We start from the raw sequence: 108962 nt of genomic DNA on the forward strand, positions 1-108962 counted from the left end.
TGCGAGACAAAAAATGCGGTTTGCAAGGCCCAAACGACAACAAGCAACCCGAAAGCCAGACGATTGACTTTCCGGTTGCTTTGCAAGAAGTCGTTAAAATAGAAGAGAACACTTGCAGCGTAGAGAAAGATCGTCAAGTCGTAGATCCATCTCACCTCGGCCATGCACTCTCTCCCCCACTTTCCCAATCGGTTTCTAACAGTGCGGTTCAAAAAGTCGGCTTATTAGCACCGAGAAGATGGCGAGAACCGAACGAAGGAGGAGCGCAGTGTAGGTAATCTACATGAGCACCGGGCTTCGGAGGTGAACGCCATATTCGATGTCGAATTAGCTTTCTGAGCTACTTCGTGATCAAAAGACGACTTTTTGAACAACCTCTAGTAGCAGATAGATTGTCAGGTCAGCTTAGTCAGGGAACCGGGAAGCCAATACTTGCTCCCGAGAAGAAGATGTCTGTTTATTTTTATCGTTAGCCCAGATTGCCTCCTGTTCTTTTCGCTCCAGGATCTCCTCCAACGCAAACATTTTCTCGAAAATATCCAGTACTTCTTCCCCATCTTTGGTAGCTGCCATTTCTTTTAAACGCACAACCGGATCGTGCAACAGTTGATTGACAATGCCCTTGGTTGTCTTGCGGATGATGTGCATCTCCCGCTCAGACAGATTCGGCAGCTTGTTTTCGATTTTTCGCATCGCTTCGCTTTGGATCGTATTTGCCTTGTCGCGCAATGCAGCGATCAGTGGAGCCACGCCAAGCGTCTGATACCAGGTCGTAAATGCCACGATCTCTTCTTGAATCATGACATCCAGACGTTCCGCTTCACGAGAACGTTCTGCAACGTTACTCGCAACGATGCCTTCCAGATCGTCAATATCATATAAAAATACGTTATCAAGATCATGCAAGTCAGGATTCAGGTCGCGAGGAACTGCGATATCCACCATGAACAACGGACGATGCTTCCTTTGTTTCATGATCGGAGCCAATTCCTTTTTGCCAAGGACATAACCTGTCGCTCCGGTCGAGCTGATGACGATGTCTGCTGTGAGCAGTGCCTCTGGCAACTGCTCCATCGTACAGGAGTCACCCTTGAACTTTTCTGCCAAAAGCTGCGCTCGCTCCAATGTACGATTCGCTACCATAACGCGTTCCGATCCATTTGCGTGCAGGTGCTTGGCAGTCAGTTCGCTCATTTTACCCGCTCCGACGATCAGGACAGACTTCCCTGCGAAGGAACCGAAGATCTTTTTTCCCAGTTCGACAGCAGCGTAGCTGACAGAAACCGCATTTTGTCCAATCGCTGTCTCTGTATGGGCACGCTTTGCGAACGTAATCGCTTGCTTGAATAAGGTGTTGAAAACAGTCCCTGTCGTTTGACGCTCCTGCGCCAACAGGAACGCATCCCGGACTTGTCCGAGGATTTGTGTTTCTCCCATTACCATCGAATCAAGACCGGAAGAAACGCGGAACAAGTGCTCGATTGCCTGTTCGTTCTCTTTTATATAGAGATGATCCTTAAATTGTTCTTTCTCCACGCCGAACCATTCAGCCAAAAAACGGCGGGTATAGTCTCGGCCAATATTCGCCTGGTCACAAACGACGTAAATTTCCGTCCGGTTGCACGTCCCCAGGATGATACATTCTGCGATACTCTTCGTCTGGGAGAGAAGATGAAGAGCGCGTGCTGTCCCATCGTCGCTGAATGTAAACTTTTCGCGAATTTCGACAGGAGCTGTTTTATAGTTTAGACCCAGCAAAAGAATATCCATAATGTCCTCCCAGAATACCAAACCTGTTAGCGGCATATGTAAAATGCACTATTATTATATCATTATGTCCCGAATCGGATAGGAGTAATTGTGAAAAATTTATTAACGGAGTGCACTTTGCGTATATCCTGTATAATCCGCTTGCGTTCCTTCCGGGAATACCTTATGATGTCGCCTATACATGAAAGCAGAAGAAAAATTGTGAAAATGCCAGAAAGGAGAGGAAAGAAGCTTTGAGAAAACCTTGGATGGCAGACATAACGCTGCTCCTCGTCGCTTTTATCTGGGGAACCACGTTTTTGATCGTACAGCAGGCAATTGCTTCGCTGCCTCCCAATACGTTTAACGCTGTTCGTTTTACCATTGCTGCACTATTTTTATTGATCATCTATTTCATCCGCAATCGTCATCGTAAGCAGACCTCTGAATGGAGAGGGCCACTGCTTCGTGCAGGCGTCATCCTCGGTTTTTGGCTCTGTCTGGGATACGCCTTGCAGACTGTAGGACTGCTGTATACAACGCCGTCCAAAGCTGGCTTTATCACTGGTTTATCTGTCGTTTTGGTGCCGCTCTTCTCGTTTTTGCTCTTGCGTGAGCGTGTCAAGCCTTTCGCTATCGTCGGTGTGATTCTAGCAGCATTCGGCTTGTATTTGCTGACGCAGAACCAGTCATTCTCCTTTAATCTCGGTGATGCCCTAGTCTTCGTCGGCGCAATCTGCTTCGCCATGCAAATCGTCTCTACCGGTAAATACGCCCCTCGTTTTGCAGCCTTGCCCCTTGCCATTACGCAATTAGGCACGGTAGGTGTGATGAGCTGGCTGTACGCCTTTTTCTTTGAAGATTGGAGTCGTGCCTTTGATCCGGCGATCTTGTTCATACCCGAGGTGGCGTTTGGTTTGATCGTCACTTCTATTTTCGCCACGGCTCTGGCCTTTCTCGCGCAGACGGCCTTGCAAAAGCAAACCAGCTCGACGCGGGTCGCTCTCATTTTCGCTTTGGAGCCTGTATTTGCTGCACTCACCTCGTACGTCTTTATTCATGAAGTATTGAGTGGAAGACAGTTAACGGGATGTCTCCTGATTTTCACCGGCATGATTCTCGCTGAGCTGCCGATTCAAGAATGGGTGCGGCATTTCCGTCAGAGAAAGCCAAATGACGGTCGCGAATCCACCTGATGCGAAAAACAAAAAAGTTCCTTCTCCCCTGCGGGAAAGGAACTTTTTTTATGAGCTCTTCTTAACCTCTAGCATTACGGCATCCACAAAAAGCTGCATGACCGGTCCGCACACTTCATGCGGGTAACGCTCTGTTCGTTTGAGCCACTGTTTGAGCCGGAGCAAATGATACGCTGCTTGTGGAAGTCGCCCTCTTGTCCCATGATCAATAAGAGCGACTGCCGACAGACCGACCTTGGTCCACAAATGGAACTTCTCCACCCACGGCCTCGTTTCTTCTGCAAGCTTCTGATTCGTCATCCCTGCCAACAGCTTGTCAGCCGCCGCTTCCATCTTTTGAAAAAGAGCCCTCAAGTCAGCAATGGCTTTTTGTCGATCTCCCTGCAAAAAATGAAAGCGGAAGGTCAGGATCGCTTCTAGCAATCGCGGCGATTCCACCTCGCATAAAAACGAGCTTTGCACGTTATCCGCAAAGGTGAAGAAAGCATCCGCATCCTTTTGTCCCGCTACTTCCTCTACCGCTTGTTTCCATACCGTATCAGGATCGTAGCCGATCGGATCTCGCAAATAGGCTGCCGTCGTAATCAAAGGAATCTTCGAGCATTCTGGTCTAGACATCGCATTCGCCACATAGCCCGCTGCGTATTGCCACAGGTCAGGGTCACGGTGACGCAATGGACCGATATGTAGTTCGTTCGCCATGGCCAAATCATTCACCGGGTAGTTGTCCCAATAAAATGGCTGATGACCCGTGTACTCTTGAAAGCGAATCGCATCGCCGTCCGTCAGGTATGGCGAGCAGACGAATCGTCCCGTCCAGAACAAATCGATTTCTGGCGGCAGATGCTGGCCGAGGTACATGATGTACGCTTCTTTTCCAATCCCGTTGTACTGTGTAGGACAAACAACCAGCTTGACTGGATCGCCCCAGCTGCGTATCAAATCCCACACGTAAAGCGTCGTATGGGCATGTGCCTCCGCCAAATGGGCAAACTCAGCTACATCCTTGTCATGCAACAGATGCAAGGGGATATCATCGAACAATAGCGCAAAGTAACGCACACCGCGATCATACAAATCCCGGTATTTCCTGCCCAACAACTCCAAATGCTGACGATTCGTATATTCCATGCTGAGTCCAGGACCTAGACAATAAATAAACTGCATGTTGCGAGTCTTTGCCCGCTGAATCAGCTCATCTAGCTGTTGACTGGCTTTTGCAGGAAGCGGCTCCATCCAGCGTTCCCGCAGATACTCGTCATCTTTTGGGGCGTAGAAATACGCGTTGTAATCATATCGGTGCAAAAAGTCGATCATATCCAGCCGCTCTTCATGTGTCCAAGGTGTTCCATAGAAACCTTCGATCACACCACGTACAGCAAAGCAAGCACTCCCGCTCACTCAGATGCTCCCTTCCCCACGACGAATTGGGTCTAAGAATTACTCATTGGCTGGAGCAGTCTCTTCAGCCTTGGCAGCCGACTCCCTGGCGATTTCCTCTCCAGCACGGATGCGACGCATGATTTCTGCCCACAGTTCATCCTTGCCCTGGCCTGTCTCCGAGGAAAATACAATGATCGTATCATCCCCGCGCAAATTCAGGCTTTGACGGATGACCTTCGTATGCTGTAGCCAACGCCCGCGAGCGATTTTATCACCTTTCGTCGCCACGACTACGGTAGGAATCCCGATTTGCTTGCACCAATCGTACATCGCAATATCGTCTTTACTGGGAGCATGGCGAATATCGACCAATTGAATAATGAAGCGAAGCTCTTTCCGGTTTTTCAAGTAGCCCTCGATCATTTTTCCCCATTGTTCCTTGATCGTCTTCGCTACCTTTGCATACCCATAACCCGGGAAGTCAACGAAGTAGAGCATTTGATTGACACGGAAATAGTTCAATGTTTGGGTTTTACCCGGACGAGAACTGATCCGGGCAAGCCCTTTGCGGTTCATCATTTTATTGAGCAATGATGATTTTCCTACGTTCGAGCGTCCTACCAGCGCGATCTCATGGAGACCATCCGTCGGATACTGCTTCGGTCCAACCGCACTGATAATAAACTCCGCTGATGTTACTTTCATGCTTTGTCACCTACTGGCTGTTTAGTTAGCGCGTGACGCAGCACTTCATCTAAATGATCAACTGGATAGAATGTCAGTTCACCGCGTACGCTCTCCGGAATATCCTCGATATCCTTCTCGTTGTCTTTTGGCAAAATAATCGTGGTTAATCCTGCACGGTGAGCAGACATGCATTTTTCTTTCAGCCCGCCAATTGGCAGAACCTTGCCTCGCAACGTAATCTCTCCGGTCATCCCCACTTCTTTTTTCACAGGGATTTGCGTGAGGGCGGATACGAGTGCGGTTGCCATAGTAATCCCAGCAGACGGACCGTCTTTTGGAATTGCTCCTTCTGGAACGTGGATGTGGATGTCGTTCTTCTCGTGGAAGGACGGATCAATTCCCCACTGATCCGCACGGGAGCGAATATAGCTGAATGCAGCCTGCGCGGATTCCTTCATGACGTCACCCAGTTTTCCTGTCAGGGTGAGCTTTCCTTTTCCAGGCAAAATGCTGACTTCTACATTCAGCGTATCTCCGCCTGCTTGTGTCCAAGCCAGTCCTGTAACGGAGCCGACTTGATCTTTCTTCTCCGCCAGTCCATAGCGGTAGCGCGGTTTGCCGAGCAGTGTCTCCAACGTCTTGGCCGTAACCACGACACGCTTCTTCTCGCCGCTCACAATCAGCTTGGCTGCTTTGCGGCAAACGTTGGCTGCTTCGCGATTGAGGTTGCGAACACCCGCTTCCCGCGTGTACAGACGAACGAGCTTCAGCATCGCGTCGTCGTTCATTTTCAGCTTATCTTTGCCCAGACCGTGATCCTGCATTTGCTTTGGCAGGAGGTAATCACGCAAAATGTTCAGCTTTTCCAGTTCGGTATAGCTGGAAATCGAGATGACCTCCATCCGGTCCAACAGCGGGCGCGGAATCGTATCGAGACTGTTTGCGGTCGTAATAAACATGACGTTCGTCAAATCATAGGTCTCTTCGATATAGTGGTCACTGAATTTATCATTTTGGTTTGGATCTAGCACTTCGAGCAGGGCAGACGCAGGGTCTCCACGGAAATCGGATGCGAGCTTGTCGATCTCATCCAGCAAAAAGACAGGATTAATCGTACCGGCTTGCTTCATTCCTTGTATGATTCGTCCTGGGAGAGCACCTACATACGTGCGTCGGTGCCCGCGAATCTCTGCTTCGTCGCGTACTCCACCCAAGGAGATGCGCACGAATTCACGCCCGATTGCACGCGCTACGGAACGGGCCAGAGACGTTTTCCCGACACCTGGAGGACCTACCAGACAAAGGATCGGCCCACGCATGGAGTTTACCAGCTTTTGTACTGCCAAATACTCCAAGACGCGCTCCTTTGGTTTATCCAAGCCGTAATGATCTTCATCGAGAACTTGCTGTGCATGGTGAATATCCAGATTGTCTTCTGTCGTCTTCGTCCACGGCAGTGCAAACAAGGTATCGATATACGTGCGGATGACCGAGCCTTCCGCAGAAGTCGCCGGCATCTTTTCCAGACGCTCGAGCTCCTTCTCAATCTTTGCTTTGATTCGCTCAGGAGCGTCCGATTTTTCAAGCTGAGCACGCAGCTCATCTACTTCGCCTTGACGACCGTCCTTGTCGCCCAGCTCTTTTTGGATAGCCTTCATTTGCTCACGCAGGTAGTATTCCTTTTGCGTGCGCTCCATCTGTTTCTTCACGCGGTTGCCGATCTTGCGCTCCAGCTCAAGTACCTCGCGCTCGTTGTTCAAAATGGTCAAAAGAATTTCAAGACGTTCCTTGATGTTGGTCGTCTCCAAAATTTCTTGTTTGTCCTTCATCTTGAGCGGCAAATGCGATGCAATCACATCCGCCAAACGTCCCGGTTCCTCAATGTCCTGCACAGAGGTTAGCGTCTCTGGAGAAACCTTTTTGGACAGCTTAATGTACTGCTCAAAGTGGCCCAGCAAGGAACGCATTAAAGCTTCCACTTCGTTTTGCTCTGTTTTTTCATCTTGCAAATATGTAATCGACACGACGAAATAATCTTCCTGTTGAAGATACTCCTCGATCTTCGCGCGTTGCAAGCCTTCTACCAATACACGGATTGTCCCATTCGGCAGCTTCAGCATTTGTTTCACGCGCGCAACAGTACCAATACTGTAAATTTGCTCAGCATCTGGCTCTTCTATATGGACCTCTTCCTGTGTCGCAAGCAAAATCTTGTTATCGTCTACCATGGCTTGCTCCAATGCGCGGATGGACTTTTCCCGTCCAACGTCCAAATGGAGTACCATTGTCGGATAAACAAGCAATCCTCGCAACGGGAGAAGCGGTAATTCTCGTTTACCGGAACGTTCGCCCAAGCGGATGCACCTCTCCTTGTTGATCTACCCTCTTACAAAGAGCCTTATAACAGATAAAAACGGCCCTCAAAGCCGTTTTTTTAATGCCCACCCGACCCCAAAAACGAGACAAAAAAGATCATACTCAATCATTTTTTGTGAAGCTCGTTTCAGGCCAGGCAAGGCCTCTGGCTCTTTGCAAGCAGAAGCTTTTTTCCATTGTAGCGCAAACACAATCCGATGTCTAATCCGCGAGCATACCCGACTGTTACAGGGAAAGCGGAGAGGAAGCGAGATCCTCTGCTGGGATTTGCAAAGTAAATCCCGTCGCCTCTTCTTCTTGCATGGCAGCTTGCGGTACAGCTATCTCGATTACTTCAGAGACTGTAGACACTGGAATGACTTCGATCCCTTTCATGTCGGCAAAAATGCTTTGCCAGTTTTCCTCTGGTATGAGTACTCTGGTCGCTCCCGCTTGTTTGGCGGCCTCCACCTTCGCGACTACACCCCCAACTGGCTTTACCTTCCCATGGATACTCACTTCGCCTGTCATAGCCAGTAAATTATCGACAGGCCGATTCAAAATCGCCGAGTAGATCGCAGTAGCAATGGTAATTCCCGCAGAAGGCCCATCCACAGGGATGCCTCCTGGAAAATTGATATGCAGATCATAATCATACGGACGGACGCCCATTCTGTTCAATACAGTCAAAACGTTTTCGATTGAGCCTTTTGCCATCGACTTCCGGCGAATCGTCCGGTTGCGGCTGCCCATTTCCTCTTCCTCTGCCATTCCTGTCATCGCCATTCGACCTTGACCTAGAACAGCTGTAGGTGAGGCAGTCACTTCTAGTTCCATCACACTGCCCATGTTCGGACCGTACACGGCAAGACCGTTGACCAATCCGACCTGCGGTGTATCATGCACCTGCTTTTCGGGGCGAGGCGATTTTTGACTGCTGTGCATCACCCATTCCACATCGGCAGCCTGGATGTCTTGGCGTTCTTCCGTCAAGGCAATTCCCGCAGCGATTTGCAGTGTATTGATCGCTTCACGTCCATTAGTCGCGTAGCGCTCTATCACGGAAACAGCCCCATCTTCTATATTCATATTCATTTTAGGCACAGCCGTACGCACGATACTCCCTATTTCACCCGCCTTCAACGGACGGAAAAAGATTTCCAGGCAACGGGAACGAAGCGCAGCAGGTAGTTCCTCTGGCAATCTCGTCGTCGCTCCAACCAGACGGAAGTCGGCGGGTAAACCGTATTTGAATACGTCATGAATATGCGAAGGAATTTGGTTATTTTCCTCACTGTAGTACGCACTCTCCAACATGACTTTGCGGTCTTCGAGAACCTTTAGTAACTTATTCATCTGAATAGGATGAAGTTCACCTATTTCATCAAGAAAAAGCATACCACCGTGCGCTTTCGTCACAGCTCCCGGCTTTGGCTGTGGAATCCCCGCCTGCCCAAGCGAGCCTGCCCCTTGATAAATTGGATCATGTACAGAGCCGATTAACGGGTCAGCAATCCCGCGTTCATCAAAACGGGCAATCGTCGCATCGATTTCAATAAATTTGGCATCCGAAGAAAACGGCGATAGCTGATTTTTCTTCGCTTCTTCCAGCACGACCCTAGCCGCTGCGGTCTTGCCTACACCGGGTGGTCCATAAATAATGACATGCTGCGGATTGGGACCACACAAAGCGGCACGCAATGCCCGAAGCCCATCTTCTTGTCCTACAATTTCTTCCAAAGTCGCTGGTCTTGTTCTCTCTGACAGAGGTTCTGTCAACGCAACCATTCTCATTTTACGAATGGAATCAAGATCCTTGCGCGATTCCTTTTCGGTTGAGGTTTTCGTGTTTCTCTGCGCTCGCAGCAAGTTCCAAAAGTAGGTGCCGATCACGATACCAACAACCACTTCAATGACAGCAATGACCAATGTCGTATAGTCCATATGCAGTCCCTCCCATGCGTCTTCGCTTGCGGTCAACTTTTGTCCCCCGAAGAGAGAGGAACACGTGCATGACCGTTTTGTGCATATGTAAAGCTTCTCTTAAACGATATCAAGTAGTATTGCCCCGCAAGCGTAGACGTAAACCAACAACAAAAAAACCACCTCGCTTATAACGAGATGGTTAGTGTAGACAATACTTAGGCTGTTTCTTCGTGCAATTCCTGGCCTTCTTTGGTCAACAGTTGCGGCTTCACTTTGTCGCGTACCGTTTCTTCAGTAATCACGCACTTGTTGACGTCTTCTCTGGAAGGAAGCTCATACATCATATCGAGCATGATTTGTTCGATAATCGCACGCAGTCCGCGAGCACCAGTGTTGCGCTTAATCGCTTCTTTGGCGATTTGCATGAGCGCACCGTTATCGAACTCCAGCTCAACACCATCGAGACTCAGCAGTTTTTGGTACTGTTTCACCAAAGAGTTTTTCGGCTCTGTCAGGATACGAACGAGCGTCTCCTCATCCAGCGGCTCCAAGGTAGCCAGCACTGGCAAACGACCGACGAACTCCGGAATCAGACCAAATTTCAGCAGGTCTTCCGGCAAAATGTATTTCAGGTATTCTCCGGCTTTCAGATCGCCTTTTACGCCATCGCCGAAGTCTGCACCGAAACCGATGACTTTTTTACCCAAACGACGCTTGATAATCTGCTCGACGCCATCAAATGCACCGCCGCAGATGAACAAAATGTTCGAAGTGTCGATCTGGATGAACTCTTGGTGAGGATGCTTGCGTCCGCCTTGTGGTGGAACACTCGCAACGGTACCCTCCAAAATTTTCAAAAGCGCTTGTTGAACGCCTTCACCAGATACATCACGCGTGATGGATGGGTTTTCCGATTTGCGGGCTACCTTATCAATCTCGTCGATGTAAATGATTCCTTTTTCAGCCTTCTCCACATCATAGTCAGCAGCCTGAATGAGCTTCAGCAAGATGTTTTCAACGTCTTCGCCCACATAGCCTGCTTCTGTCAGAGAAGTTGCGTCCGCAATCGCGAAAGGTACATTCAAAATGCGCGCCAATGTTTGCGCGAGCAACGTTTTCCCGCTACCAGTCGGACCGATCAGCATGATGTTGGATTTTTGCAGCTCCACATCCTCGATCTTCGCCCCGGAATTAATCCGTTTGTAGTGGTTGTACACCGCTACAGACAAGGATTTCTTCGCCATATCTTGACCAATGACATAGTCGTCCAAGATTTTGCGAATTTCCACTGGCTTTGGAATTTCTTTCATATCGATTTCTTCTTCAGTGCCCAGTTCTTCCTGTACAATTTCATTGCACAGTTCGATACATTCGTCACAAATGTAAACACCAGGACCAGCTACCAGCTTGCGCACCTGTTCCTGGGACTTGCCGCAGAAGGAACACTTCAGTTGGCCTTTGTCGTCGTTAAACTTAAACATGCGCTTCACCTCACAACGGGTCAGTTTTTGCGTTCGATAATAGAGTCAATCAATCCGTAGGCCTTAGCTTCTTCTGCGCTCATGAAATTATCGCGGTCTGTATCTTGCTCTACGCGTTCATAAGGCTGACCTGTCCGCTCAGACAAAATCTCATTCAGCTGGCGCTTCGTTTTCATAATCCATTCCGCATGAATGCGGATGTCTTCTGCTTGCCCACGCACACCACCGAGCGGTTGGTGAATCATCACTTCGGCATTTGGCAGAGCGAAGCGCTTGCCTTTTGCACCAGCAGCCAACAGGAAAGCTCCCATGCTGGCAGCCATGCCCACACAAATTGTGGACACATCCGGTTTGATGTACTGCATGGTGTCATAGATGGCCATTCCTGCTGTAACAGAACCACCTGGAGAGTTTATGTATAGCGAAATGTCTTTGTCCGGATCTTCTGCCTGCAAGAAAAGCAGCTGAGCGACAACCAGATTGGCGATTTCATCATCAATCTCGGTGCCCAAGAGAATAATCCGGTCTTTCAGGAGGCGCGAGTAAATATCGTAGGAGCGCTCTCCCCTGCTTGTTTGCTCGATGACCATAGGGATTAGCATTATGTATTTTCCTCCTTTGCCGAAAAAAGTCAATGGTGGAAAAACAAGGCACGATACACTCGTGCCTTGTGGTCTTGACAGCCAGCGTCAGGGTTAGCCTGCCCACTGACCAATCATGCGTTCTTCTAAGCTTATGCTGTTACTTTGCTTTCTGCAACCAGCAAATCTACTGTTTTGCGAGTTTGCACATCGCGGTACAGAGCAGCCATACCATCTTGTGCAGAGAAGATTTTGCGCAGCTCATCAGCTGGGCGGCCGTATACGCCAGCCAGTTTATCCAGTTCTGCGTTTACGTCTTCTTCTGTTGCTTCGATGTTTTCTGCTTTGCCGATTGCTTCCAAAGTCAAGGAAGTGCGAACACGGGATGTTGCGTCTGCACGCAATTGATCACGCAGTTGGCTCTCATCCATGCCGGAGAACTGGTAGTACAGCTCCAGCGTCATGCCTTGGTATTGCAGACGTTGACCAAATTCATTTACCATTTGATCCAATTCATGCTCAACCATTACTGCTGGCAGATCGATCTCAGCGTTTTCAGCTGCTTTCAGAACGAGCTGCTCACGAACATATTGATCTTTTTCTTGCGCTGTTTTTTCTTCGAGTTTTTTCTTGGTGTCTGCTTTCAGCTCTTCCAGCGTGTCGAACTCGCTCACGTCTTTGGCAAACTCATCATCCAAAGCAGGCAGGTTTTTGCGCTTCAGGCTGTTCAGCTTCACTTTGAATACCGCTTCTTTACCAGCGAGGTTAGGAGAGTGGTACTCTTCAGGGAAGGTTACGGTAATTTCTTTTTCTTCGCCGATGTTCAAGCCAACCAGTTGCTCCTCGAACCCTGCGATGAAAGTACCGGAACCCAGTTCCAGAGAATAATCTTCCGCTTTACCGCCTTCAAAAGCTACTCCGTCTTGGAAGCCTTCGAAATCGATTACAGCGATATCGCCTGTTTGTGCGGCACCCTCTTCTACTGCTACGAGCTCAGCATGACGCTCTTGCATGCGCTTCAGTTCAGCGTCAACGCTCTCTTCTGTTACAGAGAAGTCTTTTTCTTCGATGGACAGACCTTTGTAGTCGCCCAGCTTCACTTCAGGCTTCACAGTTACAGTCGCTTTGAAGATCAGGTTTTTCCCTTGTTCCATTTGCGTTACGTCTACTTCTGGACGATCTACTGGCTCGATACCAGCTTCACGAACAGCTTGTCCGTATGCAGTTGGAAGCAGAATGTCAAGAGCGTCTTGGTACAAAGATTCTACACCAAAACGGGATTCGAACATTTTGCGTGGTACTTTTCCTTTACGGAATCCTGGAACTTGAACTTTTTGAACCACTTTTTTAAACGCTTGATCCAATGCTGCGTCTACTTGCGTAGCATCTACTTCAACCGTCAGGACTCCCTGGTTATTCTCTACCTTTTCCCAATTTGCTGCCACGTAAACTTCCCCTCCTAAATCGAATCAACAGAACATCGCCAGCCGCGCCATGGTATCTTCGCAGGCTCGGATGATAATATTCTAGCCATTATAACCATTCTAGTATAGCACAAATCTTTTAGTTTTCAAGAAGACCTCATTGGTCGACGAACAGAATAGTTCCCTCCCAATTGTGGAACCGGGTTGCCTAGATGATCATAAAACACCACGGATATGTAAACTTCTGTCGGACTCGTTCCAGTCTCTTCTAAATGGGCATATGTCGGTACGTGAAAACCGCGCGGCATTTGCAGGCTGCCGGGATTCAGAAACAGGATGTCTCTCTCTACGCCACATACAGGTACATGGGAGTGACCGAATACGACTACATTTGCTCCGACCTCTTCTGCACGGTAATGAAGGCGCAGAAGAGAGCCTTTCACTCCGAAGAGATGCCCGTGCGTTTGCAGGATGTGAAGGTCGCGCCATTTGGTCTCTTGCTCAGTCGGCACCTCTTGTGTCGAATCGCAATTGCCTCGGACAAGCGTCATGTTGGAAAACGGCTCGCGTTTATGGTCGACACAAAAATCGCCACAATGCAAAATTTTTTCGACATGATGTCGGTTGACGACCTGGCTTACTTCCCGAACCAAGCCGTGGCTATCGCTCATGATGAGAATTCCCATCACGCCTCACTCTCCTGTTTCTCTCTTGTCTACTTGATGATTTCAAGCAGTTGCTGCATGGCACGAGCACGGTGGCTGATCTGGTTCTTTTCTTCTGGCATGAGTTCGGCCATCATTTTGTCCATCGATGGGATGTAGAATACCGGATCGTACCCGAAGCCGTTTGTCCCTTTTGGCTCACGAGCGATCACTCCCTCACAAGCGCCAGTGGCAATGATTGGCTCTTCGCCAGGAATCACCAACGCCAACGTACAACGGAAACGAGCTGTGCGTTCCTGTGTCGACACCTCTTCCAGCTCTTTCAACAATTTACGCCAATTCTGCTCGTCTGTTGCATCTTCTCCAGCGAAGCGTGCGGAGTAAACACCAGGGCGTCCTTCCAGCGCATCTACTTCCAGACCGGAATCGTCACCGAGGGCTGGCAGGTTCAAGTATGTAGAGATTTCGATTGCTTTTTTCAGCGCGTTTCCTTCGAAGGTGTCCTTGTCTTCTACTACCTCTGGCACACCGTCAAATTCAGCGAGGCTAATGCCTTCCCAGCCTGCATCTGCGAACAGCCTGTTGAATTCTTTCACTTTTCCTTGGTTACGAGTTGCGAGCACGACTTTTTTTCGATTAGGCATGACTTTCCTCCGCTACTGATTGCGCAAAAGAGAGCGTAACATCAGAGAGCGCCTCTTTTTGACTGGTAATCAAGTTGTCAATGCCGACTTTTGCAAGGGCAATCATTTCTTGTAGCTGTTCAGGAGAAAACGGAGCATCCTCCCCTGTTCCTTGCAGCTCGACAAATTTTCCATTTCCCGTCATGACGACATTCATGTCGACAATCGCTGTAGAATCCTCTTTGTAGTTGAGATCGAGCACGGCTTCCTCACCGACTACCCCTACTGAGGTCGCTGCCAGAAAGTCGTTGAGCGGCAGTTGTTTCCAGGTGCCACTATCCACCAGCTTTTGCATCGCTTCTACCATTGCCACGTAGGCTCCGGTAATCGAAGCTGTACGTGTACCTCCGTCAGCCTGGATGACATCGCAATCCAGCCAAATGGTGCGTTCACCCATTGCTTCAAGGTTCACAACGGAGCGTAGAGCACGTCCGATCAGACGCTGAATCTCCATTGTTCGTCCACCGACTTTTCCTTTGGACGACTCACGCGCGTTGCGGGTCGCTGTTGCTCGGGGAAGCATGGAATACTCGGCTGTGATCCAGCCCTTCCCGCCACCACGCATAAAAGGCGGTACCCGGTCCTCCAAAGTCGCCGTACAAATCACCTTTGTGTCCCCGACTTCAATCAGGCACGATCCTTCTGCGTGTTTAATGTAATTGCGCGTAATTGTTACAGGGCGCAATTGATCATGGGCACGGCCATCCACTCTCATTCCAAGTTCCTCCTAAATCGCTTTGTTACACTCCGCTCATTATACCAGAGGCAGGAAACGATCTGCCACTGCACAAACGCCTCTTCCCTATTTACGTTAATTGCAAATATTCTTGTCACTTCCTCCCGCATAAAAAATTTCCTTGCCTCTACCTAATAGTTTAAATATCATCTAATTAGATATTCAATTAATTTGATGGTAGGTGAATTTACTTATGAGCTTCCTTGTTCTTTTGAAAAAGCCGAATTTGCGGCGTCTTTTAACTGCCAATTTCTTAAGCGGAATCGGTGATTGGTTTAACAGCGTTGCTGTGCTCGCACTGCTGCTCGAAATAACAGGAACAGCTATCGCTGTAGGCATTACCCTCGCACTACGTACGCTGCCTCACTTGATTTTTGGTCCGCTGGGTGGTCTGATGGCAGACCGTTTTGATCGAAAAAAAGTGATGGTCGCCTGTGATCTCGTTCGCGGCTTCGTTGCTCTTTCGTTCTTGTTTGTATCTGAAAAATCAGATTTATGGATCATCTATGCAGGCACGTTTTTGTTAGTTGCCTTTTCTTCCCTTTACAATCCTTCACGAATGTCCCTGCTCCCCAAAATCGTTGACCCTGAGGAATTGGCGACTGCGAACGCACTTGACCAAAGTATCTTTGGAATCGTCATGGCCATCGGTTCGTTGATCGGCGGTATTTTTATTGCAATATGGGGTAGTGATCTCGCTTTTCTTTTCAATGCCCTCTCCTTTTTCGCCTCGGCTCTGTTTTTAGCTAGACTGAGGGTACCCGCCTCCCCAGACAACTCCGTTCATAACGTGCAGTTGCAGCAGGCTGCTAAAGTCTCTTCCTACGGAGAGGTGATTCGCGCCATCACGTCCACACCGATTGTGTACGCCGTCCTTTTGCTGAAAGCCGTGTGGCCAATCGGCGGAGGGATTATCAATGTCCTGATCAGTGTCTATGCCTATCAAGTGTTTACTGCCGGTGAATGGGGAATTGGTTTGTTGTACGGTGCGATCGGAATTGGCTTCATCATCGGGGGAATACTTGCTCAGCGCTTTCAACGTTACTTTTACAAAGTGGCTGCCAGCAGCTTCGCTTTGGAAGGCTTTGGGCTGCTTTTGACCAGCTTCTCACCCACGATTTATGTAACGGCACTGTTCTTTGCACTCTCCACCGTGGCAGGAGGTATGGGAAACGCCAGCCTGAATACGTTGATCATGCGGCATGTCGCCCCCAGCTACCATGGCAGAGTATTTGCCTTGGATGCGACAATCTCCAACATCCTGATCGGTTTGTCCATGCTCCTTGGCGGTTGGATTTTAACGATGGCAGACCCGCGCATTGTCGGCTTTGTGGCTGGTTTTTTGGTCACAGTCCCATCGCTTTTGCTTGGGCTAATTATTTGGAGAACGGTACGCGGTAGTGGCAACGAACCATTGGCGAACAAAAACCACGCTCGTTAATACGGGCGTGGCTCGTTCCTTACATCTGTATGGGATTGAGTTTGACCGGACGGCTCACTGGTTTGGTGAACTCGCCACTAGCTAGCGGTTTTCCTTCCACCAGCAGCTGCACTTGCTTGGCTCCTGTAGTCTCCGTCAATGACAAGACGAGCGATTGCAGGGCTTCTGGGCTCGCTTCCTTGCCATCATCATACTTGAGGATGTCACTGCTCAAATTGACTGTGACCAAATCTTTTTCCTGCTTCACATTCAGAACACGTGTCGTGCGCAGCAAGGAACTAAAGAGCTGAGATCCTTGTTTCGGTCCTTTGATCAACTCTTCGACGGTTGCCTTGGCGATATCAGCCGTTTCAGGAACCAGTCGAGTTACTGGGACATAATACGTACGTGTATCATCCAGCTGTCCCTGGAAATAAACGGTTACACTGGAGGTATCTCCTGGTACCGCCCCATCGCCCAGTTCGAGATTGACTCCTTGATTCCGGTCTAATAGCGTTATGGGTGTTTTGGCTGCTGGCATTTCCGTCAACGGCGTTCCGTTCACCCAAATTTGCACAGTCTTGACGGTGCTAAATTCCGTCAGCGCCCGGGTGACGGCATCGACAATTTTCTTCTCGTCCTTCTCCTCGTACGTTTTGAAGTCTTTGGAAAAATCGACAGTGGCTACGCCGTTTTTGATGACCAGTCCTTTTACTTCTGTCCCTTTTGGCAAGACAGCGGTGAAGCCACCCTGGAGCATGCTTTCTACCGGACCACCTTTTATCATGTAGCTCAATACTTGTTTGGCAGGACCGTCTGATTTCGGAAGAGTCATCGAGACAGGAACGATATATCCGTTAGCATCCTGCAAGTACACCATTCTCTCTCCAGTCTCCGGAACGACTGGTTGTGCGCCTTCTTTTGCACCATCCGGGGACAGCGTGCCGTTTGGCAAATCCACAGATACCTCTGACTGTGGCGGTGCATCAATACTAATCGTTTCCTTTTCCGGGCCAAAGAGACCGCAGCCCGACAAAAGCACTGCGCTAACCCCCAGCACGGCCGTCATTTTCCCGATGTGCCTTATCTTCATTTCCCCAGCCTCCTCCACACACTTTGTACTACCATGTATACGAGCTAGGCTTGGGTTTATGCGTTGAAAGTTTGTCTCGCCAGACAAGGTTTTCCATCAGGGCTGGACGGTTTTTTCCAATGAGTTGTGCTGGACGTTTACTTTGCAATCCAGCCATTCTTCTGCAATGGTCCGAAATTTGTGGGCCTCCCCACTCGTCACAAACAGATGCTCTGGGCGCTCTATTTGCTTGCTTTCGGCGTCCGCCGCAATTTGCAGGGACAATTCTCGCGCTGTCTCTTCTGCGGAGTTGATCAAGCGCACTCGATCTCCCATCACTTCCGAAATGACCGGTGCTAGCAACGGATAGTGTGTACAACCCAAAATTAACGTGTCCAAATCTTCGTGCAAGAACGGGGCAAGCGTTTCTTTTACAATTCTTCTTGCTTCCTCCGAGTTCGCCATGTGGCTCTCTACCAGCGGCACAAATGCGGGACAAGCCATGCCTGCGACGTACAAATCCGGTTGCATCCGTAAAAGCGCACGTTCATACGCCTTAGTACGAATGGTCGTTTCTGTCCCGATGACACCGACTCTTCCGTTTTTTGTCACTTGAACAGCCGCACGCGCCCCTGGTTCAATCACCCCGATGACGGGCAACGGCAAATCCTCCATCGCTTCCTCCAGCACGACGGCAGTCGCAGTATTACAGGCGATCACCAATGCTTTTAACGGTGTACGCATCACATAGTCGATCATTTGAAAGCTGTAGGCACGAATGTCTTCCGGCGATTTGGAGCCATACGGACAACGGGCATTATCGCCTACATAAACAATCCGTTCTTCGGGTAGCTGACGCATGACTTCCTTCGCAACAGTTAATCCTCCCACTCCTGAATCAATAACGGCAATCGCTCGTTCTCTACTCATGCTAATGTGTCTCCCCTGTTGAAATGAATATAGTACAGCATACCACTCAAACATTTGTGCTACTACCATATGCGGAGATGAAATTTCTTGTACTCCGCAAATGTCGCACCTTCTCTAGGCGCCTTTCATAATGTGGGGAGAGATGATGTGCCTACGAGGAGGAGAATCTTTTGGTAGAAGAAGCCAAGAATTTGCTGGACTGGAGCCAATGGGGCCGACAATGGATCGAGCATTTGCGAAGACATAAGACCCTCAACCGAGAACTCGAACGGCATCTGCACAAATTCGAAGAAACATTTACACGGATCGGAAGGCAAGCATCCAAGCTTGATTCGGCAAAAGACAGCGACGAACTCCCTGCTCTCATCACTCGCGCCGAACAAGTGCAGCAGCAATTCCATCACTTTTTACGACTGGCTCAATTGAGTGAAGATGAGCATCTGGAAGAAGAAGTAAAGGAACCTGTTCAGGAATTGATAAATGCACAGCCCGCCATGGCGGAAGAAGAACCAGTACCTGTAGTGCCAGCACCCGTTTCCTATCCCGGCGCACGCGAGCCAGTCCGTGCGGCACGCCCCGTGGCTGTCGGCCGACATACCCTCCCCCCGCTCCCTTATGCTTACAACGCATTGGAGCCGTATATCGATGAAGCTACCATGCAAATCCATCACATCAAGCTGCACCAGAAGTATGTAGACGATCTCAATGCAGCAGAACGGAAGCTAGCTGAGGCTCGAGAAAGTGGCAACTTCGATCTCATACGCCATTGGGAACGCGAGCTTGCCTTTAATGGGGCCGGTCATTACTTGCATACTATCTTTTGGCCAGCCATGAGTCCGAATGGGGGTGGCATTCCCTCTGGTGATCTCGCAGCGGCAATCAATCGGTATTTCGGTTCATATGACGCCTTTAAGAGGCAATTTAGTCAGGCGGCAGAAAAGGTAGAAGGTCCTGGGTGGGCGATCCTCGTTTGGTCCCCACGAGCACAGCATCTGGAGATTCTTACAGCCGAAAAGCACCAGAACCTGTCACAATGGGATGTGATTCCGTTACTGCCTCTGGACGTATGGGAGCACGCCTATTTCCTGGCATATCAAAACCAGCGAGATAAATATGTAGAGAACTGGTGGAATATCGTTAACTGGCCCTATGCGGAAGAGCGCTTCGAAAAAGCACGAAAACTTCGCTGGGAGCCATATTGACTTGTATCTCCTTCATTGACAAACCCCCTCGTCATCCCAAATGTCAGGAATGAGAGGGGGTTTTTGCTGGCAAAACTTATTCGTTGTACGGGACAAATTCAATCTTTTGTACCTTGATCGGATTTTGGATGGGCTTGGCATTTTCATCTGTTTTCTGGGCAGCGATCTTGTCTACAACTTCCATCCCGGCAAAAACATGACCAAAAACAGTGTGACGGTTGTCGAGGTATGCTCGTCCGCCAATTTCTTTATACTTCGCTTCTGCGTTCAACGGCAGCGCCGACAAATCGAGGTACTCCTGATCTACCTTGGGGCTTTGTACAATGTAAAAATGGGTGCTGTTCGTATTAGGTCCAGCGTTCCCCATACTGAGCGCCCCTCTGAAGTTGAACAGATCCCGGCTAAACTCGTCCTCAAACGACCCACCGTAAATACTCGGAAGCTCCTTGCCATCCGGCCTTTTCAAATCTCCCGCCTGAATCATGAAATCGTTGATCACACGGTGAAATATCATATTGTTGTATTGCCCTTTTTTTGCGAGTGTTTTAAAGTTTTCCACCGCTTTTGGAGCTTTGTTCGGGAACAGTCTCAGCTTGATCACACCGGCGTCAGTCGTGATCACGCATATTTCTTCGCCTTTGCGTGGCTTCTCCAACTGAATCAGCTTCACATCTGACACATCAATGCCAGAGTCCTGCCAAATGACTCCCCACGCCTTCCAGTTCACCGGATCTGTCCCTAGTCTTGCCAATCCAAGATAATCCGTTTTTTCAATGGCCTTGTTATCTGCGGTATACCCGACGTATTTGAATTTCACTATCGCGCGGTAGTTATTGTAGGCGTCCTCCTTCGTGACGGTGTACAGCTTGTCTATCTTTGCTTCGATCACCTGAATGTTTTTGTATTGCGCCAACCCTTCCACGTAGGTTTTCATCGCAAAATTCGTAAAGGAATCATTTGCTACCAGCTTTGCTACCTCAGCAGGATTGGATCGTTGCTTCACCAAGGACGCTATGAAATCATTCACTTCCTGCTTATCTCCCCCATGTGGACGGAACTGATTGACCTGCACTTCGTTACGATAATCATGAATAGCATTTGCAGCAGCATGTTGGACAAAAGCAGGACTTAGTAACGGGATTGCAATACTTGCAGCGACTGCCAGAGAAACGAGTTTTTTCATTTTTTCTGCCCCCACTAATTAGAAGATTGTTCCATAAAGACAGTATATCTCAATCTGTGAGTCGATGACTGAAATATTTTAAAAATTCTGCTAAAAGAGGGTATTTTGAGCTGCATAGGGGAATTGTGGCGAGGCAGCGTTTCCTTTATCAATCGTCAGATTATTCTGGGAGGATAGAAAAGCTGTGAACAAGATAGGAAAGTTCCTAGCGACTCTATATAATAAGCTCTCAAGAGCGCTCTTATTTGTTTGTTAGTTTGAATTAGGAGGTTTCATGGTGAATACCAAAACTGTTGTATATGAAGCCAGCTATCGTGATCAATTGGTAGATATTTGGTATCGTGCTGTTTGCCGTACGCACCATTTTTTGACGAGAGAAGATATTGCGTTTTATAAAAACATGGTAAAAAATGAAGCACTATCTGCTGTTGAGGTATGGATGGAAATAAACGAAAAGAGAGAGCCTGTAGGCTTCATTGGCCTTGATGGAACGAAAATCGAAATGCTGTTCGTTGATCCAGAATACCACGGGAAAGGGATTGGGAGCAGATTACTCGAACATGCAGAACGTAAGTATGGTCCGAATCTGAAAGTAGATGTCAACGAGCAAAACGAAGGGGCTTATGCTTTTTACAGAAGGTATGGGTTTGTGCAAACAGGACGGTCTGAGCTGGATGGTTCGGGGAGGCCGTTTCCTTTGCTTCATTTAGATTTACAACGTTAATTTTCGGTTTAGAAAAAAACAAGACTGTCTTACATAGTAGAATTTTCTACTTGCGAGACAGTCTTGCTCTATTTATGCGTCTGAAAAACTACCAAGGACATTCACACAATGAGCCATTTCTTATGCATCCTTTTTGGCATCCCGCGAACGCACTTGCTCCTAGTTTTTGGAGTAATTTTTTGAACATGCCTATCACCTCACCTTTTCCATAAAATGTATTTACAGCAATATAATACAATCTTTATGCGGAAAATGAAAGTGTTTTCTGAAATTTCAATAAGTAATATTTTTGTCGCTTCTCCTACTATTCTCCTCTGCTGCTTCCATTTTGTTAATGAACGTCCCAACCACCTTTAATACTTGAAACAAGACGACTAAAATCGCGATGACCGTCACCCATAATACCCCGAACCCAATCATCCAGCCTGTAGACATGTTCATCCCTGCCTTTTTCGCAAAATATGTTTGAACGTACTGATTTCTCCGCTAATAGCCATGAGCAGTGAGATGCTCACACTCGAAAAGAAGATAGCCATAACTCCGTTGGTGATTTCGAAACTGCCGGACACTAAATAATGGTCAACACTCGCCCACCCCCCGCTCCATTGCCCCACACAGACTGCCAGACTGATGAATACGAGATTACGCAATACAAGCTTCCACGATAAAAAATGGTTTCCAGCCATTCCACCGCATCCGCATGAAATCTTCTTTCTGCCTCTTGCTAGATTGATACTGATCGCAAGTGTGTACAGCCCTAACAACAAAATCGCCAGGGACAGTCCCAGCGTTGTAAAAAAACCGATCAGCAAGGAAACCGCTACGGTGGCTTGCAGCCCCAAATCCAGATACGTAAAGCCTTTTGACCACGAGTAGGGTATGATCTGATAGGCTCGAACAATAGACAAATGCGTGCCCATGCCGCTTATTTTTGAGACAAACGTGCTGAGAAATAAAAATGCGAGAATCAGCCGAAACAGCAACCCAAGCTCCTCCATAACATCCCTCCTTCGTTACGCGAACCATTTCGCCTGCATGCGGTACATGCGCGAATATTCTCCGTTTGCATCCATTAGCTCATCATGATGCCCTACTTCGATCAGCTGACCCTGCTTCATGACAAAAATCCGATCCGCCATTCGTGCTGCTGCCATCCGATGGGAAATAAAAATCGCCGTCTTGTTCTGTGTGAGGGCATCAAACTGCTGAAATACTTCCAGCTCTGCCTGCGGATCAAGTGCCGCTGTAGGCTCGTCCAGAATAAATATCTCGCCTCTTCTGTACAAAGCCCGCGCCAACGCGATCTTCTGCCACTGTCCGCCTGACAGGTCTTCGCCATCCTGTAGCGTCCGACCCAAAATCGTATCATATCCACTGGGGAGCCGACGAATAAAGGTATCTGCACCAGTTTCAACCGCTACTTGCCTCATTTGGGCGGGATTGACTTCCTGCGTTACTCTCCCAATGGTGATGTTCTCTCCAGCAGTGAAATTGTAACGAATGAAGTCTTGGAAAATGACCGTGATATTTCGTTGCAGGTCGGAAATATCGAGCTCATGAATCGACTGATTGTCGAACAGAATATTCCCCGAATGGATCGGATAAAGCCCCATCAGGCACTTGACTAGCGTCGTTTTTCCAGAGCCATTATCGCCGACAATCGCAATACGCTCCCCCGGCTTGATCGTAAAGGAAACTTCATTGATCACATTGCGCTCCATTTTGGGATAGCAAAACGAAACCCGATCAAACGTAATACCAGATTGCAGCTTGGTGGGAAACTCCGCTCTGCCAGTGAGCTGCGGAATCGTTTTATCCTCATATTCCAGAAAGTCAAACAGATCAGCGATGTACAAGCATCTGTTGACGATATGTGCGAGGTTAAAGGTCATTAACGAAAGCAGCTGCTGCGTATTCTGTACCGCTTGTGCAATCGCTACAAAATCCCCTACCCTCAGGGCGCTCGCACGAAGCAGCGATACAACCAATCCCAAGCAGCCAATATACATCGAGGAGGTAAAAATCCCTGAGAGAATCAGTGCTTTTTCTCTGCGGTGAAGCAGACGAAGTACCTCTTTCATATTTTTCAAATACAGACGAGACCATCTGCCTAGCAAAAAGTCCTTTAGCTGAAACAGTCGGACCTCTTTGGAGCTGTCACGCTCATTCAGGATCGAGCTAATGTAGGAGGCTTCGCGAATCTCTGGCGTCTGTAGCCTTGCGAGAAAGTATTCCGACATACCAAATTTAATTTGGACGATTAAAAGTGGAATCACGGCCAGCAAGCTCATCACAGCTAATCCCCAGTGAATGCTAAGCAAAAACACCGCATATGAAATCAGAGTAATCAGATTTTTACCCAGATCCAATACCCTTTCCACAGGGTCCAGAAAGCGTTCCCCCATTGCCTCTGCCCGAATGCGGTGGTGATGATTGTAAAATTCCGGATCATCGAAATAGGAGAGCGGAACAGATGCTGCTTTCTTTGCTACCAAATGCTCCAAATGATATTCCAGTCGTTGCTCCGTATGGGCATCGAGAACACGCAAGACCGTTTCCAACGCATTCGTCACCAGCGTCACGGAAAACAGTCCAGCAAGCAGCCAAAGCAATGGCTGGTAATCATCCGTGTGGTCCAGCGCAATGGCTGTAACCTCATTTACCATTTCTTTCATGATCCAGATCGTAGCCAACGGGGAAAATGCCAGGATCATTCTGAGAGCAATGGAACAAATGAGCCATAGCTTGCCATGTGCCCAAATCAATCGAACGGTTTTTGCAAAATAGGAGCGAGTCATGCTGGTTCACCTGCTAGCGCCAGGAGCTTCTTTTTGGTTTCCACGGCGGTTATCGGCTTGGCACGAATGACGTCCTGCTCATCGATCACAAAAACACTTGGGAAATGGTTGATTTTGTATGCTTCCAGCATGGGTTCGTTGCCGATCAAGACAGGGATGCCGGATATGTTGTTTTCTTTTAGCCATTGGGAAGTGGATATGTGCTCGGATTCTGTTGAGATGATAACGGATGCATCTGTGAGTACACTTCCCTCGGATAATAGTTCGTGCACATGATTGGCACAGTGCCCGCAGCCCGTATGGGTGAAGTTTATGATCAGTGGACGGGGCAAGTGGTTTAGTTGTTGTTCTTGACCGTTTAGCGTGAGGAAAGGTAGAGATTGTAGTTTGGTGCCGATTGCTGGTCCGGTTTCTGGGATGAATGGGTGGAAGTGATGGACCTGTCTCTGGGTTTGTTTTAGTAGGGTGAGGAGTTTTGCCAGTAAGAAGGCAAAGATAAGTAGAAAGATCATGTTTATGGCTATGAGCAAATCTATCGATCTCCTTTCGTGTGACTCGAGATAATACGCGAGGCGTAACATATTTTTACAGAGAAAATACCATAATATTCTAGTTTTGTCATTGTTTTATGGTTCAGGGAAGTCTGTTGGTAGAAAAGATTTTGGTGATTGAGAGGTTAAACAGTGATTGAGGCTTGCTCAGGTATACTTATAGACTAGATAAACAAAACAGCCCCTGCGGGCCAGTAAGGACGATAATTAGGGCTGCTAGGTAGTTTACTTCGATATCAACGCAATTAAATCTGGTCTAGCAGTATCGTCCTCGTTACCCAACAAGAATCAAATAATTTCTCTCTAAACTAGCAGACCATCAACATTGTCCCGAAGGGTAAAAAAAGACCTCAAGAACTATTGTACTTAAGGTCAGGCATTCATTTTAAACTTTATTCTCCAATTTCGAACAAGGTAATAACAACGATTGATTTTATGGATATATCTTTTCTATTGGGGCGAGTTTCACTTCTTCCGTAAAATAACATTTAATTTTAGGAAATACCCGCCCCATAAAATCTCCTTTCCGTTTCTCATCAATTATCAGCACAAATGAATCAACACTTTCTCTTAAACTAAGTACATACCCGTGATTCATAAACTCATCGTTTTTCTGAATGACTAAACATGTAAATAAATTATTTATCCCTAATGATTCCTCCACCTCATTAGAATCATTTATTTCATACCAGACAAGTGAATTGTTTTGTAAGGGTTGAGTTCCCCAAGGAAAAACCCACTCATTATTAATAAACCTAATTCTTGGACCTATAAATTCTTTCTCTTGAGGAGTACAATGCTTTTCAAAGTGGTCCTTAGTGTGAAAGAACAGAAAAATATCTCCTTGATTAAGAAAGGAGAGCATCACTTTTATCCTTTCCTCGAATGAAATCTTACCAATATAGAAGTTATTAAGGTAATAACGATTCATAGTTAAATATCCCCTTATTATGGAGCAATATATAAATGGATGTCCGTCATTTGCACTCCATTTTTTCTCCTTGTAATTCTCATTATTGTTGCATCCACCAGGATGTGCCCACTTTCCATCTTTAGATACACCAACGCCCTGTCGGGTCTATGAATCTTATCGGATTGTTATGCACATAAGTATACCGATTCAACGTCAGCGGATTATCCACTTGCCCCTTATACATATCCTCCGAGATAAACTACCCGATTTGGGATTATAATACTAGGCAAATAAATAAAAAATCCGCTCTCCCTATCATAAATTTTAATTATATATTACTAGCTCTCTCCAAATTAATCTGGGGTTAATACCAATTCAAAATGTCGTCCATGAGTTGTTATGTACATCCATAAAGTAATATCAACAAAAAGAACCCCCAACGAGCCTTGATTGCTCGTTGGGGTCCATAAAGAAAATTCATAGTTTGATCTTGAAAAACTAAATCATCTATCCTTGTTCACATGTTTATCAATCATTTCGAAGAATACATCTTTATCCAAATGAATAGAATCAGTATACTCCCAAAGAAAATATGGACTGAGGGATTCGGCTACTTCGTTCCAAGTTTCCCGCTCATGCTTTAATAGAATTTCATTAATAGTTTCAGTTATCAACTCAAAGTCTAATTTATTTACAATAAAATACCTCATGCCCAAAATTATTTTGCTATCGCTTTTTAATTCTCTTTCTAAAGCTTTTGGAGTTATAATTGTAAAATCAAAATTATCCTCCCCAATAGAATCTTCTGTACCGATACATGCCGTACCCGATAAATGAAAATCATCACCAATGTCTTCCGTTTCTAAAAACTGCAATTTACCGTAAATACTAGGGTTTCCATTAATAATAAGATCTTTTAAAATCGGCTTAACCAAGATTCCCACCTCATTAGTAGCTGATATTATTCTTCACTTTATTTCAACGTGATAATTGGTTTTTCTATTTCCTTCTTTCTCCCATTGCCAAGGATCTTTAAAAGTCTCAAAATTCGCCTCTAATGCATCATTCTTCCCTTTTTTATTCATAACCCTTACTCGTTTTGTACCATTTTCACTGTAATACCAAATATAACTTTTTACTTTAAGTTCTATATTGGGGACGGACAAACTCTTACGCAGTATCAGCCAGAAATCAGGTGTTCTTGTCTTCATTTGGTATCCCTTCCTTTTGATTGTAGTACCCCGTGGGGAGGTTGTGGAGTCAGGAAGGCCGCTAGTCTGAGCAATACGTTACCTGTAGATGTAAACTGGTCGTCACCAGATTGTCTTTCTGCTATAACTATCGGAGCATATTGCTAAATAGTTGCGGAAGGCATTTTATCTGAGAAAACCACAAGAAAGCAAAGGTAAGGTTTTTTGCATGAAACGTGGAGATATCTGGGGATTTTGGCCGTGTTAAGAGGGAGAACGGCAATGCAAATTAGAGTATAAAATTCAAGAATATTGCTGTACGCACACGATTTTGGCAAAAAGTTGATACGGGGATGACGAGAATTAAGTCCTGTTGAATTGAGCCGTCCGATTTATTCGGCACTGGGTGAGATTTAAAAGAAAGACCTTGAGGGCGTACCTCAAGGTCTTTAAAGGAAGTAATATTTTCCAATCACAGGTATCTTATGTTCTTGTCACCCGGTTTAGATGATGTGCTTTATTATTGTAAGTTCACCAAGTTTAAGACCTCTCTCATATACGGGGTTATCTCCCAGCTATCTTCCACCTCTTCTTCTAACCTTGACCAATACAGGATTGTATTCATGTGAATCTCACTATCCCTCACAAGATTACGTCTGATTTGTTCCCAAATCGTAAACTCCATTTCTTTCTCGCTTAATAAGTCGTTGAAGGAAGAAATGACAACGATCATCAATACAAACTTCTCATCACATTCTAACTGTCCATTTTCGTAGAAGAAAAGAAACTCATCGATTCTTGATGTGTTGGCTACTTCGTATTGCCAGTCTTGACTAAATTCGTCGGGTTCAGGTAAGTTGAGTTTCTCCGCAAGTGCATACATTACTTCTCTTGTAACATATTTAGGGTAATTATTTTCCATATTTCCTCCAATATAATTATCTTAACGTTTGGGTTTCGAAGTAGGATAGTCACTATTATAAGGATAAGCTGTTTTTATTGAGCCATCTTCTTTTATAACAACTTTAAATCTATCTAGAGTAAGTTCAGTACCATCAGGTAAGGATGCTCGTCCTTTTATGTGCGATGGTAAAGGCAAGTCGTAGACACCAGAACCATTTTTAGACACATCAGCCAAAAAGTCTGCTGTGGATTGATTATCCAAAAACTTATCTATTTGATGCCCCATACCACGTGCCCTGTCACTTTTTGAACCATGTTCATCAAAAGTGTGCCCGCATGTTGGGCCACTTTTTGTTTACAATAAATTTTTAGTTTTATCTTGTTTCCCCAGAGGACTTACATCCTCTAGGTCCGTTACTCGTACAATGCAGCAATCATATCTGGATTTACGAAGTCTTTTAATCCCCACCACAAATACTCTAGCTTGTTGCCATTCATTACCTTGCTTACGCCGAACCGTTCACATATCGCATAATACTGCTCTTTTCCGAGTTCGCAATCACGTTCTAGCAGTTGTTTTCCCATCCAGATCATCCCGCTACGTTGAATCGTTTTCACTCGTAGATTATCCAAACCAAAGTATTCTTCTAATGCATGTAATCTCCCATAAATCAGATGAGGACTGACTTGTTCCATATGAACATTTCTTGTCTTGGCTGGCCTGATTACATAGCCTGTTTCAATTAATTCACTTGTTTCTTTGAGATGATCTCGTCTCATCTCCCCATTCCCTTTGAGGTAATCCTTTTGCTTGATTGCGCCATCTATCAATTTCAGACACTGCTCGGATATTGGAATTTCTCTTGTTTCTTCTTTATCGTTAATCAATATCAATGTTCGTTTCTCATCATTGACTTGTTCGCGTTTTAGATTGCGTAGTTCACTTACCTCTTTTCCACCAGCACCTTCAAATAATAGGGAGAGAATCACAGAATCCTGATCGTTATTACATTGGTCAATGATTGCATCGATTTCTTGCTTCGTAATAAATTGTTTATGGGTGTTCACTACCATGTTCTTAAACCATTCTTTTGAAACGGACTCTAGTGGATTGGTGTCCTCTCTAAGCCCCTCTGCCCTTGCCCAATTCAAGTAAGCAGATATCGTTCTCCCAGCCGTATTGAGAGAGTCTCCTGTAGAAGCATGGAAGCTGTGCAGGGCAGTTTCAATCTCATCCAATGTAAAGTGGAGCAAATCCTTATCTTTCTCCACTTCGAACTTCATTGTCAGGTTGAAGACTCTTGAATAAGCTTTTTGGGTATTTTCTTTATATCCTTGAAGAAAGGCTGTTTTTGTTTCGGGGTTAAACATGGTTACACACCTTTCTTGATAAAGCAGGCATACTATAAATTTATAGTTTGATTTCCTTGAATTGATATTACTATAAATTTTCATCTTAAAGCAAGAGTTTTTGCTTCTTTAGGAAAAATTAAAGAACCCCAAACGAGCGTAAACTACTCGTTTGGGGTAGAATACAAGCCAAGTAAATTACTCGCTACTTTTAAAATCCGCTTCCCGCTACTCCTCGTTTAACATGATTACGTGCGAGTTAAAGGAGGGAATCTCTCTTCGCTGTTCTCGGAGAGTTTCACCCTCCGATCAGTTCTCTTAGGGTGCTACGAACTTAAAGAAACCCCAGACGAGTTTGTGGCTCGAATGGGGAAAAGGTTCTACTTATTATTACTTTTTAAAATTAATTATCATCGGAAACCCAATAGTCATCTTCAATTTCTCCATCTAAATTAAAGACTAATTTATAAACTCCCATATCTTTATTCTTATACTCAATTCTCGCAAAAGAAGTAATATAGTTAAAATCACTTTCTGGCCAGTTTCCTATCGTAAAAGAAACTTTGTACATACTTATCATTAATAAATTCATATCAAAATTTTCTCCAAAATACTCTATGATCCTAGAAGGATTATCTTTGATAAAATTATCAACCACATCTCTGAACCCTTGAATCGTTCTCTTCTCTACTTCGTTTTTATTGATCCAAAATCTAAGCTCACTACTATTCATAACACCTATCCTTTCTATTTACAGTTTAATTAAATTAGTGCTTTCCTTTGCCAAACCAATCAAAGATATACTGTCCTCGATCTTTATCAAAGCGCCCGTAAATTCTGTAATCACCTAATTCATTATCAAGAACTTTAATTTCGTGAGTATATATTACACCATTTTTCTTTTCTACTTTTGATAGTTGCTTTATTCCTTCTTGTCCCTTCGGCCCCACTACCCCATTTTCCATCGCATCAACAAACTTTTGTGCAGCATTCTTACCAAATTTGTCAGTGATATATTTATAGGTATCCTTTTGAATCCAAGGTTCTGTAAATTTACTTGTCGCCTTAGTTACACTCTTCCCAGTATTTTTTATCGTCCCAGCTGCCACCACCCCAACTGCAGGCGTTGCCAATCCCAAGTTGGGAGCATCCCCATGATTCACCCAAACCGCAGTATTAAATGTTACGACAGCTGTCGAAAGAACTTCCTCCTGTAAATGCGTTGGTACATACATTCTTACTGCATCTTCTGGCTCTATCCCCTGTTCGTATGCCTTCTTTGCAGCAACTCCTGCCCAATGCATGTACTCTGCTTTTTGTGATGAATAGCCCTCGAATCCTCCAACTCCTCTTTCAACTTGGTGCCCACTAGGATCAACATATTTCTGCGGATTATTATGCACATACGTATACCTGTTCAACGACAACGGATTATCCACTTGCCCCTTATACGTATCCTCCGAGATAAACCGCCCGATCTTCGGATCATAATACCGGGCACGCAGGTAGTAAAACCCGCTCTCTTTATCGAACATCTCCCCCGCATACATAAACGGGTTGGAAATCGTCTCCTTGACCTTATCCGTGATCAAGTTACCCCAAATATCATAGTCATACGTGTTCAGAACATTACCATTGGGAGCCTTGATTTTGACAACATCACCGTGGCTATTGTAATAGTAATTGCCTTCAAGATTCGACGCATAGTCTTTTCGCCAAATCAACTGGTTACCAAACACATTCCGCGCTTTGACCCTGCCATCCTGCGTTAGCTCTTCAATCACTTGCCCATTCAGGTAAACGTAATGGGTCGTGTCGGTCACGCTGCCAGTCTGTTGCTTCGTCGCCCGCAATCCACCTGGATAATACGTGTACGTCGTTGTCCCTTTCTCGTCCTTGTACTCCTGCAAACGATTAAACAAATCGTGCTTCATTTCATAGGAGCCCAAGATATTTGCCGGGGCATTTGCATACACTTGACGATTGCCGCGCTTATCATAAGCGTATTGCTTGACGTTACCCTCGACCGATTCTTCCTTGATTCGGGAAAGCTTGTCGTATACAAACAATGCATAATTCGTGCCGGAGCGCTTTTGACTGGTGATATTCCCAAAAATATCATAGCCATTTGTCTCATTCCAGCCGTCTGCGTGATTCAAGGCTGTTTTTTCACCAAACGAGCTGACCGATTGCTGCATCGCTTTCGGTTGTCCCGGATACGATACAGCATTGGTTTCTCCTGAGTTACTGATATCGTACGTGTACGTGGTCGTTCCGACTCCGGGGATCGTCACTGAATTTAATCGGTTTGCGTTGTCATAGGTGTATCCGACACTTAGAGATGGGGCTGAACCAGATACCGCCCCCCTTGCTGGGTATACGAGTGTATCTATCGTATCGTCGTTGTCAGAATAGAGAAGCTGGTAGTCCTTACCCATCATCGTTTGGCGATTCTTTCGATGGAATCCATCGTAGCCATAGCTGATAGAGTTTCCGGTGTGATTATTTTCACTCAGAAGCAGGCCAGATTGTGGATCATACACGCGCTCTTCATAGAAAGAAGCGCCGGAAGAAACCTTCTTTAACTCATTGAAAGGCGTGTAGTCGTAGTTGAATGTGACACCGTTTTTATCCTTGTAACTCTTCACAAGACCGCTTTTGTCGTAGGTGTACGTCTCCGCTTTTGTCTCTGGATTCTTCTCCGAGAGCTTCCATGCCAAACTATTGTAGGTATACTCTGCCGTAGTCGTGCCATTCTCCAATACACTGGTGAGATTGCCTAGCCCATCGTACCCGTATACATTTACGTTATTTTCCGGGTCCTGCAAATAAACCAGGTTGTCGTTATGGTCGAAGCGCATACTCCACGCTTGAGAAGTCTTGCCGTCCGAGATTTCTTTATTGGTTACTTTCCCAAATCGATCCGTCTGGTAGTTCGTCACGCGATGGTGACTGCCGCTTTGGGTCGTCTCCTCAGTGCTCTCCACTTTTCCATACAAATCGCGGTAGGTGGTCGCGATATAGCCATTCGGAGAGAGCGTTTGTTCCGTCAGACGGGGTAAGTATCTTGTTCCATCCGAGTACGCATTGTTTCGATGGTGTTTGGTGGTTCCCAAGGAATTCGTCGTTTGGTACACAAAACCGTCCCAGTCATACAGGTACGAGGTGCTTTGCTCCTGCTTCCCGTAAGGAACCGTGCGACTAATCTCCATGCCATCTGGCGTAAACTCGTTTTCGACCAATGGACGCTTCGCACCTGTCGTGCCCACCTGCTCTTGATAGGCGGTATCTCCATACGGGGTGTAGTAAGTGATGAGTTTTGATTGATCCGGTGCAATTTTCTCGACGATGCCCGGTCCATCTGTACTCGATCCAGAGGCTTCGCCGTCCCGATACACATACGAAATGGTTCGTTTTGCCCCTTGATTGTGAAAAGTCTCTGATAACGGTCGGCCTAACTCATCGTAATCGTATGTAGCCTTACTTCCATTTGGATAGGTCTGGCTTTTAATTTGGCCTTTGTCATCGATTTCGTAGGAAAAATTCAATACATCCGATTTGCCGCTTTCCAGCTCAACACCTGCGAGTGCGATTTGTGTTGGCTGAACGCCATATTGATCATAGGCGGTAAAGGTCTGCGTCCGTGTTTTTCCTCCGCCAAAGTTCTCCGTTATCGAGTAGAGCTGGTTATTGGTGTACTCATATGTCCGTTCGATCGATTGGCTCTTGTGATTATTGATCAAATTGGCAGGGAACGAGTTGATCTCCGTTTCCTTCCGAAGCAAATATTGATTGTTGTACTCGAATGTCGTATTCGAATAATACGGATCGCCCGAAGCGGAGGTAGATTGGGTTCTGGCTGCCTTCAACACAGAGAAGGTCCGGAAGCCCCACGGATTTACACCCTCTGCATCATACGTCCATGTACTCACAATCCCGTCCGGTGCAATCTGCTTGATCAGCTGTCCGTAATCGTTATATTCCAAATACGTCTCTTGAGCGTAATTGTTGATCTTGGCCGCATACCGTGAGCGATTGGAAAGGTTTGGGTCTTTCAAGTAGGAATTGTAAACATCCAGATCACTCACTGCCGATGTCGGTTCCAGGAAAACGTATTGATACGTCGGCCTTGTATTCCGGCCGGAATAAGCATAGGTTGTGTACGTAGTTGGGTTGTACTCGACCCGATACTTCGCGCCAGATACATTCGTTCCGCCTTTGCTCACGCCTGTTGTCTTCTCGCTTCGCAGCAACGGATTTCCGTCTTGATTGACCTTGTAAATGGAATTCTTCGTGTAACGGGATGCCTCAGATTCTGTGACGTGGATGGTATCCCCATGGCGTTCCGCAAAATTCTTCAATCTAGGCAGTTGTTCCTTTGGTACCTTCCATATCTCGCGGAGGTTGTCGTTATTGGCATAGTTCTTTTCCAGCTTATACGTATTGGTTCCTTTCGGCGTTTTCTGCGTATAGCTGTACGATACTTTATTAACCGGATGATAGGCTACATAGCTCAGTGCATACTTGTCCTGAAAAATCCGTACGAGACCGTCATTGAACGTAGTTTGACCTAGTTGATAGGGACGATATTCGTAGTTGATTTTTAATCCTTGCAACGGATAGGAAACCTCTTGCATAAGCAAGTAATCGATTTCCTTACGCTTCTTTGTATCCGATTCCCAGTACTTTGCTGAATCTTGAAGAGTTTGATCAGTAGGGAGCTTGTCCAGCGTGTATTCTTTGTTCAAATTGAAATAAGCAATACCCTTGGTAGTAGGATTATGATAGGAATAATTTGCTACTGTATAAGGACCGCTTCCACTACCTGCTGTCGGCAGGACTTCTACTCGAACAAGCTGATCGTAACTTCTCAATGCGAACTTTCGTTCAAAGTGGTAGCGAATGTGCTTGAGCACAGTAGTCTCAGTTTTATCTTTATAGACAATCAAGTCTTGCGTTGTGTTGTTTTGCTTTCGTTTCAGCACCACATAACGACCGACACTGTCTTCAATGCTGACTGGCTCTCCGTCGCTGTTAACGTTGTATTTGATCGTGTCCCCATAAATATTGGATTTGACGACCGTTCCAGACTTTACATCAAATTCATATCTCAGATTACGGTAATACAACGTGTACTTCTGATTCACTTTGTCAGTGATGAACATGATGTCCTTATACGGATAATTCACAAACTTGTTGAACCGATATTCTAAAGATGTCCCGTCCTCTAAGCTAATGTAATAACGATTCGCCGTTGGACTCTTGTCTATGTTGGTGGAGTAAATTTGCTGGCCTGGATTATAGGGGTCGTCCCTTACCGTGGCTGCCTGCTCCCGCGTGACGACATCCAGTCTTGGCATATTAAAATCCCAACCGGTTGCAAATTTCTCATTGGTTAGGGCTTCATTCTTGTCTAGATCATCGTCCCAGCTTGGTACACTGATTTTACTGCTCAGGGAGTGGTATCTGCGCTTTATATCCAGATCCAGTCCATGCTTTCCTGGCAAGTAGAGATCTTGCTCGACCAGGTTCGCAGCTCGATATACATCATCTACGGCTTGCTCTGTTTTTGAACGAGCAAAGCGAAACTCTTGATCTTTTTCTGTGTAGAGAACTTCTGGAGGAGTTGTATTCACTGCTTGAATGTCGAGCGTTTCTTCCAGACTCTTGAGTTCATTTACTTTCGATTGTACGAGAGGAGTAAGGCGATTTAAGAGGGCCTTATTTTCCTGACTGAAATGATCGAATTGAGAAATAAGCTGGTCACTGTAAAAAGCTTTGACTTCTGCTTGTTCTTCGATTGTGAGCAGCTGCAATAGATCTGGATAGAAATAGGCAGCGTATTTTAGTAAGGTTCGGTCGAATGTTTGGTGTATTTCGATTGCTGTGTTTGCATCCAGTTGGGTCCATGTTAGTGAAGCGATATCCTCGGCGTTATATGATGCCGGATTTTTTGCTTCTCTTTTTTCTGGTAAAGGGTTGAGATTTTGCTCTGAGATGGATCGCTGGATTTCATCTATTGTCTGGTTTGGAGTTGATGCTTCTATACTTTGTGTATTATCCGAATTTGGCAGTAACAGATCATTCGCGAGGATACTTGATGGTGGTATCATGGTCGTTAATAGAGCACTGCAGACCAAAAAGATCAAGATTGACTTTATCGACAGGAATTTCATAATGCCTCCAAGAGAGATTATTACTCCCCCCTTTGGGAGAAGGGGGGAGTCGTTGAACTATGAGGTGATTATGGAATTGTTGTGATTTTTATGGGTTGATTACTTTTTGTATATGTACCATTCCCCAGTTGACCATAACCATTATATCCCCAAGCATAAACTGTTCCATCTGTACTTAAAGCTAAACTATGAAGCGAAGAAGATCCACTTGCGATTTCCTTAATATCTTTTAAATCCCGAACATGTACTGGGACATTCTGTTGAATATTTGTTCCATCGCCTAGCTGTCCATGATAATTATCTCCCCAAGCGTATACCTTTCCATCTACGTCTAAAGCTAAGCTAAATTTAGACCCAGCAGCCACAGATACAATATTGGTGAGATTGAGCACTTTATTTGGATAGGAAGTACTATAAGTATTGTTAATTCCTAACTGACCTATGGAATTATCCCCCCAAGCCCAAACCGTTCCATCTTTTTTTATCGCAAGACCGTGGTTCCCTCCTGCTGCAATAGACTTAACATCTATTAAAGGATCAACTTTAATTGGTTTAGTACTTTTAATTAGATTACTTCCTTCTCCCCAAATCCACACTGTACCATCTTTCTTTAAAGCAAGTCCAAAAGTGTACCCAGCGGCAATTTCAATTACATCTGAAAGACCAACTACTTGTACAGGTGCAGTACTATCGATTCTGGTATCATTCCCCAGTTGACCATAACCATTAGATCCCCAACTCCAAACAGTTCCATCATTACGTAACGCTAACCCATAATCTGCTCCTGCAGATATTCTTGTTACATCAGTTAATCCTTTTACCTGAACAGGAACATTTTTTTGTTCAGTTGTCCCATCACCTAATTGCCCATTATTGTTTTTCCCCCAAGCCCAGACTGTCCCATCTCCCTTAAGAATTAAAGAAAATCGATCACCTGCTGCACTACTTACCGCATTTGCTGCAGCAAGAACCGACTCTTCAGATAAAAAAAGTACTGTAAAAATAACCAAGATAACATTACATATCTTTTTTGATATTTTTATTATTTTCTTTTCCATTTATCTTCACTCCATTTTAATGTTCATGTGTTTTAACAGGAACCAAGCTGTTTTGTACGCTATTAATCCCAAGTTGACCTTTTTCATTGTAGCCCCATGCCCATACACTTCCGTCTTCTTTCACCATCAACGTGTGTGCTCCACCTGCTGACAAGCGATTGACTTTTGTTTCTGTCTCCTTGACTTCCACAGGGACTGTGATCGTTTTGTCATAGTAACTGACTGTAATGGTCGTTGTTCCTACCGATACAGCGGTTATCACGCCTCCTGCATCTACTGATGCAACCGTAGGGTTACTGCTCCTATACATCGATTGCGTCGTGACATCTTGGGTGCTGTTATTGGCATAAGTCACCGTGATTTGCAATGGCTTGCTTTGCGACGTTGGCAGCAACATCGTACTTGGACTCGCTACTAGTTGCTGAGCAGAAATCACCAACATGCTTTCTACTGGAGTCGTCCGAGTTTGTATTGTTCCATCTCCTAGCTGCCCTTTCTCATTTTGACCCCATGCCCATACACTTCCGTCTTCTTTCACCATCAACGTGTGTGCTCCACCTGCTGACAAGCGATTGACTTTTGTTTCTGTCTCCTTGACTTCCACAGGGACTGTGATCGTTTTGTCATAGTAGCTGACTGTAATGGTCGTTGTTCCTACCGATACAGCGGTTATCACGCCTCCTGCATCTACCGATGCAGCCGCAGGGTTACTGCTCTCATACATCGATTGCGTCGTGACATCTTGGGTGCTGTTATTGGCATAAGTCGCCGTGATTTGCAATGATTTGCTTTGCGACGTTGGCAGCAACATCGTACTTGGACTGGCTACTAGTTGCTGAGCAGAAATCACCAACATGCTTTCTACTGGAGTCGTCCGAGTTTGTATTGTTCCATCTCCTAGCTGCCCTTTCTCATTTTGACCCCATGCCCATACACTTCCGTCTTCTTTCACCATCAACGTGTGCGCTCCACCTGCTGACAAGCGATTGACTTTTGTTTCTGTCTCCTTGACTTCCACAGGGACTGTGATCGTTTTGCCATAGTAGCTGACTGTAATGGTCGTTGTTCCTACCGATACAGCGGTTATCACGCCTCCTGCATCTACCGATGCAACCGCAGGGTTACTGCTCTCATACATCGATTGCGTCGTGACATCTTGGGTGCTGTTATTGACATAAGTCGCCGTGATTTGCAATGGCTTGCTTTGCGACGTTGGCAGCAACATCGTACTTGGACTGGCTACTAGTTGCTGAGCAGAAATCACCAACATGCTTTCTACTGGAGTCGTCCGAGTTTGTATTGTTCCATCTCCTAGCTGCCCTTTCTCATTTTGACCCCATGCCCATACACTTCCGTCTTCTTTCACCATCAACGTGTGTGCTCCACCTGCTGATAAGCGCGCTATCTTACTTTCCACGCTTACTACATGTACCATTGTATTAATGGTTTTTCCTGAATGAGCAATCGTGATAGAGGTACTTCCCACTTTTAAACCGGTTAATAGTCCATCGGTAGTAACAGAAGCAATCGTTTGATCTTCAAATGTATACGAAGCTTTATTAGTTATATCCACTTCTGTACCGTCCATAAAAACTGCTTTTACAAATAAATGTTTTGTTCCATTCTCTAGCATTCTTATCTTTTCTGGTATCACTTTGATGCTTTGAATTACGTTCTCAGCAGTAACAAAAATAGGCACAGCCACACTCGCTCCCCCAAAGGAAACGGTGATGTTTGTACTACCTGCCTTAACAGCCGTAACCACCCCGTTTGAATCAACGGTTACTACTGCAGCATCTCCTGACAAGTAGAGTGCTTGTCCTGTAACATCAATTTTCTTACCATCCTTATAGGTTGCTGTTATTTGTAGCAGCTGAGTCTTCCCAACTAACATGTTCAGACTGACTGGTGTAACCGCCAAGCTCTGCACAGGTTCTGTGACCTGAACAGGAATTGTAACGATTTTCCCACCAAAAGATACTGTTACATTAGTTAATCCGACCGCCACTCCAGTAACGGAGCCACTTGCTCCAACACTGGCAATAGTAGGTTGCGAACTCTGATAAGTCGCCTGATTCGTTACAATCGTTTGGCTGTTATCACTGTAGGTCGCTTTCACTTCCAACTGCTGATTGGCTCCTTTGCCAATGCTCACTGTCGCTGGCGTAACAGCCAAAGACACAAGAGAGATAGCATTTCCTGAAACCGTAACAGGAATGATCGTACTTTGCCCACCGTAGCTAACCGTGATTTGGGTAGCTCCTGGCGAAAGTGCTGTTATCAGTCCACCACTATCCACAGATGCAACATTGGCATTACTACTTGAATAAACGGCTTGCCTTGAAATATTTTCTTCAGCCCCGTTTGAGTAAGTAGCCGTGACACTAAGCTGTTGAGTACCACCTGCAACCAGCGACACTTGCACTGGGGTTCCTTTTATTTCCTGAATGGTAGCCCCTTGAACAGTTATCTGGCTGGATGCGTTTTTACCACCATAAGAAACGGTAATCGTTGCTGTTCCTGCTTTGATCCCCGTTACGACACCTTGGCTACTCACTTGCGCAACAGCTGAATTTGAGGTGTCAAAGCTGGCAACGCTGCTGATATCTTTGCTGTTACCGTCTGAGTAATAAGCAGATGCATACAAGCGTTGGATCTGTCCCTCAGTTATTGTGGACTGCCCTGGTGCAAGGCTGATCGATGTCAAATGAACAGAAGGTGCATCAACCGTAATGGTTAACGTCTTCGACTGCCCTCCGAAGTACAACCTCGCCTTCGTCGTCCCGCCGTTCACCGCATACACAATCCCCTTGTTGATATAGGCAACCGAAGGATCTTCCACGACATATACAGCCTGCGCGCTTACATCCACCTGACTCCCGTTGTCCAACGTTGCCATGACCTTGATCGATTTGGAGTTACCGGGTGATACATCCACCTTCTCCAGATCGAGACTCAAGGCTTTGGCTTTCTGTGGTGTAGATGCGTTTTGCTTTACACTTTTTGTGATATTTCCGTTCTCGTCATGATAGAAAATGACACTTTCGACTCCATTTTCTTTGATCGCCTTAATTCGATTGTTTTGATCGTATACATACTCGTAAACCGTTCCCCCAGCCGCTGGAGCAAAAACTGTAAATAGTACATTGACTTGATTACTTTCTGTATTTGTCAGCTTAATCGTATAGGCTCCTGGCGCCAAATCATAAATGACCTCCGCTGCACTTGGCTTCTCCCTCGGTGACACTTGAACCCCATTGGAATAGACCGTTACAACAGGATACTTCTGACTTGGATTTTTTAATTGCGTAACCATGCGATACTTTCCAGGAATGATAGCATTCATGGCGATTTCTACCGTTTGTCCATCTGGAATCGTGATATCGTTTGGCTGATTAAAAACAAAGGCTTCGCCTCCTGGCTTTGCCAGAAGCGTAGCGTAAAACGCACTTTTTCCTATAATCTTCACATAATACGTTTTTCCGGCAGCAAATACTGGATTCACTCTACCATTACTTCCTGAAGAGATCTCCTCATGATCCAGCAAGCTCGCCCCTTTATAAATAGATATATTTGCATCTGCCGCTAATCCCGAGTCGTTATTTAACGTGAACTGATAAACTCCGCTCGTTTTTGCTGTGATTTTAAAATATTTTGCCTGATTGACAGGAAAATGCATTCGTACCGGGTTATACTCTACCAACAGATTAAAATTGCTTTCTGCCGGTTTCGTTTGGACTGTGTAGGGGCTGCTGCTATAGCTGCTAGTACCGGATGAATTGTACGCCCAAAGTATGATTGTATAAACGCGATCCGGTTGTAGGCCCGTGATGGTATGAGTGGATACGTTGCCTACCCGCTTGATCCCGCCGCCATCTACTTGAATGCCGTAGTCTGTTGCTCCTGCGACAGGACTCCAAAATACTTTAAGAGAATTCGTCTCTGCCTCTACTTTAATAATGTTAGGGGCATCTGGTTTCTTCTCGATAGTCAAGCTTCCGGGATAAACCGCTACAAAACCGCCGCGATTGGACACTTCGATGTTCGGATAGGTGCCTTCTCCAAGATCCCTGCCCCTCCAGCTAAGGGTCCAGTGACCTGAGTTGCCAGTGGTAACAAAGGTTTTTGGTCCATCGTTGCGATTCATCCTTCCAGATAAGACATCGCCTGCTTGAAGATGGGTATAGACCCCTTCCAAGGTAAAGGTCTCATCAATATCAATGACTCTCTTTGCCCCGGGAGTATAAATAACGATCTTCGGGAGAGCATCTACCAATCGGGAAGAGTAATTCGTTGGTGTAGTCCATGCCCCGCGATTATCCTGAGCTTGAACCGTCCAGTAAACGGTTTGATACAACATTTCTTTTGTGATGGGGAAAAAATATCTGCCGGACGCATTCCCATTTTGGCTCGATTCGGAAATCGTCTCTTCTTTCTCACCCAGCTCGTTTCCGCCCGGTGTCAGTCCCACTCTTAATTTTGTTGATACGATTTTGTCTGAAACATCATTATCCCTAAGCGAATAATTAATTAACCCTGTTCGGCCACTATCCATGATGACAAGCTCTGTATTTACGACTACAGGTGCTTGATTCGTGGCTAATAGATAGAACTCCAATTTAGCGGTACTGCCTTCAAGGATTTTCGGGGCATCGCTCTTCATTATCGCTTTTAGGCGCACATCAATGAGTGCGTTTTTTTGTATATAGCTTGTATCAAATACATAAGAACGGGCTGTACCTGTTAATTTCTCCCGTTTTACAGAAGTGACATGCCCGCCCTCGCTGATATAAATGATTAATTCTTGCGAGGCTATATAACTTGGATACCCTTTACGGTTGTAGTAGTCCCAATCCAACGTAATCGACTGCCCTTTTGGTATTTCTGCTCGATCTTTCGGATATTTCCAATCCGCAGAAATGGTTATCGGGTCCTTTTCAGCTTGCGCTCTCATATCCAAGCTAATATCGACTTTTTCGATGAGAGATTTACTGGATTTCTGATCGACTGCCCAGACACGAAGTGAGTAGAGATGATCTGGCTTCAAATTGCTGATGGGCAAGTTGTACGAAAATTCATTTGCGCTCTCAGACGCCGTAAAACGAGTCAGTTCATGAGGATCTTCTTCATCTAGCTGATACCAAATATGAACTTGGTCTCCGATGTTCGGATCCATCGCAATGCCTGATATGATGATGACATCCTCTGAATTAACAGTAGTGACAGCCTTCCCTACCACTGGTGAGATCAAATAAACTTGGGGAGCAGAATTATCGTTCACCTCGGTCGTTATGTAGGTGATTTCAGGTGTCCATTTTAGAAGATCCCCAACGTTGTTTTCTCTCTGGTTGACTTGAAAAATCAGTGCGTCTCCTTCTTCAATGGAAAGCTCCTCCTGAAGCTCCACACCAATCTCATCGTTAAAGTCAATCGATTGCCAGCCTGAGGAAGGCCAAATTTGAGCATCGTTTTTCAGTAATCGGACGTTGACCCCGTCTCCCTCTTCCACTTGGACTTTGGAAATCCAACCGCTAACGTGAATTCGTCCTGAACGCGGCGCCTTCCATTTCAGGATTGGATCTGAGCTCCCGACTTTTATCCACGTATTTCCGATGGCTGTCTCGTTTTGATTACTCTTCCATTCCTCGGCAGCCTTGTCCCACTCCAAGTCCGTGAAGCGATCTCCGCTTACCTCCTGATAAGACCAGTTGTTCTGTCCTTGCTGATTAGAAAATTGCAGCCAAAAAGCATACGTGTCATGTATGGGTTCAACAATCGTGATTGTCTTCTCTATACTGGTTTGCTTCCCGTCTTTTTCTGTGACCAGCACCTGTAATTGGTGTTCCCCTACTTGCATTTGGTCAACTTCCAACAGATAGGAGAAACCTGGCTTTAGATGTGGTGCATCTGGGTATTTGCGCTTCATATCTGGTCGTTCAAGCCCATATTTCGCCTCGCCCAGCTTATCTCCATCCATCAAAACCTCGATTTTCTCCACTTCACCAGAAGAAACGAACCATCCCGTTATGTTGTAATTCCTACTGATCAGTTCGTTATCTTGCGGGGTGTCAATGGCGCCCCCTGTTACCAAGACGTCGCCTTTTACAGTGACAGGGTATTGCTTCACGATGCCAGCATACGACACGGTAAGAACTGTACTTCCTGATGAGAGCCCTGTTAGTAGTCCTGTTGCATCTATTTTGGCGATAGATGGATTATCAATCGTGTAGGTCACTTCTCCTGTTACATCCTTGGTACTCTTATCTCGATAAGATGCAACGACCGTGAATGCTACGCTCTTGTCTTTTTCTAAAGTAACTTCGGAATAATTGGCTGTGATTCCCGTAACTGGACCAATTATGATGTTACTCTCCAGCAGGAGACTCTCCGCGCCCGCTTTATCCGTTACTTTTATGGTTAGTTTGTGATTCCCTTCCGCAAACAAGGACGTATCCAGTAGATATTGAAAACCAGCATTTGCATTCTGGTAGTGTGGATACATGGCTAAAATATCTGGACGAGGTCCGCCATATACGGCAGTTCCCTGTAATTGTCCATCCACCAAAACCTCGATTTTGGACACACCGCTTGGGTCCAGAATCCATCCCTGTACGGTTGTGGTTCCACCAATAACTGTGCCTTCTTTTGGGATATCCATTTGCCCTTTGGCAACAAGCGAGCCTGATTCTGATTCTGTGACAACAACAGGAATTACCAATGACTGATTCCCGTAATTCACATGAATCTTTGTCATTCCAACTTTCAGCCCTGTAACGATTCCCAGTGGACTGACATAAACGACATTCGGATCTTCGACTGTATAAACAGCTTCCCCTGTAATGTCCTTTGATTGTTGACCTTCAAAACTGGCGGTAATCTGCAGTTTCTGCATAGCGTCTTTTGCTACGCTAATAGTTGGTACTGTATTTTGCAGACTGATCGCTGGAGCAATTTTTCCAATCACGAAATTTCTTTCTGGTAATGGATGTTGCTTTCCTTCGCTATCTGTTGCGATCACAGAAACGGTATGATTACCCGGTTGCAGTTCGCTCAGATCCACGGTATAGCTGTATCCTGCTTGCGTATTTGTATATTCCGGATGAAGCAGTGCAATATCAGGTCGAGCAATGCCCGATTTTGCTTTCCCGTGTTCGATCCCGTCAATGACAACCTGATAATCTGAGATAGCAGAGGGATGTAAAAACCATCCTGAAATCGTATAGGTGCCATTGACAGTAGCACCATTTACAGGCGTTTCTATCTCTCCCAAGGTTTTAAGTGCTTCCGCTTCCGTAACGGTAATAGGAATGCTGATACTTTGATCCCCATATTTTACAGTGAGACTCGTGCTTCCTTGGGCCAGAGCCGTGACCAAGCCATCTGTGCTCACCTTTGCGACAGAAGAATTCTCTATGTTGTATAGGGCCAACTTGGTTACATCATGACTGCTCTGATCCTCTAGTACCGCCATGACAGTAAATTGATGCGTTTTTCCTTGAGGGATAATTAACTCTGTAACGTTTGCCCTTAATCCTATTGCTGGTAGCAAGGTAACGACTTGAATCGTTCTGTTCCCCAGCATTACCTGATTTCCACCCTTGCCTGTTCCTCTAACAGAAAGAGTATGTGTGCCTTCTCGCAATTTCCCTGTATCGAGATTGTAGTGGAACCCTACGTTTCCATCCGGTTTGGGAGCATCCATAATTTCTATTTCCGGACGAGAAATGCCATAGGTTGCTTCACCACTTACGGCCCCATCGACCAGTACTTCAATCTTTTCAACACCATTAGTGTCAATAAACCAGCCTGTGACAGGGTAAACTCCGCTGATTAATGCATTTTCTGCGGGACTGTCAATGCCTCCCCGAGCCAGACCCCCTGCTGCTTTGACCCAAACAGGGATCGTAAGTGTTTGTTCCTGGTATTTCACGATGATATTGGTTTGACCGACTTCAATTCCCGTAACGATCCCTTTATCTGAAATACTAATGATCGTAGGATTCTCAACCGTATATTGAGCCTCTCTGGTCACATCTTTCGTTTGTTGATTCAGTAAAACAGCAGAAATAGATAATTGCTGTGTATTCCCTTGTATTACATCTACCTTGCTTATATTTGCCACAATACTTGTGGCCGGTTCTGAACGACCAATGAAAACAGCTCGCTCTGCCAGAACTTGCTCAGCGCCGTCTTTATTAACAGCCGTAACCTTAATCGAATGCTGCCCTTCCATTAGCTGTGTTGTGTCTAAAGGGTACTCAAATCCAGCTCTAGCATTCTGATATTGTGGATACGAGAATTCAATATCAGGGCGGGTCTGCCCATAAGAAGCCTCCCCCACTACTGTTCCATCCACATGAACCTCTATCTTTGAAACGCCTGAAGGATCTAGGTACCAGCCCTTGATGAGTGTGACGCCTGTCATCATGGAATTACTTGTTGGCGCCTCTAACTCCCAACGCGGTATCAGTGGCTCATCCTTTTTGATCGTAACGGGGATCGTGATTGATTGACCTTCATATCGAATGGTCACCATCGCCGTTCCATACCCCGTTGCTTTTACAAGCCCAGTAGCGTCTACTGTTACGACACTTTCATCTGATGAAGCGTACCCTGCAAGACTTGTAACGTCCGTCAGGGTGTTATCCGCTAAAACAGTAGATACCACCAACTGATGGGAACCTTCATTCGTTAGTTCCAGCTTGGTCACATCAGCATGCAGACCATTCAACGGCTCTATGTTACCAATATAAAATGTCGTTCCTTCTATAATGGATAGTTGTCCATTAGCATCTTGAACTTCCACGGTAATGCTATGAGTGCCGGCCGTTAGATTTCGAGTATCCAGTTGATAGTGAAATCCAGCATTGCTATTCTGATAAGCTGGATATTTCGCTTCAATGTCTGGTCTCGGGTCGCCATAAGATGCCTCTCCCACATTCGTACCATCAATCAGGATACTGATTTTCGATACTCCGTCTGGATTGAGGTGCCATCCTTTAATGGTATACGCACCACTGATTAACTCGCCTTTTTCGGGAGTGTCGAGCCCACCTATTGGTGTCAAAGGAGCTCTCTTCGTCACCACTATCGGGATCTCAATCGTTTTGTCACCCAACTCAGCGATCAGTTGCGTATCTCCCATTCCACTTCCTGTGACGAAACCTGAAGGTGTCACCCTAGCAATTTTTTCATCTTTGCTCGTATAAGTAACTTCCTTGCTGACATCTCTGGTGTTGCCATTTGTCATGTTCGCCGTAATTTTCAGTTGATAATTCTCACCTTCGGAAAGACGCAATTCGTTCGGCGTCGATTCCAGTGAGGTAATCTCAGCGGAGTCTTCATCCCCTAGTCCCAGTGCTTTCTCTAGGTTTACAAGCCCTTTTCCGTAAAAACGTGATTCCCCTAAAGGTGTTGCGTTATCGACTAAACTATCACGTACTTCGCGATTGGTGGCTCCGCCCTTTTTTGACCAAATAACAGCTGCTGCACCGGTTACGTGAGGAGCTGCTAAAGAAGTGCCTGAACGTTGCTCATAGTCTCCATGGAGAGACGTACTTAGAATATCAACGCCAGGAGCCATCAGGTCTAACCCACTGCCAACACTTGAAAAGTCAGCCCGTTGATTGTCCTGATTTATCGCACCGACAGACAATGTCTCTGCATATTTCGCAGGATATAACTGGGTATCCTCACCCATTCCCCTATTTCCTGCTGCTGCAATAACCAGTATCCCTTGTTGATTCGCTCTTTTTATCTGGTCGTGTAGCGCTTGACTGTCAATTCTACCACCGGCACTAATGGAAACGATGTTCATGTCATTCTGCATCGCCCATTCAATCCCCTGAATCATGCCGGAATAGGTACCGTGACCTTTTTCATCAAGGACTCTAATGGCATAGATTTCAGCTTCTGGTGCAACACCAACAATCCCAACATCATTATCTTTACCAGCGATAACACCAGCTACCGCAGTCCCATGCCCGTGCTCATCATCAAAATCTGATTTTCCTTCTACATAGGAAATGCCTCCTTTTACTTGGAGGTCTTCATGATTGGATATACCTGTATCAATAATTCCAATTTTAATGTTTTGGCCTTTGTAATTTTTTTCGTGAGCTTGATTTGCCCTTATGTGCTCAATCCCCCACGGAATTTCCTGCTTTTCTGTTCTGTTTGTTTCTGCTAACTCTATTTCACTATCTTCCTCAATATAGGCTACATTCTCGTCCTGAGACATTACCTCCATTTCACTCTCTGTTAGTTGAGCAACCAACACTTTCGTGCTAAGTTGCTGGACCGATGATCTTTGAATCGCCCTTACTTTTGCTTTCTTGCTTTCTTTAAAACCAATTAAATACGTTTTACTACTAGCGCTTGCGATAGCGTGCTCTGGGACAAGTTGCAAAAACAGTAAAGCAAGCAGTAGGAATAGATTGAAACTACTGATTATACGGATGAATCTAGGGTTCATTCCTGTAACTCCTTGTCATAATTGTGTTGAGCTTTGGTATCATTCCTTTTTAAAAATATTTCAAGCCAGCCAGTTACTCTTCATCTCCTTCCTAAAAATAAGTGCAGATAAAAAATGTAAATTTTACCTAAACAGCATTTTGAATTATAGTGAATTCCTGATATTGGATCAATAGGAACTTACCAATAAGTTTTGACTAACAAATTACTAGTCAGCCAATATTGCTGATTAGCAGAAGTGATTTCCAAGTTAGAGTATGTTTTTTGGCTTGCAGGTCAGTCTTGCTCTCAAAAGCAGATAGTTTCCGAAATTTACTTTTTCGGACAAAAAAGAACCCCAAACGAGCGTAGATAACTCGGTTGGGATACAACGATCAAGAATTTGCTTTAATTTTTTTCTATACCGATCTTAGTTAAAATCCCTGATTCTTCTAAATCAAAGCACAATGAACGCTTATGTCCGTTATATAGTTAACTTGATAGTGATCGGACATTACACTATCCATTTACCATACCATACTCGGTTTATATGACCTTAATCTAATAATTATTAGTGAATTTCTCCCTGGGAAATCTTTGATCCCGTTGTTATCTGGCATATTTATGGTTTCATCATTAAGAGCAATTACCTACTGTTTCTATCCTATTGTTACGGAGTCGAAATTCTAAGTCCCCGTAAATAATAAAAGCAGGATGTGCTTCTTTCAAGAAATTGGACTTTGCTTCCTTTTCAAAACTGCCGCACTGAGAAACCCGATGCGACAGCTAAGGATTATTACCAATTTCCACTTTCAAATTCCTGATTTTCAATTTCTTTAATATATACCGATATCCATAGTACCAAATCATTAGTAGGGTCAGTCTCGATGTATATACCTTTATTACTACAATACACTTCTTCAAATTCATCATATTCAAAACTAGGTTCAATTTTTAATACTTCGTCGATGTGCATTCCGATTTTTATACTTTCAAACAAAGTCCCAGTATAGTTACTCAAAGCTGTTAATTTAAATAGTTTTCCATTCATTAAATTGAACCAGAGGTCAATTGAATTATTTACTTCGTATCTAACCAAAAACTTACCTAGTAGTTTTACTTTTACTTCTCCTTTACTTAGTAAAGGGTAAAAATTACTTATATGACTATAAAGATTTAAATTCCCGATCCCAATCCAAGGGAGTATCGGAGCGTCTAATTTAATCATTTTATCACCTCTCTGAAAAAATAATCGTTGTATTCTTCTCCGGGCCTTGTGATTTATAATTCTCTAATCTACCATTTACAATCTTTATTGTTCCTTGATCACTAGTACTAATTTTTATATATGGACTTTCTCCATGCCTACCACCACCCGGTGATACTTGAACCTGAGTAATATTCCTCTCGCCCCCGGTGTTACTAATTTTAATTATCATTGCCCCGGAACGTGATTTAGTAGATGCTTCAATTTTGATGTCATATCCTTGAGCTTTTAACATTTTCGCAACTTCATCTACAGACTTACCATTAAATTCATTTGGGTTAGCTTTAGCAGCTTCTATTGTTGCTCTGCCATTATTAATAACAGAGGCAGGTTTCTCCATCCCCCTTGTGTTAACTTGTTGCCTCTCATAATACTTTTGCATTGCTTTATAGCGCAATGTATCGACTTCAGAAGTTGATAGCTTTACTGTTCTCGGCTTATACTCCACTTCCACTCTTTTAGGGTTTGTAATGCTTGGAAACCTTACATTCCCCCCGCCACCGCCTCCACCATAGTGCTCAACGGAGTGGTTGCCAGAAGGATCTATAAACCTTAATGGATTATTATGCGTATAAGTATACCGATTCAACGTCAACGGATTATCCACTTGCCCTTTATACGTATCCTCCATGATAAAGCGGTCAATGGATAAAGGTTAGGTGGCAACATTTCTGCTACCACCCTGCTACTACGCCGCCTGTTCTGTAAGGACTGGCATTTTATATTCCGTCTTGTACTTCATCATGCTGTATATGACGTTGACCAATTTACGCATCACGCAAATAATCGCTTGCCACTTGGTTTTCCCTTCTGCCAGCTTTCTTTCGTAGTATGCATGGTAAACAGGATGATTGGGTTTCTTCGCCCTTGATACACCCAGTTGACGAATGGCAAGGTTATAGAAGATATCATACAGGCTACGGTTGCCTAACTTGCTCTTTTTACTCTTCTGCTTGTTCCCTGAACTATGCTGCACAGGTGCAATCCCTGCAAAGTTCGCTAGTTTGTCAGCACTGGAAAAACGTGAAATATCGCCAATCTCCGCAATTAATTCCGCCGCAGTGACCGTGCTAATTCCGTGCATGGTCTCTAGTTTGTAATCCAATAATGCAAGATGCTTCGCCAACTCTGAATCAATTTGCTCTAGCTGATAGTCTCTGGCGATCAAGTCCCGAACCACATTTTTAACAAGAAAATCATTGACTCCTTGATAGTCTTTCGATGTGTCTCCATCTTGCTGTACGAAAGATAGAATGTCCTTTGCCTTCTTGGTAGACATGTAGCGATTGCTCTTCTTATACAGAAAGGTAGCCAATTCATCCACACTCACCCTACGCAAACAACTCGGAGAAGGATACTTCAGCCAGAAAGCTAATGCTGTTTTCCCATCTACTTGTGAGAAGAATTTCTTGTAACTTGGATAGTGATAACCTAGCAATTGATGAAGCTGTAACTTGATTCCTGTTACAACACTCACAATGTTCTCTCTTCTTGTGACAAGCTGTGAGATTGCATAATAAAGGTCATGTGGATTCGCAGTCGGCAGTGTATCCAAGTTGGAAATCAGAATGCGAGCCACACACTCTGCATCCCACGCATCTGTTTTCTTGTTGTTTGGACTGCTTCTGCGCATGGATACCGTAAGGGCAGGATTAACTGCTTTTACTTCATATTTATTTTCAATTAGAAACATAGCCAATCCTCTTCCGTAGCCCCCCACATCTTCTAAGCCAAACATAGGGGTCAAGCCTTCCTTCTTGGCTAGTTTTTCTACTTGTTGCAGAAACTTAGGAAACGCTGACGGCTTGTTCTCGAATTGGATTTCGTCTCTCTTTTCATGGAAACAGGTCATCATCACCGCTGTATGATGACGTTTATGTAAGTCTACTCCGATATATAGGTACTTCAATTTATGATGCAAAAAGACTTCACCCCTATCTTTGATGAGTAATGATGTAGAGAAAAGAATGCCAGCACCCTCCGAACAAGCATTATTCAAAGATGAACACGCACGGATACGTTAGCTCGTACATTCTTTTCATGTCATTATCGTTCTATCATTACGGTTGTAATTTGGTGCTAGACAATGCCTTCGCTAAACGGATTTGCAGCAAGTATTCTCGTTGATGTAGTTCCACCTGAAAGATGGCCTTTATTATTTCCTCTATCGTAGCGATGTTAAATACAGCGTTCTCTTGTTGAACATAGTCAAAAATTAATTGTGTACCTATTTCGCATGTCTGAATCTTGTCAAGAGAGCGTATCTCTTCCTGTTTATAATGAGTGAATTGAGCTTCCACGTTCGTTCCTCCCGCTACATAATGGCTTCGTGAAGTCCATTTGCTTCAATCTGACCATAGCGGTAGGTACCCTTGTAGAAGGCTTCACGATCAATCATTCGTTTGACCTGTACCTTGGTAAAAGACTTACCATGTGTCGTTGTATACCCTTCTACATTCAGTTGGATAGCCAGTTGGGAAAGTGACCAAGTGGGATTTGTTTCACGTAAGGAGAACAATCTCCGCACAGTCTCCGCCTGTCTCTCATCTATCTGAATGGCCTTCTGCCCTTTCGTTGCCGTATATCCGAAAGCAACTCCTCCTCCTGCATATCCTCCTTGTTGCGCTTTCTTTTTTCTTCCCCTCCCTAGTTTGAGTGCTATCTCCAAACGTTGGTATTGGTCGAGTAATTCCATCATGCCATTGATTAGAAAATCATTAGGGTCATGGGCGTAAATACTATAGTTGGGCTGTTCAATTGCTTTTACGTCTACTGTGTGCCGTTTTAACTCTCTTTGAATGAGGACTTTCACCATGTCGGCTCTCCACAATCGGGAAGTGTTGAGAACGATAATATGGCTTACTTTTTGATAAGTAAAACTGGATAACAGTTCTTGCAAACCTTCCCGTTCAATGGTCAATCCATCCTCATCCACTTTTGCTCCACTTATACCCTCATCCTTGTAGATGTTCAGTAATTCTAGATTATTATCCTGACAATAACGCTGAATCTCCTCTACTTGGTAGGCTAGACTATACCCATCTTTAACTTGTCCTTTTGTCGATACTCTGACATATCCCACTACTTTTTCCATACTATTCCCCTTCCCGTTACAGGAATTTGAATCATCGTAACGCCTAGTAGATACAAAACAATTATATATCGCTTAGCAGATACAATCAACGACCTTTTCCTCGTGCTAAAATTGCACGTATAATGGATAAAGAATGTTCACGGGAAAGAAGGACTCAAAATGCCTATAATTGTAAAGTTAAAAGAAATCCTTGATCAGAGAAATATGTCTCAACGAGAGTTGGCAAGACTCACTGGTCTTAGACCGAATACAATCAGCCATCTCTGTTCCAGCCAAGTAGATAGGGTTCACCTTAGTACATTTGAAACGATCTGTAAGACATTAGATATTGAGTTGCATGAATTGCTGGTGTTGGAGGGGGAGTAATTTTCCACCTTAAAACTTAATCGCCTAAAATCCAACCTACCTACGGGACTAGATGTGTAATGCCCCTATTCCATGTCCATTCACTATATAGAGATGTAAAATACCCCCGAATGGCAGCAGGTTGTATCGATACGGTATCGTAGAGAGACACATTTTCTTTGTAAGGACTGCTCTATTTGCTTATTTTTCTTTATTAGTAAGCTCTGTCCATTCAAAATTTCTCCGAAGTTCTATAATTTTTATCGTTATCGTGTTAACAACAATACGGTGTGAGTGGATGTCTTCAGCCCTGAACTGAATCAACAATCTCCAATCTTTTTAAACCTTCCTTTTTTGGGATGGTTATTTTCTTTGCCAAACTCCTACGATTAGGAAGAGTGGATGTTGTATAAATTGCTCTTATTCCACTTTCTTGGAACAAGTTTTTGATCATAGTGAAACCTAGATAGTTCTCAATCTTTGATATTTCCTCCTTGTTTTCCAAAAGCCATTCATAATCAATGGTTTCCACATTTTCTGTGTATGGCAATCCCTCAAGTGTCCTTTTGATTATGTAGGTAAAAAAGGAATGAGTGACAAGATGAATGGCTCTCTTCTCTTTGGTATATTTCTTCATGTCATTGTCACTCGGTCTAATTTCTAATCGTAAAATTCCCTTGGATTGCTCAATGATCTCCTTCGGTTCCTTCACTCGTTTACATTGCTTGTATTTATCGTATAGCATGACTCTGCTGCTTTTGTTATAAAACTCTACCGTTTCATCATGATTATAATTTCGCGTATCTTTATATGGCATTTTTCCTTTGCTCAACTGACGAACATATTCCCCTGTTCGATTCCCAACATGGAAATTGCAGCATACATCTAAACGAGTAATTCTCCAATCTTCATGGGCAATATGGATACCGAATAATTGCTGTAATCGTTCTTGTACTCGTTGAAAGAAGATAGGAATATCTGATTCGTTGATTGCTTTGACATTATTTCCATAAAGCAGTTTAGGAATAGAAACTTGGATAGTTAAAGTGCCGCTTGCTTCCTGATATTTGATATATGGAATGATCTCGTCTTGCATTTGGAATGTGGTCATAACACCTGTTTTCTGATTACGGTATGTAAAAGATGCAAAGTTATATTGTCGTAATATGTCAGGTTGAATAAATACGGAACTTACTTTCATTTTGATGGAATCAAACAATTATATACTCTCCTTTTTACTATAAATTTTAATATATTGAATATAATTTGGCATGTTATAACAAAAGATAGCAACTCATACGTTTGTTCACCTCCTTCATCGATTTACAATAAATTTTTAGTTTTATCTTGTTTTCCCAGAGGAATTACATCCTCTAGGTGCGTTACTCGTACAATGCAGCAATCATGTCTGGATTTATGAAGTCTTTTAATCCCCACCACATATACTCTAGCTTGTTGCCATTCATTACTTTGCTTACGCCGAACCGTTCACATATCTCATGATACTGCTCTTTTCCGAGTTCACCATCACGTTCTAGCAGTTGTTTTCCCATCCAGATCATCCCGCTGCGTTGAATCGTTTTCACTCGTAGATTGTCCAAACCAAAGTATTCTTCTAATGCATGTAATCTCCCATAAATCAGATGAGGACTGACTTGTTCCATATGAACATTTCTTGTCTTGGCTGGCCTGATTACATAGCCTGTTTCAATTAATTCACTTGTTTCTTTGAGATGATCTCGTCTCATCTCCCCATTCCCTTTGAGATAATCCTTTTGCTTGATTGCGCCATTTATTAATTTCAGACACTGCTCGGATATTTGAATTTCTCTTGTTTCTTCTTTATCGTTAATCAATATCAATGTTCGTTTCTCATCATTGACTTGTTCACGTTTTAGATTGCGTAGTTCACTTACCTCTCTTCCACCCGCACCTTCAAATAACAGAGAGAGAATCACAGAATCCTGATCGTTATTACATTGGTCAATGATTGCATCGATTTCTTGCTTCGTAATAAATTGTTGGTGGGTGTTACCTACCATGTTCTTAAACCATTCTTTTGAAACGGACTCCAGTGGATTGGTGTCCTCTCTAAGCCCCTCTGCCCTTGCCCAATTCAAGTAAGCAGATATCGTTCTCCCAGCCGTATTAAGAGAGTCTCCTGTAGAAGCATGGAAGCCGTGCAGGGCAGTTTCAATCTCATCCAATGTAAAGTGGAGCAAATCCTTATCCTTTTCCACTTCGAACTTCATTGTCAAGTTGAAAACTCTTGAATAAGCTTTTTGGGTATTTTCTTTATATCCTTGAAGAAAGGTAGTTTTTATTTCGGGGTTAAACATGGTTACACACCTTTCTTGATGAAAAAGGATACTATAAATTTATAGTTTGATTTCCTTGAATTGATATTACTATAAATTTTCAACTTAACGCAAGAGTTTTTGCTTCTTTCAGGAATAAATTACAGAAACCCCAGACGAGTTGAATACTCATTTGGGGTTCTATGTTTACACCTAAAACATTCTATCTACTGCTTTTACGTAACAGGGACACCAATGGAACGCATTTACATTTGAATACGCTTCCTGAAATTCTTGTTCCCGTTGGAACCATGGTAAATCAGGTTGACGATTTAAAACATCACGTAAACAATACCAACCTTGTCTTAAGTCTTCTCCACCAGTTGACCTAAAATCACCATTTGAGCAGAAAGCACAAATGTTAAAGGATACGTCCATTTTGTCTTGAAGTGCTTGTAAAGCGATGGAGAAATCCTCAATAGCTTCCGCTTCAAAGGTTATCCCTCTGTAATTGCATACTAGTCTGTACTTTAATTGAGGTTCATCAGGGTCATATTGTCTAGTGACGGAAGTATATTCTTCCACCGTTAATATTTCTACAGAATTACCATTAGTAGATTGTACACTATTCAAGAACTTTAGCTGATATCCTTCTGGTAACTTCGTTATTAACTCAAGAAGACTCTGAACATATGTCGCTTCATCGCTTTCAAAATATAGAGATTTTCCTGCCAGAATCAGATGAACAGTTTCATTTTCTCTAAATCGAACATAAAGGATCGTATCCTGACTGTGCCCCTTTTCGTCAATTAGTTTAGTAGTGACACTCCTCTCGTTCATTCTCTCCCTCCCTTCTTTTACCTTCCCTTAATTGAGATAGACTTTAGTACACTAGTTAAATAATACGGATTTGATTCTGCATCAGGTCTTGAAGCAATCCACGCTTTGTGATGGGCAGGGTTTGTTGCAAAGATACTGACGTGCCCAGTGGCAGGATTGTCAATCACAGCCTTCAAAACGCCAGTTGCGTTTACAGCATCTATTGAAGTGAACGTATATTTGGTAGACCCTGGTGCTAAAAAGTATGATAATCCTGTTGTATCCACTGGTCTTGGGGTTAGATTGGTGTTTGTACCCGAACCGTCACGGAATATTAGGGTCTGTCCATTATAATTATAAGTTGTAGTGCTCGTCGAGGTGTCCTGCGTAGCAAGGTTCAATATCGTTGCCCCAACAGCAGCCCATCCTATTGCACCACCTGATACTGAACCAGAACCAGACCTTGGCATAGTTGCAGTAGTTCCTGCAAAAAAAACAGCGGTGTGTCTTAGTTCAAAGTCTTTTGCAATAGAAGCACCCAAATTACTCCAGTATGCTGTCCTTGCATTATCTGCTTGGGTCTCAGCAAATTGCTTACGTTGTGTGTTTCCTGCTTTATTTGCCTTCTCCCAGACATCCGTCCAAAGAGCAATCGTATCTCTAGTTGATCCTTTAATATATTCGTCTCCATCTTTCCAATGACCTGTAGGGTCTTTATATCTTAAAGGATTATTCTCCACATACGTATACAAGTTCAAACTCAACGGATTATCCACTTGCCCTTTATACGTATCCTCCGATATAAACCGCCCTATCTTCGGATCATAATACCTAGCCCGCAAATAATAGAATCCGCTCTCCTTGTCATATATTTCTCCTGCATACGTAAACGGGTTGGAAATCGTCTCCTTAACCTTATCCGCGATCAAGTTGCCCCAAATATCATAATCATACGTATTCAAGACATTGCCGTTCGAATCCTTGATCTTAACAACATCACCGTGGCTGTTGTAGTAGTAATTGCCTTCAAGATTCGATGCATAGTCTTTTCGCCAAATCAACTGGTTGCCAAACACATTCCGCGCCTTCACTCGACCATCTTGCGTGAGCTCTTCAATCACTTGCCCATTCAGGTAAACGTAATGGGTCGTGTCGGTCACACTACCAGTCTGTTGCTTCGTCGCCCGCAGTCCACCTGGATAATACGTGTACGTCGTTGTCCCTTTCTCGTCCTTATACTCCTGCAAACGATTAAACAAATCGTGCTTCATTTCATAGGAGCTTAAGATGTTACCAGGAGCATTGGCATACACTTGGCGGTTGCCGCGCTTATCATAGGCATACTGCTTAACGTTCCCTTCAACCGATTCTTCCTTGATCCGGGAAAGCTTGTCGTACACAAACAATCCATAATTCGTACCGGAGCGCTTTTGACTGGTGATATTGCCAAACAGATCGTAGCCATTTGTCTCGTTCCAGCCGTCTGCGTGATTCAAGGCTGTTTTTTCACCAAATGAGCTGATCGATTGCTGCATGGCTGTTGGTTGCCCCGGATACGATATAGCATTGGTTTCACCTGAGTTACTAATATCGTATGTATACGTTGTCGTTCCGACTCCGGGGATCGCCACCGAGTTCAATCTGTTCGCGTTATCATAGCTGTATTCGACTTTCATCGATGGGGCAGAACCAGATACCGCACTTCTTGCAGGGTATACAAGTGTATCTACCGAATCGTCATTGTCTGAATAAAGAAGCTGGTAGTCTTTGCCCATCATCGTCTGGCGATTCTTCCGATGGAACCCATCATAGCCATAGCTGATCGCGTTTCCTGTGTGATTATTTTCGCTCAAAAGCAGACCAGACTGTGGATCGTACACGCGCTCTTCATAGAATGCAGTACCAGAAGAAACTTTCGTCAGCTCATGGAAAGGCGAATAGTCGTAGTTGAATGTGACGCCGTTTTTGTCCTTGTAACTCTTCACAAGGCCGCTTTTATCGTAGGTGTACGTCTCTGCTTTTGTCTCTGGATTCTTCTCCGAGAGCTTCCATGCCAAACTATTGTAGGTATACTCTGCCGTAGTCGTCCCATTTTCCAGAACACTGGTGAGATTGCCTAGCGTATCGTAGCCATATACGTTTACGTTATTTTCCGGGTCCTGCAAATACACCAGGTTGTCGTTGTGATCGAAGCGCATACTCCACGCTTGGGAAGTCTCGCCGTCAGAGATTTCTTTAAGGGTTACTTTCCCGAATCGATCAGTCTGATAGTTTGTCACGCGATGGTGACTGCCACTTTGGGTCGTCTCCTCTGTGCTCTCCACTCTTCCATACAAGTCGCGGTAGGTGGTTACGATGAACCCATTTGGAGAGAGCGTTTGTTCCGTCAATCGTGGCAAATACTTCGATCCATCCGAGTAGGCATTGTTTCGATGGTGTTTGGTAGTTCCGAGTGCATTCGTCGTTTGATACAAAAAACCATCCCAGTCATACAGATACGAAGTGCTTTCCCCCTGCTTCCCAAAAGGAACCGTGCGGCTAACCTCTAACCCATCTGGCGTGAACTCGTTTTCTACCAATGGGCGTTTCGCACCTGTTGTGCCCACCTGCTCTTGATAGGCGGTATCTCCGTATGGGGTGTAGTAGGTGATGAGTCTTGATGAATCTGGTGCAATTTTCTCCACGATGCCCGGTCCATCTGCACTCGATCCAGAAGCTTCGCCGTCCCGATACACGTACGTAATGGTTCGTTTTGCACCTTGATTGTGAAAAGTCTCTGATAGAGGTCTTCCTAGCTCATCGTATTCATAAGTAGCCTTGCTTCCGTTCGGATAGGTCTGGCTTTTGATTTGACCTTTGTCATCGATTTCGTAGGAAAAATTCAATACATCCGATTTGCCGCTTTCCAGCTCGACACCAGCGAGTGCGATCTGCGTAGGCTGAATTCCGTATTGATCATAAGCGGTGAAGGTCTGCGTCCGTGTTTTTCCTCCGCCAAAGTTCTCCGTTATCGAATAAAGCTGTTTGTTTGTGTACTCGTAGGTTCGTTCAATCGATTGACTTTTGGGCGTATTGATTAAATTGGCAGGGAACGAGTTGATCTCCGTTTCCTTTCGGAGCATATATTGATCGTTGTACTCATAAGTGGTATTCGAATAATACGGATCACCGGATGCGGTCGTTGATTGTGTTCGGGCTGCCTTCAACACAGAGAAGGTACGGAATCCCCATGGATTTAGCGCTACCTCATCGTATGTCCATGTGCTCATAATCCCGTCTGGCGCAATCTGCTTGATCAGTTGTCCATAATGGTTGTATTCCAGGTACGTCTCTTGTGCGTAGTTGTTGATCTTGGCAGCATACTGTGCACGATTGGAAACATTCGGGTCTTTTAAGTAGGAATTGAAAACATCCAGATCGCTCACTGCCGATGTCGGTTCCAAGAAAACGTATTGATACGTCGGCTTTGTATTCCGACCGGAATAGGCATAGGTTGTGTACGTAGTTGGATTGTACTCGACCCGGTACTTCGCGCCTGATACATTTGTTCCGCCTTTGCTCACGCCTGTTATCTTTTCGCTTCGCAGCAATGGATTTCCGTCTTGATTGACCTTGTAAATGGAATTCTTCGTGTAACGGGAAACCTCAGATTCCGTGACTTGGATGGTATCCCCATGGCGTTCTGCAAAATTTTTCAATCTAGGCAATTGTTCCTTTGGTACCTTCCATATCTCGCGGAAATTGCCGTTATCTGCATAGGTCTTTTCCAGCTTATGCGTATTCGAACCGCTCGGCGTTTTCTGCGTATAGCTGTACGATACTTTATTAACCGGATGATAGGCTACATAGCTTAGTGCATACTTGTCTTGAAAAATCCGTACGAGACCGTCATTAAACGTAGTTTGACCTAGTTGATAGGGACGATAGTCGTAGTTGATTTTTAATCCTTGCAACGGATAGGAAACCTCTTGCATAAGCAAGTAATCGATTTCCTTACGCTTCTTTGTATCCGATTCCCAGTACTTTGCTGAATCTTGGAGGGTTTGATCAGTTGGGAGCTTATCCAGGGTGTATTCTTTGTTCAAATTGAAATAAGCAATGCCCTTCGTTTTCGGATCATGATAGGCATACCGCGCCACTGTATATGCGCTGCTTCCGCTCCCTGCTGTCGGCAGGACTTCTACTCGAACAAGCTGATGATAACCGCTCAATGCGAACTTTCGTTCAAAATGGTAGCGAATGTGCTTGAGCACCGTGGTCTCGGTCTTGTCTTTGTAGACGATCAAGTCTTGCGTGGTGTTGTTTTGCTTTCGTTTCAGCACCACATAACGTCCGACACTATCTTCAATGCTTACTGGCTCCCCATCACTACTCACGTTGTACTTGATCTTGTCCCCATAAATATTAGATTTGACGACCGTTCCCAAGGTGACATCAAACTCGTACTTCAAATTTCGGTAATGCAGCGTGTACTTCCGATTCACTTCGTCAATCGTGAAGAAGATGTCTTGATACGGATAATTCACAAACTTGTTGAACCGATATTCTAAAGATGTACCGTCTTCCAAGGTGATGTAATACCGATTACTCGATGGATCCTTATCTATTTTGGTAGAGTAAATTTGTTGACTTGAATCATAGGGGTCGTCCCTTACCGTTACGGCCTGCTCTCGACTGACGATATCCAATCTCGGCATATTAAAATCCCAGCCGGTTGCAAATTTGTCATTGTCATGAAGGGCTTCATTCTTGTCTAGATCATCATCCCAGCTTGGCACACTGATTTTACTGCTCAAGGAGTGGTATCTGCGTTTTATGTCCAAATCCAGTCCATGCTTGCCCGGCAAAAAGAGATCTTGCTCGACCAGGTTCGCAGCTCGATATACATCATCGACGGATTGCTCTGTTTTTGAACGAGCAAATCGAAACTCCTGATCCTTTTCGGTGTATTTTACCGGAGGAGGCGTAGTGGATTGGACCTCCATCTGTTCTTCCAGTTGCTTGATTTCATTGATTTTAGATAGAACAAGAGGGGTTAACCGCTGCAAGAGGTCTTTGCTTTCCTGACTCAGATTCCCGAATTGGGTGATAATCTGCTCAGAGGAAAGGCGTTTGACTTCTTCTTGTTCTTCTGCTGTTAGTAATTGCAGCAGCTCGGAATAGAAATAGGCTGCGAACTTTAACAATGCTCTGTCAAAACTGCGGTGAATGTCAATAACAGTGTCAGTCTCTAGCTGCGTCCATGTAAGCGAAGAAATATCCGTTTCCGTGAACTCGGTCGGATTTTTTGCTTCTCCTTTGTCATTGGTGATTGGCTCGCCCATGGACTGTTGAATCTCTTCGATTGCCGTGTCAGGAGTTGCTGCTTTCTCACCTGAGGTTATATGAGAGATGGACACGGGGGAGGATTCATTTGCGAACGTCGTTCCAAGCGGCAACATCGTCGTGCATAATGCAAGGCAAAGCACAACGATCATGAGTGATTTTATGGAAAAATGTTTCATAATGCCTCCGTTAGAGATATTCGTCCCCCCATGATGCGAAGGGGGGACTGCATGAACATGGATTAGGGTACAACCGTAATCGTTATCGTTTTAAACTGTCCGTCGTAAGACACCCTGGCCTCTGTTGTTCCAGGATTCATTCCATACACAACGCCTTTCACGATAAATCCAATCCTAGAATCTACCACTGAGTAAAGGCCTTGTGTTGTTACATCCAGCGTACTGCCGTCTTCCTTTGTTGCTGTGACCTTAATTGGTCGCGTGCTGCCAGCTCGTACCTCCACCTTTTCCTGATCCACATGTAATACGGTTCCTTTTGGTGGAAGCGTCACTGCATGCTTGACACTTTTTAAAATGTTTCCATTATCATCATGAATGAACGTTACGGATTCTACACCATTTTCTTTAATCGCCTTAATCCGATTGTTTTGATCGTAAACGTACTCATAAAGAGTCCCACCAGGGAGGGGAGCAAAAACGGTAAAGGAAACACTCACCGGATAACTCTCGGTATTGGTCAATTTGATCGTGTAGCTGCCCATCCCCAGCTCATAATTGATTTCTGAAGGAGTTGGCGTCTCTTTAGGTGTTACAGCATTTCCATTGGACAGGACCGTGACAACCGGATATTTATTTGTCTGATTTTTTAATTGTGTCATCATACGATACTTGCCAGGAATAGTCGTATTCATGGCCATCTCTACCGTTTGACCAGGCTGCAGCGTAATTTCCTTTGGCTGGTTGAAGGTAAAGGCCTCTCCCCCCGGCTTTGCCAGAAGTGTAGCGTAAACCGAATCCTTTGCGACAATTTTTACATAATAGGTTTTTCCTGCAACAAACACGGGGTTGACTCTTCCATTCGCTCCCGCCGCAATCTCCTCATGTGCCTGCAAGCTTGCCGCTTTATAGACGGAGAGAGTTGCATTGGCTGGTGAACCCGAATCGTTGTTTAACGTGAATGAATACGTTCCATTTGTTCCAGCAACGATTTTCATGTATTTCGCCTCATTTGCAGGGAAATACATCCGCACTGGGCTATTCTCAACCATTCCATTAAAATTGCCTTCTGCTGGTTTCGTTTCAACCGTAATCGAACTGCTGTAGCTGCTAATCCCGGCTGAAGTATACGCCCAAAGTCTAATGGTATACACACGCGCTGGCTGAAGGCCCGTGATCGTATGGTTGGTAACATCGCCCACTTTTTTGATACCGCCGCCGTCGACTTGGATTCCGTAGTCAATGGCACCTACAGACGGACTCCAATAGATTTTGAGTGAATTCGTTTCGGCCTCTGCGTTCACGATACTTGGAGCATCCGGCTTGTCTTCTACCGTTAAGCTTCCGTAGTAATAGACTACGGTCGGCTCTGTCACTTTGATATTTTCGTACGTGCCTGATCCGATTTCCCGCCCCGTCCAATTCAGCTCCCACTGACCGGAGGTTCCTGTTGTTGTGAATTTTTTGGCAGAATGAGAGGAGGACACTTGGGCTTCAATCATTTCTCCGGAGGTAAGCTTCGTGTATGTTCCATCCAATGTAAAGGTGTCATCAAGGTCCATGACTCTCTTGGCAACCGGCGTGTAGATCACGATTTTTGGAAGTGCCTCTTCCAGTCGAATGGAATAGTTAACTGCTGGTGTCCAAGCTCCCCGGTTATCCTGCGCCTGCACTGTCCAGTAAATGGTCTGGTGCAGCATATCTTTTGTAAGCGGGAAGGAATACCTGCTAACAACTTGTCTGTTTTGAGAAGCCTCCGGTATCAGCTCCTCTTTTTCAACAAGCTCATTTCCACCTGGCGTGAAGCCCACTCGTAATTTTGTCGAAACGATTTTGTCCGTGACATCATTTTCATTGAGCGTATATTTGATGATTCCTGTAAGCCCTCTGTCCAAGGTGACAAACTCCGTGCTTTGTACGACAGGTGCTTGATTGGCAGCCAGAACACTGAAATTCAACTTCGCAGTGCCGCCATAAACATAAGCAGGCGTCTTCGGCATAATCGAGCGAATTCGTGCTTCCACTCGGGCATTTTTCTCGATAACACTTGTATCAAACACGTAGGAACGTGCTGTGCCTGTCAATTTTTCGCGGATTGTTGAGGTGACATGCCCACCTTCGCTTATATAAATGAGTAATTCTTGCGATTCGATTTTACTGGAGTGCCCACCGTAGCTTGCGTATTCCCAAGTCAGTGAAACCTTTTCTCCTTTTAAAATTTCGGTTCCATCTTTGGGAGATTTCCAATCTGCGACAACCACAATGTCTTCCTTTTCAGCTTGTGCTCTCATGTCCAAGGTGAAGTCTACTTTTTCACTGAGTGATCTTCCCGACTTTTGGTCGACTGCCCAGACACGAAGAGAGTACAAAACATCCGGTTTCAAGTGATGAGTGGGCAGGTTGAATAAAAATGGCTGGTGCTTTTCCGAAGCTGTAAATCTCGTCAACTCTTGTGGATCTTCGTCATCCAACTGGTACCATATGTTTACCTGATCTCCCACATTCGGGTCCATGGCAAAACCTGAGATCACGACAACATCTTTGCCATCAACCGTGGAGACTGCTGCTCCTACAACAGGAGAGGTCAAATAGATTTGGGGAGACGCATTATCGTTAACGGCGTTGCTCACGTAGGTAATTTCAGGTGTCCATTTCAGCAAATCACCGATGCTGCTTTCTTTTTGATCCACTTGAAACAAGAGCACATCTCCTTGCTCTACCTCAAGTTCTTCTTGGAGTTCTACACCAATTTCATCGTTGAATTCGATAGCTTGCCAGCCAGTGGACGGCCAAATTTGTTCATCGTTTTTCAGCAATCGGACGTTTACCCCATCGCCCTCATCGACTTGAATTTTGGAAATCCAACCGCTGACCTGGATTTTTCCTGATCGTGGCGCTTCCCATTTGATAACAGGGTTTGAGCTGCCGACTCTTATCCAGGTATTCCCGATGGCCGTATCGTGATTACTCTCCCATTCTTCTGTTTGCTTGTTCCATGTCAAATCAGCATGGCGATCCCCTGACACCTCTTGATAGGACCAATTGTCCTTGCCCTGCTGATCTGAAAATTGCAGCCAATAGGTGTATTTGTCATGAATCGGCTTCACAATCGTGATCGCCTTTTCCATGCTGGTCTGTTTCCCGTCTTTTTCCGTAACCACTAGAGTCAGCTGATGTCGTCCCAAGTCCAGATCATTCACTTCCAAAAGATACGAAAAGCCTGGTTTTACAGGGGGTGCCTCTGGGTACATTCGCAAAATATCCGGTCGCTCCAGTCCATATTTCGCCTCACCCAACGCAACGCCATCTATCAGCACTTCGATTTTCTCCACTTCACCGGAGGTTATGAACCAGCCTGTTACGTTATAGCTTCCGCTAATCTGTTCATTCTCTCCTGGAGCATCAATCGCACCTGTCGTCGTCAAAGCGCCGCCCTTTACATGAACAGGCACTTGCTTGACAATGCCAGCAAAAGTGACGGACAAAACGGTATTCCCTGGAGCTAGGCCCGTTATCACGCCAGTTGCGTCTATTTTCGCAATGGCTGGGTCTTGAATCACGTAGGTGACTGTCCCTGTTACGTCCTTCGTGCTCTTGTCCCGATAAGATGCAACAACAGTAAGAGAAGCGGTCTTTTCTTTCTCAAGTTCAATTGTGGAGAGATTAGTTGTAATCCCTGTTACAGGGCCAACTGTTACTTCTTTATCAAAGACGAGACTTTCTACTCCCTTTTTGTTGGTTACTCGTACGGTTATTTTGTGCTCGCCTTCATTGAAGCGCATGGTATCGAGCTGATATTGAAATCCTGCATTTGCATTTTCATAACGCGGATACAGCGCAAAAATGTCTGGGCGTGGCCCGCCATATACTGCCGTTCCTTGTAGCTGCCCATCCATCCAAACTTCAATCTTGGCTACACCGTCCGGATCAAGGAGCCAACCCTGAATCGTTGTGGTTCCTCCAATTTCTGCTTTGTCTATCGGAATGTCGATCTGCCCTTTTGCAACCAGTGGGCCAGATTCTGTTTCCGTCACAACCACTGGAATGGTTAGGGTCTGACCTCCATAGCTGACGACAATCTTGGTCATTCCTACTTCAAGTCCTGTGACGATCCCCAGTGGACTCACGTGGATCACATTGGCATTTTCGTACGTATATACAGCTTGAGCAGTCACATCTTTTGGACTTTGATCAGCGGTAGTTACGGTAATCTGCAGCTTCTGCATCGACGATTTTGCTAAGCTGATCCCCGATTCCGTATGCTTCAAACTATTTGCCGGAGCCACTTCACCAACCACGAAGCTTTTCTCTGGCAATGGGTACTGGTTTCCTTCGCTATCCGTCACCACGACAGAAACCCTATGTTGGCCGCCGGATTGCAACTCGGACAAGTCCACCGTATAGCTGAATCCAGCATGCGTATTCTTATAGTCTGGATGCAGCAGGGCAATGTCAGGTCGTGCTATGCCCGAATTGGCTTGTCCGACTTCTTTTCCATCAAGGAAGACCTGATAACGAGAGGGCGTAGAAGTATGCAAAAACCAGCCGGCTATCGTATAGGTTCCATTGATAATCGCGTCATTTGCTGGCGTTTCTATTTCGCCGATTGCCTTTAATACTTCTGCTGCTGTAATGACGACTGGTATCTTGATACTCTGATTTCCATATTTGATCGTAAGGCTCGTATTGCCCTGCGCCAGAGCCGTAACCACGCCGTCTGGACTCACTTTTGCAACAGATGGATCTTCTACGGTATAAAGGGCTAGCTTGGTCACATCCTGCTTGCTCTGATCCTCCAGCTCTGCTTTGACAGAGAGCGGATGTGTCTTTCCTTGAGAAAGCTGCAGCTCGGCGATATCTGCGTGCAATCCGATTGCCGGGAGCAATTCGACCACCTGAACGGTTCTTGACCCCAGTATCGTTTGATTGCCATCTTTGGCTGTTCCGCGAACAGAAATGGTATGCTTCCCTTTCTGGAAAAGACCTGTGTCGAGGTCGTAATGAAATCCAACGTTGCTACCCGGTAAAGAACTATCCGTTATCTCGATTTCGGGACGCGGAACTCCATACGTGGCTTCCCCGGTTACAACGCCATCCACCAACACCTCAATGCTCGAGACGCCGCTTGATGCGATAAACCAGCCTGTTACAGGGTAGACTCCGCTAATCGTCGCGTTGTCGAGAGGACTGTCCAATCCCCCTTGGGACACTCCAACTGCTGCTTTAACCGAGATCGGTATCGTCAGCGCTTGTCCCTGGTAGTCGACAATAACCGTGGTTTGCCCGATCCGAAGACCAGTGATAATTCCGTGATCGGAAATGCTGGCAACTGTAGAATCCTCAATGTTGTACTTCGCTTCTCTTGTTACATCTCTGATTTGGTCATTTTGCAAAACAGCCGAAATAATAAGTTGCTGTGTATTCCCTTGAGATAGCTCGACCTTGCTTACATTTGCAGCTATACTCTTGGCTGGTTGCGTACGCTCGATGGACACGGAGCGCTCCGCCAAGACTTGCTCTTTGCCTTCCTGATTCACAGCCATCACCGTAATGGTATGCTGCCCTTCCGTTATTTGGGTCGTATCCAAAACATACTGAAAACCAGAAGAAGCATTTTGATAGGCTGGATACGCCTGGGCAATATCAGGTCGCGGTTGCCCGTAAAGAGCTTCCCCGACGATTTTCCCATCTACATGGATTTCTATCTTTGATACACCTGCTGGATCCAGATACCAGCCTTTCATGAGAGAGGCTCCCGTCATCGTGGCATGATCGGCTGGACTCTCTACTTCCCAGCGCGGTATGAGCGCGATTTTTTCCTGGATTGTGACAGGGATCGTGATGGTTTGTCCTTCATAGCGAATCGTCACAATCGCTGTTCCTACTCCTGTTCCTTTTACAAAACCAGTCGAGGTTACCGTTGCGATGCTTTCATCCGAAGACGTGTATTCAGCTAGCGTCGTGACATCTTTCAACGTTTTATCTTCGAGAATGGTAGAGACAACGAACTGATGCGTATTCTCCAAGGTGAGCTCCAGCTTGGTAACATCAGCATGAAGTCCTTCGACCGATTGCTTATTGCCAATATAGAACGTATTTCCTTCGATTGCTGTCTGCTCTCCATTCTTGTTCTGAATGGCAAGCGTAATCGTATGCAATCCTACGCTCATTTCTCTTGTATCGAGGTTAAAATGAAAACCTGCGTTTCCATTTTGATACGCTGGATACTTGGCCTCAATATCGGGTCTGGAGTCACCGTAGGTTGCCTCTCCAACCTTTATGCCATCAATCATGATACTGATTTGGGAGACGCCTGCTGGATCTAGGTACCATCCCTTCATCCCATATGTACCGACAATTAATTCACCATTTTCTGGATTATCAAGACCGCCACGTGGGGTCAAAGGTACCTTTTCGCTAACCACTACTGGGATTTCAATTGTCTTGTCTTCGAACTTTACGACCAATCGCGTCTCACCTATGCCAGTCGCAGTCACCAGTCCTGTTGGCTTTACTGTTGCGATTTTTTCATCGTTACTGGCATAACTCGCTTCCTCGGTAATGTCCTTGGTCGTGTCATCTGTCAGCTTCGCCTTGATCTTCAATGGATAGCTTTGCCCTACGGAAATAGCCAGCTCGCCAGGAGAAGATTCAATCGACTGAATCCCGAGAGACTCTGTGCCTCCGATCTCCAAGGCTTTTCCCAGGTTCACCAGCCCTTTGCCATAAAAACGCGGCTCCCCTAGAGGTGTTGCACTCTCGACCAAAATATCCCGGACTTCATCGTTGGTTGCCTTCCCCTGCTTCGACCAAATGACTGCTGCGGCACCTGCCACGTGAGGAGCAGCTAAAGAAGTACCCGAGCGCACTTCGTATCCTTTGTGAAGGGAAGTGCTTAAAATGTCCACGCCCGGAGCCATCAGGTCCAACCCCGTCCCTACACTGGAGGTATCAGCACGCTGGTTATCCCGATCAACGGAGCCTACCGACAACGTTTCCGGATATTGTGCCGGGAATAATTGGGTTTCCTCACCGAGGCCTCGATTTCCCGCTGCTGCAATGACCAGAATCCCCTGCTCATTTGCCCTTTTTATCTGGTCGTGCAACGCTTGACTGTCCACGGACCCGCCTGCACTGATCGAGATAATATCCATGTCATTCTGAATTGCCCATTCTATTCCCTGAATCATACTCGAATACTTTCCATGACCTTTTTCATCGAGAACTTTTATTGAATAGATTTCCGCTTCGGGTGCGACTCCTACAATTCCAAGCTGATTGTCTTTGCCCGCGATCACCCCAGCCACAGCGGTACCATGACCATGGGCATCATCATAATCCGCTTCACCTTCTACATAGGAAATGCCGCCTCTCACATTCAAATCTTCATGACGAGAGATTCCGGTATCTAAAATTCCTATCTTCACATTTTTACCTAAGTAATTTTTGCTGTGCGCTTGAGGCGCACCTATATGCTCGACTCCCCATGGGATCTCCTGTTTTTCTGTCAGGTCGATCTCAGCCAACTCTGTGTCACTATCTTCCTCCACGTACGCTACATTTCGATCTTGAGATAATTCCTCCTTTTCACTTTCCGTTAAGGTAGCCACCATAATTTTGGAATTGAGTTGTTGCACAGATGTTCCCTGGATGGCGCTTCTTTTTGTTCGTTTACTGTCCTTGAAACCAATCAAGTATGTTTTGCTTTTTTCCGTTGCGTGCGCCTGCTCAGGAACCGTTTGCAAAAACAGTAAAGAGAGCAGGATAAATACGTTACAAATACTAATGGAACGGATGAATTTACTGTTCATCTCTAAGACTCCCTCCCCCATACCGGTTCAAAACCGAAAGAAAATAAGTACAGGTAAAAATATTGAAATATTCCTTAAACACACAATTCGAATTATAATGAATTCCTTATATTGGATCAATAGGAAATAAAGACAAAAAAAGACGTTCTTAGACAAGAACGCCTTTCACCTTTCCTTATTTAAACCCTCATCTGCCCCGCGATCGTCAAATGCGCCTGACCTGCTACACGAATAACAGGCTCCTCTCCAGATCGATCAACCGTTACATACAGCTTTCCTGGCCGACCAATCGCATGTCCTTGCCCTATGACAAGCTGTGTCACTTTTCCAGCAGGCAACCTTTCTTCTAATGCCAGATAGCCAGCCAGTGCCCCGTTTGCGGCACCTGTTACGGGATCTTCCGCAATCCCGATCGCAGGAGCAAAATCCCTCGTATATAAGTCATAGCCTTCAGGAGCATCCCACGTAAACAAATGGGTGGTTGTGAGGCCGTGTTCCCTGTTCATTTCTGCGAGCGTTGAGAGCAAAGGCTGTGCTGCATCGATTGCCTGACGAGTGCGGACTGGAACGAGCAGATGCATATTGCCAGTGGAAGCGAGCTTCATCGGATAGCGATCATCCAGATCGGCCAATGTTATGCCAACCAGCCTCGCTACCTCTTCACTGTCTAAATCAATCTCCTTCACAGAAGGCTTTATTTGGGTCATTTCCACTCGCTGTAACTCGCCATCCTCCATCACCAATTGAACAGGAATCAAACCGACGTTTGTCTCAAACACAATACGACTACTCTTTTCCAACCATCCGCGCTCTGTTGCCAATAGCCAAGCAGAACCCACTGTCGCATGGCCGCAGAAATCGATCTCAACCGAAGGCGAAAAGTAGCGAATACGAAAATCTGCTTCTGGATGGTCGGATGGCATCAAAAAGGCAGACTCAGGAAGATTCAACTCATTGGCAATTTTCTGCATTTGTTGTAAAGTCAAAGTACCTGCTTCCGGGATGACTCCTGCGGGATTGCCTGCAAATGGCTCTCTCGTAAAGGCGTCCACATGGTATACGCTCACATGATTCATCGTTATTTCTCTCCTTTTGTTAAACGAATGCTTCTCTTGCTTTTCATCTTAAAGTGCTGCAACCTCGCTGTAAAATGAAGCTTTCGCATGCTAACCATGATAAAAACTTCATGAAAGGAGGAGCGCCATGACTTTGTTTCAAATGGAAGTCCTTGTGGCTGTCACCAACACTGGCAACTTCACGCGAGCAGGAGAACAAATCGGTTTGAGCCAGTCCGGTGTCAGTCATACCATCGGCGCACTGGAGAAAGAGCTCGGCATTTCCTTGTTCACCCGCAATCGCAGCGGTGTTAAGCTGACCGCAGCTGGCGAAAAAATCGTCGCCTCTGCCCGGACCATATTGGAAAACGTCTCACTGATTAAACAGGTGGCTGCCGAATCAGGCGGGCTATTGGAGGCAACGCTCCGGATTGCTTCTTTTCCCAGCGTAACCGCTCAGCTCCTGCCAAAATTGCTAAAGACGATAGAAAGTCACTACCCGCATATGCAAACAAAGCTATATGAAGGAAGCTATCAAGAAATAAAAGAATGGATTCGCTCGGGGGTTGTCGATGTCGGTTTTCATGTGTGGCCCGATGACGAGCTGGAAGGAATCCTGCTGACGACAGACGCCCTGCTTGCTGTCGTGCCAGCCAATCATCCTCTGGCAAAGGAGCGCTCTCTCACTCTGGAGCAATTAGCCCGCGAATCGTTTCTCATGCCCATGGCGGGATGTCACTTATTGATTGGCGCGGAGTTTGCCAAGGCTGGGCTTACGCCGAATGTTTCCTATGAAATCGCCGACAATACAACGATACTAGCGATGGTAGAAAGCGGTGTTGGGGTGACAGTCGTTCCTTCACTGACTCTACCAGCACAACTGCCCGATGTCGCTGTCATCGAAATCACGCCGCCTCTCTCTCGGCAAATCGGCTTGGCTGTACGCTCGCTTCGTGAAGCCCCACCTGCCGTTCAAGCTTTTTTGCGGGAAGCGGAGCGCATTGCACCCACACTATAAAAAGGACGTGCTTCTTCGTTGAAAAAATGGCTCATTCTCCTACTTGCTCTCTCCGTGATCAGCAGTGTGATTTTAGGAATTACTATTCAAGCTGGTACGTTGGTGCCATTGATTAATCAGAGCTTCTTAATCGGTCTTTTCCTGTTGATCGCAGGGAGTATTGCTGTCGTGACACGCTCTGGATTTTTCACTATTTTTCTGCGTGGATTCAAGCAGCTGAAAGGGATGTTTTTCCGCAAACCACGCATGATGGACAGTGATATCGTTCAAGCTAACGACCCTGCTTTCGAGGAAAAAAAAGAGTCGTTCGTACGAATCGGAACCTCGCTTTTTCTCACGTCGGGCACTGGGCTGATTGTCTTCTCGATCGTTCTTACCTGTTTCTACTATCTATAATCACAAAGAAAGGGCTGTCCCACCGATCGGGAGCAGCCCTTCTTCCTCTCTTACGACTCTATCAAATGACAAGCCACCCAATGCCCGGGTTGCGCCTCCTGCCACCTCGGCACTTCTTCCGCACAACGAGGCTGTGCGAGTGGGCAGCGTGTGCGAAAACCGCAGCCACTCGGCTTGTTGGCTGGACTCGGCAAATCTCCCTGCAAAACGATACGCTCTCGCTTCACCGTCGGGTCAGGCACTGGCACAGAAGAGAGCAAAGCCTGCGTATAGGGGTGCAACGGACGCGCGTACAGCTCATAGCTCGATGCCAGCTCGACCATTTTGCCCAAATACATGACGCCAATCCGGTTGGAAATATGCTTGACCATGGACAGATCATGCGCGATGAACAAATAGGTCAATCCGCGATCATGCTGCAAATCCTCCAATAAATTGACGACTTGCGCTTGAATTGAGACGTCGAGTGCAGAGATCGGCTCGTCGGCAATGATAAATTCCGGCTCTACTGCCAACGCCCGCGCGATCCCGATCCGTTGGCGCTGTCCCCCACTGAATTCATGCGGAAAACGCTGCGCATGATCCTTATGCAAGCCAACTAAATGAAGCAGTTCCGCTACCCGCTCTCGTCTCATCCCGCGATTCAAATGATGGATGTCCAAGCCCTCTGCGATGATATCCTCCACGGTCATACGCGGGTTCAGACTTGCTTGCGGGTCCTGGAAAATCATCTGGGCATCCCGATTAAACTGCCCCGCTTCTTTTCCCCGAAGCTGATGAACATTCTTCCCTTTGAACAGGACTTCTCCATCTGTATGTTCATACAGGCGAATAATGGTCCGGCCTAGCGTAGACTTCCCGCAGCCACTTTCGCCGACGAGACCGAACGTCTCCCCTTTGTTGATCGTAAATGAAACACCATCGACTGCTTTCAAATCAAACCCAGTACCAAGCGAAAAATACTTCTTCAAATCGCGAACATCAAGCAACGCTTCTGTCATACTCCCTGCCTCCCTGCTGCCACCAGCTCCTCTATTCGCGGTGCCCGTGGATCGTGGAGCCAGCAAGTAGCCTGGTGCCCTCGACCGAATTCGCTCGTCACGGGCATCTGCTGTTCGCATATCTCCATCGCAAAATCACAGCGAGCAGCAAACGGACAGCCGACTGGCGGATGGAACAAATCTGGAGGGCTGCCTTCGATGGGAATGAGCCGTTGCTTTTCGCCTTCATCCAGACGAGGGAGGGAGCGCATCAGTCCCCATGTATACGGGTGACGAGGATTTGCAAAAACGTCCTCAACCGTGCCTGTTTCAACTACCATCCCCGCATACATGACAACCATGCGATGAGCGATCTCGGCTACGACTCCCAAATCATGCGTAATAATCACAACAGATAACTCCTGCTCCTCTTGCAGTCGCTTGAGCAAATCCAAAATCTGAGCCTGAATCGTCACATCCAGCGCTGTCGTGGGCTCATCAGCAATCACCAGCTTGGGTTGGCAAGCAAGAGCAATCGCAATGACCACACGCTGACGCATCCCCCCGCTGAATTGGTGCGGGTACTGATCGATTCGCTTTTCCGGATCGGGTATTCCTACGAGTGAAAGCATCTCGATCGCTCGCTTTCGCGCTTCCTCTCTCGAAACTTGGTGACTGCGAACGAACCCCTCTACGATTTGTGTCCCTACCTTCATCGTCGGATTGAGCGCTGTCATCGGGTCTTGAAACACCATGCCGATCTGGGTTCCGCGAATACCCTGCAGCTCTTTTTTGGACAGGTGACTGATTTCGGCTCCTTCAAAAACAACCTTTCCCCCGACGATTTTTCCGGGTGGATTAGGGATTAATCCCATAATCGCTTGCGCCGTAACGCTCTTGCCACATCCACTCTCCCCTACGATGGCAACTGTCTCCCCTTTATCCACGTAAAAGGACACGCCCCGCACGGCTTGCACCTCGCCACCGTACGTTTTGAAATTCACCCGCAAGTTATCGATTGTCAGCAAATGCTGATTCATCCTCATTCCTCCTGTCGTCTCTAATCGCGTAGACGCGGATCAAGTGCATCCTGCAAACCGTCGCCGAATACGTTGAAGGCGAACATTGTCAGCGAGATCATCAATGCTGGGAAAAACAGTCGCCACCAATCGCCAGTCAAAATAACGCCCAAGCCATCGTTTGTCATCGTCCCCCAACTGGCAACGGGAGCTTGTACACCGAGTCCAAGAAAGCTGAGAAAAGATTCCGCAAAAATCGCCGATGGAATCGTAAAGGTCAAATTGACGATAATGACGCCAAATGTGTTGGGAATCAAATGCTTTAGCAAAATTCGTGAAAACTTCGCTCCCAGTACTTGTGCAGCCAGAATGAACTCTTGATTTTTCAATTGCAGGATTTGTCCGCGCACCAACCGCGCCATGCCAACCCAACCCGTAGCAGACAGGGCAATGATAATCGTCAGCATTCCCGGCTCCATTACGACCATGAGCAAAATGACGACCAGCAAATACGGCAGCCCATACAAAATCTCGATAATGCGCATGATGATCGTATCGATGCGATCCCCTCGTTTGCCTCGTCCTGCCATATAGCCTGCAATTCCCCCGACTGTCACTCCGATGACCAGGTCGATGAGTGCCGCGACAATGCCAATCGTCAAAGAAATCCTCGCCCCATACCACGTACGGGCAAACATGTCACGTCCCAGCTCATCCGTACCGAACCAATGCTCTGCGGAGATTTCCTGATTTTTAGTCAGCAAGCTCTGGTCGGAATAACTATACGGCACGAGATTCGGTCCAATGATCGCCATGCCAACTAAAGCGAGAATAATGAACAATCCGAGCATAGCCAGCTTGTTTTTCAGCAGCTTCCGAATGACCTGCTGCCCATTGCTGAGACTGGGTCTTGCAATGACATTCACCTGTATATTTTTCGCCAACGGGCGAAACAACGGGTCCACTTTGTGCTCCATCGCCACAGTTTATCTCTCCTTGTTGGTCAGCTTGATCCGCGGGTCAATCAGGGTGTATGCAATATCAATCAGGAAAATGGTAAAAATCAGAATCGCACTGTAAAAAATCGTCGTACCCAAAATGACCGGATAGTCACGGTTGAAAATTCCGTCTACGAAGTACTTGCCAATGCCGGGAATTGCAAAGATTTTCTCCACGACAAAGGTTCCCGTTATCAAACTGGCAATCAAAGGTCCGAGAAAGGTGACAACAGGCAGAATCGCATTGCGAATACCGTGCCTGACGACGATGATAAACATGGGAATCCCTTTCGCTTCCGCAGTACGAATGTAGTTCTGGTTCATGACTTCAATCATGCTGGCGCGCATGTAGCGGGTAATGACCGCCACGGGACCAAAAGCGAGCGCCAGCGACGGCAGTATCGTATGCATCCAGGTGCCCCATGTCGCAACAGGAAAGAGCGGCAGCTTGATCGCGAAAAAATTGATCAAAAGCGGTGCCATAATAAAGCTCGGAATGGCTACCCCCAATACGGCAAGAGCCATGGCAATGTAGTCCAGCCATTTGTTGCGATTGAGCGCTGCGATGATGCCCAATGTTATTCCGAAAAGGAGTGCGATCCCGATCGCTTGCGCACCCAACCAAGCAGATGCAGCAAAGCCATCGGAAATCATGTCATTGACTCCACGAGAGTCTGATTTGATCGATGGGCCCAAGTCGAGCATTAACAGATTTTTCAGATATAAAATATATTGAACAGGCAACGGCTCGTCCAGGTTGTATTTGGCACGTAAATTATTGAGAATTTGCTCTGGCAGCTGATCCGACTCGGAGGCAAACGGGTTCCCCGGAATGGCATGCATCAAGGCAAACGTCAGCGTCACGATAATCCATAGGGTGACGAACATCATCAAAATGCGTTTTACCAGATAGTTTGACATGGAAGTCCTCCTCGTTTACTTAGCCAGCTCGTAAATGGCATGCGCATAAATCGCCATGGCACGCAGCAGGTCGTCAATCTCGGCATATTCATCAGTCAGATGGGCCATGGATTCCTTGCCTGGAAAGAGTGGGCCGAAAGCAACACCATACGGCATGATTTTGGCGTAAGTTGCTCCTCCTGAAGAAAGAAGGGTCGCTGGCTCTCCCGTGTGCTCCTCATACACCCGCGACAAGGTTTGGATCACAGGATGATCTTTGGGTACAAAATGCGATTTGGATGTCCGCAAAGCGGAAATCGTCCAGCCCAACTCTGCAATCCTTTTCTTCAATTTCTCAACGTATTCCTCACAGGAAACTGTCGCCGGATAGCGTATATTGAGCCGAACTGTTCCCCCTTCACTGGAATCGTAATGCAAAATCCCTGCGTTGACCGTCAGCTTGCCTGACACTTCATCCTCACAAGCCATATGTAGATGGTGAGCAAAATAATCTTCATGCAGGACATCAGCCAACATCGAAAGGAAGGACAAGCAGGAGCCACCAAACTGGTACGAGCGCAAAAAAGTAGCCAACAAGGTTCCCGCATTCACGCCTTGGAATGGTGCCATCCCATGAGCCGGCTTTCCTGCGAGCGCGAATTGCAATTGTCCCAGCCCTACCAGTTCCATACGACCAGTTGTGTGGTTTTCATTCAGAAACATTTCCCACTCTTCCGCCAATCGAGAAAGGACGACCTCCTGCCTCGCCTGAGAGTCCAGTCGCACAAGAGCAACCGCTTTTTCAGGAACACTGTTTCCTTGGTCACCGGAGACAAATGAAGCTAGTTGCCACACACCATTTCGTTCGACTGCTTCCATCGCTGGAATCGTCAATGTCGGGTTGATCTGTCCCTTCTCGGCATGTGTCATCGGGAAGGACGAATCAGGTGAAAAGCCAATCGGCGGGATGCGATCATGCTGGGCAAAATGCTTCATGCACAGCCATCCGCTCTCTTCATCCGTTCCGATGATCATTCGCACGCGTTTTGTCAGTGGTAAGCTGGAATCCTTGACCAGCTTCAGTGCATAGTACGCAGCCATCGCTGGGCCTTTGTCGTCAATCGCTCCACGTGCATAAATGCGTCCGTCGCGAATGCTTGGTTCAAAAGGCGGGGTCGTCCACCCGTCTCCTACAGTGACGACGTCGATATGAACGAGCACGCCGACCTCCTCTTCCCCGTCTCCGAACTCGATTGTCCCTGCGTAACCATCCAGGTTTTTGGTCTGGAAGCCATCCTGCTCACCGTGTGCGAGCATGGCTTCAAGCGCCTCGGCAACACCTTCACCAAATGGCCTTCCTTCTTTTGCCGTCGTCATATCTTCGATGCTGTTAATGGAAAGAAAGGTTTTCAAATCATCTAGGTACTGCTCTCTTTGCAAAAGCGCTTGCTGCCTCCAGTAATCGCTCATATGCGTTCCCCTGCTTTCATCCGATGTAGATAGGCAAGAAACGACTCACCTTTCGAGGAAATCTGACTTCCTTGTCTTCCTTTTCCCACTTGAATCAGCTCATCCTGCTGCAAAAGCTTCAGGCGATAGCGCAGCTGCTGCAAAGTAACCGAGTGGCCTCTTTCTTGCAACTGCCCAAGTAGCGTATAGCGTCCACCGCTTCCTTGCCCCAGCTCCTGCAAAATAGCCGTGATTTCATCCAGAAATCCTCGTTTTATATATGCAGTGACGATGCTTTCACATTCGTTGTGTAGACCGTCTACAGGCAACGGCGCTTCCGGTATTTCCCGCAGAAACGGCAAATGATACGGATACGCTTCATCTTCTACGACGTGTGCTAAATACTCGATCACATTTTCGAGCTCGCGAATATTTCCAGGCCAGTCGTACTCATGCAGTGCCCGCATTGCTTCATTGGTCAACATAAATGGCGGGCGGCGCAAATCATAGGAATATTTTTTAATAAATTGATGAGTCAACCACGGGATGTCCTCCCGTCTGTTCCGCAGCGGCGGCAGATGAATCGGCAGGATATTCAGGCGATAATACAAATCAGCACGGAAGGCTCCTTCCCCAATCATCCGCTGCAAGTCTTGATTCGTTGCTGCGATGACGCGAATATCTGTCGGAATGATCTTGCTGCCGCCTACGCGCATAATCTGACGTTCTTGCAATACACGCAGCAGTCGGTTTTGAATAGCGGTGCTGGCATCTCCGATCTCATCGAGAAAAATGGTCCCTTTGTGGGCCAATTCAAACCAGCCGATATGTCCGCCTTTACGCGCTCCGGTAAAAGCCCCTTCTTCATAACCGAACAGCTCGCTTTCCAAAAGAGATTCCGATATGGCAGCGAAGTTGACCCCAACAAATGGCTCTCTTCGGCGTGGCGAAGCGTTGTGAATAGCCTGGGCGAGCAATTCCTTCCCTGTCCCTGTCTCTCCCAACAACAGCACGGTGGAGTTGCTTCTGGCGATTTTGCGGGCAATCTGAATGACTTTTTGTACAGGGGCACTCTCCCCATAAAAATCATCAAATTGGTATTTGGCGACCAATCCTTTGCTGTAAAGGCGCATGCGGTAATCATGCTCCAGCTTTTCAATTTCTGCCGCCTGACGAAACAAAAGCAGACTCCCGAGAAAGCTTCCTTCCATGACGATGTGCATTTTGCGGAAAAAGTAGGTTTTGTTCGCCCAATCTACCAAAACATCCTTGTTCTCTTCACACTGCCGGATCAACTGGTAAAAATTCGCAGGCAGGCAATTGGACGCCCGCTCACCGACGACTTCATTCCCTTCCATCTGCAACGTATCGATTGCTTTCTGATTGACAAAACGGATGTTTTCTTTTTCATCCATGGCAATCACCGCGTCCTCGATCCGATTGACGATGGCCTCCAAATATTTGCTCAACAGATGCGCATGCTGAATCTCGTTGTTCAGCTCTTTGGTGATATCGACCAACGATTGCATGGCGCGTGCAGTCACCTTTTGAAAATTGCCGTTTTTAAAATGAGAGTAGATGGAAAGCCACGTAGATAAATCAATGATCCGATACCCGATATCGACAACCTTGCGAATATGCGAGGGGACATGCTCTGCCTCTCCTGGCGTTACTGCAATCTCGATGTCAGGTGGATAGTCAGCCCCTGGATAATAGGGATACAGTTCAAAATCCATCCCAGAGGCACGCAGCAATTCCACATTTTCTTCAGCAGTCTCCTTGGTGTCACTGACGAGAAGCACTTTCACGCCTTTCGGGATTTCCAGCATGCCGCGCAAATTATGATACGGCAGCATTCGCTTGGCAATGATGATGCTGGATTCTTTCGGCACATACGGTTGTACAAGGGGGACGATGCTTTTGGTGGATACAATGACGAGAGCCCCAGGTGTGATCGGGCGTAACGGTAGCTGGTCGACTCGCATCGCCTCGACATGGATGTCATCGCCGATTCCCAATTCATGATATTGACTAACGACAGACTGTAGAAACTCATCCATTCTCGCAATAAATATGATCGATTTTTTGTCCATATCAGCCGCTCCAAGATGTAAAGTGAAGACAAGAACGTTTAAGAATATTCGCTCTTATCTTCACTTTATTGTACTATTTATTGCCGACTTCTACCCATTTGTAGTCAATCGTGCCGACTGGATGGCGAACGATGCCTTTAATGTTTGGCTGTTCCATAAATACTTTTGTCCCGAAATAAATAGGTACGAGTGGCATATCATCCATGAAAATTTTTTCCGCGTCATGCATGAGCTTGAAGCGCTCCGGTTCGTCGGCTGTGTTGCGAATCTTCTCAACCAGTGCGTCATACTCTTTGTTGCTGTAATTGATACGGTTTCCAGGATGGTCAGTCACGAACAGCTCAAGGTAATTGACCGGGTCTCCATAGTCGGCAGGGATTGTTGAGCGGGAGAATTGAAGAGTGCGGGCACGTTGTTCTGCAAGGAATACTTTCCACTCTTTATTTTCCAGCTTCACATCTACCCCGAGATTTTTCTTGTACATTTCCTGCAAAACTTGTGCGATGGCCTTGTGCGCATCACTAGTGTTATACGTCATGGTGACAGGTGGGAGAGTTGTCCAGCCTTCTTCTTCCATCCCTTTTTTCAGCAGTGCTTTTGCTTGCTCTACATCGTTATCCTTGAAGAAATCCCCGCCCTTTGTCCGGAAGTCCGCTCCGTCTGGCTCCGGGAAGCCCAATGGCACGTGAGCCATGGCAGGTATCTGTTTCCCTTGAACGACATTATCGATTAAGGTTTTGCGATCGATGGCCAGCGCAAATGCTTTCCGAATGTTGGCGTTCGTGAATGGAGGCATTGTGGTGTTCATCCGGTAGTAGTAGATGGACGCCTCCGTCTCTACCTTCGCTTCTCCAGAATCAATCAACTGTTTCTTCATATCATTGGGAACGGTTTGGATCATGTCGAGCTGACCTGTTTTGTACATTTGGAATTGCGTATTTTCATCGTTGACCATGACAAATTCGATTCCTGCATATTTAATCGAATCACGGTCCCAGTAGCCGTCGTTTTTCACCAGTTTTACTGATTGGTCATGAACCCACTCTTCCATTTTGAACGGCCCATTGGTTACGATGCTTGCAGCGCCTTCCGCCCATTTCGGATTGCTCTCCACGACTTTTTTATTCACCGGGAAGAAGGTCGGCTGTGTCAAGATATGGAGGAAATAACCTGTTGGCGCCTTCAGCTTTACCTCAAACGTCTTCTCGTCTACGGCTTTTACCTTCACGCCGTCTGCATTTCCTGTTCCTTTGTTGAACGCTTCTGCTCCATCGATGTAATAAGCGAGGAAAGCAGACGGGAATGCATTGTTCGGATCGACAATGCGCTTAAACGCAAACTCGAAGTCCTGGGCTGTCACTGGTTCGCCATTCGACCATTTGCTATCGCGCAGGGTAAAGGTATACGTTTTCCCATCCTCACTCACTGCCCATTTCTCGGCCATGGCTGCTTGCGGCTTGTGATCCTTGTCCAGGCGGACCAAGCCTTCCATTGTGGCATTCAACACTTCGTTGGAAGTACTGTCAAAGCCCTTTGGCGGATCAAGCGAAGGTGGTTCTGTCTTCAGGTTGAGCTTGAGTTTTGCTGCGACATTTGCTTGTCCACCTGTATCTGTGGACGCTTGACCTGCTGTACCTCCCCCCGCTGGTTGTGTCGGCGCTGCCGACTGACTACAACCTGTAATGGCTAGGACAGTGACAAGTGCAGCGGTGCTAAGCAGCTTCCATCCTTTTCGCATGTTCATTGCATGTGACCCCCTTTTCTTTTTAAACAACATGTAGCCTTTGTTGCTTTATGAATAAACGGCACTGCTGGGAATGCCATTTATACACGTAAAGAAAAATCTGTTTTGGCGAGACGAAAGGAAGTCTCGATCCGTCCAACAACGTTGCCACTCATGTTTGAAATCGGCGGGTTGGTATATTCGGAGAGCTTTTCCAATGGACCGTCCATGCCGATTCCCAGTTGACGAAGCACTTCATTGACGACCGGATTGATCGCCCGTGGTCCTCCATCCTCGATTTTGATGGCAATGCCCAATCCTGTTTCTCTATCGCCCAAGCAATACACCGACTCGGCGCCTGCCTTCCCTACGATACGACCCTCAAAGGCTGACATGAGGTCTGTGCAATATCGATTCTCGCCTCCGACCATTTCGGGATGAGCGGTCATGGCATCTGTAATTCGCTGAACGGCTTTTCGTCTCTCTGGATTCTCAATCACCTCAGGTCTCGCCAGCTTGGCAAATGCCCATGCGTAATGGGCGAGCGGCAATTGATGGACAGGAACACCACATCCATCTGTCCCGAGGTTGATTTTGTCTTTGGGGTAGCCTGTTATGTCCTCGACTACTTCGAGAATTCGCTGTTGAACCGGATGCGTAGGCAAATGATAAGTAGTTACGTCCTCCCCCATATGTGTCGCCGTGGCAATCATACCGGAGTGCTTTCCGGAGCAATTCGAGAATACGGGTGTAAGCGGCTTGCCCTCCCGAATCAGCTGTTTGTAGCTTTCCTCATGACGTGGCACATGCGTCCCGCATTGCAATGCCGCTTCTGGCTGACCTGCTCGCGCAAGCATCGAGAGCGCCCGCGTGCGATGGCGTGGCTCTCCACTGTGAGAAGCGCAACAGAGCGAGAGATCAGCCGCCTCAAAACCAAACCGATCTGCCGTCCCTGTCTCGATTACCGGAATCGTCTGCAACGGCTTCATGCTGGAGCGTGCATAGGTAAGGCGATGGGGGTCACCGTACGAATAGAGCAATGTCCCCTGCGAATCAACGACTGCGATATGTCCGAGATGTGAGCTCTCTACCTGTTCTCCCCGGTATACGTTGGCAACGACGTTCATAGCAAGTCTCCTTTGAGTGTGAATAGTAGAATGATTGTACTTTTCTCCAGTAAGCAATTAGTGTGCCAACGAAAGGATGTGACAGTCAATATTGAATTTTCTGCTATTTTATAAATAAGTAGCGGGACAATAATAACAATCCACGCGATAAATAAGTTACCCCATAAACAATAACAGGTTGTCCTTTTAGGAAATTAGGCTACCTTCATGGTCAAATAAAAGAAAAACACCCCTTTTGATCCCGCAATCGGAAATAGGGTGTCCTGAATAGCTTTCCTCTTATTGTTTGGCAACCCGCTGCATATCCGCGTCGACCATCATGTGAATGAGCTCCTCCAGCTTCGTTCTCGGTGTCCATCCAAGCTCTCTTTTCGCTTTTTCCGGATTCCCCAACAAAATGTCCACTTCGGCGGGCCGATACAATTCCGGGTCGATCACGACGTAATCTTGGTAGTTCAACCCAACATAATCGAATGCGATTTTGCACATCTCTTCTACTGTCGACGTTTTTCCTGTCGCAATGACATAGTCATCCGGCTCATCCTGCTGGAGCATCAGCCACATCGCTTCTACGAAATCGCCAGCAAAGCCCCAATCCCGCTTCGCCTGAATATTCCCCAGCCGCAGTTCCTTTTGCTTGTTCGCAGCAATTCTTGCGACTGCATGTGTCACTTTCCTCGTAACGAATTCGAGCCCACGCAAAGGTGATTCATGATTGAATAAAATGCCGTTGGTGCTAAACATTTGAAAGCTTTCCCGATAGTTTTTGGTCATCCAGTAGCCGAACAGCTTGGAGACTGCATATGGGCTTCTTGGGTAAAAAGGCGTTTGCTCCGATTGCTGTGGCTCCTGGATTAATCCGTACAGCTCACTTGATGAAGCCTGATACATTTTGATGGCGGGGTCCGTTTCCCGAATCGCCTCCAGAACATGCAGGACACCCATTCCTGTTACTTGCGCCGTCAAAATAGGCTGTTCCCACGACGAACCGACAAAGCTTTGCGCACCTAAATGATACACTTCCTCTGGTTTACACGCCTTCAGCGCACGCGTCAACGACGACACATCCAATAGGTCACCTTCCTTGTACTCTACGTGATCTGCGATGTTCAAATACTCCAGCCGCCACCTGTCCACTGTGCTCCGGCGTGGAACCAGTCCCACCACATGGTACCCCTTCTCCAGCAGAAATTTTGCCAGGTAGGCTCCGTCCTGACCTGTAATTCCTGTAAGGAAAGCTGTTTTCATCCGCTTCTACTCCCCTTCTTCAGGCTGTGCCGTAATCTTCATTCCGGTAAGTTCCCATGAGCATCTCTTAAGCTTATGCCGGACCGTGTTCATACGTTCAGTTGTCAGAGTAGGGTCAAGAATAGAAGTCCGAAATAAACTAATAAAGGCAAACCGTTGTCATTGATCAAGGAGGAGATAAGCAGGTGACACCCGCCATGTCTCTCATTACTGTCGTGATCCCAACCTATAATCGGGAAAAGTATCTTCCCACAGCCATCGAAAGTGTGTTGAACCAGACTCACAAGGAATGGAAGCTCCTCATTGTAGATGACGCCTCTACTGATCACACACAAGCTATTGTAAAAAAGTATCTCGTTGATCCCCGCATTCACTACATGCTACTCCCTGAGAATTCAGGGATCGGCAAAACAATGGCTGCTGCTCTGGAACGAATTGACACGCCCTACTTTGTCTCCCTTGACTCGGATGACTGGTTCGACGAAAAGACCTTAGAAATTTTGTTGGATGAAATGGAACGCCAGCCCGAAACCACGAACGTCGTGTTCTCCAACACCGTTTTTTGGAAGGAAGTGGATGGCAAGCGAGAACTGTCCGAAATCATGCGGCCTCCGCTCTATGAAGATAAGTATTACTACTTGGAAGCTCCGATGGTTTGGCCTCGTTTTTATCGAACACAGGCGGTTCGTGATGTCGGTGGATTTGAATGTGACGATCCGATGCAGGGAAGGTATTCTCATGACAAGTACATGTTATTAAAATTGATCGGAACAGGTGATATTCACTGGGTCGATGCGAACCTCTATCATTATTTGATTCACGAGAGCAACAATTCCCACACAAAAAACTGGCCGCAATGGACAAAAGCAAGAAAGTACATCCTCACGAAAATCTTGAAACTGTGGGGCGACGAGTACGAGCCTGTTTTTGTGTATACACCCGAGGGATGGATCTATGTGAACGAGCTCATTCCGAAAGAAAAGCCTTCCTAACTACTCAGCGACAATCTGCTTAAACAAGGTCAATGCCCGCGCCACTGCTTGATCCATGTTGTAGTATTGATAATCCGCGAGTCTGCCCGCAAAAAGCACCCGATCGCGCATTTGCTCCGCTTCTTGTTTATAGAGGCTGTACCGTTGGCTGTTTTCCTTGCGAGGAATTGGATAATACGGCTCGTTTTCGCCAGGTGAATACGGCTGTGGATATACGTAGGAAATCGTTGTGTGAGGAGCGACTTGACCTGTAAGATGCTTTTGTTCGAGGATTCTGGTGAAATCATACTCATTGGGATAATTGACCGTCCCCACTTCTTGGTACCATGCCTTTTGATGCGTTTCAAAATGAAAGCGCAGGCTTCGATAAGGCAACTGTCCATGCTTATAGCCAAAAAAAGAATCGATCGGACCTGTGTAAATCATTCGTTTATACCTGATTTCATCCGCGATTTCTTGATAGTCCGCATTGAGGAGCACCTTTATATTCGGATGGTCGAGCATACGATGAAACATTGCCGTAAAGCCATGCAACGGAATTCCTTGATACGTGTCCTGAAAATACCGATTGTCCCTGCTGACATACACAGGAACCCTTGCCGAAACAGATTGATCGAGTTCCTCCGGCTTCAAATCCCATTGCTTAATCGTATACCGATAAAATACTTTTTGATAAATGAATTCAGCCAAAAAGCCAAGCTCTTCATGAGCACTCTCCCGAAGCTTCAGAATCGGAATCTTCGCCCCGAATCCATATTGACGGATCAGTAAGCTCTCCAGTTTCTGCGCATATTGCAGGGAAAACAAAGCGGACAGTGCATTTAGATTGAAAGGCAACGGTATTTTTATGCCATCGACATAGGCACGCACCTCATGGAAGTACGGCCGCCACTGGGTAAAACGCGACAAATAGTCCCAGACCAGCTTGGAATTCGTATGAAAGGTGTGCGAACCGTATTTGTGAATCAGGACCCCCTGCTCGTCATAGCAATCATAGGCATTTCCTCCGATATGATTGCGCCCCTCTACCACCAACACTTTCTGATCTAGCTCATTGGCAATCCGCTCTGCGAGTGTAGCACCCGTAAATCCAGCTCCGACAATCAGCCAATCCACCTTCATGTTACTATTCACACCCTCCCGTCTTAATCACATCCACTCACTCACTTACCATTCCGTTAATACTCTAGTAAATGATGTCGTACTCTACACGCGGGAGTGAATTCTACATGAATACAAATTGGCACGCTCACTACACACGCTGGAACGAGTGTGAATCCCTCGATCCAGAGCTTCGTCAGCAGTTAACCGCCATGCACGCTGATGAAAAGCAGCTTGCGGATTGTTTTTCTGCCCCGATCGCCTTTGGAACCGGAGGTATGCGAGGGGTCATGGAGCCAGGAATAAACCGCATCAACTTATACACGATTCGCAAAGCAACCGCAGGGCTGGCTCTTTATTTGCTCGAAACATACCCGGATCAGGCGGTCAAAAAAGTCGTCATTGCCTATGATTCACGGAAACATTCACAGTTGTTCGCCAAGGAAGCCGCCAAAGTTCTCGGTCAGTACGGGATTACTACATGTATATTCAATCAGCTGACTCCTACCCCTCTGCTTTCCTTTGCTGTACGCCACTTTTGTGCGTGTGCTGGCATTGTCATTACAGCAAGCCATAACCCACCCGAATATAACGGCTACAAAATTTATGGCGCGGATGGAGGGCAAATTACACTCGCGACAGCCGAACGATTGATGGACCATATCGTTGCCGCCGGAAATGAACTCGAAATAACCCCAGCCGATGAGCAAGAGCTGAACAAAAATGGACTTCTCCACTACATTGACAATTCTCTCTTGCATGCGTATTTGGAAAAAGTACAGCACTTGCGCGTCCATCCGGACTTATCTCCAGCCATTCGTCAGCAAGTGAAGATCGTCTTTACTCCCCTGCACGGCACAACGCATGACTCCATCACACATGGATTGAAATTGTTCGGGTATACACAAGTGAGTGTCGTTGAAGAGCAAGCTGTCCCCGATCCTAACTTTTCGACTGTAGCCTCGCCTAATCCCGAAGAGCCTGAAGCCTTTCGATTAGCGATTTCATACGCCAAACAGGTGAATGCTGACATGATCATGGGAACGGACCCTGATGGAGATCGCCTCGGCGTACTCGCCAAAAATCAGGCAGGGGACTACATCGTCCTGACGGGGAATCAGTTGGGAGCCTTGCTTCTTCATTACCTGCTGGATGCCAAACAAAAAAAGGGGGAGCTCCCCACAAACGGCATTGTATTGAAATCAATCGTCACGTCCGAAATGGGCAGAGCGATCGCGGCAGACTTCGGTGTATCGACAGAAGACACTTTGACAGGCTTCAAATATATTGGCGAAAAAATCGAAGCCTATAAAAAAAGTGGAGCATACATCTTCCAATTTGGTTACGAAGAAAGCTACGGATACTTAATCGGCGATTTTGTCCGGGATAAGGATGCCGTACAAACTGCTTTGCTGCTTGCTGACATGTGCGCATATTACAAATCACTTGACAAAACCCTGCATGACGCCATGAATAACTTGTTTAGCCGATACGGTCATTATGCAGAAGAGTTGGTTTCCTTTACGTGCAAAGGAGGGGATGGTATGCAAAAAATATCCTCTACGATGTCTTTCCTTCGCAAAAATCCTCTCACACAGATGGCCTCTCTAACCACTACGGCTATCGAAGATTATTTGAGCGGAATACGGACCGATTGCCTGACCAGCACACACATCCCTCTTTCCTTGCCTGCTTCTGATACAATCAAATACTTGTTTCACGACCATTCGTGGTTTTGTGTCAGACCATCGGGTACCGAGCCCAAAATCAAAATCTATTTCGGAGTGATCGGAACGAGTGAGCAGGATAGCAAAGAAAGGATTTTCACCTTGAAACAAGCTGTCTTACAGGTGCTCGGATTGTAGGATAGACTAGATTTCCAAATACGGACCGTATTGACGTGGATGTCCCCCATCGACTGCTCCGTAACGAGGAGGATGATAAGCTTGTTCAGGTGTTCGTTCGGGAAAACCTGATTGGAGAAGCAAGTCGCGTCTTACAAAAAAAGCGTTGACGCCCTTTGAATCTGTCCCCACCAAGGCATACCCCAAGCTGGTCCCCAAAATGGCCAAGGAACTCAAGCTGGCACCAAAGTAGGTCGTGCCACCCCATTTAAAATCAGGCTGATACACGATCACCATTTTTTGTGGAGGGGGAAAAGACGCATTGTACTCAATGACGACGAGTCGCGGGGTGTAAGCAGAAAGAGCTTGCCATACCCAGTAATCATTGCCGTCAATATCGATGGAGAGCAGATCAAATTCCTTTGGGACACCATTTTCTTCGAGTAACCGAGCAATATTTTCTTTCGTGGTCAACTCATGCTTGATTTTGACCTGGGGATAGGCAGCATAATCGGCAGCCATTTTATGGCAACAGTTCAGGTCGCCTTCCATAGCCAATCCGCTCCATCCATGCTGCGTGACGAGATTTTTTATCATGCATTCCGAGCCATCCCCAACACCGAATTCTACACAATAGCGATTCGTGGTTCCGATTCTCGAAAATATTTCTTCAACGATACCGTCTTCCCCATTTTGGGAATACACTCGCCTTTCATATCGGTTTAACACATCCATTCTTTCCATGCCTCCATTCATAATGACCGTTTTTATGTATCTTATTTTTCATTTTGTGGATATGATTGGTCATTCAATGAACAGGCAGTAAAAAACAGGCTATTCGCATGCCTCTCATATAAAATGTTCCACGTAAGAGGCGCCTGCCGTTTCAAGGCCCTCCTCGGGACATATATTAGGATAAAGTTTACCAATAGGAGCCTATCAGGCATTTTGAAAGACAGAGGAGATGTGTATCGTGAGTTTGCCCATCGTGTTTATTCACAGAGATGATGAGGAGCATGTCAGGATTTGCATGCAACAAGCCAAAACCAGCAACCCTTCTTCTCGTGTTATTTTGATTGGGAATCCTGAAAACAAACATCTTTGTGGCAATAACATAGAGCATTACCTATTGAGTAAATACAATCAAAGTGCCCAAACCTTCTCCACTCATTACAAGCACGCCTCCCCCCTGAACGACTACACTTACAATTTGTTCTGCTTTTTGCGCTGGTTCGTCTTGCGTGATTTTATGAGGAGCCAAGGTATTGAGCGCTGTTGGTATTTCGACTCTGACGTGATGCTCTACACCGATATTAGCCAACTGGACGCCGCTAGCCTCTCTAATTTTGAGATTGAGTACACGTGGACAACGACCTGCGATTTGCGTATGCTCGATCAATTATGCGACTACATGACTAAGTTTTTCCGCGAGCATCTTCACTACCAGACCCTGCTTGACTATGCGAAAGAAAACGGAGATTTGCCCGTGTCAGATATGATACTGTTTGTTCTTTTTCACAATTACGCCCTTCGTCGCAGTGCTACGTATGGAATGATCGCAGCTGGTTTTTTTGACCATAATCTGAACTGTCCGTTTCCTCCCTTCACTCCACAAATCCACAGCCTGGATAATAAAAAGAAAATTTACCAAAAGGCTGGTGTTCTTTATTGTAAATTCACTGAGAAGGAGGATTACATCAAGGTTCATACTCTACACTTTCAAGGACATGCAAAAGCATATATCCCCTATTTTCGCTCACAGGACATCCCGAACACAGATGATTTCATGTATTTCGACTATCCAACCTGCAAATGGGTGCGCGCCGAGCCCTGATCTCATTAAAATTCCCTTTGGAAACGAGCTGTGCGCCGTGCCATTTTTTCACGTTTTTCCATATTCATAATATGTTAAGCTGTTCATCCTTCGCTACGAGCATCATGGACAGGGGGGATTCGACTCATGAAGGCATTGATTACCGGAGTAACGGGATTTGCCGGCGGTCACTTGGCTGAATATCTACTGTCGCGGGGAGATGTGGATGTTTACGGCACATTCCGGTCCCTTGCCAAAAAGGAGCAGCTGGGGCACCTGATGGACCGCGTGCATATGGAAAACTGTGAATTAAAAGACCCCCAATCTGTAAATGAACTCATCCAGAAAATAAAGCCAGATCTCATTTTTCACCTGGCTGCACAAAGCTTCGTCCCCACCTCGGTGCTCTCGCCTGCAGATACGATGGTGAACAATATTGTGCCACAGTTAAATTTGTTCGAGGCGGTACGCAGCCAAGCTGTTCCGTGCAAGATTCAAATCGCTTGCTCCAGTGAGGAATACGGTTTGGTTTATCCGGAGGAAATTCCCATTAAGGAGACTAATCCCCTCCGTCCTCTCAATCCATACGCGGTAAGTAAAATTGCCCAGGATTATCTCGGGTATCAATATCATCACAGTTACGGTCTGGCGATCATCCGTACCCGTACATTTCACCATACGGGTCCGAGAAGAGGCGAAAGCTATGTGACCTCTAATTTTGCCAAACAAATTGCCCAAATTGAGCTCGGTCTGCAAGAGCCAAAAGTACACGTTGGGAATCTCGGAGCGATTCGAGACTTCACGGATGTTCGGGATATTGTAAAAGCGTACTGGTTGGCCATTACGCGAGGCGAACCAGGTGATGTATACAATATATCCGCAGGTACCCGTTATACCATCGAGGACATGTTAAAGACGCTGCTGGCCTTGACTGATGTGCAGGTAGAAATACACGTAGACACCAATCGGTTGCGCCCCTCTGATGTAGACATCGTATTGGGTGACTCTTCGCTGTTTCGAGAAAAGACGGGATGGGAGCCCGAGATTTCCTTCCAGCAAACGATGGAAGATTTATTGAATTACTGGCGCTCCGTGCTGCGTCGAGTGGATGATTAGAAAAAATCAGGAGGGAACTCTTTATGTCCATGCAATCCCTTCCTCTCGTAAGTGTCATCACCCCTTCGTACAATCAGGCAAAATTTATCAAACGAACGATCGATAGTGTACTGACACAAGACTATCCCCATATTGAGCATATTGTAGTCGATGGCGCTTCAACTGACGGTACACAGAGTATTTTGCAGCAATACAGCCATCTGGCAGACCGCTTCCGCTACGTTTCCGAACCAGATCGCGGCCAATCCCATGCTATCAATAAAGGATTGCAAATGGCACGTGGCGAGATTATCGGATGGCTCAATTCAGATGATACGTATTTTCCCGGTGCAGTTCGGAAGGCCGTGGCAGCCTTGCAGCAGCATCCGGATTGGGGCGTGGTTTACGGAAAAGGGCTCCACATTGATGAGAATGACAAAGTAAAGTATCCGTACATTTGGATGGAGTTTGACAGAAAAAAATTGTTTCATCTCAACCTCATTTGCCAACCTGCTGCTTTCCTTCGCAAGCACGCCTTTGAAGCAGTGGGCGGTGTAAATGAGGAGCACGACTGGTGCATGGATTATGATCTCTGGAACCGGATTTCTCTGCATTATCCGATTGGAACGATACCAGAATTCTTAGCCAACTCCCGCTTGTACGATGCATGCAAAACGTTTGTCTATGAATTGGAGCCAGGGTTTTCCGAAATTTTGAAGACAAGCGTGAAGCATCACGGCACCATCTCGAATGAATGGCTCCACCACTATACGCAGAAGCACTACAATCAAGGAGCATTTTGGTTTCTCCACAAGCTGAAAGCTTATCATGCATTCGGACCTTCTCCCCAAATCATTAGATCCAACCGCTACTCGGACGCATGGGCCCCCCAAAACCTGCGAATGACCATCGAAGCCAGACATGGACCGATGCACGCTCTGCTTCTCAAGGGAAGCAACCATAATACTGCCCCTTTGCTGCACTTCCATGTCATGAGGAATGGGAGACTCGTACACAAATTCCAAGTTTCCCAAACGCGTTTTCAAGTGGAGATTCCCATTACTTCAGAGGGCCAGCAATGTGAAGTAAGTATTTTTTGCAGCCAGCAAGTCCTTCAAGACCAACCTGGTAGTCCCGGAGTCAAGAGATCTGTCAGTTACCATCTGGAGGATATCCTTCCTCTTTCGTATGAAGAATACCAATTTTATCAGGAATTTTCCAAAGGCAAGGCCCATATCGAAAATTGGGTAAATCGCAGAGTCCCATCCCCTCGAATTTGAATGCGGACGAGAAAGGCAGGTTGACACAATTTGAATCTGGCGAAAAAACGGATTGTGGTGACTGGTGGAGCAGGATTTCTAGGAAGCCACGTCGTTCATCAATTGCGCAAGCTGGACTGTACGGACATCTTCATCCCCAGAAGCCATGAATACGATCTTCGCAAAGAACATGATGTGCACAAGATGTTGCAAGATTTCCGGCCTGATATCCTTCTTCACTTGGCTGCCGTCGTCGGCGGGATTGGCGCGAATCAAAAAAATCCTGGAAAATACTTTTACGATAATTTGATGATGGGCACTCAGCTCATGGAGCAATCCCGCTTGTTTGGCGTCGAAAAATTTGTCGCCATCGGAACCATTTGCTCCTATCCCAAGCATGCACCCGTCCCATTTCGTGAAGAAGATATATGGAATGGCTACCCTGAAGAAACGAATGCTCCTTATGGCTTAGCTAAAAAAATGATGCTAGTCCAATCGCAAGCTTATCGTGAGCAATACGGGTTCAATTCCATTTATTTGCTTCCAGTCAATTTGTACGGTCCCGGTGACAACTTCGATTTGGAAACCTCTCACGTCATCCCTGCTATCATTCGAAAATGTGTGGACGCTATTCGCAATAACAAGAAGAAGATCGTGCTCTGGGGAACAGGCAGCGTCACACGCGAGTTCATTTTTGTCGAGGATGCCGCACAGGCAATTATTGCTGCAACCATGAACTATGATCAATCTGAACCGGTCAATATCGGTTCTGGTCACGAAATTTCCATAAAAAATTTAGCCGAACTCATCAGGCAGCTAAGCGGCTTTCATGGTGAAATTGAATGGGACGAAACGAAGCCAGACGGGCAACCGCGCCGCCTATTGGATGTGACCAAGGCAAAAGAGCTGTTTGGCTTCGAGGCACAAACATCCTTGCTGGCTGGCTTGGAGAGAACGATCGCTTGGTATATGGCACATCCTCACGTGCAAGGGAGGATCCCTACATGAGAGTCGGAATAAACCTGATGTCAGTGATTCCTGGCAAAATCGGCGGGATGGAACAGTACGTCAGGAACTTGCTGGCCTACTCGATGAATGCAGGGGACGGCCATCAGTGGTTTCTTTTTTTATCGTCACACAATTTCCATACCTTTGCCGCGCAAAAAAATGTCCGTAAATTCATGGTGCCCGACCGCGGTAATACACACGCGATGCTTCATTACTGGATTAACTCCCTGCAGTTGAATTTGTGGTTTTGTCCGCTGCTTGTCTTAAATCCAACGGATGTCACAATCCCTTCTGTCATCAACATTCCGGATATCCAGCACGAGTATTACCCGGAGTTTTTCGATGCTCATTCCTTGCGCTGGCGGCTGGACAACTACAAATCGTCTGCACAGCGTTGCAGTGCCGTACTGACTCTCTCGGAGTTTTCCAAACAAACGATCCTCCAAAAATTTGGGCTTCCTCCGCATAAAGTACATGCGATCCACCTGGATGCTTCGCGGGAATTTTCCTTGCCGCATAACGAGGCACTCAACCAACAGGTCCTGCAAAAGTATAACCTGCCCAGTGGATACGGCTTTTTCCCCGCGAATACATGGCATCATAAAAATCACCTGAATGTATTCAAAGCACTCGTCACTTTGCGGGATAAACACAATATACGAATTCCCATGGTTTTCACAGGTTTTGCTCAAGAGGCACATCAAAACGTCATGAATTACATCACGAATAACCAGCTGTGGAACCAAATCAAGTGGCTCCATTATGTGCCACAGGAAGAAATGCCATACTTGTATCGGAATGCCCTGTTCCTTTGCTTTCCTTCCCTTTTCGAGGGCTTTGGCATTCCGCTGGTAGAGGCTATGAAGTCCAACATTCCCATCGTTTGCTCCAATGCAGGGAGCATTCCTGAGGTGGTAGGTGACGCCGCTCTCACCTTCGACCCGAATATTTCCGATGATATCGCGGTGAAGCTCGCCCATCTTTATTTGACGCCTGAGGCAAGAGCAGACCTGGTTGCCAAAGGCATCCAACAAGCAAAGCACTTTTCGTGGGAGAAATGCGCGCGCGAAACATTGGCTGTCTTTTCTTCCGTCGCACGCTAATGTCTTCTGAAAGGAGGTCATCTTTGTATGTCACGCATGCAGCAAATTCGGGAGACGTGGAGGAAGGAGCGCCGAATCCCGTTTCCGTTAACCGAACAAGAGACTTGGGATTTTTGGCTGTTGGAAGCCCCGACAAACGATTTGAAAAAGTCAAAGATCAAGCATATAGCAAAAACGATGGGCATACGCACCTTGATCGAGACAGGTACGTTTAAAGGCGACATGTTGGAAGCAATGAAAAACCATTTCGACTTGCTCGTTTCCATCGAGCTGGATGAAGCTTTGTTTATAGCGGCAAAACAGAAATTTTCACGCGACAGCCATATCCATATCCTCCACGGTGACAGTGGAACAATACTGGCCAATCTGATGCACTCTGTCACAACACCTTGCCTGTTTTGGCTGGACGGTCATTACATCCCCCGCTCAACTGAGGCAGCCAAAGGAAGCCTGGACACCCCAATCCTGCAGGAGCTGACTGCTATCCTGCAGCATTCTGTGCAAAATCACGTCATTTTGATTGATGATGCTCGTTGCTTTATTGGCCCCAACCCATTGTTGAAGGATTATCCTACCATCCAGGAACTACAAGAATTCGTTCATTCTCTTCGTCCTGACCTCTTATTCGTCATAGGGAATGACATCATCATGATCTACAATCCACTTGAAGGAGCAACGAATTTCATGAAGAAAGTTGACTTTCACCTCCCGTTTGACGATCAAACCTTTACCGTCTATGGGGACGACTCCGATCAAAGCGTCCTGTACTATATTGACTACTTCAAAGGATATTACGAAGACTATGTTATTCTTCCGCTGAAAAAAATCGTACAACCTGACTATGTTTGCCTAGATATCGGTGCGAACATCGGTGCGATCTCACTCGCCCTGAGCTATCTCGTGCCACAAGGCAAGGTTTACGCTTTCGAGCCGTCGGATGCCAATTATCCTTATCTCCTGCGAAACCTGTCCGAGAATCGCATCACCAATGTCGAGCCACTTCAGCTCGGGATAGCGGACCGGAACGGGAACATCCATTTTAATGACGACCCGCGTGGAGGCGGCTGGTCTTACATCCCGCATGAGCCAGAAGCCGTAGAGAAATCCACTCAATTTATCTCATGTGTCAGGCTGGATGACTGGGTAGAACAGAATATGATCTCGCGCATCGACCTCATTAAAATTGACGTAGAAGGTTCGGAAGTCGTGGTCCTGGAAAGCGCCCTGCGGACGCTGAGGCAATGGGACCCGGATGTGATCATTGAATTCAACCCAGAAAGCATTAAGGAAAATTTCGGCAGGCATCCACTCGTGCTCTATACACTGCTGGAGAAATTGTTTACCCATATTTATATTTTCAAGCGGGACAATACAGTGGTAAAAGTTAAGAACTACAATCATTTGCTAGACGAAATGAAACCTTACCACGCTGATCTGTTCTGCACGAACAAGACTTTCCTCGATTAAGCGAACACGAAAAAACATGGCTGCAGGCTCGCCATGTTTTTTGTTGCGCTGCTATTTAAAAACGCTCATGACCTTTCTCAACCCATCCTCCAGCTCCACCTGAGGATTCCACCCCAGTGCTTGCAGCGGCCGAATATCTGCTTGTGAATGCATGATTTCCAGGTCATGATAAGCAATCGATCCGAACTTCAGGACCGTACTTGATTGGGTCATTTGACGAACCAGTTCTACAAACTCTCGAATCGAGGTAGCTTTGCTTGTCCCTACCTGGTATTCCGCATATCCTGCAGGTAGACAGGCAGCATTCTCCAACAGTACACGGAAGGCGGAAACAACATCATCCACATAAATAAAATCCCTTGCTTGCTTTCCTTCAGTAAGCCTTAGTTCAGGTTGATTTTCGAGACAGCTTTTGATGACAGAAGAGACAAATTTATTCGTATTGTCGTAGGGACCATACATATGCTCAAGCCTGACGTTGATGAATCGCAGAGAAGACGTATCTGCCATGCTTTTTCCCCATTCTCTAAATTGACGCTTCGTCAGATTGTATGGCTGTAGATGTCTGGATAATCGGAGGGGTGCACTGGAAAACGTATCCGTATTCATAAAAACAGGGGTGCCAAAGCGTATGGCCACATCCAGCAGTTTCAACGGAAAGGTTACATTGGCATCTACCAGCATGGCATTGCTCTCGTTGTTGCGTCCATAGCAGGTAGCCGTATGGATGATCACATCCATTCTCCCCTGCTCGAAAAAAGGAGCTTCCCATTCCCCGCGATCCGTATCATACGTAATCAAATCAGGTAAAACGTCTTGGATACGCGAGCAATCAGAGGTGCTCCTTTTCAAAATGATGACGGTATGTCCGTCCAATCGCAGCGCTTTTACGAGCTGGCTTCCGAGAAAACCTGTCGCGCCGGTCACAAGTATCTTCATTTGGGATCGCTCCCCTTCACCTGCTTGGCTCTCTTCTTATATCCAGTTCAAGTCGATGTTGTGAATTTGTTTTTCTTGCATGACCCCCCGAAAGTGATCAGCCTTCGCTTTCAAGCCTTCGATGAGCCATTCATGATTTTCTACGACGATTTTTTCTATTTGCAGGTGTAGATTTTGTTCTACGATCTTTTCCAGCAGTTCAAATTCTGCCCCCTCAATATCGATTTTGATTAATTTGATGGGACGATTGAGCATTTGGATGAACTGTGTCAAATCAATGACCTCTACCTCTACATACTTATTGGGATTCGTAACAGGATGATTATTCAAAAGGGAAGAGGCATAAGCAGACCCAGCCGGATCCGTATGGTAAAGATCATGCAAATGCAAGCGCAGCTTGTCGTTTTTATGCCAAACCGCTTTGTTTATACATACGACATTGGGATAAGATCCTACCCTTTTTTTCAATTCCTCAAATACAAATGGATTCGGTTCAAACGCAAAGACGAGGGCACCTTTATCCGCCATTTTTTGAGAAATGACCCCGTAATTTGCCCCACAATCGATCGTGATGTCACCGTAGCCAATCGGAGAAAAAACTTCTTCACTGTTTTCGTTTAATCCGCCCACTCCTGCTTCCTCCTTATGTTCGGCTGGTTGCCCATGCTGCTTTTCCGGATTTCCACAGTTCTTCCAAGTAGTTTTTATCTCTGAGCGTATCCATTGGATGCCAAAAACCGGTATGCTTGAAGGCCATCAGTTGATTCGCCTTGGCCAAGCTCTCCAGCGGCTCTTTTTCCAATACCGTCTCATCACCCGCAATATAGTCAAATACTCCTGGCTCCATGACAAAAAAACCAGCATTGATCCACCCGCCGTCCCCCTTTGGCTTTTCTTGGAATCCTGTAACTGTGTTCCCATTGGCAAGATCCAATGCTCCGAATCGGCCTGGCGGTTGGGTAGTGGTGATCGTTGCGAGTTTTTTATGCGCGCGATGAAATTTTACCAGCTGTTCAATATCAATGTCGGATAAGCCATCTCCATACGTCAGCATGAATGTTTCTTCTCCCACATATTTCTGTATCCGTCTCACCCTCCCACCTGTCCCTGTGTCTTTACCCGTGTCAATTAATGTGACTCGCCATGGAGCAGCATTGTGGTTGTGAAAAGTGACCTGATTGTCATTGCGAAAATCAAACGTCACATCAGAATGGTGAAGGAAGTAGTGCGCGAAGTACTCCTTGATCATATAGCCTTTGTACCCAAGACAAATGATGAAATCGTGGAAGCCGTACTTTGAATAAACGGACATGATATGACAAATGATGGGCCAATCACCGATCTCAATGAGCGGCTTCGGACGAAGATGCGTCTCTTCTCCAATGCGTGTGCCATACCCTCCTGCTAGGATGACGACTTTCATTGGCTGCCCTCCTTCCTCTGTTGTTCATCGGGGCCCATCTGTATACGCTCTGATTTGGGCCAAACAGATTTTTCTCACGTCTTGCTTCTGCTGATAGGCCTTATGCCAAGAAATGATACTGTCCAAGGTCTGTTCGATTGACCAGTTGGGCTTCCAGTCTATTTCGCTTCTGGCTTTGGAACAGTCCAGCTTTAAATATTGGGCTTCGTGCCATTGTGAATCTGTTCGCTCTGCTTCAAAGCTGGCCCCAGCTCCCCATCTCTCACACAATTGCTGGACGATCCACTCTACAGATTTTGCGTCTTCATCATTCGGGCCAAAATTCCAGCTCTGCGCGTAATCCTTGCCATTTCTCCACATTTTTTCAGCGAGCATCAAATAACCCTTCAATGGCTCAAGGACGTGCTGCCACGGTCGAATTGCTTTTGGATTTCGGATGATGATCTTCTCTCCCTTAATCAAAGCACTCAGGCAATCTGGTATTAAACGATCAAGAGCCCAATCACCTCCGCCGATCACATTGCCTGCTCGCGCTGAAGCAATCGATACACCATGCTGGTGATACTGGTCGGGGTGGAAAAAAGCATTGCGATAGGAGGAAGTCACTTGCTCCGAACATGCTTTGCTGTTGGAATACGGGTCATAGCCGCCCAACACATCCTGCTCACGGTATCCCCACACCCACTCCCGATTTTCGTAGACCTTATCTGTCGTAACATTAATAATCGCTCTGATTTTCATACCGTTTTGCACGGCCACTTTCGCCGCTTCGAGCACATTCACCGTACCCATGACATTGATTTCGTAAGTTTCCGCCGGATATTGATACGATAGACGCACCAGCGGCTGAGCAGCCATGTGAATGATGATATCCGGGTTTGCTTGGTTAATCGCTTTTTGAACACTTTCCTTCGATCTGACATCATCGATAATCGAATCAACCAATGAGCTGATTTGGGCACACTCAAAAATACTCGGATTCGTCGGCGGCGACAGCGCATACCCTGTTACCTTCGCCCCTAAGTGATGCAGCCATAAGCATAGCCATGCCCCTTTGAAGCCCGTATGACCGGTGATCAACACTTTTTTGTCTCGCCAGAACGCTGGATCAACCATCGTGATCACCGTGCTTCCTAATCTGCTCGAGAATCGCTGACCACGTCATTCCGAGTCGAACGATATCTTCTTCCACCAGCTGACTTCCCATCTGTACCTCGATGAATTCCAGCTCATTCGTAGCTTTGATTGCATGTTTGGCCCCTACCGGAATTTGCAAGACGTCCCCTGGTCCAACCTGACTCAGCTGATCGTCCAAGATGAACTCGCCGCAGCCCTCCACGATGATCCATACTTCGCTACGATGGTGATGGTACTGATAGCTCAAATTTTTCCCGGCGTATACATGGATTCTTTTCGTTAATACTTCCACGTTGTCTTCGTTCTTCTGAAAATGCATAACCTGATACCATCCCCAGCGCCGCTCTTCATACATTGGGCGCTTTGTCCAATCCAAAGCCAAATTTTTGACCATATGGCTTTGTTCCTTGGAAGAAACGAGGATGCCATCCGGACTAGCCGCCACGATCATATCCGATAGACCGATGGACACGATAGGTATGTCCAATTCGTTGATAACGTGGGTATTGGTGCAGCTCTCATCTAGAAAAACCTTACCGATTGCATTCCCGCTCATTTCTTCCGTGAGTGTATTCCACGTACCTAAGTCCTTCCAGTCTCCGTCATACGGGAGAACGACTACTTTCTCTGCCTTTTCTACAATCTCATAGTCAAAGCTGATGGCAGGCATTTGGCTGTATTGCTCAAGCATGCGGTTGTATTCAATAGGCAATCCTTTTTGCTCCAATTCACGAATCAGGTAACCCAATCGAAAAGCAAAAATTCCACAATTCCACAGGGCCTTCTTTTCTACTAAATCCTGCGCTTGCTCAAGTGACGGCTTTTCTTTGAAGCTTTTTACTTTTTGATAGGCTTGAGACCTTTTCCCCTGATCCAATTCTGATTCTAGCTGTGGAACAATGTAACCGTATTTCGTAGATGGATACGTAGGTTTCACTCCGATTAATGCGAGATTCGCGCCTGAGCTGAGAATGACGTTCTCCAGCTCCTTGATCCTGTCCATGAAGCGATCCTCAACGAATGGATCAACAGGCATGATGGCTATGACCTCATCCGGGTCCATTGTCAAAGCAGAATACAGATAGGTAACCGCTAAAGCAATGGCAGGGAAGGTATCCCTTTTTTCCGGCTCCACAATTAAGGGAACGCCCTCACCGAGCTGGCTTTGAAGCAAATCAACATGCGAGCGGCCTGTTGAAATATAAACAGGCTCCGACCAATTGCGCGAGGTCAGCTGCCTCCACACTCGTTGAACCATTGCTTCTGGTTGGGCATGTTCATTGCCTATCAACTTCAAGAACTGTTTGGATCTGACATCATTGGAGAGCGGCCACAGCCTTTTCCCTGAACCACCCGATAGCAATATCAGTTTCACCCAGGCCACCTCTATCCGTTTATCGTGTTGTATGCACCATCTTATGCGTTTGTCGAAGTGGATGCTCTATGATCCAATGAAAATGGTCAAATAACACGAGGAATGATAGAAGCCTATGAAAACTGAATCCAACGATTGGAAATATAATCGAAAATGTAAGAACCTGCTTGGGGGAGGTAAGGAGCCGTGAAAAATCTCATAAAGTGCTTCATGTATCCTTGAAAATGCAGAGAAAACATCGGCATATATCGGCCCGTTGCATTATCCTTGCAGCACAAGATACCGTTTATCGAGTAAATTTTCTTATAGCCGTACAAATTCTCCACCGATGTAGCCTGCTGAATATTCCCATCCACAATGCCATCATGAAACAAGCCATTCGTGATTCGGTAATCCTTGAATTGCTCAAGAAATAGCAAAGCCAGCACCATATCTGTAATTAAAGGCTGATTGAATCTTACATGTTCCTTTCTCTGCATCGTGTATTGGACGACTTTCGCGAATGCAATAGGAGTGGCAAAGTGAGACCTCATGAACTCGCAATAATGTTCGAGCTTCTGTCTGTCTACGAAATTGGTCCATACGAATTCCATCGTAAAGTTGTTAAAGCGCGGATGGTTCACGTCGGTATACAGCATGACATCCGTATCGATATAGCAGCATTTCGGAATTTGATGCTTTGTCATAAACGCCAACAAAATAAACCATCTTTGAAAACAAAACAGATTGTACTCAAAGGGCATGAAATGAATATGTTTGTAGACTCTCGTCATTTCGATAGCGGCATGCATGTAATCGTCTATCATCTCGTAAATGATGCCGTTCGTAGCATACCTCCTGTTTCCTCCATTCCCTATCAGATAGACGGGCGTATTTGGGTTGCTTATTTTCGCTTGCTGCAAGCTGTATGAGAGATAATCATCGTCCCCGCGATGGATGATCACAATAGGCAAGGGCATACTCTTTCCGCCTCCTTTTTCTCCCCATACTTTATGTAAGTGAAAGACAACGAGAAACGGGCATATGCCTTTTTTCCGAAAAGCTGCTTGTTGCCAAGCAACTTTACATCTGGTTGGGACAAAATTAATGCATTTATATCATTCCCCCCAGCTCGATCCGAACATATCGTATAGGGCAAGCACTCTGAAATGAAGGGGGACATGTCGATGGGAAGATTTTGGACAGATCAGGAAATCCTCGATGAGATCAACAAACGGCGATGGTACCATAAAATCGCACTGCGACCCGGTATCGTCACTCCTGGGATTTCGCTTTTGGAAAATGTATGGAATATGACGCGACAATCCAGAGAATATATCCAATATTCGGGGAAACGCGTCCTAGATCTCGCTAGTTTTGACGGTATGTGGGCGTTTGAAGCGGAGCAAAGAGGGGCAAGTCTTGTCGTGGCTACGGACTGTATGCAGCCTCTCTATTTGAATTTTGAGTTTTGCAAGAACATCCTGCAAAGCAAAGTTTTGCCGCTGTACAATACCAGTCCTTATAAACTATGGGAAGGTCTGCAAGTGTTGTTGATGGACGATTTTACAGAACCACTGCCTTTCCCTCATCAAATTCGGCACAATCAATTTGATGTCGTCCAGCATCTTGGTCTGCTCTATCATTTGCGCGATCCGATGTGGACATTATCGCAATGCCGGAGTGTGATTAAACCAGGTGGGCACCTCTTGTTGGAAACTGCCTGTATTTTGGATACGAACCAATCAATCATGGTCTACAACGGGGCTCCTGGACAAATGAACCGGATTTATAAGGACGATACCACTTGGTGGCTGCCGTCCGTCCTTTGCATTGAGGAGATGCTGAAGAGCACGTTGTTCGAAGTCATTCCTGAATCGATTCGGACGATCCCCTCCGGCAGAATAAACAATTACAATGCAGGTCGTATTAGCCTCGTGGCAAGAGCGATTTCTGGCAGTGAGATCGACAATAACTGTCACGCGGAATTGCTGCGTATATTCCGCAATCCAGGGATCGTTCCAGACTACCTGTAATATTTGGGAAAAGGAAATCGGGTGCACAAGATCAACGATGCTTGTGTACCCGATTTTCCATTCGTTCATAGTCTGATGGTAGTGCATGCATTTTATATGATGGAAAGATGGGAGTGAATCTCGTGTCCCACTCACAGCAACCTTTAGTGAGTATCATTACCCCCTCTTACAACCAAGGCCGGTTTATTCGTGACACCATAAATAGCATTTTGACCCAGGACTATGCAAACCTTGAGCATATCGTGGTAGATGGAGGCTCCACTGACGATACGCTCTCCATCTTGCAAGAATATGCACAAAAAGATCCACGCTTCCGTTATATTTCCGAACCGGATCGCGGACAGTCTCATGCGCTTAACAAAGGCCTTGCAATGGCTAGAGGGGAAATCATTGGCTGGCTGAATTCAGACGACATGTATGTACCTGGCGCCATCCAAGCAACTGTTCAAGCTTTTGCGTCCAACCCGAGTTGGGGAATGCTGCATGGCAATTGTCATGTCACGAATGAGTATGGGCAAGTATCCTCCAGCTACCCATCAGAACCAGCTGACGCCAAGAAATTGTATCAAAGCTGCTGTATATGCCAGCCCTCCGCTTTCATCAGGGCCAACGTCTTCAGGCATATGGGGGGCGTCGATGAATCGCTGCAATTTTGCATGGACTACGACCTCTGGATGCGAATCGCCAAATTTTATCCAATCGGCTACATTGCCCAGTATTTGGGAAGCGCACGAATCCACGGTGCCTGCAAATCAGCTACACAATGGCATTCTATCGGTGTGCCTGAAGTATTAAAATCGCTGGCGAAAAATTATGCTTCCATACCAAGCCACTGGATTTCGTACGTTCCACAATACAAAGGCATGGGTGTACTAAACCTTTTAAAACTGTATAAAACATTCCCTGCCAATACGTCCCGCATCTCAAGCATGAATCGCAGTATTGACTTATGGGCGCCTCCCATCTTGCGCGTTATCGTTGAATCAGCGCCTTCCGCACCTGCCCAAATGCTTTTGGTAAAAGGAAGAGTCCCCGGCTCTACTGCCAGGTTGGCGAAGCCGATTGTGCTCACTGCCCTCGTAAATGGGGCAGGCGTAAAAAGCTATACCATCGAGAAACCCACCTTCGCCCTTGAAATCCCGCTCGACCCCAGAGCGACAATGCATCGAGTGGACATATCTTCGTCCAGTGTCACCGCTCCGACCACACCTCAAGTCCAGCACAGAATGGTGGGAGGTTACATGGCAGAAGAGATCATTCCGCTATCCCATGATGAAGTACTCGTGTACAAAGCATTTGCAAGGAGCTAATTAGTCAACTCGAGTATAACTTCGTCTCAATGACAGCCGCCGCTCCGGCTATGGCAAGCAGGAGCAACAAAGGATAGGCGGCTGGCACATACATATACAAGGCAACGATCAAAGCGCCTACCCATATTCCCACGCACCAATGGCAGCTCAACAACCTGCCTATCCATTGGCGTACCCTCCCGCCTTTAAATTGAAAGTCCCGAACCATTTGCCCCGACTCATCGGGCACATATAATACCTGGTAAAATGGGTTTCGCAGAAAAGACGTGATCTCATCAAAAACAATCAAATGCGTCAGACGAAAGCTTGCCAGCACAAGAATGATTAAGTCGATCCAAGAGAGGTCAAACATTCCACCTCCACCTCTTTCCAATATTTTGTGCTTTTCTCATTTGTTCCACATTTAGTACCATTGTGGTGCGACAAACCAGAGAAAGGCGTGATGAGATGAATCGCAACATAAAGAAAATGGCAACCATCCTTTCCCTGTCCGTCCTCGTTACCATGATCGGACAACCTGCATTTGCGAAAACAACCTTTACCCCTTTGAAAAAAGGGATGAAAAGCTCGCGTGTGCTTGAAGTGGAAAAGATGCTCGATGCACTCCATTACGACTACAAGCTGGTAGTGGACAAGAACTACAACAGCAACACGGCTTATAACGTCAAAGCGTTCCAGAAAAAATACAAGCTCAAGCAAACCGGAATTGTGAACAAAGCTACTTACGATAAACTGAAGAGAGCGTACCAAGCACGCAAGCAAGAGCAGCCGACACAGCCGAGCACACCGTCCAAGCCTAGCAAGCCTGCTGAATCCAATGATTACGCTACGCTGAAATTAGGTGCTAGCGGTGAAAACGTGAAGGAATTGCAAAAGATGCTCGCTGGCCTCGGATACAAAGTAACTGCCTCGGGTTATTACGATGAATCTACGCGCTTTGCCGTCATGCTATTCCAGTCGCGCAACAAACAGCCGCTGACTGGTGAAGCTGATGCCAAAACTTATACGACCATTCAAACGCAATACAAGAACAATCCAGTGCAGCCTAAACCAGAAACGAAGCCAACTGTCCCGACAAATCCAACGACTCCCGTAACCCCGAGCAAGCCTGAGCAACCGCAAAACCCTGGTGCTGACACGCAAGTTCCTCTTCCCGCTGGCTTGACGGCTGAGGAAAAAGAAATGGTTCAGCTCGTGAACCAAGAGCGCACCAGCCGCGGCCTCGCACCCTATCAAGTGGACATGCAGTTGGTGAACGTTGCACGTGTAAAAGCTCAAGAGATGGTAAACAAAGGCTACTTTAGCCACACCTCTCCTACTTACGGTTCACCGTTTCAAATGATGGACACTTTTGGTATTCGCTATATTGCTGCTGCTGAAAATATTGCCCAAAACTACTCTGTAAGCAGTGCTCATCAAATGTTCATGAATTCCTCTGGGCACAAAGCCAATATTATGAGCCCGACATACGACTACGTAGCCATTGCTGTCGTAAATGGCGGTCCGCACGGGAAAACATTCGTACAAATGTTCTTGAAAAAATAGAGGCGCGGAACGGAAAAGCCATCATTTCTACTGAAATGGTGGCTTTTCTTCCAAATTAGAAAGACACGGCGATCCGATTATTGGCGGAAAAGTGTACCGTCTGATCGTTGCACAGCACGACACCCTCGACGACGATTCCCTTCCCCGCTTCTTGTTTCATAAAAGAAATCTGAAAGTTTTGAAACGATTCCGTCGATTCCGGCGCAATGGTTACAGGCTGGATCGGAGCTATCCAGTATTCCCCTCTCTCCATCGCTTGGGCAAACCAATCGTCTTCCAAGTATCTCCATCCCTTTAAGCCAGATGTACCTTGTACGGCCATTGTCTCCACGAGCTTCGGAGGCAATACCTGCCCTCCCATTTTGATCGAATCGACAGGCGAGACCCGCAGGCAAACGATTGGATTTTTCAATTCAACGTTCCCCGTATTTTTCACCTGAAGTGTCCCAATCAACAGGTACGGCTTCTCAACGGATTCAGAGTGGATCAACGTGTAATCAAAATACACCTCTGCCGCTGTGCGCAAGTCAACGTGTTCAGGCACTTCTTCGACCGGATGAATGGACACTACCTGTTCAACTAGTTCTTCTTCTGCCAAGATCAGCAGTTCTTCCCGTTCCCTGTCTGATTCGGTGCTTCCTTCACTGTTTACATCTCTGTTTGAGTCACTTGCCTCAGCACTCGGATGATCACTTTCCTGAATCGTGTTTTGTTCCTCTTCCAATGGCTTTTCGTCTGCTTCCTGCTGACTTTCCTTGTCAGAGGTAAAAAGCATCGTGGAATAAAACAGCTTTAAAATATTGGGTGGTAAAAACGCCATTGGCTGAATGTGCAATCCATTTTGGAAATACTCCAAAATCCCTGATGCCAAGTGCAGCGCAATTTTTTCCGCATAGATTTTACGCTTGCCAACTTCCGTATAAAGCGGCAACTGAAACTGGATGTGAACAATCGATGGTTGCTTTTGGTTTTTGGTTACTTTATAGTGACACGGGATTCCTGATTGCTGCATTTCTGTACGCAAACACTTGATCAGGTCTTGCCGCTTTTCATCCTCTGACTGAAAGAAAATCAGTCTCGGCTTTTCCAGAACTCTCATTTCCTTCAAGCTGAAACGAATAGCGACATCCGTATTTTTCGCCAGAGACGGATTGTTTTGGCTTAAGACAACTTCCATCCCGCTATCAGAAAGAAATTTTTGAACGTTCCCCAATACCTCCCACTCATAGGCAGTCCCTCCTGAAGATAGGCCTGTAAAAAGAACGCAAACTTTTCCTTTCAAACCCGAATCCAGGTCAACTCTTTTATTCGTCGAATCCCACTTCAATTGAAAGCCATTTTGTTTGCAAAATAAACGGAACGCTGGCAAAGCCGCATACGGCATGGTCCCGCCACGTTGACCACTGTAATATACCTCAACATCCATTCCCATCTCTCCTTACGACACTTTCCTTCAGTCCGCGATATTGTATGAATGCCCAGTGTCCAAAGTGAACATTTTTGGCGATGACTGTTCCGAAGAAGCGCTTTGCGCATACGATGGCTACAGAAAGGAGTGGTCATATGCCCACCTCACAAATGCCCCTAATCTCCATTATCATTCCTGTAAAAAATGAGGGGGACAATGTGCGTTCTACCATCACTTCCCTTTTGAATACAAGAACCACGTATCCGTATGAAGTGATCGTAGTCGATGATGCCTCAACTGATAATGGTTGTCACTTTTTACAAGGCCAAGGGCAGAATGAAAAAATAAAATTAATCACGACAGAAGGCATTGGTGCTGCTGCAGCACGAAACTTGGGCGTGAATCATGCCCGCGGCAACTACTTCATTTTTTGCGATGCCCATCTGTCTTTTGAAAACTTTTGGATCGATCGCATGATGGAGCTCATTCTGACAAAAAAAGCAGATGGCGTTGCTCCCGGAATTGCTTCCATGACGGAGCCACATAAAATTGGATATGGGCAAAATCTGAATCAAAAGCTCGAGATCACCTGGTATCCAAAGCCAACAGGCCCGGCGCCGGTTGCCATATTGCCTGGGGGATGCTTCCTGGTCACCAAAGAAGCTTTTATGAAAGTTGGGGGTTTTGATCGCGGTTTTCGTATTTGGGGATTTGAAGATATCGAGTTTTCCATTAAGATGTGGCTGTTTGGATATACGTGTATGGTCCAGCCATCCGTAAAAATCTTGCATTTGTTTAGGCAAGTTCACCCTTACACAGTTGCACATGAGCACATTTATTACAATATGCTTCGAATGGCGTACAGCCATTTTAACGAGCATCGGATTGAGGCAGCGAAAAAACTTGTACTCTACGCAAATGCAAGTGAAATTGAGGATGATGTACTGACTTGCGGGGCTGCCGCTCAGCGTGTTCGATACGCTGCCCAAAGAAAATTCGACGACAATTGGTTCTTTCAAAAATTCCAAATTCCATTCTGATAAGATAGCGACCTAAAAAATAGGCGCATGCTCAACATGCCAAACTCCCGTTGCCCACATAGTATGTAACTGCAAAGCAAACTCCCTAGGAAAGGAAGGATTCTTACGGTGAAACATCACGTGAAGCCCATTATGGGTCGCCAGCTCCCTACACCGACGCCTACAGCAACTCCTCCTATATCGAACAACCTGCAGGAAGAGTGCATTCGCGTCAACAAGGTGTATGACTGGGTAGTATTAGCGAACAGCTACCGAAACAAGATTGCCCTTCCCGACGATTGTCAAGCTCTGGTAGACGCTGCCATTCGTGCAGGGCAAGATATCACGCTCTCCTGCGTTGAGCCAGTTTCTCCTGGTCCTACTTGCAGAGTCGTCAGTATCCGCCGCGAGAACATTACAGTCGGTGGGACCACCGTTCGGGTCGGGGTCGTACGCTTCGTGTTCGGAGCCACTGTACTCGTTCGTGTCTTCGCAGATGGAACACCTCTCTGCGAATTTACAACAACAGTGCAATTCGATCAGGAAGTCGTTCTCTGCCTGCCTGAACCGCTTGATGAGGACAATATTTTGTGCCGAATCAGTGCTTTTGAGTGCTCACCGACCGGTACCGTTCTCCTTGGCGGCATGGTTCAACTCGACGTCATTGTCTGCGTAGAAATCCAGGTAGAAGCAGAAGTCAAGCTGGAAGTATTGGCGAAATTCTGCGCACCTCGTCCAAACAACATTCCAATTCCATCGCCAACGCCATCTTTCCGTTGCCCACCGATCACATTCCCGCCACAATGCCCACCAATCTTCCCAGTACGCAACTGCGATTGCCAGGCGTCCGTCAACGCATTGGTTGCAAACATCTCCGTTTCGATTGGAATCCCACTCGTACTCGCCGCCGGTACAATTCAGCTCATCGCAGATATCTGCCCAAGCTGCGATCCGTCTAGCAGCTCGTTTACCTTTAACTTCTTTGATAATATCTTGCCAGATGTTATCCCTGGCGATCAAAGCTTTAGCTTCTCGCCTACGACTATCAGCTCTCCGACCTGCATTACCGTCTTGCCGATCCTTCCTATCGTGACAGGTCTCGTCGTAACAGGTACCGGCGTTCAGACATTTACCGCGACAGGGGCACAGGAGACCGTAACCTACTCCCTCACCTTGGCGGAAACAGGTCTCGGCCTGCCTGATGTCATCATCCTGACACTCACGAACTCTGCCGGTGTCCTCATTTTCTCCGCAACCGTCACCGTTGTGCCAGACGAACAATTGCTGGTTGCCGATTGCATCACTTTCGGAGATATCGTCATCACTTCTCCGTAAGCAAAACAAAAAAGATGATTACCAATCAGGCGGGAGAAGACCAACACTTCTCCCGTTTTTTCTATGGATAAACAGTCACTACAATACAGGCACCAATTCCCAACCCGTACATATGTCTATATGGGAACGCCAGACGGAAAAAGGAGGACAACACTGTGTACAAAAGGAAAATCTCCAATGCGAATAAGCCGAAAGAAAATGAGAAGCTCCTCCTGCTAAAAAAACAAGCACACTACTACGAAGATAAAGCCAACCAGCTCATGAAAGAAGTGTGGCACCTACAGAAGCAGATAGAGGAAACGTCTGAAAAAAACGAAGCATACAGAGAGCAGCTTGAACAATTGAACCAAACCCTCCACGATTTGGACAGCAAAGGGGCCCATTGGAAGCAGCGCTTGAACGATTCACAAGACATGCTTCAAGAAATGAAGAGCAAGCTCGACTACTACGAACGTCTCCTGAAACAACGCGAAAATGCCATTACCGAACACCAGGAAACCGAGGTAAAGCTAAAGCATTCCATAGAAAGCTTGCAGACCCAGATCAAGGAGCAACGAAAAGGTCCACAGCTTGAAGAAATCATGTCCAAACATCAAGCACAGGAAGCACACTTGCGTGAGCACATTGAATTGCTCCAAAGGAGAATACAGAGCTACGAGCAAAAAGAGGAGCAATGGCAGGCAACGTTACACGAGCAAGAACAGCAATTGAGTCAAATCGAGGAGATTCTGCATGAACGCCAGCAACATTTAGACATGATCGCACATTTGGAGCAGCAACAGATTACGTGGAAACAAGCTTTGGATAAGGTAAATGAAGAATTTGATAGTGCACAGATGAGTCAGCAGGAGCAACTATCCAAAATTGAATCATTGAATCAGCAGCTGAAGGAAGCACGGATACGGGAAGATCAGACACTCTCTGCCCTACAGCAGCTTACAGAAGCAAGCGCAAATGGAGAGCAGCGGGAGCAGGAACTACAGGTGCGGGAGCAAAACCTCCAAGCGCAGGAGCAGGACCTTCACAATCTTGAGCAAGAGCTGCATTCTCAGACGCAACACCTACAAAAACGGGAGCAGAAACTTCTCGATCTGGAAAAAGAGCTTCAGACGCAATGGTTAGAATTGCATTCTCAAGCGGATCACCTACAGACGAAAGAACAAGAGCTGCTTGTTGCTGAGCAAAAGCTCGAGGCTAAGGAGTTAGAGGTGCATTCTCAGTCACAAGAGCTTCAAGCACGGCAGCAGGAGCTTCTCGGTTTTGAGCAAGAGTTGCAAGGGCAAAGCCAAGAACTTCAATCCTTAAAACATAACCTGCAGGCAAAAGAACAAGAGCTGCTTGTTGCTGAGCAAAAGCTCGAGGCTAAGGAGTTGGAGGTGCATTCTCAGTCACAAGAGCTTCAAGCACGGCAGCAGGAGCTTCTCGGTTTTGAGCAAGAGTTGCAAGGGCAAAGCCAAGAACTTCAATCCTTAAAACATAACCTGCAGGCCAAAGAACAAGGGCTGCTTGTTGCTGAGCAAAAGCTCGAGGCTAAGGAGTTGGAGGTGCATTCTCAGTCACAAGAGCTTCAAGCACGGCAGCAGGAGCTTCTCGGTTTTGAGCAAGAGTTACAAGCGCAAGGACTAGAAATGCACTCTCAGGCTCAAGGCCTCCATGCACGGGAGCAGGAACTTCTCGGTCTTGAGCAAAAGCTCGAGGCTAAGGGGCTAGAGCTGCATTCTCTGACGCAAGACCTCAGTGCACGGGAACAGGAACTTCTCGGTCTCGAAAAAGAGATTCAGACACAAGGCCAAGAACTTCAATCCCTTGCGCATAACCTCGAGACGAAAGAACAACAGCTCACCTC

79 protein-coding genes and 2 pseudogenes (1 of these 81 only partly in view) are annotated in these 108962 nt (G+C 46.2%); 21 read left to right on the forward strand and 60 right to left on the reverse strand.

What is annotated here, in order from left to right:
* Both C7R91_RS19105 and hemA read right to left on the reverse strand, forming a co-directional pair.
* A protein-coding gene (locus C7R91_RS19105) for a cytochrome C assembly family protein (protein WP_047072880.1) crosses the window boundary here: on the reverse strand, nucleotides 1-164 show its 5' portion. Its footprint begins 655 nt before the window's first position; only the first 164 of its 819 coding nucleotides appear in the window; it begins with the start codon at nucleotides 162-164; the stop codon falls past the left edge of the window.
* Between the two features lie 241 nt (nucleotides 165-405).
* Nucleotides 406-1770: a glutamyl-tRNA reductase gene (hemA, locus tag C7R91_RS19110; RefSeq protein WP_047072881.1), complete on the reverse strand. Its 1365-nt coding sequence runs from the start codon at nucleotides 1768-1770 to the stop codon at nucleotides 406-408.
* A 233-nt stretch (nucleotides 1771-2003) separates the two neighbouring features.
* Between hemA and C7R91_RS19115 the strand changes: the two genes are divergently transcribed.
* Nucleotides 2004-2945: a DMT family transporter gene (locus C7R91_RS19115; RefSeq protein WP_307723627.1), complete on the forward strand. Its 942-nt coding sequence runs from the start codon at nucleotides 2004-2006 to the stop codon at nucleotides 2943-2945.
* A 48-nt stretch (nucleotides 2946-2993) separates the two neighbouring features.
* On the opposite strand, the gene C7R91_RS19120 is transcribed toward C7R91_RS19115, so the two are convergent.
* From C7R91_RS19120 to rph, 10 genes are all read right to left on the reverse strand, one after another.
* The gene (locus C7R91_RS19120; RefSeq protein ID WP_047072885.1) at nucleotides 2994-4346 is read right to left on the reverse strand and encodes a protein O-GlcNAcase; all 1353 of its coding nucleotides are present in this window, start codon (nucleotides 4344-4346) and stop codon (nucleotides 2994-2996) included.
* Between the two features lie 39 nt (nucleotides 4347-4385).
* Complete coding sequence (gene yihA / locus C7R91_RS19125; protein ID WP_047072886.1) at nucleotides 4386-5033, reverse strand: ribosome biogenesis GTP-binding protein YihA/YsxC; 648 nt, start codon at nucleotides 5031-5033, stop codon at nucleotides 4386-4388.
* Nucleotides 5030-7369 carry an endopeptidase La gene (gene lon / locus C7R91_RS19130; protein ID WP_047072887.1) on the reverse strand — a complete coding sequence of 780 codons (2340 nt, stop codon included), beginning with the start codon at nucleotides 7367-7369 and terminating at the stop codon, nucleotides 5030-5032. Before lon ends, yihA begins: the two co-directional genes overlap by 4 nt.
* Before the next feature lie 247 nt (nucleotides 7370-7616).
* Nucleotides 7617-9314 carry an ATP-dependent protease LonB gene (gene lonB, locus C7R91_RS19135; protein WP_047072888.1) on the reverse strand — a complete coding sequence of 566 codons (1698 nt, stop codon included), beginning with the start codon at nucleotides 9312-9314 and terminating at the stop codon, nucleotides 7617-7619.
* Between the two features lie 197 nt (nucleotides 9315-9511).
* Nucleotides 9512-10777, reverse strand: a complete 1266-nt coding sequence (gene clpX / locus C7R91_RS19140; RefSeq protein ID WP_007722243.1) for an ATP-dependent protease ATP-binding subunit ClpX — start codon at nucleotides 10775-10777, stop codon at nucleotides 9512-9514.
* Between the two features lie 20 nt (nucleotides 10778-10797).
* On the reverse strand, nucleotides 10798-11379 hold the full coding sequence (gene clpP / locus C7R91_RS19145; protein WP_007722241.1) for an ATP-dependent Clp endopeptidase proteolytic subunit ClpP: 582 nt from the start codon (nucleotides 11377-11379) through the stop codon (nucleotides 10798-10800).
* Nucleotides 11380-11510: 131 nt separating this feature from the next.
* Complete coding sequence (tig, locus tag C7R91_RS19150) at nucleotides 11511-12803, reverse strand: trigger factor (protein ID WP_047072890.1); 1293 nt, start codon at nucleotides 12801-12803, stop codon at nucleotides 11511-11513.
* Nucleotides 12804-12928: 125 nt separating this feature from the next.
* Nucleotides 12929-13468 (reverse strand): metallophosphoesterase family protein, encoded by a 540-nt coding sequence (locus C7R91_RS19155; RefSeq protein WP_047072891.1) that lies wholly within the window; start codon nucleotides 13466-13468, stop codon nucleotides 12929-12931.
* A 29-nt stretch (nucleotides 13469-13497) separates the two neighbouring features.
* Entirely contained in the window at nucleotides 13498-14091 is a 594-nt protein-coding gene (locus C7R91_RS19160; RefSeq protein WP_047072892.1) for an XTP/dITP diphosphatase, read from the reverse strand.
* Nucleotides 14084-14845 carry a ribonuclease PH gene (gene rph / locus C7R91_RS19165; RefSeq protein ID WP_047072895.1) on the reverse strand — a complete coding sequence of 254 codons (762 nt, stop codon included), beginning with the start codon at nucleotides 14843-14845 and terminating at the stop codon, nucleotides 14084-14086. The genes C7R91_RS19160 and rph overlap by 8 nt, the downstream gene beginning before the upstream one ends.
* A 214-nt stretch (nucleotides 14846-15059) precedes the next feature.
* On the opposite strand from rph, the gene C7R91_RS19170 reads away from it, so the two are divergent.
* Nucleotides 15060-16307: an MFS transporter gene (locus C7R91_RS19170; RefSeq protein WP_047072898.1), complete on the forward strand. Its 1248-nt coding sequence runs from the start codon at nucleotides 15060-15062 to the stop codon at nucleotides 16305-16307.
* Between the two features lie 19 nt (nucleotides 16308-16326).
* On the opposite strand, the gene C7R91_RS19175 is transcribed toward C7R91_RS19170, so the two are convergent.
* Entirely contained in the window at nucleotides 16327-17379 is a 1053-nt protein-coding gene (locus tag C7R91_RS19175) for a GerMN domain-containing protein (RefSeq protein ID WP_047072900.1), read from the reverse strand.
* A gap of 96 nt (nucleotides 17380-17475) precedes the next feature.
* Nucleotides 17476-18288 carry a glutamate racemase gene (gene racE / locus C7R91_RS19180; RefSeq protein WP_047072901.1) on the reverse strand — a complete coding sequence of 271 codons (813 nt, stop codon included), beginning with the start codon at nucleotides 18286-18288 and terminating at the stop codon, nucleotides 17476-17478.
* Between the two features lie 170 nt (nucleotides 18289-18458).
* Here racE and C7R91_RS19185 point away from each other — a divergent pair, with 170 nt between their 5' ends.
* Entirely contained in the window at nucleotides 18459-19490 is a 1032-nt protein-coding gene (locus C7R91_RS19185) for a superoxide dismutase (RefSeq protein WP_047072903.1), read from the forward strand.
* Nucleotides 19491-19566: 76 nt separating this feature from the next.
* On the opposite strand, the gene C7R91_RS19190 is transcribed toward C7R91_RS19185, so the two are convergent.
* Nucleotides 19567-20673 carry a peptidylprolyl isomerase gene (locus tag C7R91_RS19190; protein ID WP_047072904.1) on the reverse strand — a complete coding sequence of 369 codons (1107 nt, stop codon included), beginning with the start codon at nucleotides 20671-20673 and terminating at the stop codon, nucleotides 19567-19569.
* A 277-nt stretch (nucleotides 20674-20950) separates the two neighbouring features.
* On the opposite strand from C7R91_RS19190, the gene C7R91_RS19195 reads away from it, so the two are divergent.
* Entirely contained in the window at nucleotides 20951-21397 is a 447-nt protein-coding gene (locus tag C7R91_RS19195; protein ID WP_083995175.1) for an acetyltransferase, read from the forward strand.
* A 273-nt stretch (nucleotides 21398-21670) separates the two neighbouring features.
* Here C7R91_RS19195 and C7R91_RS29430 read toward each other — a convergent pair whose 3' ends face one another.
* From C7R91_RS29430 to C7R91_RS19280, 20 genes and pseudogenes are all read right to left on the reverse strand, one after another.
* Nucleotides 21671-21832 (reverse strand): hypothetical protein, encoded by a 162-nt coding sequence (locus tag C7R91_RS29430; protein WP_162488999.1) that lies wholly within the window; start codon nucleotides 21830-21832, stop codon nucleotides 21671-21673.
* Between the two features lie 2 nt (nucleotides 21833-21834).
* On the reverse strand, nucleotides 21835-22395 hold the full coding sequence (locus C7R91_RS19200) for a MauE/DoxX family redox-associated membrane protein (protein ID WP_047072912.1): 561 nt from the start codon (nucleotides 22393-22395) through the stop codon (nucleotides 21835-21837).
* 15 nt (nucleotides 22396-22410) lie between these two features.
* On the reverse strand, nucleotides 22411-24195 hold the full coding sequence (locus C7R91_RS19205; protein WP_047072914.1) for an ABC transporter ATP-binding protein: 1785 nt from the start codon (nucleotides 24193-24195) through the stop codon (nucleotides 22411-22413).
* Complete coding sequence (locus C7R91_RS19210; protein WP_047072916.1) at nucleotides 24192-24725, reverse strand: TlpA family protein disulfide reductase; 534 nt, start codon at nucleotides 24723-24725, stop codon at nucleotides 24192-24194. The genes C7R91_RS19205 and C7R91_RS19210 overlap by 4 nt, the downstream gene beginning before the upstream one ends.
* Nucleotides 24726-25179: 454 nt before the next feature.
* Entirely contained in the window at nucleotides 25180-25677 is a 498-nt protein-coding gene (locus tag C7R91_RS19215; RefSeq protein WP_047072920.1) for a hypothetical protein, read from the reverse strand.
* 136 nt (nucleotides 25678-25813) lie between these two features.
* Nucleotides 25814-25976, reverse strand: a pseudogene (locus C7R91_RS29970) (RHS repeat-associated core domain-containing protein); the annotation flags it as partial.
* A gap of 186 nt (nucleotides 25977-26162) precedes the next feature.
* A complete protein-coding gene (locus tag C7R91_RS19220; RefSeq protein ID WP_047072921.1) occupies nucleotides 26163-26594 on the reverse strand; it encodes an Imm8 family immunity protein in 432 nt (143 codons plus the stop codon).
* Nucleotides 26595-26627: 33 nt separating this feature from the next.
* Nucleotides 26628-26870: a hypothetical protein gene (locus C7R91_RS19225; protein ID WP_047072923.1), complete on the reverse strand. Its 243-nt coding sequence runs from the start codon at nucleotides 26868-26870 to the stop codon at nucleotides 26628-26630.
* A 499-nt stretch (nucleotides 26871-27369) separates the two neighbouring features.
* The gene (locus tag C7R91_RS19230) at nucleotides 27370-27771 is read right to left on the reverse strand and encodes a hypothetical protein (protein WP_047072924.1); all 402 of its coding nucleotides are present in this window, start codon (nucleotides 27769-27771) and stop codon (nucleotides 27370-27372) included.
* A 21-nt stretch (nucleotides 27772-27792) separates the two neighbouring features.
* Complete coding sequence (locus C7R91_RS29160) at nucleotides 27793-28038, reverse strand: hypothetical protein (RefSeq protein WP_141336877.1); 246 nt, start codon at nucleotides 28036-28038, stop codon at nucleotides 27793-27795.
* Between the two features lie 128 nt (nucleotides 28039-28166).
* On the reverse strand, nucleotides 28167-29123 hold the full coding sequence (locus C7R91_RS19235; RefSeq protein ID WP_047072925.1) for a phage lytic cycle repressor MrpR family protein: 957 nt from the start codon (nucleotides 29121-29123) through the stop codon (nucleotides 28167-28169).
* 382 nt (nucleotides 29124-29505) lie between these two features.
* A complete protein-coding gene (locus C7R91_RS19240; RefSeq protein ID WP_047072926.1) occupies nucleotides 29506-29835 on the reverse strand; it encodes a hypothetical protein in 330 nt (109 codons plus the stop codon).
* A 34-nt stretch (nucleotides 29836-29869) separates the two neighbouring features.
* Nucleotides 29870-35278 (reverse strand): RHS repeat-associated core domain-containing protein, encoded by a 5409-nt coding sequence (locus C7R91_RS19245; protein ID WP_255322449.1) that lies wholly within the window; start codon nucleotides 35276-35278, stop codon nucleotides 29870-29872.
* Between the two features lie 68 nt (nucleotides 35279-35346).
* Nucleotides 35347-36336, reverse strand: a complete 990-nt coding sequence (locus C7R91_RS19250) for an RCC1 domain-containing protein (protein WP_047074952.1) — start codon at nucleotides 36334-36336, stop codon at nucleotides 35347-35349.
* Nucleotides 36337-36352: 16 nt separating this feature from the next.
* Nucleotides 36353-46810 carry an Ig-like domain-containing protein gene (locus C7R91_RS19255; protein ID WP_106786211.1) on the reverse strand — a complete coding sequence of 3486 codons (10458 nt, stop codon included), beginning with the start codon at nucleotides 46808-46810 and terminating at the stop codon, nucleotides 36353-36355.
* Between the two features lie 774 nt (nucleotides 46811-47584).
* Complete coding sequence (locus C7R91_RS19260; RefSeq protein WP_047071222.1) at nucleotides 47585-48016, reverse strand: hypothetical protein; 432 nt, start codon at nucleotides 48014-48016, stop codon at nucleotides 47585-47587.
* Between the two features lie 568 nt (nucleotides 48017-48584).
* Nucleotides 48585-48701: pseudogene (locus tag C7R91_RS29975) on the reverse strand (RHS repeat-associated core domain-containing protein); the annotation flags it as partial.
* A 42-nt stretch (nucleotides 48702-48743) separates the two neighbouring features.
* Complete coding sequence (locus tag C7R91_RS19270; RefSeq protein ID WP_047071218.1) at nucleotides 48744-49976, reverse strand: IS110 family RNA-guided transposase; 1233 nt, start codon at nucleotides 49974-49976, stop codon at nucleotides 48744-48746.
* 139 nt (nucleotides 49977-50115) lie between these two features.
* The gene (locus tag C7R91_RS19275; RefSeq protein WP_007722200.1) at nucleotides 50116-50355 is read right to left on the reverse strand and encodes a hypothetical protein; all 240 of its coding nucleotides are present in this window, start codon (nucleotides 50353-50355) and stop codon (nucleotides 50116-50118) included.
* A gap of 14 nt (nucleotides 50356-50369) precedes the next feature.
* On the reverse strand, nucleotides 50370-51149 hold the full coding sequence (locus tag C7R91_RS19280) for a recombinase family protein (protein ID WP_047071216.1): 780 nt from the start codon (nucleotides 51147-51149) through the stop codon (nucleotides 50370-50372).
* A gap of 159 nt (nucleotides 51150-51308) precedes the next feature.
* Here C7R91_RS19280 and C7R91_RS19285 point away from each other — a divergent pair, with 159 nt between their 5' ends.
* Nucleotides 51309-51515: a helix-turn-helix domain-containing protein gene (locus tag C7R91_RS19285; RefSeq protein WP_047071214.1), complete on the forward strand. Its 207-nt coding sequence runs from the start codon at nucleotides 51309-51311 to the stop codon at nucleotides 51513-51515.
* 283 nt (nucleotides 51516-51798) lie between these two features.
* Here the strand turns inward: C7R91_RS19285 and C7R91_RS19290 are convergent, their stop codons facing one another.
* The 6 genes from C7R91_RS19290 to C7R91_RS19315 form a co-directional block, all read right to left on the reverse strand.
* Complete coding sequence (locus tag C7R91_RS19290; RefSeq protein ID WP_047071212.1) at nucleotides 51799-52713, reverse strand: phage/plasmid replication domain-containing protein; 915 nt, start codon at nucleotides 52711-52713, stop codon at nucleotides 51799-51801.
* Between the two features lie 163 nt (nucleotides 52714-52876).
* Nucleotides 52877-53833 carry a phage lytic cycle repressor MrpR family protein gene (locus C7R91_RS19295; protein WP_047071210.1) on the reverse strand — a complete coding sequence of 319 codons (957 nt, stop codon included), beginning with the start codon at nucleotides 53831-53833 and terminating at the stop codon, nucleotides 52877-52879.
* Between the two features lie 171 nt (nucleotides 53834-54004).
* Entirely contained in the window at nucleotides 54005-54631 is a 627-nt protein-coding gene (locus tag C7R91_RS19300) for a hypothetical protein (protein ID WP_047071209.1), read from the reverse strand.
* A gap of 17 nt (nucleotides 54632-54648) precedes the next feature.
* On the reverse strand, nucleotides 54649-60114 hold the full coding sequence (locus C7R91_RS19305) for an RHS repeat domain-containing protein (protein WP_236697901.1): 5466 nt from the start codon (nucleotides 60112-60114) through the stop codon (nucleotides 54649-54651).
* Between the two features lie 62 nt (nucleotides 60115-60176).
* Nucleotides 60177-67922, reverse strand: coding sequence for a S8 family serine peptidase (locus tag C7R91_RS19310; RefSeq protein ID WP_047071207.1), 7746 nt, complete (start codon nucleotides 67920-67922; stop codon nucleotides 60177-60179).
* Between the two features lie 179 nt (nucleotides 67923-68101).
* Nucleotides 68102-68998, reverse strand: coding sequence for a PhzF family phenazine biosynthesis protein (locus tag C7R91_RS19315; RefSeq protein WP_047071205.1), 897 nt, complete (start codon nucleotides 68996-68998; stop codon nucleotides 68102-68104).
* A 127-nt stretch (nucleotides 68999-69125) separates the two neighbouring features.
* Between C7R91_RS19315 and C7R91_RS19320 the strand changes: the two genes are divergently transcribed.
* The gene (locus C7R91_RS19320; protein ID WP_047071204.1) at nucleotides 69126-69995 is read left to right on the forward strand and encodes a LysR family transcriptional regulator; all 870 of its coding nucleotides are present in this window, start codon (nucleotides 69126-69128) and stop codon (nucleotides 69993-69995) included.
* 18 nt (nucleotides 69996-70013) lie between these two features.
* Complete coding sequence (locus C7R91_RS19325; protein ID WP_047071201.1) at nucleotides 70014-70391, forward strand: DUF3899 domain-containing protein; 378 nt, start codon at nucleotides 70014-70016, stop codon at nucleotides 70389-70391.
* Nucleotides 70392-70441: 50 nt separating this feature from the next.
* Here C7R91_RS19325 and C7R91_RS19330 read toward each other — a convergent pair whose 3' ends face one another.
* From C7R91_RS19330 to gmd, 9 genes are all read right to left on the reverse strand, one after another.
* Entirely contained in the window at nucleotides 70442-71392 is a 951-nt protein-coding gene (locus C7R91_RS19330; protein WP_047071199.1) for an ABC transporter ATP-binding protein, read from the reverse strand.
* Nucleotides 71389-72411 (reverse strand): ABC transporter ATP-binding protein, encoded by a 1023-nt coding sequence (locus C7R91_RS19335; protein WP_047071197.1) that lies wholly within the window; start codon nucleotides 72409-72411, stop codon nucleotides 71389-71391. The genes C7R91_RS19330 and C7R91_RS19335 overlap by 4 nt, the downstream gene beginning before the upstream one ends.
* Nucleotides 72412-72431: 20 nt before the next feature.
* Nucleotides 72432-73367: an ABC transporter permease gene (locus tag C7R91_RS19340; protein WP_236697910.1), complete on the reverse strand. Its 936-nt coding sequence runs from the start codon at nucleotides 73365-73367 to the stop codon at nucleotides 72432-72434.
* Nucleotides 73368-73376: 9 nt separating this feature from the next.
* Complete coding sequence (locus C7R91_RS19345) at nucleotides 73377-74309, reverse strand: ABC transporter permease (protein WP_047071193.1); 933 nt, start codon at nucleotides 74307-74309, stop codon at nucleotides 73377-73379.
* A gap of 15 nt (nucleotides 74310-74324) precedes the next feature.
* Complete coding sequence (pepV, locus tag C7R91_RS19350) at nucleotides 74325-75758, reverse strand: dipeptidase PepV (protein ID WP_047071191.1); 1434 nt, start codon at nucleotides 75756-75758, stop codon at nucleotides 74325-74327.
* Nucleotides 75755-77830, reverse strand: a complete 2076-nt coding sequence (locus tag C7R91_RS19355; protein ID WP_047071189.1) for a sigma-54 interaction domain-containing protein — start codon at nucleotides 77828-77830, stop codon at nucleotides 75755-75757. The genes pepV and C7R91_RS19355 overlap by 4 nt, the downstream gene beginning before the upstream one ends.
* Nucleotides 77831-77903: 73 nt before the next feature.
* On the reverse strand, nucleotides 77904-79574 hold the full coding sequence (locus C7R91_RS19360) for a peptide ABC transporter substrate-binding protein (RefSeq protein WP_047071187.1): 1671 nt from the start codon (nucleotides 79572-79574) through the stop codon (nucleotides 77904-77906).
* A gap of 80 nt (nucleotides 79575-79654) precedes the next feature.
* Nucleotides 79655-80680 (reverse strand): asparaginase, encoded by a 1026-nt coding sequence (locus C7R91_RS19365; RefSeq protein ID WP_047071185.1) that lies wholly within the window; start codon nucleotides 80678-80680, stop codon nucleotides 79655-79657.
* A gap of 279 nt (nucleotides 80681-80959) precedes the next feature.
* The gene (gene gmd, locus C7R91_RS19370) at nucleotides 80960-81928 is read right to left on the reverse strand and encodes a GDP-mannose 4,6-dehydratase (protein ID WP_047071183.1); all 969 of its coding nucleotides are present in this window, start codon (nucleotides 81926-81928) and stop codon (nucleotides 80960-80962) included.
* 185 nt (nucleotides 81929-82113) lie between these two features.
* Between gmd and C7R91_RS19375 the strand changes: the two genes are divergently transcribed.
* Nucleotides 82114-82920 carry a glycosyltransferase family 2 protein gene (locus tag C7R91_RS19375; protein WP_236697900.1) on the forward strand — a complete coding sequence of 269 codons (807 nt, stop codon included), beginning with the start codon at nucleotides 82114-82116 and terminating at the stop codon, nucleotides 82918-82920.
* Here C7R91_RS19375 and glf read toward each other — a convergent pair whose 3' ends face one another.
* A complete protein-coding gene (glf, locus tag C7R91_RS19380) occupies nucleotides 82921-84042 on the reverse strand; it encodes a UDP-galactopyranose mutase (protein ID WP_047071182.1) in 1122 nt (373 codons plus the stop codon).
* 107 nt (nucleotides 84043-84149) lie between these two features.
* Between glf and C7R91_RS19385 the strand changes: the two genes are divergently transcribed.
* Nucleotides 84150-85886, forward strand: coding sequence for a phospho-sugar mutase (locus C7R91_RS19385; protein ID WP_047071180.1), 1737 nt, complete (start codon nucleotides 84150-84152; stop codon nucleotides 85884-85886).
* A gap of 6 nt (nucleotides 85887-85892) precedes the next feature.
* Here the strand turns inward: C7R91_RS19385 and C7R91_RS19390 are convergent, their stop codons facing one another.
* On the reverse strand, nucleotides 85893-86600 hold the full coding sequence (locus tag C7R91_RS19390; protein ID WP_047071178.1) for a hypothetical protein: 708 nt from the start codon (nucleotides 86598-86600) through the stop codon (nucleotides 85893-85895).
* A 295-nt stretch (nucleotides 86601-86895) separates the two neighbouring features.
* On the opposite strand from C7R91_RS19390, the gene C7R91_RS19395 reads away from it, so the two are divergent.
* From C7R91_RS19395 to C7R91_RS19420, 6 genes are all read left to right on the forward strand, one after another.
* Nucleotides 86896-87699: a hypothetical protein gene (locus tag C7R91_RS19395; RefSeq protein WP_236697899.1), complete on the forward strand. Its 804-nt coding sequence runs from the start codon at nucleotides 86896-86898 to the stop codon at nucleotides 87697-87699.
* Between the two features lie 126 nt (nucleotides 87700-87825).
* On the forward strand, nucleotides 87826-88794 hold the full coding sequence (locus C7R91_RS19400; RefSeq protein WP_047071173.1) for a GDP-mannose 4,6-dehydratase: 969 nt from the start codon (nucleotides 87826-87828) through the stop codon (nucleotides 88792-88794).
* A gap of 23 nt (nucleotides 88795-88817) precedes the next feature.
* Complete coding sequence (locus C7R91_RS19405; RefSeq protein ID WP_047071165.1) at nucleotides 88818-90053, forward strand: glycosyltransferase family 2 protein; 1236 nt, start codon at nucleotides 88818-88820, stop codon at nucleotides 90051-90053.
* 30 nt (nucleotides 90054-90083) lie between these two features.
* Nucleotides 90084-91040: a GDP-L-fucose synthase family protein gene (locus tag C7R91_RS19410; protein WP_047071163.1), complete on the forward strand. Its 957-nt coding sequence runs from the start codon at nucleotides 90084-90086 to the stop codon at nucleotides 91038-91040.
* Nucleotides 91037-92143: a glycosyltransferase family 4 protein gene (locus C7R91_RS19415; protein WP_047071162.1), complete on the forward strand. Its 1107-nt coding sequence runs from the start codon at nucleotides 91037-91039 to the stop codon at nucleotides 92141-92143. The genes C7R91_RS19410 and C7R91_RS19415 overlap by 4 nt, the downstream gene beginning before the upstream one ends.
* A 27-nt stretch (nucleotides 92144-92170) precedes the next feature.
* Nucleotides 92171-93610: an FkbM family methyltransferase gene (locus C7R91_RS19420; protein WP_047071161.1), complete on the forward strand. Its 1440-nt coding sequence runs from the start codon at nucleotides 92171-92173 to the stop codon at nucleotides 93608-93610.
* A gap of 51 nt (nucleotides 93611-93661) precedes the next feature.
* Here the strand turns inward: C7R91_RS19420 and C7R91_RS19425 are convergent, their stop codons facing one another.
* From C7R91_RS19425 to C7R91_RS19450, 6 genes are all read right to left on the reverse strand, one after another.
* Entirely contained in the window at nucleotides 93662-94549 is an 888-nt protein-coding gene (locus C7R91_RS19425) for an NAD-dependent epimerase/dehydratase family protein (protein ID WP_047071160.1), read from the reverse strand.
* 36 nt (nucleotides 94550-94585) lie between these two features.
* The gene (locus C7R91_RS19430; protein ID WP_047071158.1) at nucleotides 94586-95179 is read right to left on the reverse strand and encodes an FkbM family methyltransferase; all 594 of its coding nucleotides are present in this window, start codon (nucleotides 95177-95179) and stop codon (nucleotides 94586-94588) included.
* A 13-nt stretch (nucleotides 95180-95192) separates the two neighbouring features.
* On the reverse strand, nucleotides 95193-95972 hold the full coding sequence (rfbF, locus tag C7R91_RS19435) for a glucose-1-phosphate cytidylyltransferase (protein WP_047071157.1): 780 nt from the start codon (nucleotides 95970-95972) through the stop codon (nucleotides 95193-95195).
* Between the two features lie 24 nt (nucleotides 95973-95996).
* Nucleotides 95997-97088: a CDP-glucose 4,6-dehydratase gene (rfbG, locus tag C7R91_RS19440; RefSeq protein WP_047071155.1), complete on the reverse strand. Its 1092-nt coding sequence runs from the start codon at nucleotides 97086-97088 to the stop codon at nucleotides 95997-95999.
* Nucleotides 97081-98484, reverse strand: coding sequence for a sugar phosphate nucleotidyltransferase (locus tag C7R91_RS19445; RefSeq protein WP_047071153.1), 1404 nt, complete (start codon nucleotides 98482-98484; stop codon nucleotides 97081-97083). Before C7R91_RS19445 ends, rfbG begins: the two co-directional genes overlap by 8 nt.
* A gap of 113 nt (nucleotides 98485-98597) precedes the next feature.
* A complete protein-coding gene (locus C7R91_RS19450; RefSeq protein ID WP_047071152.1) occupies nucleotides 98598-99443 on the reverse strand; it encodes a hypothetical protein in 846 nt (281 codons plus the stop codon).
* A gap of 207 nt (nucleotides 99444-99650) precedes the next feature.
* Between C7R91_RS19450 and C7R91_RS19455 the strand changes: the two genes are divergently transcribed.
* Nucleotides 99651-100499, forward strand: coding sequence for a DUF1698 domain-containing protein (locus C7R91_RS19455; protein ID WP_047071151.1), 849 nt, complete (start codon nucleotides 99651-99653; stop codon nucleotides 100497-100499).
* 122 nt (nucleotides 100500-100621) lie between these two features.
* Entirely contained in the window at nucleotides 100622-101809 is a 1188-nt protein-coding gene (locus C7R91_RS19460; protein WP_047071149.1) for a glycosyltransferase family 2 protein, read from the forward strand.
* A gap of 4 nt (nucleotides 101810-101813) precedes the next feature.
* Here C7R91_RS19460 and C7R91_RS19465 read toward each other — a convergent pair whose 3' ends face one another.
* On the reverse strand, nucleotides 101814-102161 hold the full coding sequence (locus tag C7R91_RS19465; protein WP_047071147.1) for a DUF1360 domain-containing protein: 348 nt from the start codon (nucleotides 102159-102161) through the stop codon (nucleotides 101814-101816).
* Between the two features lie 95 nt (nucleotides 102162-102256).
* Here C7R91_RS19465 and C7R91_RS19470 point away from each other — a divergent pair, with 95 nt between their 5' ends.
* On the forward strand, nucleotides 102257-103354 hold the full coding sequence (locus C7R91_RS19470) for a peptidoglycan-binding protein (protein WP_047071145.1): 1098 nt from the start codon (nucleotides 102257-102259) through the stop codon (nucleotides 103352-103354).
* Between the two features lie 55 nt (nucleotides 103355-103409).
* Here the strand turns inward: C7R91_RS19470 and C7R91_RS19475 are convergent, their stop codons facing one another.
* Nucleotides 103410-104780 carry a hypothetical protein gene (locus C7R91_RS19475; protein WP_047071144.1) on the reverse strand — a complete coding sequence of 457 codons (1371 nt, stop codon included), beginning with the start codon at nucleotides 104778-104780 and terminating at the stop codon, nucleotides 103410-103412.
* A gap of 137 nt (nucleotides 104781-104917) precedes the next feature.
* Here C7R91_RS19475 and C7R91_RS19480 point away from each other — a divergent pair, with 137 nt between their 5' ends.
* The 3 genes from C7R91_RS19480 to C7R91_RS19490 form a co-directional block, all read left to right on the forward strand.
* Nucleotides 104918-105802 (forward strand): glycosyltransferase family 2 protein, encoded by an 885-nt coding sequence (locus tag C7R91_RS19480; RefSeq protein ID WP_047071142.1) that lies wholly within the window; start codon nucleotides 104918-104920, stop codon nucleotides 105800-105802.
* 108 nt (nucleotides 105803-105910) lie between these two features.
* Entirely contained in the window at nucleotides 105911-107116 is a 1206-nt protein-coding gene (locus tag C7R91_RS19485) for a BMQ_0737 family morphogenetic spore coat protein (protein ID WP_047071141.1), read from the forward strand.
* Between the two features lie 155 nt (nucleotides 107117-107271).
* Nucleotides 107272-108962: coiled-coil domain-containing protein (locus C7R91_RS19490; protein WP_502527965.1), on the forward strand; the 1691-nt coding region annotated here is incomplete at its 3' end.

Source organism: Brevibacillus formosus, assembly GCF_003013405.1.
Lineage (GTDB): Bacteria > Bacillota > Bacilli > Brevibacillales > Brevibacillaceae > Brevibacillus > Brevibacillus formosus.

Bases quoted from the DNA above. Each gene is read 5' to 3' on its own strand.
- C7R91_RS19280 (WP_047071216.1), bottom strand. From the start codon at position 51,149: ATGGAAAAAGTAGTGGGATATGTCAGAGTATCGACAAAAGGACAAGTT.
- C7R91_RS19395 (WP_236697899.1), top strand. From the start codon at position 86,896: ATGCAACAAGCCAAAACCAGCAACCCTTCTTCTCGTGTTATTTTGATT.
- rfbG (WP_047071155.1), bottom strand. From the start codon at position 97,088: ATGGTTGATCCAGCGTTCTGGCGAGACAAAAAAGTGTTGATCACCGGT.
- C7R91_RS19175 (WP_047072900.1), bottom strand. From the start codon at position 17,379: ATGAAGATAAGGCACATCGGGAAAATGACGGCCGTGCTGGGGGTTAGC.
- pepV (WP_047071191.1), bottom strand. From the start codon at position 75,758: ATGAGCGATTACTGGAGGCAGCAAGCGCTTTTGCAAAGAGAGCAGTAC.
- C7R91_RS19260 (WP_047071222.1), bottom strand. From the start codon at position 48,016: ATGATTAAATTAGACGCTCCGATACTCCCTTGGATTGGGATCGGGAAT.
- racE (WP_047072901.1), bottom strand. From the start codon at position 18,288: ATGAGTAGAGAACGAGCGATTGCCGTTATTGATTCAGGAGTGGGAGGA.
- C7R91_RS19240 (WP_047072926.1), bottom strand. From the start codon at position 29,835: ATGAATAGTAGTGAGCTTAGATTTTGGATCAATAAAAACGAAGTAGAG.
- C7R91_RS19355 (WP_047071189.1), bottom strand. From the start codon at position 77,830: ATGGACAAAAAATCGATCATATTTATTGCGAGAATGGATGAGTTTCTA.
- C7R91_RS19425 (WP_047071160.1), bottom strand. From the start codon at position 94,549: ATGAAGATACTTGTGACCGGCGCGACAGGTTTTCTCGGAAGCCAGCTC.
- C7R91_RS19465 (WP_047071147.1), bottom strand. From the start codon at position 102,161: ATGTTTGACCTCTCTTGGATCGACTTAATCATTCTTGTGCTGGCAAGC.
- C7R91_RS19345 (WP_047071193.1), bottom strand. From the start codon at position 74,309: ATGTCAAACTATCTGGTAAAACGCATTTTGATGATGTTCGTCACCCTA.
- C7R91_RS29430 (WP_162488999.1), bottom strand. From the start codon at position 21,832: ATGTCTACAGGCTGGATGATTGGGTTCGGGGTATTATGGGTGACGGTC.
- C7R91_RS19230 (WP_047072924.1), bottom strand. From the start codon at position 27,771: ATGGAAAATAATTACCCTAAATATGTTACAAGAGAAGTAATGTATGCA.
- C7R91_RS19295 (WP_047071210.1), bottom strand. From the start codon at position 53,833: ATGTTTAACCCCGAAATAAAAACTACCTTTCTTCAAGGATATAAAGAA.
- C7R91_RS19450 (WP_047071152.1), bottom strand. From the start codon at position 99,443: ATGCCCTTGCCTATTGTGATCATCCATCGCGGGGACGATGATTATCTC.
- C7R91_RS19215 (WP_047072920.1), bottom strand. From the start codon at position 25,677: ATGAATCGTTATTACCTTAATAACTTCTATATTGGTAAGATTTCATTC.
- C7R91_RS19470 (WP_047071145.1), top strand. From the start codon at position 102,257: ATGAATCGCAACATAAAGAAAATGGCAACCATCCTTTCCCTGTCCGTC.
- C7R91_RS19225 (WP_047072923.1), bottom strand. From the start codon at position 26,870: ATGAAGACAAGAACACCTGATTTCTGGCTGATACTGCGTAAGAGTTTG.
- C7R91_RS19300 (WP_047071209.1), bottom strand. From the start codon at position 54,631: ATGAACGAGAGGAGTGTCACTACTAAACTAATTGACGAAAAGGGGCAC.
- C7R91_RS19205 (WP_047072914.1), bottom strand. From the start codon at position 24,195: ATGACTCGCTCCTATTTTGCAAAAACCGTTCGATTGATTTGGGCACAT.
- C7R91_RS19475 (WP_047071144.1), bottom strand. From the start codon at position 104,780: ATGGATGTTGAGGTATATTACAGTGGTCAACGTGGCGGGACCATGCCG.
- hemA (WP_047072881.1), bottom strand. From the start codon at position 1,770: ATGGATATTCTTTTGCTGGGTCTAAACTATAAAACAGCTCCTGTCGAA.
- C7R91_RS19330 (WP_047071199.1), bottom strand. From the start codon at position 71,392: ATGACAGAAGCGTTGCTTGATGTTCGCGATTTGAAGAAGTATTTTTCG.
- C7R91_RS19420 (WP_047071161.1), top strand. From the start codon at position 92,171: ATGTCACGCATGCAGCAAATTCGGGAGACGTGGAGGAAGGAGCGCCGA.
- C7R91_RS19315 (WP_047071205.1), bottom strand. From the start codon at position 68,998: ATGAATCATGTGAGCGTATACCATGTGGACGCCTTTACGAGAGAGCCA.
- C7R91_RS29160 (WP_141336877.1), bottom strand. From the start codon at position 28,038: ATGGGGCATCAAATAGATAAGTTTTTGGATAATCAATCCACAGCAGAC.
- C7R91_RS19250 (WP_047074952.1), bottom strand. From the start codon at position 36,336: ATGGAAAAGAAAATAATAAAAATATCAAAAAAGATATGTAATGTTATC.
- C7R91_RS19415 (WP_047071162.1), top strand. From the start codon at position 91,037: ATGAGAGTCGGAATAAACCTGATGTCAGTGATTCCTGGCAAAATCGGC.
- yihA (WP_047072886.1), bottom strand. From the start codon at position 5,033: ATGAAAGTAACATCAGCGGAGTTTATTATCAGTGCGGTTGGACCGAAG.
- C7R91_RS19245 (WP_255322449.1), bottom strand. From the start codon at position 35,278: ATGAAATTCCTGTCGATAAAGTCAATCTTGATCTTTTTGGTCTGCAGT.
- C7R91_RS19405 (WP_047071165.1), top strand. From the start codon at position 88,818: ATGTCCATGCAATCCCTTCCTCTCGTAAGTGTCATCACCCCTTCGTAC.
- C7R91_RS19305 (WP_236697901.1), bottom strand. From the start codon at position 60,114: ATGAAACATTTTTCCATAAAATCACTCATGATCGTTGTGCTTTGCCTT.
- C7R91_RS19455 (WP_047071151.1), top strand. From the start codon at position 99,651: ATGGGAAGATTTTGGACAGATCAGGAAATCCTCGATGAGATCAACAAA.
- C7R91_RS19385 (WP_047071180.1), top strand. From the start codon at position 84,150: ATGAATACAAATTGGCACGCTCACTACACACGCTGGAACGAGTGTGAA.
- C7R91_RS19400 (WP_047071173.1), top strand. From the start codon at position 87,826: ATGAAGGCATTGATTACCGGAGTAACGGGATTTGCCGGCGGTCACTTG.
- C7R91_RS19340 (WP_236697910.1), bottom strand. From the start codon at position 73,367: ATGGAGCACAAAGTGGACCCGTTGTTTCGCCCGTTGGCGAAAAATATA.
- rfbF (WP_047071157.1), bottom strand. From the start codon at position 95,972: ATGAAAGTCGTCATCCTAGCAGGAGGGTATGGCACACGCATTGGAGAA.
- rph (WP_047072895.1), bottom strand. From the start codon at position 14,845: ATGAGAGTGGATGGCCGTGCCCATGATCAATTGCGCCCTGTAACAATT.
- clpP (WP_007722241.1), bottom strand. From the start codon at position 11,379: ATGCTAATCCCTATGGTCATCGAGCAAACAAGCAGGGGAGAGCGCTCC.
- C7R91_RS19285 (WP_047071214.1), top strand. From the start codon at position 51,309: ATGCCTATAATTGTAAAGTTAAAAGAAATCCTTGATCAGAGAAATATG.
- C7R91_RS19335 (WP_047071197.1), bottom strand. From the start codon at position 72,411: ATGAATCAGCATTTGCTGACAATCGATAACTTGCGGGTGAATTTCAAA.
- C7R91_RS19365 (WP_047071185.1), bottom strand. From the start codon at position 80,680: ATGAACGTCGTTGCCAACGTATACCGGGGAGAACAGGTAGAGAGCTCA.
- gmd (WP_047071183.1), bottom strand. From the start codon at position 81,928: ATGAAAACAGCTTTCCTTACAGGAATTACAGGTCAGGACGGAGCCTAC.
- C7R91_RS19480 (WP_047071142.1), top strand. From the start codon at position 104,918: ATGCCCACCTCACAAATGCCCCTAATCTCCATTATCATTCCTGTAAAA.
- C7R91_RS19360 (WP_047071187.1), bottom strand. From the start codon at position 79,574: ATGAACATGCGAAAAGGATGGAAGCTGCTTAGCACCGCTGCACTTGTC.
- C7R91_RS19310 (WP_047071207.1), bottom strand. From the start codon at position 67,922: ATGAACAGTAAATTCATCCGTTCCATTAGTATTTGTAACGTATTTATC.
- C7R91_RS19235 (WP_047072925.1), bottom strand. From the start codon at position 29,123: ATGTTTAACCCCGAAACAAAAACAGCCTTTCTTCAAGGATATAAAGAA.
- C7R91_RS19255 (WP_106786211.1), bottom strand. From the start codon at position 46,810: ATGAACCCTAGATTCATCCGTATAATCAGTAGTTTCAATCTATTCCTA.
- C7R91_RS19160 (WP_047072892.1), bottom strand. From the start codon at position 14,091: ATGCCTAATCGAAAAAAAGTCGTGCTCGCAACTCGTAACCAAGGAAAA.
- C7R91_RS19190 (WP_047072904.1), bottom strand. From the start codon at position 20,673: ATGAAAAAACTCGTTTCTCTGGCAGTCGCTGCAAGTATTGCAATCCCG.
- C7R91_RS19155 (WP_047072891.1), bottom strand. From the start codon at position 13,468: ATGGGAATTCTCATCATGAGCGATAGCCACGGCTTGGTTCGGGAAGTA.
- glf (WP_047071182.1), bottom strand. From the start codon at position 84,042: ATGAAGGTGGATTGGCTGATTGTCGGAGCTGGATTTACGGGTGCTACA.
- lonB (WP_047072888.1), bottom strand. From the start codon at position 9,314: ATGGACTATACGACATTGGTCATTGCTGTCATTGAAGTGGTTGTTGGT.
- clpX (WP_007722243.1), bottom strand. From the start codon at position 10,777: ATGTTTAAGTTTAACGACGACAAAGGCCAACTGAAGTGTTCCTTCTGC.
- C7R91_RS19390 (WP_047071178.1), bottom strand. From the start codon at position 86,600: ATGGATGTGTTAAACCGATATGAAAGGCGAGTGTATTCCCAAAATGGG.
- C7R91_RS19200 (WP_047072912.1), bottom strand. From the start codon at position 22,395: ATGGAGGAGCTTGGGTTGCTGTTTCGGCTGATTCTCGCATTTTTATTT.
- C7R91_RS19320 (WP_047071204.1), top strand. From the start codon at position 69,126: ATGACTTTGTTTCAAATGGAAGTCCTTGTGGCTGTCACCAACACTGGC.
- C7R91_RS19170 (WP_047072898.1), top strand. From the start codon at position 15,060: ATGAGCTTCCTTGTTCTTTTGAAAAAGCCGAATTTGCGGCGTCTTTTA.